The organism is Streptomyces sp. NPDC104313, assembly GCF_055583985.1.
Window position 1 is genome coordinate 629,101 of sequence record NZ_JBVJMW010000002.1, and the last position, 112,899, is coordinate 741,999.

Here is a 112,899-nt window from a genome sequence, read left to right on the forward strand (position 1 = left end):
GCCGCTTCCTTCTCCGCCGCCGGGCGGTCCTTCGCGCCGTGACCGTCCTGATGGGACGACTCCTTCGCCGCGACGGCGGGATCCAGCGCGCCGCCCATCGCGTACGCCGACCCGAAGGTCGCCGCGAGCCCTGCGGCGAAGGCCGTGATCTTGAGTCCGGTCTGCATGGCCCACTCCCTCGTCGAGGTCGCCGGGTCGCGACCACTCACCACCCAAGATACCCCCCAGGGGTATGATGTCAACCGGAGGGCGATCTTGTGGGGCGGGAGAGGGGCGGGAAGAATCGCGCTCAACGGCCTGACCGAAGGGGAGGGGAGCGGGATTCCATGGGGGCATTCGTCGCACTGATGGCGGGACCGGGCGGGGCAGCCGTGTGGTGCGCGGTGGTGCTGGTCCGGCGCGGGCGTCGCGGGTCCACCGAGAACGCGGACGGGTTACTCATCGAGCAGGCGGCCCGGCTACGGGCGCAGCAGTCGCGGAGTGACGGGCGGGCCTACCGGGACCACCCCCATGGGAGGCTGGACCCGGGTTCAGGACGGCCCCGTCACCGACCCTCGCCGCCCATCGCCGCCAGGGCACGCAGCAGGGTGTCCGTCCGCTCGTCCATCGGGAAGAACGACTCCACCGCGAGTTCCGAGAGCATCACGTCGGCTGGGGCCCCGAAGGTGGCGATCGTACTGAAGAACGCCAGGTCGCCAAGTGGTGTGCGGATGCGCAACGGGACGACGATGCCCGCCGGATCCACCGGGCCCGGATCGGCGTCGAGGCCTGGCGGGGCCGGGTAGGCGGACACCTCCTCGTACAGCTTCCGCAGGTCACGGTGGCCGGTGGCATCGACCTGGTGCCGCAGCCGGCCGAGGGCGTGGGCGCGGACCTGGGCGAAGTTCAGGCACGGGGAGGCGAGGCCCTCCGGGTGGAGGATCAGCCGCATCACATTGCCGCCCGACTCCGTCAGGTGCGAGGGCACCGCGCCGAGCAGGAGGGACATCGCGGCGTTGCGGTCGACAATGTTCCAGATCCGGTCGATCGCGGCGGCCGGGTACGGCTCGTGGCCGGCCGGCTGCGACGGATGACCGCGGCGTCGTCCTCGCCGCGGTAGGCCCGGCGTGGCATCACCGGGGCCTCCCCGGCCTTCCCCAGCCTGGCGCAGGGGTACCCGACGGCAGGACAGACGCACCTCATGGCACCACGCACCCACTGGCTCTTCGGGGACCAGCTCGGCCCCCACTTCCTGGACCCCCGCCACGGCGGACCGGACCCGCACGCCCCCGTCCTGATGATCGAGGCCCGGTCCGTGCTGCGCAGACGTCGCTTCCACCGGGCCAAGGCCCACCTCGTCCTCTCCGCGATGCGGCACCGGGCGGCCGAACTGGGCGACCGCGTGCGCTACGTACAGGCCGAGACCTACGCGGACGGGCTGAGGGAAGCGGGGTTCGGCGGACCGGGGAACCGGCTGACGGCCTGCCACCCGACCTCCCGCGCCGCGCTGGACTTCGTGACCGCCCGGGAGGAGGTCGACGTCCTCGCGGCCCGGGGCTTCCTGCTGCCGCAGGCGGAGTTCGGGGCCTGGGCGAAGGAGCACAGGGGCGACCGCCTGCGGATGGAGGGCTTCTACCGGTGGGTCCGCCGACGCCACGAGCTGCTCATGGACGGCGACGAGCCTGCCGGAGGAATGTGGAACCTCGACCACGACAACCGCGAGCCGCCGCCACGGGAGGGTTCGACCCTGGGCGTGCCCGCACCGTACAGCCCGGCCGAGGACGAGATCGACGACGAGGTGCGCCGCGACCTCGACCGCTGGGAGCGTGACGGGGAGGTCGCGTTCGTCGGCCGTGATGGCCCGCGCCGCTTTCCCGTCACCCGGCGGGAGGCGCTGGCCGCGCTCCGGCGCTTTGTCGCGTACCGCCTCGGCGACTTCGGCCGCTACGAGGACGCGATGCTCGCGGCCGACCCCGTCATGAGCCACAGCCTGTTGTCCGTCCCGCTCAACCTGGGGCTCCTGGATCCGGCCGAATGCGTCGAGCGGGCCGAGAAGGCCTGGCGAGCGGGTGAGGCTCCGCTCAACAGCGTCGAGGGCTTCGTGCGCCAGATCGCCGGCTGGCGGGAGTACGTGTGGCAGCTCTACTGGCACTTCGGCGAGGACTACCGGGCCCGCAACGCGCTGCGTCACACCGCCCCGCTGCCCGACTGGTTCCTCGAGCTGGACGCGGAGGCGGTCACCGCGAACTGCCTCTCCACCGCGCTGGCCCAGGTCCGGGACACCGGCTGGACCCATCACATCCCGCGGCTGATGGTGCTGGGCAGCCGCGCTCTGCAGGACGGCTGGGACCCGGCCGCCGTGACCGACTGGTTCCACCGCTGCTTCGTGGACGGCTACGACTGGGTGATGCTCCCCAACGTCGTCGGCATGTCGCAGTACGCGGACGGCGGCCGGATGACGACCAAGCCGTACACCTCGGGCGGCGCCTACATCAACAGGATGAGCGACCTGTGCGCCCCCTGCGCCTATCGCCCCACCGAACGGACCGGCGAACACGCCTGCCCGTACACGGCGGGCTACTGGGCCTTCCTGCACCGCCACCGGACCACCCTCAGCACCAACCACCGCATGGCGAGGGCGGTCAAGGGCCTCGACCGGCTGAAGGACCTCGACGGGCTGCTGGAGGAGACCGCGGCACGCGGGGACGGGGCGCCCTGAAAAGGCCGGCCATCACGGCGGTCGGCTTGCGTCGTGGCGGTGGCTACCGTCGCCGCCCGGCTCGCCGACTTCGACGGAGCCCGCGCGGCCCTTCGAGAGCCCGTTCGATTCCATTACGTCTTCACGAGCTGAGCTTCACCCAGCCGTTCGGTCTCCTGCCCGAGTCCCCCTGTAGAGAGAAGTCACACGCTCGTGGAGGAGTCACACCCTCACTCCCCCGCGAAGTCGTCCGGAGCGGACCGGGCGAGGTCGGCGAGGGTCGCGAGGGCCCGGGAGAGAGTCTCCTGGGTGGGTGACGCCAGGCCGAGGCGGATCGCCTGCGGGCCCCGGTGGCGGCCCGCGGAGAACGCCGCGGCCGGGGTCACCGCGATGCCGTGCCGCGCCGCGGCGGCGACGAAGGTGTCCGCCCGCCAGGGACTGGGCAGCTCCCACCAGCGGTAGTACGAGGAGGGGGCGCCGCGCGTGCGGAAGTCCCCGAGGTGACGCTGGGCGATCTCCTGCCGTACCCCGGCCTCGCGCCGTTTGGCCCGTACGAGGAGGCCGACGGCGCCGTCCGCCTGCCACTGCGCCATCGCTTCCAGGGGGAAGCGCATGGCCGTCCAGCCGCCGGAGCGCAGGGCCCCCGCGACCCGGCCCGCCGACCCTGCGGGGGCCACGGCGAAGCCGAGGGACAGGCCCGGGGACAGGCGCTTGGAGAGGCTGTCGACGAGGACGGTCCGTTCGGCGGCCCGCGAGGCGAGGGGCGCCATATCGTCCCGGAGGAAGGCCCAGACGGCGTCCTCGATCGCGTGGATCCCCGATGTCAGCAGCACGTCCGCCAGTTGGTCGAGCCGCCGCGCGGTCATGGTGAGGGACAGGGGGTTGTGGAGGACCGGCTGGACGTAGACGGCGTGCAGCGGATCCGCGCGGTGCGCCTCCTCCACCGCCTCCGGGATCAGCCCGTCCTCGTCCATGGCCAGGGGCACGAGAATGACGCCGAGCCGGGCGGCGATCGCCTTCAGCACCGGATACGTGAACTCCTCGACGCCCAGCCGGGCGCCCGGCCGGGTCAGCGCGGCGACGGCGGCGGAGATGGCCTGCCGGCCGTTGCCGGCGAACAGGATCCGTTCCGGGTCGGGCCGCCATCGCCCGCGCGCAAGAAGGTCGGCTGCCGCCTCCCGGACTGCGGGGGTACCGGCGGGCCCGACCGGGCGGAGAACCGACTCCAGCCGGTCGGAGCGCACCAGTCTCTCCAGGCCGGCGGCGAGCAGCCCGGCCTGTTCGGGGACGACGGGGTGGTTGAGCTCCAGGTCGATCCGGCTGTCGGCGGGCTCGGAGAGCGCTGGGGCGGGAGCGGGGGCGCCGGGCGCGTCCGTGACGAACGTGCCGCGTCCGACCTGGCCGACGGTGAGGCCCCGGCGGGCCAGCTCCTGGTAGACGCGGGCTGCGGTGGAGTCGGCGATGGCGTGCCGCCGGGCGAACTCCCGCTGCGGAGGCAGCCGTTCCCCACTCTTCAGCCGCCCCGCCGCGATCTCCTCCGCCACCGCGTCGGCGACGGACCGGAAGTCCTTCACGGGCTTCACCTCCCTGGTGAACGGCATCGAAATTCCTGGTGAGCCGCATCCAAGCACCAGATTGCACCGAGTGCAATGGCACCTATTGAACCGAGCGGAACGGCAACCCTAGACTCCGATTGCACCGAGCAGCGCGGTCGGCGCCCACAAGGGCTCCGGACCCGACCGGCGGCACATGAACAGAGCGGCGGAGCAGCATGGTTGAGCTGAGCGGGGTGTTGGGGGTCGCGATGGTCGCCCTGGGGATGGTGCTCACGCCGGGCCCCAACATGATCTATCTCGTCTCCCGGAGCATCACCCAGGGGCGACGCGCGGGAGTGGTGTCCCTGAGCGGTGTGGCCGTGGGCTTCCTGGTCTATCTGCTGGCCACGAATCTCGGCCTGTCGGTGGTCTTCCTCGCGGTGCCCGAGCTGTACGTGGCCGTGAAACTGGTCGGCGCCGCCTATCTGGCCTATCTGGCCTGGACCGCTCTGAGGCCCGGGGGCGTCTCCGCCTTCGCTCCCGAGGAGCTGCCGCACGACTCCCCACGCAGGCTGTTCGCCATGGGGCTGATGACGAATCTGCTCAACCCGAAGATCGCCATCATGTACCTCTCCCTCATCCCCCAGTTCATCAGCCTGGAGGCGGGAAGCGTCCTGCTCCAGGGCTTCCTGTTGGGCTCCGTGCAGATCGCGGTGGCCCTCAGCGTCAATCTGGGCATCGTCCTGGGGGCGGGGGCCATCGCCGTCTTCCTCGCCCGCCGCCCCTCCTGGCTCCGCGCCCAGCGCTACCTGATGGGCACGGCGTTGGGCCTGCTCGCCGTGTCGGTGGCGACGGACACCTCGGCACCGGCGCCCTCGGGCTGAACCACGGGCTCCACCACCGGCCGAGGTCAGGGGGGAGTTGGTACTGGATGATGCCGGCGACGCGGAGTCGCATCGGTATCTCTGTATTGGTCAGAAGTCTGCCCAGGGCATTGAGGCGTTCGTCTTCGCTCAGTGCGGGGCGACGGGAGATTTTCATTGCGGGATGGTCGGGGAACGTCGGGAGTGACGGCTCTGCATGGCCCAGTTGAGGAAGCCTCTCAGGCGGGTGCGGGCGTGCTCGGCGTTCTCGGCGAACCAGGCGTCGATGTCGACTTGGCCGCATGATGCGAGGGTGGTGTTCCGCTCGCCGAGCCATTGCAGGAAGGCGGTCGCGTACTTGATCTGTTGGCCGGCGAAGCGGCGAACGCTGGGTGTGATGTGGCTCCGCTCGGCGTGGGCCCGCAGCCCGCAGCCCGGGGAGGACGTGCCAGGTCGCGAAGAGCCTGATCGCCTTGGCGTGCTCGGGAACGGCGATGCCGGCCAGGTGACCAGGAATCCAGCGCTGGTTGAGCGGTCTCATCGAAGTTGAGCGCGGTAAGTTTCGGCCGCCGTCTGGATGCGGGCGTGGTATTGCTGCCATCTGGCATCGTCACCGAAGTCGTCGTGATCTGGTCCGGCTTTGCCGTCGATGAGTTCTCGCAGGACATCGGCGTGGCCAGCATGCTGTGCAGTCTCGGAGACCATGCGAACGAGCAGGACACCCAAGGTGGTTGCCCGGCGGTCTTCGGGCCAGTGCGGTACCTGGCCCGAAGTTTCGAGAGCGAGATCCGTGATGGTCCGGTCGGCATGCTCGCAGGCACGTTGATAGAGCTCGATGATGTACTTGCTGGACTCATCGGGCCTGGCCCACATATCTGCGCCATCCCAGATGGAGCCGTCCTCGACCCAGGCCAGCGGCTCTAGCGACGGCCGGTCGAACGATTCGCCGAGGTATCCGTACTCAAGGCCTGCCAGATGCTTGACCAGGCCCAGCAGGTTCGCGGCGGTGGGTGTCATAGGTCGACGCATGTCGTATTCGGTGAGCCCCTCCAGCTTGGAGAGCAGACCGGCCCGTCCTGCCCGCAGCTTGCGGTGCAACTCCGCTTTGAGATCGGTCACGTGGCCCTCCTGTAAGGATGCGGCCACCCAACCATGCGGCTCTGACAAGAAGCCGGCGAGGAGCACGAGGCTGACGACGGCCGAACGCACCGCGCTCAACTTCGATGAGACTGCTCAACCATCGACCAGACAGGACAGGACAACGGTGCGTCGGTGACCGGACCCGTCTGAAGTTGTCCCGCAGATAGCGCCTCATGATCTGTGGCACCACTGAGCTCGCGACCTGCGTCGACGTCCGCCCGGTCGTGTGTGCGTGAAGCGACTCTGTTGTCCGCGGCAAGGAAGAGCGTGGTGCCCACCGTCGTACGGCTGCCCGCCGGGAAGGCGCTGACCGTCCGTGCGGCGGCCGACGCTTTCCTTGACTCGCTCGGCAACTCGAACACCGTTCGCAGCTACTCGACCGGGGTCGGCAAGACCGCCGAACGGCTCGGTGAGTCCCGCCCTCTGGGGTCGGTCGCGGACGACGAGGTCGGCGAGGTCCTGGAACTGCTGTGGGGCACCGCGGTGGTCAGCACGTGGAACGCCCGCCGGGCGGCGACGCTCTCGTGGCTGGGCTGGGCTGGTGCGGTGAGCGCGGTACGACGGCCCGGCTGTCCCGGCCTGGACGAAGCGGCCGGCGGTACCGGACTCCGAGACCCCGGCCCGCTCGAAGATGGCTGTGGACCGGCTCATCGCCCGACGCGAGGTACACCTGCGGGAGAAGGCTCTGTGGCGGATGCTGTACGAAACCGCCGCCCACGCGGAGGTGGTCCTCGGCGTGAACATCGAGGGCCTGGACCTCGCCGGGCGCCGCTGCCCCGTGAAGGCCAAGGACGCCCGGAGCAAGACCCGCCGCCGGGGTCAGGCACGTGAGGACTTCGTACTGCAGACCGTCTACTGGGACGCCGGCACCGCCCGGCTCTCACCTCGCCTGCTGCGCGGCCGGACCCAGGGCCCGGTATTCACCACCCACCGCCGCCCCGGTCCGGGCAAGGGCGTCAGCCCGCGCGCCGTGTGCCCGGACACCGGCCTGGCCCGCCTCTCCTACGGCCAGGCCCGCGCACTGCCGGACGAATCACCGCCGTGCGCGGACCGGGAACCGGATGGGGCCTCCACGAGTACCGACATTCCGCCCTGACTCATCTCGGCGAGCAGGACGCCTCCTTGTTGCTGCTGATGGCCAAGTCCCGGCACAAGAAGCAGGAGAACGTGCGCCGCTACTTCAAGCCGTCCCCCGAGGCGATCTCGGAGCTGACCAGCCTGTTGGCCCCCGGCGACGCACGCCGCTGATCCCTTCCGGGCCGCTACGGGCAGCGTGACTCGGCCGGCGCGTGCTGTGCCTCAGGAGTCTGCGAGACCAGGGAGATGGCTGGCACTGCCCGGACCGGCCGAGGAGTCAGCCGGGCGGTGAGCACGGCCAGGACGAGGCCGAGCGTGGCGACGAGTGCGGCCCATTCCGGCAGCTCGCCGGCGCTGATGCCTGCGGCGAGCAGGACGCTTCCGGCCGCCGATCCTGCGGCGGAGCCGAGGTACATCGCGGCCATCTGGAGGGCGACGACGGTCATCGCCTGTTCGGTGCGGTCGCGGGTGAGTGCCTGTTGCAGGACGGACACGCTGGTCCAGCCGCTTGCGCCCCACATCGCCGTGGCGAACAGCCACGCCGCGGGATGGTCGACGAGCCAGACGACGAGGAAGGAAGCGAGGAGGAACGCGGGGACGATGGGCATCAGCCGGCGGGGCCCCTGCGCGTCGAGGGGGCTGCCGATCAGGCCGGAGCCGAGTACGCCGCCGATGCCCCAGGCCCAGACGAGCGCGAAGCCCCAGCCGCCCAGGCCGCGTTCGTCGGCCATCGGTAGCAGGTAGGTGTAGAGGCCGAGGCTGGCCATGCCCAGGACGAAGGACAGCGTGACGCCGAGTGCGATGCGCGGGCTGCGGAGCACGGAGCGGGTCCCGGTGCTGCGAGCGGCAGGCAGCTGCGGCAGCGTGCCGGAACGCAGGGCGAGGGTGATCATGCTCAGGACGCCGATGAGCACGACGAAGCCCATCGTCCCGCGCCATCCCACCTGCTCGCCGATCAGCATGCCCAGCGGCACCCCGGCCACGGTTCCGGCGGAGAGTCCGAAGGTCACCAGCGCCATCGCGCGCCCGCGTTCATGGTCAGCCACGAGCGCTCCGGCGGTCGCCGTGGCGACCGCGGTGAGCACGCCGGCCCCCGCGCCCGCCACGACACGGGAGGCGAGGAAGACGCCGAGTGTCGGGGCCAGTGCGGTGGCGAGGTTGCCGAGGTTGAAGGCGCCGAGCGCGACCAGAAGTGCCGTTCTGGTCGATCGGTCTGCCAGGACGCGGGAGAGGAAGGGGCCCGCGGCCGCGTAGGCGGCGGTGAATGCGGTGACGCCCAGGCCGATCGCCCCGGCCGTGGTGGCCAGGGAGTCGGCCATGTCCGGCAGGACGCCCGCCAGAACGTAGGCGTCGATGCCCAGGGAGACCGCGGCGACGACCAGCGGCCAGATCTTCCCGATCACGCGGCACCCCCCTCGGCTTCGGCCGTGCCCTCGTCCTCATAGCCGGCCAGAACGGTCTTCACCAGGCCGGGGAACCGCACCTCAAGGTCTTCGGTGCGCAGCCGGATCATGCACTTACGTCCTTCGGCGCGAACGAAGACCACGCCTGATTCACGCAGCAGGCTCGTGTGGTGGGTCAGCGTCGAGCGCGGCAGGTCCGGGCCGAGCTCCAGGCTGTCGACCTCTCCGCGCTCGGTGAGGATGCGCAGCATCGTCAGGCGCAGGGGCTCGCTGAGCGCGAACAGTACGCGCGGGAGCGCGATGTCATCCGCGTCGGGATGGTGGTACGTGCGGGCCGCGGCCATCACGTCACTCCAATCGTTCGAGAATTCCCGCACAATATAGTGCGGGAATTCTCGAACGATCAACCCCGGGGCCAGGCTGCCCCGTCCTGCCGGATCGAAGGTGGGCGGCGGGCCGCTCTCACTCCTCGTCGGTGGCGTCCTTGTCACGCACGGGCCGCAGTCCGCCGGGCAGCTCGGGGAGCTGGAAGGAGTAGCGGCCGTGCATGTTGAATTGGTGTCGCACGAACGGGGAGAGGCGGGCGACGTCCTCGTCGCGGACGTCGACGCCGCCCCTGCGCGGCTGGTTCACGGCGGCGTCCATGTACCGGGGGCTGAAGAGGACGACGGCGTTGAGGACCTGGCCGAGTGCGCCGATCTGGTCTTCCATGCCGTCCTGGTAGCGCTGGTAGCGTTGCCCCGAGCGGCCGTGGAAGATCTTCCGGGCGTGCGCGTGGCGGCCTTCCTGGAGGTTGGCCTGACTCTTGATCTGTCTGCGGTATCCGGGCTCGTCGGCCAGGCGCAGGACGTTCGGGGTCTTGGCGGTCCGCCCGTAGTGCGCGATCGCGTCGCCGAGCGGGGTCGGGCGTCCGTCCCGCGACAGCATCCGGATGACCTCGTACGCCCGCACGGCGCCGGTGCGGACGGAGCCGATGATCCGCAGGGATGTCCTCCCACTGCCGCTCGATCCGGTCCAGGTCGACCCGGCCGCGGGCAGCGTCGGTGAAGGCACCGTAGTCAGCGGTGCGGTCGATGCGCCACATCATCTGGTCCGGCAGGTCCGGCAGCTGCGGCGCGTACGCGAACCCGGCCAGGGTCAGAGTCCGAACACGATGTCGGAGTACGACGCGGTGCCGGTGACGATCATCTCCGGGCGCTTGCCGCCGTCGCGGTCGTAGAGGGCATCGATCGCGTACAGGGAGTCGCGCGGGGTGCCGGCCACCACCTTCCCTCCACGTCCCGCCGCCTGATCATTGATCATGTTCAGCCACATTGCGCCGCCCCGACGCCCAAAGTACTTGGGGTTGGGGCGCGCGTACACCGACGGGACGGGGACGAAGAACCGCATCCCGTCGACCGAGGCGACCAGCCCGCCGCCCCACGCCCGCTCGAGGCCGATGGCCGCCTGGTGCTCGATGAGCGTGGCGTTCGCGGACCGGTAGGTGGCCAGCCGCAGACACGTCTGGTCGACGCGGGACAACGTGCCGCACTTCAGCGCGTCGACCCCGCCGATGACCGGGGTGTAGCCGATGCAGCTGCCGTGCGCGACCAGTAGCCCGGCGATCGTCACGTGCAGGTCCCGCAGCCGCGCCTCGCCGCCGGTGATCGAGGTGAACGCCTGGTCGGTGCCGGTCCACGAGAACACCTCCAGCAGCACCTCCGGCAGGTCGACCCGGGGCAGCATCGCCTCCACCGCCTTCCGCAGGTCCTGGAGAGAGGCGGGTTCGGGCTCCGGTTCCAGGGCGGCGAAGTGCAGCCGTCCGTCGTCGTCGAACTCGATCTGGGAGTTCGCCGTACCCGCACGGCAACCTCCCGGTAGGTACCGTCCAGCAGCGCGACCCGCTCCGCCAGATGCTCACCCGCCTCGCCGGGCAGAATCAGGGAGGCCAGCACGGTCGGACGGGCCTGTTCCCAAGCCTCGCCGTCCAGCAGCTTCGCCCGCGGGGCGCCCTACCTGGAGGAGTTCCTCGCGAACGCCTCCCGCCGCCGCAGCATGCGGTGGAAGGAATACAGCACGCAGAACACATACGCCTTCCAACCCACCGTGCCCAGCTCCAGGTGCGGCGACGACAGCACGAGGCGCCGCCACGACCCGGCCAGCAGCGACGTGTCGATCTCGTCGGACCCTGCCTTCTTGCGCCCCATCAGGTCGGGCAGCGACTTCAGCACCGCCCGCTGACCGACATTCAGCAGCGCGTACAGGGTGTCCCACAAGCAGTTGCTCACCGTCTCCCGCACGGCGCCCACCAGCCGGGCCAACCTCGTCACCCCGGGCAGCAGCACCCGCCGCTCGTGCAGCCACCCCACCGCCGCGTCGAACAGCGACTTCGGCCCGCCACCAGTCGTCCAGGCCCGCGCGTCCAGCCACGCGCTCAGCTCGTCCCGCACCTCGGTGAAGTCCCGCCGGCCCCCAGACTCCTGGATCTCCCCGGCATACGTACGGGCCGTCCCGTCCCGCTCCCCGTACTCCTTCAGCACCGAAGCATCGGCAATGCCCAACTGCTCGGCCAGCTACTCGGCAACCTCCGCCGGCACTTGTCGCGGGTCCGGCATGAACCGGCCCAAGTAGCGCACGCTCGTCAGCTGGACCGCGAACCCGAGACTGTCGCGCGCACGCCGCTTGGCCTGCACCTTCTCCAAATCCGAGTCATCCAGGAAGGACTACCGCTCCAACTCCGTACGAGTCGGGGTTTCGATGAACGCCCCGTACTGGGCCGCCTGTTGATCCGACAGAAGCTCAACCGCCACCAGGACCTCCGGAGATCGACAACATCGCCCCGCGAAGGCTTGGCACACGATCTGACACGGGTCTTCCTCAACCCCCGGTCAGACCATGATGAGCAGGCGCGTATCGGCCTTGAGCTTCCTGTTCACCGAACGGCTCTGCACATAGACCTCCAGCTTCGGGTTGTTGCCGGCCTTCACGGAAACGGTCCCCCGGACTCCGGCGCCGAACAGGAGGTTGCGCGCCGCCTCGCCCGTGTAGGCGCGGTCGGTGTCCTTCTCGACCACGATGATCTCCTTGTCGGGCTGCACCTGCACCCGGGTGCCCAACTGGTAATAGCAGGAACCGCGTTCGTAGGTGACACCCGGATGCGAGTCGACGAAGGCGCGGATCTCCATCTCCTTGTCGACCTTCAGCAGCCGGTACTTGTCGGCCGCGACCGGTTCGAGGTTGGCCCGGACGTCGTCGACCGATATGTCCTGGCCGACGGCGAACAGGTTCTTCGTGCCGCGCACGCCCTGCTCGCGACCGCGCAGGAAGCTGGTGGCGGCGGCGCGCACGGTGCCGATCGCGTCCTCGACGCCCTTTTGGGAGTCCGCGTCCCAGATGGCGATGTTGCCGGCCGGGAAGCCGTAGTTCTGGGCGGTGCGCTTCGCCAGGGAGTTCGGAACGAGGATCGCGGAAGTCCAGTGCCCCGGGAGTCCGTTCATCTTCGCGGTGATCCGGTCGAGCCAGGGGCCGAGGATGGTCATGTCGCCGTCATGCCGACGGTCGCCGCCGGAGGCGTTCTCCTCACCGTCCGTCACCACGATCTGGAGGAAGCTGTGCTCGCCGTACTCCTCCCAGATGTGTCCCAGGTCGTCCAGGGACTTCAGCGAGGCCTCGATGAGGGCGGTGGCGCCGTTGTTGACCTTGTACAGCCCACGCATGGACGGCAGGTGCTTCACGTCCATGTCCCAGACCAGGTTCTCCACCCGGTGATCGAAGGAGTAGAGGCTGATCCGCGTCTCGTGGCCGAGGCTGTCCGACTCGGCCTTCAGCCCCGCCACGAACTCGTCCACGACCCGGATGAGCTGACTCTGGTGCTGGTACATGGAACCCGAGGCGTCCACGACCAGAGCGACGTGATTCACCTTGTGCTGGATCCTGTTGGCGGACATGGTTCTGCTCCTTCGTCCGGTGCTCCCCGGTGCTCCCCCGAGTGATGTTTCGACTGTATGGGGAGCCACTGACAGTGGAACCCGACCGACCTCCACCGCCCCGGCACACGGCCGAGCCGGGGCCCGCACCAGTGGCGCGGACCCCGGCCGGGGGAAAGCGTCCGGTCAGTACGCGGTGGTGACGGTGACACCGCTGAAGGCCGCCGCCGCGTGCAGGCTGATGTAGTTGGCGCCGGACGGCGGGTTGCTGATCGTCAGGGTGTGGGAGTTGCCGGCGCCGGTGGCCCGGTTGGTGTGCGAGCCGGTGGTGGCCCAGGTCGAGTTGCTGTAGTAGAGGTCGGCGTTGCCGGTGCCGCCACTGGTAGTGATCTTCAGCTGCTTGGTGCCGGCCGGGATGTACAGGTAGTGGTAGGCGTAGTCGCCGGTGGTGGCGGAGAGGTTGCTGCGGCGGCAGTTCTTGCCCAGCACGCGGGGGTCGGCGTCGGTGCACTCGCCGACGGTGGAGCCGCCGGTCACGGTGACCGTCCGGGTGGTGGTGGCCGTGGCGCCCTTGTCGTCGGTCACGGTCAGCCGGACCGGGTAGCTGCCCGCGGCGCTGTAGGTCTTTGCGGGGTTGGGCTGGGTGGAGGTGGTGCCGTCGCCGAAGTCCCAGGAGCGGGAGGCGATGGTGCCGTCGGCGTCGGTGGAGCGGTCGGTCAGGGTGACCGTCAGGCCCTTGACCGCGGCGGTGAACTCGGCGGCGGGCGCCTGGTTGCCCGGCTGGCCGCCGCCACCGCAGTCACCGGCGGCACAGGCCGCCAGCCAGGTCTTCCAGTCGCTGTCGTAGCGGGTGGAGACGGTGCTGGTGAGGTAGGTGCGGGCGGCGCTCCACTGACCGGCGCGGTAGTGGGCGAGCACCTTGTCCATGTCGGCGGGGTGCTTCTCCAGCATGTAGCGCACGGCGAGGTAGCCCCAGCGGTACACTCGTGTGGTGTCGTGGCTGTAGTCGGTGCTGAACAGGGTGCTCAGGGCATAGGTGCCCTTGCCCGCCTCGGTCATCGCCGCGGTGTAGGGCTCCTGGCGGTAGTGGTAGGAGATGTACTCCGCGAAGCCCTCGACCCACCAGATGGTGGGGGTGGTCATGTTGGCGGCGAAGTCGCCGTACATGGTGAAGCGGCCGTCGAGGTAGTGGGTGTACTCGTGGTTGAGGTTCCAGATGTGGAAGTCCGGTCGCAGCCACTCGGCCTCGTAGGCGATGAAGCGGGGCTGGTTGCCCACGACGGAGGGGTCACCCTCCAGGTACATGCCACCGTTGTTGGTGTCGATCCCGTACATCGCGCCGGCGTAGGTCTGGTAGTCGGCGCTGGAGTCGTAGGCGATCACCTCGATGGTGGTGTTGTTGTCGTCGGCGACCGGGCCGTTGTCCTTGGCGATCCGGTGGAAGTAGGCGTCCTGCTCGATGAGACTGGTACAGCTGGCGCTCAGGTCGGCGGACGTCATCTGCTGGGCCAGGATGCGGATGCTGGGGCTGCAGGTGTGGCGGACCGGGAGGACCTCGCGCTTGAGGCGCTCCGGGAGGTCGCAGACACCGTACGTGGCGCAGTTCGCCTTGTCGTAGTAGTCGGCCATCTCCGCTATGCCCACCCAGAGCGGGGCGGTGGGGCCGGTGATGGAGGTGTCCCGGAGCAGGGCGGTGGCCAGCGGGCGGACCTTGCTCCGCAGGCTCGCGTGCTGGAGGAAGCGGCCCAGCTCCCGTCCGGCGTTGGAGGTCAGATACGCCTGGCCGCCCTCCAGCAGGGAGAGGTGGTCGGCGGCGAAACGGTGCAGCGAGTCGATGAGGCTCGGGTCCGACTCGACGGCGCTGACGAACTCGGGCACCTGATGGCCCCGGAAGGTCACCGTGTACACGTTGTTGACCGCGGCGAGCATGCGTGAGGACGCGTTCCAGGAGGAGTCGTAGTCCGCCAGCATCCGCTTGACGACGGCGATGTACCGGGCGTTCTCCTGGGCGCTGTCGATCAGGATGACCGCTTCGGACAGCGTCTCGCCGTTGGCGTCGGTGACGTCGCGTGACCGGGGACTGGCGAAGAATCCGTCGAGGCCCGAGCGGATGGCGGTCCGCAGGGTGGGGCCGTACGGTCCGACGACGTCCGGGTTGTACCACTGCACGTAGTACCCGGCCCGGAGGTACAGCACGAGCTGCGGGGTGCCGGTGCTCGCGTCCCCGGGGTAGCCGGCGGAGTTGTCGCGCAGCGCGTACGCCACAGAGGCCATCTGCGACTCACGGAAGGCCAGTTGGGCGTTGCTTCCGGTGAGACCGAACAGGGTGTTGACGCAGTCCGTGGTGGACGCCTTGATGTGCCGTACCAGTTCGGCCCCGGTGCGTCCGGTGAAGTCGGCCGGGTCGCACGCGGCGGCCGCCCTCGCCGAGGACTTCTTGCCCGCGCTCCGCTCCGGCGGGGCGTCGTGCTCTCCGTAGGCCTCCCTGAGGGGGGACTTGTCGGCGCTCAGCGGGGGGAGCTGGGACGCCTTCAGCCGGCTGGTGACCTGGTGACCGGCGTCCCGGGCGGGGGACTGCTGCGCCTGCGGCGCGGGGTCGGCCGTCCCTGCGGGGCGGGACGGCTGGGACGCGTTCGATGCCGTGGCGGCCGAAGGGGAGTTCGGCCGCGCCTGGGCCGGCTGCGCGAGCAGCGCGACGCTCATCGCCCCCGCCAGAGCCAGGGGCAGAACAGCACCCACACCTCGGCGGACGAGTGTGGTTCTCACGTTTTTCCTCCCATGAGGGATCGGAGGCACGCGCGTGCGTGACCGATGGGATGTACAGGGCGCGGGTCAGGGGGTGTTGTCGTGCCGTGTGGTGCTGTCGGCCGGACGGAATGGGGTCGATGTCCAGAGTTGACATGCCCACGACCTGTGCCATGTACCATGGCACAGGTCACACATCACAGGGAAGGCGTGTCGCCGAATCCGCTACGACTTTCCGGTGAACGCCGCCCGGCGGGGAGGGGCGGCCCGGCAGACAGAGGCGGCCCGAGAGCGTTCCGGCGCCGCCGGGAATCTCTGAACCCGTCCCGCCGGAAGCCTCTGGGCCCGTTTCACCGGAAGCCTCTCAGCCCCTTCCGGGGAAGCGACAGGCCGCCGTGCGCGCGCCGGAGCCCACCACCAGAAGCGGCGGCCACTCGGTGCGGCACCCGGCCCGCACCTCGGGGCGGCACGGATGAAAGCCGCAGCCGCCGGGCGGCGAGGCCAGGCCCGACGGGTCGCCGAGCAGCATCGCGAGGCGGAGCGGGCCGGAAAACGCGTCCACATCCGCGCGATGTGACCCGTGGCATAGTAATGTGACATTGCACAGTCAGGGAGTGCGTCTCCCCGTTACCGAACGTGTCCCGGCGCGGACCGCCCGGCGGCCCTGGAGCGCTGCGGACACCGGGGCCGACGTAGGTTCACCCGCCCGCCGCTACCGCATCCTCCACTCACCCTCGAAGGAGTTCCATGACCGCGGAGTCCCCGGCCCAGGTACACACGGGCAGCCACGATCTCCCCGTCCCGGCGGCCCTGAACGCCTTCATGGCGGCCGACTGGGCGCCGTCCCCCCTGCCCGTCGGCGCACAGGTCCCCGGCCGCGCCCTGCTGCCGGACCGTCTGGAGCGGCTGTCGGCCCGCTTCCCGGGTGAGCGGCTGGTCATACCCGCCGGGACGCTCAAGGTCCGCTCGAACGACACCGACCACCGTTTCCGGCCGCACAGCGCCTACGCCTGGCTGACCGGACTGACCGGCGAGGAGCAGCCCGACCACGTCCTGGTCCTCGAACCCTCCGGCGCCGAGGGGCACGAGGCGGTGCTCCACGTGCGCCCCCGCTCCTCCCGGAACACCAGCGACTTCTACCGCGACCGGCGCTACGGCGAGTTCTGGGTCGGCCGCCGCCCCGACCTGGACGAGACGGCGGCGCTGACCGGGCTGCGCTGCGCACACCTCGACGACCTGGCGAAGCTCCTCACCGGCCCCCAGCCGCCGACCCGCCTGCTCGCCGGCGTCGACGCCCGGGTGGACGGCCTGCTGGCCACCCGGGCCCCTACCCCGTCAGGAGACGCCGAGTTGGACGCCGCGCTCGCCGAACTCCGGCTGCGGAAGGACGTCTGGGAGGTCGGCCAGCTCCAACTGGCCGTCGACCACACCACGGCGGGCTTCGAGGACGCCGCACGCGCACTGCCCGACGCCCTGCGCCACCCCCGGGGGGAGCGCTGGATCGAGGGCGTGTTCCAGTTGCGCGCCCGGAGCGAGGGCAACGGCACGGGTTACGAGACCATCGCGGCGGCGGGCGCGCACGCCTGCGTCCTGCACTGGATCCGCAATGACGGACCGCTCGACCCGTCCCAACTGCTGCTGCTCGACGCGGGGGTGGAGACCGACACCCTCTACACCGCGGACATCACCCGTACCCTGCCCCTGTCCGGCCGCTTCTCGCCGGCCCAACGCGACGTCTACGAACTGGTGCTGGCCGCGCAGGAGGCCGCCATCGGCGTCCTGCGCCCAGGGGCCCGGTTCCGGGACTTCCACCGCGAGGCCATGCGCGTCATCGCCGAGGGGCTGCACGCGTGGGGCATCCTGCCGGTCCCGCCCGAGGAGGCGCTCGCCGACGACAGCGGCCTGTACCGCCGCTACACCCTGTGCAGCAGCGGGCACATGCTCGGTATCGACGTGCACGACTGCGCGCGGGCCCGCGCGGAGACCTATCTCGACGGCGTACTGGAAGAAGGTCACGTTCTCACCGTAGAGCCCGGGCTCTACCTCCAGCCGGACGACGAGACTCTGCCGCCCGAGCTGCGCGGCATGGGCGTGCGCATCGAGGACGACCTGGTGATCACCGCGGACGGGGCGAAGCTGCTCTCCGGCGCACTGCCCCGTACGGCCGACGGCGTCGAGGAGTGGATGGCCCGCCTCATGGACAGCTGACAGCGCCGCCCCTGAAGGGATGAGGCACCGCGCAACGTGACATTGTATAGTGCGGTGCCACATCATTGAAGGGGAACGCATGAGTGAGCTGAAGTCCCGCAAACTCATCTCGGTGCAGGAGCATCTGCGCGACCAGGTGGCGGGCGCCCTGCGTGCCGCGCTGATAGCGGGGGAACTCCAGCCCGGCGTGATCTACTCGGCGCCCACCCTCGCCGCCGAGTACGGCGTCTCCGCCACGCCCGTGCGCGAGGCCATGCTGGATCTGACCCGCGAGGGCTTGGTCGAGGCGGTGCGTAACAAGGGGTTCCGCGTCACCGAACTCTCCGAGCGCGACCTGGACGAGTACACCGAGATCCGCGCGCTCATCGAGATCCCCACCATCGGCCGCGTGGCCCGCACCGCCTCCCGCGAGCAGTTGGAGGCCGTGCGCCCGGTGGCCGAGGAGATCGTGACCGCCGCGCAGGGCGGCGACCTGATCGCCTACCTGGAGTCGGACCGCCGCTTCCATCTCGACCTGCTGGCCCTCGCCGGGAACGCGCGCCTCGTGGAGACCGTGGCCGACCTGCGCAAGCGCTCCCGCCTCTACGGGCTCACCGATCTGTCCCAGGAGGGGGCACTGGTGGGTTCGGCGCGCGAGCACACCGCACTCCTGGACATCATGATCGCGGGGGACGCGGAGGGGGCCGAGGAGCACATGCGCCGCCATCTCGCGCATGTGCGGACCCTGTGGGCGGCCCGGAAGCGGGAAGCCGAACGCGCCGCGCCGCCCCGGAGGCTCGGCGCACGCTGACGCCGAAGACAGTTCGGGGCGGGGCGTGTTGGCGCCAAAGCCACGCTGGACCCGTGCTGGACCCGTGCCCCTCGTGCCGAAGTCCGCCAGGGCGGCGCGTGTTGGCGCGAGGCACCTTGGGGGGGCCGGCGCCCGTGGCGCACGCTCAGCTCCGCTCCCCCGGCGTCCCCTCCTTCCGCCGGTGGGCCGCCACGGCGACCACCAGGTCCTGCCAGCCCATCCCGCACGTCTTCACGACCAGCGGGCGGTCGGCCGGGACGTCACCCCGCGCACCGGTCGGCTCCGCCAGGGTGCGCAGGTCGTCCGGGGCGAGCGAGCCCTCGCGGATCGCCATGACGACATCGCCCGCCTCACGGAGGGCGGTCGCGCGGCTCTCCACCAGGACGGCGGCACGCCCCATCAGCACGCTGTCGAGCTCCCGCGCGTCCGGTTCGTGCGAGCCGACCGCCAGCACCACGGTGCCGTCGCGCACCAGCCGCCCGTCGACCACCGGTTCGCGCGCGGACGTCGCGGTGACGACGACGTCCGCGCGCCGGACCCGGGCCGCCACTCCCCCCGCGTCCGCGGCCAGATGACGGTCCGCCCAGCCGGGAGCGGGCCCTCCGCGCCGGGTGACGACCGTGACGTCGGACACCGGGACATGGGCCCGTACGGCGGCGGCATGCCCCTCCCCCTGGGGGCCCGCGCCGAAGACCACCAGGCGCAGTCCGCCGCCCCCGTCCGCGAGCGCGCGCAGCCGGTCCAGGCAGGCCGCGACCGAGACGGCCGGGGTGCGCAGGGCCGTCAGCGCCACCCCGTCCAGCAGGGCCACCGGCGTCAGGGTGGCGCTGTCGTGCAGCAGATACGTGGCGTTGATCCTCGGCAGCCCGCGCGCGGCGTTGCCGGGCGCGACGGTGGCGATCTTCACGCCGAACCAGCCGCCGGACTCCGAGGGCATCAGCAGCCCCTGACCGTGGGCCAGCGGCACGACCGCCCGGGTCACGTCGCCGTCCGGGTCGAGCCCCCCGGCCAGCGCCTCCCGGACCGCGGTGACGGCCCCGGCCGGGCCGAGCGCGAACACGTCCGCCGCGTCGAGCGTCACCGTCATCGCAGCACGAACCCGGGTACGAGGGTGTCATCGGGATCGACGGTGAAGCGGCTGGTCCCGGTGGCGTACGCGGTGCCCGTCACGGCCGGGACGACCGCGGGGCGGCCGTGGACCGTGGTGGCCCGCTCGATCCGGGCACGGAAGACGGAGCCCACCACCGACTCGTGACGCAGCTCGTCGCCGAGGCGCAGTTCCCCGGCGTCGGCGAGGAGCGCCACCCGGGCAGCCGTGCCCGAGCCGCACGGGGAGCGGTCGACCTGACCGTCCGCGAACACCGTGACGTTGCGGTGGTGCAGCAGCCAGGTACCGTCGGGCCGTTCGGCCGGGGCGCCCGCCTCCTCGGTGAACACCGTCCCGTAGACGCCGGACAGCCGGGCGTCCTCGGGGTGTTCGGCGGCGTGGGCGGCGTTCAGCGCGTCACGGATCTCGCGGCCGGCCGCGATGATCGCGGTGACGTCCCTCGGCAGGACCCGCAGGCCGAGCCGGCAGGCCGGAACCACCGCGTACATGGCGCCGCCGTAGGCGATGTCGACGGTGACGGTTCCCCACGAGGTCGCCACCTCGACGCCGCGCGCGTGGACATGGCCGGGGACGTTGAGGAACGTCACGTCCGCGACCCGGCCGCCGGCCGTGCGCACGCTCGCCGTGACCCGGCCGGAGGGGACGTCGATGACGACGTCCGCCGTGCCGTCGGCCGGCACCGGGACCAGGCCGGTGGCGACCGCCCAGGCGCCGAGGGCGATCGTGCCGTGGCCGCAGGCCGTGGAGAAGCCGTCCTTGTGCCAGAAGAGGGCGCCGAGGTGGGCCCCGGCGTCGTCCGGCGGCACCAGGAAGGCACCGTACATGTCGGCGTGGCCGCGCGGTTCGCCGCACAGCAGGGCCCGGGTCCACTGCACCCCGGCGTCGGCCATGGCGACCGTGCGGCGCTCGGCGACGGTGGGTCCGGGTGCGGTCACGGCCGGCGGGGACTCGGGCACGATCCGGAACGGTTCGCCCCCGGTGTGCCAGTCGACCGTGCCGATCGGTCCGGTGCGGGGATGTGCCGTACCGATCGGCACGGTGTACGGATCGGCCGTCATACGGTGAATCCCGTCGGATAGGGGTCCGTGGGGTCGAGCAGGTACTGCGCGGTCCCGGTGATCCAGGCGCGACCGGTGACGGAGGGCAGGACGGCGGGCCTGCCGCCGACCGTGGTCTCCGCCAGGATCCGGCCCGTGAACCGGGAGCCGATGAAGGACTCGTTGACGAAGTCCTGACCGGTCTTCAGCTGTCCCCGCGCGTGCAGTTGGGCCATCCGGGCGCTCGTTCCCGTCCCGCAGGGCGAGCGGTCGAACCAGCCGGGATGGATGGCCATGGCGTGCCGCGAGTGCTCGGCGGTCGAGCCGGGCGCCTCCAGATAGACGTGGTGGCAGAGGTCGATCGCGGGATCCTCCGGATGGACCACCGGGTTCTGCTCGTTGACCGCCCCCATGACGGCCAGGCCCGCGTCGAGCAGTCGCCCCTTCTCCGCCCGGTCGAAGGGGATCCCGAGGTCCTCGGTGCGCAGGATGGCGTAGAAGTTGCCGCCGTACGCCATGTCGTAGCGGACCGGGCCGAACCCCTCGACCTCGACGACCTGGTCCAGCGCGTGACTGTAGGAGGCGACGTTCTCCAGAGTGACGGACTCCGCGCGGCCGTCGCGCACGGCGACCCGTGCCGTGACGAGGCCGGCGGGGGTGTCGAGGCGGATGAGGGTCTCCGGTTCGACCGCTTCCACCATGCCCGTCTCCACGAGGACCGTGGCCACGCCGATGGTGCCGTGGCCGCACATGGGCAGACAGCCGGAGACCTCGATGAACAGCACGCCGAAGTCGGCGTCCGGCCGGGTCGGGGGCTGGAGGATCGCTCCGGACATCGCCCCGTGCCCGCGCGGCTCGCACATGAGCAGGGTGCGCAGCCCGTCGCGCTCCGCCATGAACCGCCGCCGTCGCTCGGCCATCGTCGCGCCCGGCAGAACACCCACCCCGCCGGTGATGACCCGGGTCGGCATTCCCTCGGTGTGCGAGTCGACCGCGTGGTAACACACCTGGGAGCGCACGTCAGTTCACCCCGGCGTCGATGAGGGCCTGGGTGGCGGAGCGGACGACGGCCGCGGTCTCCGGGTCCAGTGCCTGCCGGGGCGGACGGCAGGCACCGCCGGTCCGGCCGATCATGTCCTGGCCGAGCTTGATCGCCTGGACGAACTCGGTCCTGCTGTCCCAGCGCAGTACGGAGTGGAGCTGTCGGTAGAGCGGGAGCGCGGTGCCGAGATCGCCGGCCAGCGAGGCGTTGTAGAGGTCGAGGCAGGCACGCGGGAAGACCTGGGGATAGCCGGCGACCCAGCCCTTGGCGCCGGCGACACCGACTTCCAGGAGGGTGTCGTCGGTACCGACGATCAGGTCGAGCCCGGGGGCGAGCTCGTTGATGGCGTAGCACCTGCGGACGTCGCCGGAGAACTCCTTCACGCCCACGATGAACCCTTCGGCGTGCAGCTTGGCCAGCAGCTCCGGACGCAGGTCGACCTTGGTATCGATGGGGTTGTTGTAGGCGGTGACGGGGAGTCCGGCGGAGGCGACCATCGCGTAGTGCTCCAGGACGGCACGGTCGTCGGCCCGGTAGGCGTTGGGCGGCAGGCACATGACGGCCTGGCAGCCGGCGTCCTTGGCGAACCGCGCATGCCTCCTCGCCTCGATCGCTCCGTACGCTCCGACGCCCGGCATCACGGTGAAGCCCTCGGGTGCGTTCGCGACGGCGGTCTCCACGACGCGGTCGCGTTCCTCGTACGTCAGGGTCTGGTACTCCCCCAGCGAGCCGTTCGGGGCGACGCCGTGCAGGCCCTGTTCGGCGAGCCAGGCGACGTTGTCCCCGTAGGCGCCGTGGTCGACGGCGAGATCCGGGCCGAACGGGAGGCTCGTCGCGACGATGACGCCGTGCCAGGGCATGCGGGTGCGGATGGATGCGCGGTCCATGAGAACTCCTCGGACGGGGTCGGAAGTGGACTCGCCGGAGTCGGCGAGCGCACCGAGGGTGACGGGGGTCGCGATCAGCCGCTCGGCGGGGGCGTACGGCTCGCCCCGGGTGACGAGGCAGTGCACGGCGGGCCCGCACATCCGGCCCTGGCACCAGCCCATGCCGGCTCTGGTCAGCTGCTTGACCTGCCGGTGGTCGGCCGCCGAATCGTCGGCGCGGGCGGACCGGACCGCCCCCGCGGTGACCTCCTCGCACCGGCAGACCGGTGTGTCGTCGGTCAGCCACGCGGGCCAGGCCGTGGGCAGGGGGTGGGCCTGTGCCATTGCCCGGGCGAAGGCACGGTGCCGGGCCACCGCCCGACGCTCCGCGGCCGGGCGGCGGGTGCCGGCCCGGCCCGGGGCGCAGAGGTCGGTGAGCACCGAGGCGGCGGCGACGCGGCCCTCGCTCACCGCGAGCGCGGCCCCGCCCACGCCACAGGTCTCGCCCGCCGCGTACAGCCCGGGCACCGTGGTGCGCTGTCCGTCGTCGACGGCGGCGGCCATGGTGCCGTCGCCCGCGTCGACGAGGTCGCAGCCGAGCGGGAGCAGCAGGTCGAGCTGGGGGACGAAGCCCCAGCCGACGCCCACGGTGTCGGCCTCGATCCGGCGCTCCCTGCCCGGGAGCGGGCCCCCGTCGGCATCCAGGGCGGCGGTGCGCACGACGGCGACCCGCCCCTCCCCTTCGGCGCCGACGATCGCGGTGCGGGTGCGTACCGGGACCCGGTGCCGGGCGAGGGCGCCCGCGTACCGGGCTGCCTCGGCCCACTTGGCGGGGTTGCGCAGCAGGGGTACGGGGTGGCGCAGCCAGGCCGAGGGCGCCGCCGCCTCGCACACGGCGACGACCTTCGCCCCGTGTACGGCGAGGGCGGCGGCGACCGGCAGCAGGAAGGGGCCCGTGCCGCCGAGGACCACCCGGCGACCGGCGACGACTCCCCCGCCCTTCAGCAGCGACTGGAGCCCGCCGGCGGTGAGGACACCGGGCAGGTCCCAGCCGGGGAAGGGGAGTTGGCGGTCGTAGGCGCCCGTCGCCACCAGCAGGGCCGGGGCCCGCAGCGCAACGGCCCTCTCCTCGGGCGCCCGGCCGCGGTCCATGGCGTGGACGGCGAAGCCGTCCTCCTCGCGGGCCGTGGTCCATACATGGTGGTTCAGCAGCAGCCTGAGCCGTCCGGTGCGCTCGTGGGCGGAGAGGGTGGCGCGGAGTGTCCGGTAGGTGCTCGGCCCGTGGTGCGGATCGGCGGTCGGAACGGCCTCGCGCGCGGAGAGCGGGGGGTGGCGCCAGAACTGGCCGCCCGGGGCCGCGCCCGAGTCGAGGAGAACGACCCGCAGCCCGCCGTCCAGGGCGGTGGCGGTGGCGGCCATGCCGGCCGGGCCCGCGCCCACCACCACGAGGTCACAGGGCGCACTCGGCGCCACGAGGTCCCGGGGCTCACTCATCGTCGCCCTCCCCGGTCGTGACGGCCATGCCCGCGCGGGCCTGCACCAGACAGGCCCGCTGCCCGCCCGTTCCGTCGACGGTCACCAGGCAGTCGTAACAGACGCCGATCCCGCAGAAGATCCCCCGGGGCCGTTGCCCACCCCGAGTGGTCCGCCAGGCGACCCGGCCCGAGGCGACGAGCGCGGCGGCCAGGGTCTGTCCCGGTACGAACGGCAACGGTTCGCCGTCCACGGTGAACGCGGTCGCTGCGGTCACTTCGGCACACCTCCGGGGTTGAGGAATCGGTCGGGCAGAAGGCCGGTGTGGGCGGCCGGATCGGCGCCGCGCCACGGGCGGCCGAGGAGCTGGGCGGTGACCAGGGCACCGGTCCCGGGGGCGAGGCCGACGCCGGCGCCCTCGTGGCCGCACGCGTGGACGACGCCGGGGACACGGGGGTCGGGGCCGATCACCGGCAGGTGGTCCGGGCAGTACGGCCGGAAGCCCCGGTAGGCACGGATCAGGTGGACGCCGCGCAGGAACGGGAAGAGGCGGCACGCCTGGGCGGCGAGCGTGGCCACCACGGCCGGGTTCATCGCGGTGTCGAAGCCGACGCGTTCGCGGCTGGCTCCGATCAGGATCGTCCCCGCGCGGGTGCCCTCGACGACGCACGAGGTCTCCAGCCCCTCGTCGCTGGAGGCGACGTTGGCCACGTAGTCGGCGGAGTAGACCTTGTGCCGGATCATCGGCGGCAGCGGCTCGGTGACGAGGACGAAGCCCCGGCGGGGCAGGATCTCGACGGGGGCGCCGAGCCGGCGGCCGACCTCGCCGCCCCAGGTGCCGGCGGCGTTGACCACGGCGTCGGCGGGCAGCACCGTACCGTCGGCGGTGCGCACTCCGGTGATCCGGCCGTCGGCTCCGGTGACCGCGGCGGCGGCCTCGCCGGTATGTGTCCGGGCCCCGCGCCGGACCGCGGCCCGTAGCAGCCCGGCCGCCGCGAGAACGGGCTGCACCTGGGCGTCCTGCGGATAGTGGACGCCGCCGGGGAGGCCGGGCGCGATGTGGGGTTCGAGGTCGGCGGCACGCTCGACGGCTTCGGTACGGACCCCTGCGGCCGCCTGGCGCGCGGCGAACGCGTGCAGGGCCCCGAGTGCCGCGGGTGTGCTCGCGACGACCAGGCCGCCCTTGGCCTCCAGCTCGACGGTTTCCGGGCCGAGTTCCTCACCGGCCTCGTCCCAGAGGTCACGGCTGAGCCGGGCCAGTTCCAGTTCGGGGCCGGGTGCCTTGTCGGAGAGGAGGATGTTGCCCTCCCCCCGGCTGGTCGTGCCCGCGCCGACGGGGCCGCGGTCGAGGACCGTGACGTCGAGCCCCGCCGCGGCGGCGTGGAATGCGCACGCGGCGCCCACGATGCCCGCTCCGACGACGACGACTTTCATGACCGCTCCCTAGTGCAATGTCACATGCCATTGCCCAGGCTATACATCCGGACGACCCGAGGACAACGCCATCGCCCCGGTGACTTTTCACCCGGGCACCCGACGACGCGCCGCGTGCGGGACTGCAACCCCCTTCCAGGCCGATGGGGAACCGGGAGGGCCGAGCGGACACTCATGGGTGTGAAGTCTTCACTGAACGAGCGGATTCGATCCGGCGAGCGCGACGCGTTCGCCGAGATCTTCGATCAGCATGCGCGTGTGGTGTACGCGCATGCGATCCGAAGTACGGGTGACTGGGCCGCCGCTGAGGATGTGATGTCCTTGACCTTCCTCGAAGCCTGGCGGCTGCGTCACAAGCTCCGGGGCGAGGTGGGCAATGTCCGGGCCTGGCTATTGGGCATCGCTACCAACGTGCTCCGGAATTCGGCGAGGGCGGCCCGGCGGCACAGTCGGGCCATGGCCCGACTGCCGGCATCCAAGGAGGCACAGGATTTCGCCGACCAAGTCGTCGGTCAGCTCGCTGACGCGCAACGCCTGGCGGCGGCGGCGAAGGCCCTGAGCCGCCTCAAGCGCGGCGAGCGCGAGGTCTTCACCCTGGTCGTCTGGTCCGGGCTGAGCTATACGGCAGCCGCCGAAGCGCTCGGGTTGCCCACGGGAACGGTGCGATCCCGGCTCTCGCGCGCCCGGACGAAGTTACGCCGGTTGGTGGAGGCCGAGTTGCGGACGGACGTCACCGCCGGCTGGAGGGCTGAGCCGGACAGCCGGCGCAGGGTAAGAGGACCGGCGCCCAAGGTCGCGGATGCATACCGGAGGAAGGCATGACGGACCCTTGTGAAGGTGCGGAGCAGACGGAGGCCCGGACGGAGTTTCCGCCGCCGCCCTACCCGGACCCGCACACCGAGGTTGTTGAGCTGCACAAGCGGAATCTCCTTGCGGAGATCGACCACATGGGGCCGGCCGGGCAGCGGAGGGCCGGTGCGAAGCGACGGGCCACTGTTGCCCTCACTTCCGCGGCAGTCGTGTGTGCCGTGGTCATCGCGGTCATGCTTCCCCACTCCGGCACTCCCCCGGCCCCGGGTGCGCAGCCTGCTTCGCGAGCGTCGGTGCGGCTCCTGGAACAGGCGGCACGTCATGCCGCCACAGGTCCGGCCGACACCCCACGAGACGCCCAGTTCACGTACGTCAACGTGACCGGGCACACCACCTCGCTGTCGGAGACCGCCGACGGGGAAATGAAACTGTCGCGGGAGGACGGGAGTTACGAGCAGTGGACAGCCGTGGACGGCGGCAGCCGTACCGTCCAACGCAAGAGGGGTGCCACCGGGACTCTGCTGGAAGCCCCGGGACAGGGCAGCTTCGGCTCGCCGACCTACCGCTTCCTCGCCGGGCTTCCCACTGACCCCGAGGAAGTGCTCGCAGCCATCCACCGTGACGCGAGGCTGAACCACGGAGCAGGTTCCGGCTCCACCACCGGTCCGGACCAGGAAGCCTTCCTCATCATCGGCGAACTGCTGCGGACGTCCGTAGCACCGCCGGAGGTAAGTGCGGCCCTCTACCGCGCGGCAGCACGGATTCCCGGCGTTGTCGTGGTCCCGAGTTCGGTGGACGCCGTCGGCCGTCGGGGTGTCGCCGTCGCCCGCACACACGATGGAGAGCGAAGCGAGTGGATCTTCGACAAGGGGACCTCGCGGCTCCTCGGCGAACGAACCGTCCTGCTCAAGGACTCCGCCTGGGGCAAAGCTGGAACAGCGGTCGATTCGACGGCCGTCATCGACAGCGGCTTCACGGACAAGCCCGGCCAGAAGCCTGCTCCGACGGCGGATCAGGGCACCAGCACGAACGTCTGACCCAGAAGATCGCGAGCCGCGGCGCGTCGCCCGGCACTCTGCCGGGCAACACCCCCTGCCACCCCGCGCTGCGGCCCGACGGGTGCTCCCCGTCATGGTCTGCCGCGCCGCGCCGCACCTACGGCGCTCGGCGCCGCCCTGAGCACCACGTGGTGGTCACTGATCCGCGAGGAGGCCGGGCAGTCCACGCATGTCGTCGAAGACGACGGTGCGGGGGCCTTCGAGTCGGTCCGCGGGAGTCATTCCCCCGGCGTAGGCGAATGCTCGCATGCCTGCGGCTCGGGCTGCTTGAAGACCGTACTGGCTGTCCTCGACCACGGCGCATGCCTCAGGCGAGATCCCCATCTGTCGCGCGGCGTGGAGGAACAGATCCGGGGCCGGTTTGCCGTGCTTGACCTCGGTGGCGCTGAAGATGCGGCCTTCGAAGCGTGAGTAGAGACCGGTGATCCCCAAGGTGAAACGCATCTTGTCGTGGCTCCCGCTGGATGCCACGCAGGTGGGGAGAGGCGTGAGCGCATCGAGAGCGTCGACTATCCCCTGGACGGGGGTGAGTTCAGCGGCGAACGCATCGTGGTAGAGGGGCTTGAACTCTTCCTCCCAGTCGGCCGGCAGCCTGTACCCGAGGTGGTCCTCTATCTGCTGCGTCATCGACTGGCTCGAGCGGCCCATGAAGCGGTCGACGATCTCGGCCTCGGTGAGTTTCCACCCCAACGTGGCCAGGACGAGCGCATCCACGCGCACCGCGATGCGTTCGCTGTCGACCAGCACGCCGTCGCAGTCGAATATGACGAGTTCAATGGGATGGATCATCCCCGCAGGATAAGCGGGCTGTCACAGGCACGCGGCAGCGGTGATCCAGGGGCGTTCGACAAGGTGTCCGCGTTCGAAGCGGGCGCCGGCTCGGACCAACATCACCGTGTTCGCTCCGTCCGACGAAGCCTTCGCGAAGATCCCGAAGGCGGATCTCGACAAGCTCCTCGACGACGGCAACCGGCGAGCCCGGACCTGGTGGCCCGCGGTCGACAACGCCCACTCCTTCGACACCGACGGCGACCAGCAACTCGTCCCCCACCACCCACCCCACGCCATGCGACACACCGGCGCCTCCTGGCCCGTAACTCCCACAACGCCCACAACTCCATGACGCACATCGGTAAAACCTCAGGTCAGTCATCCTTCCTGATCGACTCAAGGATCGCCGCGCACTCCACGTGGTGCGTCATCGCGAGGAGGCCCGGTGTCCCGGCGAACCGCTGTCCGGAGGGTTTCGTCAACCTGTGTCACTCCTGGGAGGGATATCGCATCACCATGCCGCGGGTGGTAGAGGCGCGCATGGCCGTCATGATCCGATGGCTGACCCGGGTGGCTTGCGACCGGACGGGCCTCAGTACGCGAGACACCGGAACCTGTTGCCGGGGTGGGCCTCGCCGACCCGGACCGCCGGTGCAGAACGACCGTGAACGCGGTGGTGGCCGAAGTTGCCGGGGATGGGCGAGGCAGCGACCCAGCTCGCCCCGTGCGTGTTCGCCCGAACCGAGGACATCTCCGAGCACTGACCGAGGACGGTCGGCGAGCCGGGGAGATCGCACCCCAGCACGATCGCGGAGCGCTGGGGTGGGCTGCTGTTGAACGCCGTCGTGGGCATGCGGCTCATGGCGCGCCGATCACCGGAAGCCGGGGTGGACTTTTCGGGTGATCGGCGCGACGATCGACCTCCTTCGATGCGGACCGCGGCACCCACTGCTTCCGAAGTGCCGACCCGCAGAACGTACTTACGGTTCGAGAACTGGAGTGTCGTGGATCTCAACCTCACCTCGAAGACAGCGGTCGTTACCGGCGCCGGCCGGGGCATCGGTCTTGCCACCGTCCGTACCCTGGCCGCCGAGGGCGTCCGGGTCGTCGGTGCCGCCCGCACCATCACACCCGAGCTGGAGGAGACCGGCGCGCACCCGGTGTCGGCCGACCTGAGCACCGCCGAAGGCGTCGCCACCCTGATGAGCGGCGCCCTCGACCGACTGGGCGGCATCGACCTGCTGGTGAACAACGTCGGCGGTGGGGACGACCTGGCGCCCGTCGGCTTCCTCGAAACCGACGACACCCACTGGTCCGGCATCTTCGACCTGAATCTGCTGAGTGCCGTCCGAGCCACCCGCGCCGCTCTGCCCAGTCTGATCGAACGCCGCGGTTCGATCGTCAATGTCTCGTCCATCAGCGCCCGGGAACCCACCACCGGCCTGATCGCCTACAGCGCGGCCAAGGCCGCACTCACCTCGCTGGGGAAATCCCTGGCCCGGGAGTTCGGGCCCCGGGGCGTACGCGTGAACACCGTCTCCCCCGGAGCGGTCAACACCTTCGTCTGGGCGGACCCCGACGGCCTCGGCGGCAAAGTGGCCGCACAGGGCGGACTGGACCACGCCACCTTCTTCCAGCGGCTGCCGAAGGACTTCGGCATCGCCACCGGCCGCATCACCGAACCCGAAGAGGTCGCGGCCCTGATCGTCTTCCTCCTCTCCGACGCCGCCGCCAACCTCACCGGCGCCGACCACCTCATCGACGGCGGAGCGCTCACGGCACTCTGAACCGGGAGGCCCCGGACCGTGTCGCCAAAGTCCCGTCCGTCTGCCGCGCCCGGCACACCCGCTGGTGCTCCGCTCGCCGGGCCGACGGGCGGGACACGGAGTCCCGAGTATGGGCGTCGGAGCCGTTGCGGGGTGCGGCCGACGGCCCCGGACGACACCCTTCGCACCGGCGGCGCCGGCGGAGGGCCGAGGCGGCTCCCGGGGGGCGCCCGTCTCAGGGCGTGCCATCGGTCTGCTCGACCATCCGGACGCGGGTCATTCGACATGGCCCGCAGCGCCTCTTCGCCCTCGACGACGGTTCGGCCGCCGCCGTGGATCCCCTGGGGCCTCGCCCAGGGGATCCACGGCGTGCTCGGCTACTCTGTCGCCCTCATGAACGCTCGGCAGGCGGACGGCACGAACGACACGACCCCCTTGCTGCGTCTGCACCTTATGGGCGGGTTTCGGGTGACTCGTGAAACGGGTCCGGCGGCAGAGGAGCGTTGGCCCCGCCCCAGCGCCCGGACCCTGGTGAAGCTGCTCGCCGTCACACCCGGCCACCGGCTGCACCGCGAGCAGGCCATGGGGATCTGCTGGCCCGACTCCGGTTCGCAAGCCGCGCTGCGCAGTCTGCGCGTCGCCCTGCATGCCGCGCGCCACGCCCTCGAACCGGAGCTGGTCCCGCGAGCCACCTCCTCCTATCTGGTCTCCGACGGCTCACTGCTGCTGCTCGATCCGCGGACCGTGTGGATCGACACCGACCACGCCGAGGAGACGGCGCTGTCCGCGCTCGCCACCGGCGACATAGCCGCGCTCTCCGAAGCGGCACGGCGGTTCACCGGCGAGCTGCTGCCGGAGGACCGGTACGCGCGGTGGGCCCAGCCCCGCCGCGACCGGCTCGCGAGGCTCGGAGAGCAGGTGCTGCTCGCGCTCGCGACGGCACAGCTCACAGCCCAGGCGCACCCGGAGGCGGCCGCCACGGTCGAGCAGGTGCTCGCGGCCAACCCGGCCGAGGAGGCCGCGCACCGCATCCTGATGGAGTCGCATCTGCGCCAGGGGCTGCGGCGGCTGGCGGTGCGCCAGTACCACCTGTGCCGGAAGGCCCTCGATGCCGAGCTGGGGGTGCGGCCCGGGGCCGAGACGGAACGGCTGCACCGTATGGCACTCACCGACGCGCCCGCCCCGGCCCTCTCCGCGCCGTCGATCCCCGGGCCGCTGAGGGCAGCGGCCGGGACGCCGCTGAGGGGCCGCGACCAAGAACTCGCCCGGCTGCTCGTGGCCGACGGGCCACCGGTGACGCTGCTCACCGGCGAGGCGGGCGTCGGCAAGACCAGTCTGGCCCGCGAGGCGGCGCGGCGGGCCGCGCGGGGCGGGACCGCCGTGCTGTGGGGCGGTGGACACGACTCGGAGGGGCACACGCCGTACGGCGCGTTCGCCGAGGCCCTGGACGGCTGGCTGGCCGAGTGGGACGCCGGCGAGCGCGCCGGGATCGGCGCCGAGCATCCCGAGCTGGCCGCGTTCCTCCCGTCGCTGGGACGCGTACGGGCAGAGAACGAGCGCAGCCCGGAGGAGGAGCGGGACCGGCTGTTCCGGGCGAGTGCGGCGCTGCTCGGCGACCTGGCCGCAGCGCGCCCGGTGCTGGTGGTCCTCGACGATCTGCACGCCGCCGACACCGGCTCGTACCAGTTACTCGGTCATCTGGCCCGGCGAGTCGTCGAGCGGGGAACGACGCTGCGGTTCCTGGTCACCTACCGGGAGGAGGAACTTCCCGAAGGCGACCCGCGCCGTTCTGCCATGGCGTCACTGCTGCGCCAGCGTCTCATCGTGCGTGAGGAGGTGGGGCGGCTCGACAGGGAGGCGTGCCTGGCTGTGGTGCGTGACGCGGCCGGGGGCGTGACGGACGACGAGCACGCCCACCGGGTGTGGGAACTCTCCCTCGGTAACCCGCTGTTCGCCCTTGAGCTCGCCCGTGGCCTGATGGATCGCGACGCTGACAACGTTGCTCCCGAGGGTGTGCGGGAGCTGGTGGCCGACCGTCTCCTGCGACTCGACGCGGATGCCCGCCGCGTCGTCGAGGCGCTCTCCGCCGCCGGGGGCGAGGCCGCGCTGAGCGAGCTGCTCGACGTGGCCGAACACGGGTTGCACCCTCCCTTGTCCGGCGCCGCCGCGGCCGACGCCCTGGAGCGGGCCATCGCCGCCTCGCTCGTCGACGAACGGCAGGTGGTGGTGGCCGGCCGGCCCGAGGCCGGGGTGGCGTTCCGGCACCCGCTGGTCCGCCTCACCTGCTACGAGCAGCTGTCCGCGGTCCGCCGCCGCAGGCTGCACACCGCTTTCGCACAGGCGGTCCTTCGTCGCCGTCCGGACGCCGTCGACGCCCTCGCGTCGCACTTCGCGCGAGCGGACGACCCGCGCGCGGCCGGGTACCTGCGCCGCGCCGCCGAACGCGCCGCCGCCCTGTACGCCAACGACACCGCCGACCGCTACTACCGCGACCTCGTCGCCAGGCTCGACGTCGACGCCGCCCGCGCCCGTCTCGCGCACAGCCATATCCTGCGCAGAATGGGGCACTTCGAGGACGCCGCCGAGGCCCTTCGCATCGCCCTGGCCGAGTTCGAACGGCGCGGCGACCACGACGACACGGTCCTCGCGGCGGCCCTGCTCGCCGAGGCGCTGGCCAAGACCCGCGCCCCCGTGTCCGGCCTCCGTACCCTGTGCGCGCATCCGGTAACGCCGAGCACCGCGCCGGAGCCGACCGCCAGCCACTTCCTCGCCCTGGCCGTCGTCCGCTGTGTCCAGGGGCAGTACACGGCGGGAGCGGAGGCCGCCCGCCGTGCCTTGACGGCCGCCCGGGACGTGCCGGGAACACCGGGTCAGGGACTGACGGCCCGCGCCTTCGCCCTGCAAGCCGCCGGTCTCGGGCTCGCGGGCCGCCTCGACCAGGCACGCGCCGCGGGCGACCAGGCGTTGGCGCCGGCCGAGGCGTACGGGGATCCGGCCCTGCTCGGCTCGGTCCTCTCGACACTGCGGGAGAACGCGCGGAGGGCCGGCCGACTGCCCGAGGCCGTCCGGATCGGGAACAGGGCACTGGCCTTGGCCGAGCGGTCCGGAGCCCCGATCGCCGCCGCGTTCGAGCGGGCGAACCTCGCAGAACTGCGGCTCCTGCTCGAAGAGCCCGAGCCGGCCCGTGCTCTGGCCGAGCAGGCCGTGTCGGGCGCGGAGGCGTACGACGCCTGGTGCCTGCCGCACGCTCTCGCGACGATGGCGCGCGTGTGGACGTTCCTGGGCGAGACCGCGAGGGCAGGGGACGTCGTGGGCCGCGCCGAGGTGGCCGCCGCCGCGGTCGGCGACCGGCAGGCGGAGCACGAGGCGCGCACGGCACGCGCCGAACTGGCCCTGTACGTACGCCGTCCGGACGAGGCTCTGCGTGCACTGGAGGGCCATGCCGACGACGCACCTGTGCTGGTGGCCTGGGCGGAACTCCTGACGGGGCGGCCCGAGGCCTCGATGCGGCTCGCGCTGGCCGAGGTGGCACGGGCCGAGGGCACCGGGGAACGACTCGCCGAGGTGGAGGCGCGGATCGCCCTCGGAACGTCCCTGACCCTGCTGGCCCGGACATCGGAGGGCACGTGGGAGCTGACCCGCGCCGAGGCGCTGGCCCAGGCATTGCCGTATCCGGCCGGGACGCGCCGGACGGCCTGGGCACGAGGTCTGCTGCGGGAGGCCTGAGAGCGGTCACGGTGCTCTGCGCGGACGCGGGCGACACGAGCGACGGCCGGGCTACGCGGACGGCAGCGCGGACGCGGACGGCAGCGCGGACGCGGGCGGCGGCCGGCCTCCTCACGGAGCCGGCCGCCGGATTCGGCGGGTGGATCAGCACGCACCCGCGGGACGGTCCCGCTTCACGAGGTTCGTGGAGCCGGTCGTGCCGTCCAGCCACAGCACGCGCAGGCCCTCGGCCGCGGCGGCGTAGACCTGGTCACCACGGTTGCAGGAGACGCGCCGCGCACCGCCCTTGCCGTCGGGGGCTGCCTGATACAGCTTCGGCAGCGTGCCGTTGGCCCACGACGTGGCCGGCGGCATCGTCGTGACCGAGACGGCCTCGTCCGAGGCCGTCAGTGAGTACGCGTACAGGGAGCCGGCGCCGGACTCCGGGGTGACGGTGACCGGGTCCGAGCCGTCGAGCCCCGCGCGGCGCACCGAGGCCCGGCCCGTGTCGGTGAGATCGGCGTCCTCGATCCAGTAGACGCCGTCGTCGGTGAGGGCGGTCTGGCCGACCCCCATCGTGGTGTTCTTGTCGATGGGCATGAGCGTGGTCTTGCCGGTAGCGGCGTCGAGAACCTCGACACCCAGCTTGAAGCCGGTGCTCTCGGGCCACATCTTGGCGTAGGCGATCTTCCCGTCGCGCACCGACGGCAGGGCCGTGCTCCACGGAGTCCGGCCCCCGTCGACCAGGGCCCTCTTGCCCGTACTGATCTGCACGTAACCGACGTGCGCGAGACCGGTGGTGGGGTCGGTCACGGTGTAGACGACGTAGTCGCCGTCGACGGCGAGCGCGGAGACTTCGCCTCCGGCCCCGCCGAGGGTCTTGACGACGCCGCCCTTGACGGGCCGCGTCTTGAGGAGGATGCCCTTCGACGCGTAGTCGACCCAGGCCACGGTCTTGCCGTCGGTGTCCGCGTACACGTTGTAGTCGCCGTTGTTCTCGCTCACCAGCTGCGGCCGGCCCTGACCGGAGGTGTTGCCCAGCCAGACCGAGTACGGCTCGTTACCCCTCTCGTCGGAGTTCGAGACCACGTACTTGCCGCCGCCCGCCCCGACGCCGGTGCCCGCCACGTTGACCTTGCTCAGGATCGTGTCGGTGTCGACGCCGAGCGCCTTCTCCCAGCCGGGCACGATGCCGTGGGCGTCGAACGACCGCTTCACGATCGCCAGCTGGGCCTTGGTGGCACCCAGCTCCTGAGCGGCCGCGAGTACTGCCGCCCGGCCCTCGGTGAAGCCGTCCAGCGGGGTCATGTACGCGGAGAGGGCCCGGTAGACGATCCGGTCGGCGAGGTCGCCGCCCAGGTCCTGGCGCATGTCCCACAGGGCGCCGGAGAAGATGGTGGAGTTGAGGTGCACGCCGCCGTTGTCGCCGCGGAAGGTGACGCCGAGGAAGTCCTTCGACGTCGTGGCACCGTCGTCGAGGTCGCGCAGGGCGCACTCGCGCGGGCCGCGCGTGACGCACAGGTCCTCGCCGAGCAGGCCCGCGTCCGGGTCCTCCATCGAGACGTTGTCGGCCTCGACGTCGATGGCGTTGCCGAAGTAGTCGGCGATCGCCTCGTTCAGCGCACCGGACTGGCCCACGTAGACGAGGTCCGCGGTGTGCTCGATGACGCCGTGGGTCATCTCGTGGCCGACGACGTCCGTGTCCGCGGAGAACGTGCGGTATTCGCCGCCGCCCTGGCCGTAGACCATCTTCGTGCCGTCCCAGAAGGCGTTGTTGTACGGCTGCCCGCCGTTGACCACGCCGACCAGGGAGTAGATGTAGCCGTCCTTGCCGTCGAGGCCGGCCCGGCCGAAGTTGTCCTTGTAGTAGTCGTAGACCTTGCCCGCCGCCCAGTGGGCGTCGATCGCGCCGGCGTCGGTGAGGTCCTTGCCGAGTTCGGGCGTGGCCGACTGGAAGGTCTTGATGCCCGTGGGCCAGCCGCCGGCCGCACTGCCGGCCTCGCGGCCCCGGGCGTCATAGGTCGCCAGCATGGTGCCGATGTAAGAGGAGTCGGCTGCCCGCTTGCTGTAGTCGATCATCTGGTGGACGCCCTTGGTGTCCCTGTACAGGTTCACCTCGGTCTTCTGGCCGTTGTAGCGGATACCTGTGCCCTTGACGACGAGCTGGTCCGCGGCGGTGCCCGACGGTATCCCGGCGTCGGCCGTCCCGTCGGTCACGCCGGTGGCCGTGGCCGGCATCCCGAAGGTCTTGATCGCGCTGTACTGCAGGACCGGGTAACCGGACCGACCGTCGACGTAGACCTCCTGCCGCACCGGCGAACCGTCGGCCGGGTTCACGCCCGTGACCGTGATGTGCCGGGTCAGCACCCCGTCGCCCTGCGGCAGGATCACCAGCCCTCGCGCACTGCCATTGAGCTTGGCCTCGCGTGCTGTGCCGGCTTCGGCGGGAAGACGCAGCATGCCTCCGCCCGACTGCGAGGCCACCGCGCCGACCGCTCGCTCGATGGCGGTCTTCTCGGAGACCTCGGGGGTGACCGAGTCGAGCTTCAGCTCGGTGAAGTACCTGCCGGAGGTGCCGGTGACGGCGCGCTTGCCGTTCTTCTTTTCCATCCGGACGACGTACTCACCGCCCAGGACCGGGACACCCTCGTGCCGCTGCTCCAGGCGCACCGTCTCGCGCCGGTCATGGGTCTGTGTGTCGACGGCCTTCAGGTCCCCCGCCGGGTCGGCGATGTGGTAGCGGCCCTTCTTCGCCTTGAGGTGCCCGCGGGCGGCGTCGGCGGGGCTGCCGGCCGCCGGGACCTCCTCGTGCAGGCCGGAGACGAGCGAGGGCGTCTCGGTGTGGGTACCCGGGGCCACCTCCTGCGTGGGGGCCGTGGCGCCGGTGGACGCGAACGCGGCCGGGACGCCGGTCAACAGCAGCGCGGCGGCGGTGAGAAGCGCCGCCACGCCGTGGCCGACGACGGGGCCGCCGGATGGTCTCTTCGGGGTGCCTGCTGCTCTGCGGACTGAGTTCCGCACGGTGTTCCCTCCAGGGGTACGAACAGGTGACCGGGATTCGGTCCCCGACATGCAAGCCCTGACGGAGGGGCACGAACAATGCCCTGCGGATGCTCACTTGTGTACGTGTACACAAGTGTCAACAGACCCTCCGAGAGGCACGGTTGCGCGGCGTGCGAGGCGTCGGAGGAGGCGAGCGGCGCGTCTGCGCGACTTGTGCGGGGGGAACAGCCGGGGTGTGATGCCCCGCATGCAGCAGGAAATTGGGCAGTGGCGAAGTCTTGGTCTGGGCGACGGCGAACTCGCGGTCTACGAAGCACTACTGGGTCCCGCCCAGTTCGGAACCCGGGCGGCACTGGCCCGGAGCGTGGGCATGAAGGCCCCTCGGGTGAAGGCCGCGTTGAACCGGCTGCTGGAGCACGGCTTCGTCCACCCGGCGCCCGTCGGCGACCGGCTGCCCACGGCCGTGAGCCCCGCCACCGCCATCCGCAACCAGATCCACCTTCGCCGCGCACGGCTCCTCGCCGCCTCGGCGGACCTGGAGTCGCTCACCGCTTCGACGGACCGACTGGCCTCTCAGGTACTGGGCCGGTCGGCGGCTCCCCAGAGAACGGGCATCGAGACAGTGCGGGGCGACCGCGCCATAGCGGAACGGGTGACGGCCCTTCTCGCGTCCGCGAACGCCGAGGTCAATCTGCTCGACCGGCCGCCCTACGCCGCGAGTGCGCCGGACGGCATGCCGGCGCCCCTGCGTGTCACCGACCTCGTCCGCCGGGGGGTGCGGGTGCGTGTGGTGGTCGACCGCGCCGGCCTGGAATTCCCCAGCCGGGCCCGCGGACTGGCCGTGCTGGTGGACGAAGGAGTGGAGATCCGGGTGGCACCGAACCTGCCGACGAAGCTCATCACCGTGGACCGCCAGGTCACTCTGCTCCCTCCCACCGACGCGGCCGACCCCACCCAGGCGGCCCTGGTGGTCAGTGACTCCTTGTTGGGCAACGCCCTGGTGCCCCTGTTCGAGGAGATCTGGCAGCGTGCCCTGCCGGTCGGCCTCGGCGGCACCGAGGCGGTCACGGACGGCGATGGCGAGCTGCTGACGATGCTCGCCTCGGGGTTGAAGGACGAGGCCATCGCCAGACGGCTCGACCTGCACGTGCACACCGTCCGCCGAAGGATCAGCCGGCTGATGACGTACCTGAGTGCCGAAACCCGCTTCCAGGCGGGAATTCAGGCCGTACGCAAGGGATGGCTGACCTCCTGACCCGCGCCGGCCCACCGCCTCCCTCCGCAACGCTCCCGGTGGAGGCGGGCGCACACAGGAGCCGGGCGCTGTAATGCCCGAGTAACGGCGTCTCTCTAGCGTCATGGCTCCCCGTAAATGTCCCGGAGGAGCACCCCCGATGCACCTGTCCCACCCACGGCGCGGATCCGCCGCGTGGACGGCGGTCGCGGTCACCGCGGCCGCTCTGCTCACCGCGCCGCTCTCCGCGTCCGCGTCCCCCCTCCCGCCCGGCTCGTCCGCCAAGGTCGACTCCGGGCTCTCCGCCGCCGTGGCCGATGGCGGCGAGGCGACGTTCTTCGTCGTCCTGAAGGACCAGGCCGACCTTTCGGCGGCCAAGGGCGAGCGTGGGCACGCCGCCAAGGCGAAAGCCGCGTTCAAGGAGCTGCGCGCGCACGCCGCCGACAGCCAGCGGTCGCTGACCTCCTTCCTCGACAAGGAGAAGGTGGGGCACCAGGACTTCTGGATCGCCAACGCCGTCGAGGTCAAGGGTGACGCGGACCTCGTCGCGAAGATCGCGAAGCGCTCCGACGTCGCGAGGGTCGTCAAGGAGCGGCACTACGAGCTGGACGACGTCGAAGCCTCCGGTAGCAAGGCCGAGACGGCGGCAGGCGACGCCGCAGCCCCCGAGTGGGGCGTCAGCGACATCCAGGCGGACAAGGTCTGGTCGCAGTACGAGGACCGCGGCGAGGGCATCGTCATCGCCAACGTCGACTCCGGCGTGCAGTACGACCACCCGGACCTGGTCGCGAACTACCGCGGCAACAACGGCGACGGCACCTTCCACCACGACTACAACTGGTACGACCCGACCGGCCAGTGCGGCACCGAAGGCGTCCCCTGCGACAACAACGGTCACGGCACCCACACGATGGGCACCATGGCCGCCGCGAACGGCATCGGCGTCGCCCCGGGCGCCACGTGGATAGCGGCCAAGGGCTGCGAGACGAAGTCCTGCTCGGACGGCGCCCTGCTCGCCTCCGGCCAGTGGATCCTCGCGCCGACCGACCGCACCGGGCAGAACCCGCGTCCGGAACTCGCCCCGAACATCGTCAACAACTCCTGGGGCGGCGGAAGAACGACGTTCTACCAGGACATCATCGAGTCATGGAACTCGGCCGGCATCTTCGAGGCGTTCGCCGCGGGCAACGCCGGTGACGGCACGACCTGCTCCACCACCGAGGCGCCCGGCGCGCAGGCGCCCGCCTACGGCGTCGGCGCCTACGACTCCACCGGCAAGATCGCCAGGTTCTCCGGCTTCGGTCCGTCGCCCGTCGACGGCTCCCCGAAGCCGAACATCTCGGCCCCGGGCGTCGACATCCGTTCCACCTGGCCTGGATCCTCGTACAACACCATCAACGGTACGTCGATGGCGACGCCCCACGTCGCGGGAGCCGTGGCGCTGTTGTGGGCGGCCTCCCCCTCGCTCATCGGTGACATCGAGAAGACCCGCGCGCTGCTCGACCAGGGTGCCCACGACATCGAGGACACCCACTGCGGCGGCACCGCCGAAGCCAACAACGTCTGGGGCGAGGGCAAGCTCGACATTCTCGCCTCCGTCAAGAAGGCTCCGCGGGAGGCCGCCTCCGTGACCGGCCGGGTCACCGACAGGTCGACCGGCGAGGGGCTCGCCGACATCACCGTCAAGGTCACCGACGGCACCGACACCCGCACCGTGACCACGGGCTCGGACGGCGGCTACCGGCTGGCACTGCTCCCGGGCGCCTACACCTTCACGTTCACCGGCTACGGCTACCGCTTCTCCGAGCTGACAGGCGTCGACCTGGCCGACGACCAGAAGCTGACGCAGGACGTCGCGCTGACCGCCGTCCCGCGGCACGCTGTCACCGGCACCGTCCTGGATGTCACCGGCAAGCCACTGGCCAAGGCCACCGTCGCGGTCCTCGACACCCCGGTCGCCGCGGTCACCTCCCGCGCCGACGGCACGTTCACCCTGCCGAAGGTCGCCGAGGGCAGCTACACCCTGGACGTGAAGCCCAGCGCCCCGGTGCTGTGCAACGGCACCGCCGCCGCGCCGCTGACGGTCGACGACAACGAGAAGACCACGGTCCGGCTCCCGGAACGCGCCGACGCGTTCGGCAACAGCTGCGCCCCGGCCACGTACTCCTGGATCAAGGGCACGGACAAGGTCGCCCTGAGCGGCGACGAGGACGCCAGGACGATCTCGTTGCCCTTCTGGGTCAGCCTGTACGGCGTCGACTACAACAGCGCCTCCGTCACCACCAACGGCCTGGTCAACTTCATGGCCCCGCGCCTGGGCGACTACGAGAACACCGCGCTGCCCGCCGCCGACAAGCCCGACGGCATCGCGGCCCCGTTCTGGGACGACCTGATTCTCGACAACAGGTCGAACGTACAGACGGCCACCACCGGCAAGGCCGGCAAGCGGAAGTTCGCGATCGTGTGGAACAACGCCGCGACGGTCTCCGGCAGCGGCCGTGTCACCTTCGAGGCGGTCTTCGACGAGGCCACCGGTGATGTGACCTTCCAGTACAAGACCGTGCCGGGGAAGGGCTCGGGCGCCACGGTCGGCATCGAGAACCAGACCGGCACCGACGCACTCCAGTACTCGCTCGACCAGGCCGTCCTGACCGACGGTTCGGCGATCCGCATCGCGCAGGGAGCCAAGTGATGAGAACCACCCACACCTCCGGGCGGGCCCTGCGCCTCGCCTCCGCCCTGGTCGCGGCGGGACTCACGCTGACCGCCGCGCCGCACGCGCTGGCCGCTGAGGACGGATCGGCCATGAGGCTGACGAGCACCGAGGCGAAGCAGCTCGGCGAGCAGATCGGTGTCGACGTGTACGGCGACCGGTCGGCCGACGACTCCACCGACCAGCCCACGTCCACCGACGGCGCCTCCCGGGGCGCGTCCGGCGACGGCGCGGCAGCCGCCGACTCCACGGCTCCCGTGACCTTCACCGCCAAGTCCACGCTCGAAGGCGTGCGCGGAGTCGGCGCCACCGTGCCGGCCGCGGGCGGCGGGTACTTCACCGTGCACAGCCTCGGCAACGTCCAGCTGCACAAGGCCGACGGCTCCACCACGTGGGAGCGCACCAACACCTCCCTGTACGCGGACTGGAAGGCCAAGAACGTCCGTCCGTGGCAGACCGAGCCGTACCCGGCGCGCATCCTCATGGGCTACAACGCGGTGAGTCCGTTCGCCCCCACCTCGGACCAGGGCTACGACACCGGTGACCTGACCGGTGACGGCACGCCGGACATCGTCTTCTCGGCGTCCGTCGGCTCCTCGCCCTTCCGGGCCTTCACCTCGCCGGGCTCCTCGCTGTACACCGGCACGTTCGTGACGGTTCTCGACGGCAGGACCGGCAACACCCTGTGGTCGAAGCTGTACGCGTACGCCTCGATGGTCAAGATCGTCGACGGCACACTGCTCGTCGCCGACTCACCGCGCCTCAACGACGGTGGCGCCCCGGCGACCGGGACGGCCACCCTCAGCGGCCTGCGCTTCAGCTACGCCGACGGCGCGCTGACACCGTCGTCGACGTGGACGTACGACACCGAGGAGGCGCGCATCGCCACCTGGGGCGGCATCGAGGCCGTCGGCGACGGCAAGGTCGCCGTCTCCTGGAACCTCCGCAAGACCTCCACCGTCGCCGCGCACGGCACGACCCTGGTCCTCGACACCACCGACGGCGCGGTGAAGTGGACATCCGGCAGCGACCTCTACGGCCGCCAGCTCCACCTGGACGCGAGGCGTCAGCGGGTGGTCGCGCTGGAGCAGACGGACGTCAACGACGCGGTGACATACGAGATCGTCTCCTACGACCTGGCGAGCGGCGAGCGCACCACGCTCGACACCCGGGTCAACGCACTGGCGACCGCCATGACCGTCGGCGACGTCACCGGCGCGACCGGCGCCGAGTACGCGGTCAGCGAGTCGACCCTCACGTCCTCCCACTCCGTCAACGCCAGCACGATCCGTGTCCTCAAGGGCACGGACGGGGCGTCCGTCGAGTGGTCGTACACGACCAAGCGTGGCGCCGGCAACCGCTCGGACGGCGCCAGCACCTGGGACCTGGACGTCGCCGACGGCAGGCTCATCGCCTCGGCGCAGAACGACCGGGACATGGAGAACGCCAGGAACACGGCCGGCCTGGCCTACGGCTCGCTGACGGCGTTCAACTCCAAGGGCAAGGCCGTCTGGCGGCACGAGGGCCTGAACGCCTCGCCGTTGGTCCACCAGGTCTACCGCTCGGGCGGCGACGACTTCGTGCGCGTCATCGACCAGTCCCAGAACGTCCACTCCTACAGGCTCGGCAACGGCAAGGAGAAGGTCCTCACCCCGCTCCGGGGCGATCTGAACCACGGGCGGACCGTCGACCTGAACGGCGACAGGAGGCCGGACGTCGTCGCGGGCGGCTCCTCGCGTGGTGTGTGGGCCTGGTCCGGCCCGTCGCTGGTCAAGGGGACCGAGCCGAAGCAGCTGTGGCGGGCCGACGTGCCCGGCACCGTGCGCGGCATCGCGACCGGTGACGTCAACGGCGACGGAAAGCCCGAGGTCGTCGTCGCCGCGGACTCCGCCACGGTGGTCCTCGACGGCACCACCGGCAGGGTATTGACCACCATCGACGGCGCCGGGGAGTTCGTCCGCTCGGTGACCGTCGCCGACGTGAACGGCGACGGCAGGGCCGAGATCCTCGTCCCGACCGACGCGCTGCGCGCCTACAACGCCCGCGGCTCGCTGCTGTGGACGTACAAGGCGCCCACCGACCGGACCGACGTGGTCTTCTCCGACACCTCGGTCGGCGGCAACCAGGTGTACACGCAGTACACCACCGAGAACGCCTTCTGGGACGGCGACGCCGTCGTCGGCGGCGTGGCCCTCGACGGCGCCACCGGCAAGGTGAAGTGGAACGCCGACCCCAAGGCCCCGGCCAGGGCCGCGGACGGCAAGCTGCACGGCGCCGTCCTCGACCACGGCACCTTCGCCTCGCCGAAGATCCCGTACGCGGACGGGCACGCGGTCGTCAACACCTGGATCGTGCTGGCCGATCCGACGGTCGCCGGTGATCTGAGCACCGCGACCCCGAGGGTCATCGTCGAGATCCGCGACGGCCGCACCGGGAAGCTGCTGCACCAGAGGGCGACCGGAAGCCCCTGGTCGCACGGCAACTTCTTCATCGACGGGAAGAACGACCCGCTGTACTCGGTCAGTTTCGGCTCGGTCCACGGCTACCCGGCCGACGGTGACGACACCCGCGCCTCGGTGATCGCCAGCCTGCGCACCGCCGGCTTCGCCACCGGCCCCGGCGGCCGCAAGCTGGTGATCGGCGGCACCGAGGCCGGCGTGGTCGCGTACGACCCGTCGCAGCTGACCTACGACGGGGCCTTCCAGTCCAGCCGCGGCGGAGTCACCCTGATGGGCGCGCGCGGCTACCTCACCGCCGACCTCGACGGCGACAGAGTGGATGACGTCGTCTCCCTCAACTACGACGACTTCGGAGTCAACCGCGCGGCCGAGCTGCTGGGCGGCGGCGTCCTGTCCCTGGACAACGCCATCCACCAGATGACGGCCTACACCCTGTCCTGATCCACCTCTCCGCTACGCCTCGGACCCCCTGGGCCTCGCCCAGGGGGTCCGAGGCGTGCTCGCCACAGCCGCCCTCACGAAGGCGAGACGGCCCGAGGCGCCGAAGGCAAGCATTCCGGTACCGCTGCCGCACGTCGCTCCAGCACAGAAGCACAGGCGGTGGCAGTGAGCAGGAGGCGCAGGCTCAGCGTGCGCCGGGCCGGGCCGCCGGAGGCCGCAGCGGCGGCCACGTCGCGCGGGGCGCGCTGTGGCCGGTGTCCGTTGACGACGCTCGCGTCGCTCGCCAGTTCCTCCTCGCGGAAGGTCCCGACGATCGCCGCGCCGTGGGTCAGGGGCGGGGGGCCGGAGCATCCCGGAAACGGTTGATCACTTCGTCCTTGAGGGCGATGATCTCGGCCTCCCAGTCCAGCACCGGGCGGGCGGGCACGAGGATGACATGTTCGACGCCCATCTCCACGAACTCGGCCACCCTGGCCCGCACCGCTCGGTATCCGCCGATGGCGTACACATCCCGGCTGGTGGCTCCAGGTCTGTGGGCGGCGACCTCGGCGTCCAGTTCGGCGCGGACCCCGGGGCTGTCGATGGACGGCGGCAGATAGACCACCTGGACGGCCAGGGTGACGGACGTCGGTCGCCCCAGCCGGTCCAGTTCCCCGCGCAGGACGCCGGCGCGGCGGCGGTACTCGGCGGGGGTGATGAACGCCGGCACCCAGCCGTCGGCCAGAGCGGCGACCCGCTTCACCGTCCGGTCCCGGTTTCCGCCCAGCCAGACCGGGAACGGCCGGGGCGCTCCGGTGGGGTCGGTGGCGATCTCACGCAGGATGTCCTCCAGTTCGGCCGCGGCCTCGCGCTGATCCTTCATCAGCAGTTCCCGGGATCCGCCGATGCCCAGCTGGGCGATGAACCTCCCCCCGGATATCCGGTGCAGCCTGGACAGCTCACGGGCGAGTGCGGTCTTCTCCAGCAGCCCCGGGGCCACCAGCGCGTGCGGGCCGAACCGCAGGGACGACGTCCTGTGGGCCACTTCCTTCGCCAGTTCGAGCGCCGGAGGCATGGCGTCCCCGTTGTCGTTGTAGAACCAGAACGAGTCGTACCGGCACCGCTCCACCGTCTCGAGGAGCGGCCACAGCTCGTCCTGGGTGACATGGCTGCGCAGCGCGGTGCCGAAGCAGAACCCGAAGTGAAGCGACATGATCTCTCCCAGTGCGTTGGGGGCCCTTCGCCGGCCGGCCCGGCCAGGGTGTGCCCTGTCGGTTGCGGCATTCGCCCTTATGCGGAGGAACCTCCGGTGCGGATTCACCGGCACAGCTGAAGAAGCTTCCTCGGGAGAGAGGAGTCCAGCGAATCGGTGATCCGCGATCCCCTAGTTGTTCGGCTATTGATCACCGCACGATTCCCACAGGGTCGCTGCGCGGCTGCCGCAGGACGCACGGAAAATATCACAGGGACGGTTGCGCTGAGAAGCGTCACCCGTGTCCGCCGGATGCGGATCGGACTCCGACGTTCTGGGAGCCGCCTTACACCAAGAAGTCGCTTCGTCCTGCGTAATCTCCCCACCGCACCACCCGCCCATTCCGGAAACCTGTCCGGAAGCAGTCACCGGAAATGGCGGAAAGTGGATCACCTCGTCCGACAGCCGTGACATCCGGGGGAAAAACAGGTTCTCCCAGAACCCATCAGCCCCATGCGAATGCGTTGGCCGGAAAGCGAACACGGTGGCGGGGATGCGACCCGCCGCTCCCCGGCAGGCCCGGGGAGAGTTCGGCACGCACGCCGGGGACCCGGTCCCGATCGGCAGTGCATGCCTTGCTCCCGCCCCTGGTGAGCGGCGCTTCCTCGGACTATCAGGCATGCCCTCGACCCACTCGCCCGCAAGGCGCCGGCCCGTGCCCCGCACGGCGGGCCGGTCGGGTACTCCCCGCCCGGCCCATGGGCGGCCTGGCTATATATTCAGTCATTCTCGAAAGAGACACTGCCGGGATGCCAGGAGCACATGCACACTTGTGACCGGCGACCGCCCTTGGGACGCCGAGACCCCTACGCCGGATTTCAAAAATCCAGCGAAACAGTGCTGCCCGGTATCGACGAATGTTGCGACCAACGGGGAGGGTGAGTGCGGACTTACACCGCTAGCGGCCACATGCACCTTTTCTGTTTCAGGCATCACTGTAAAGTCTCCTCCTGACCCGTCGGTCATTTTTGCCTCCCTGCGCCGATCCTTTCGGTGTCACATTCCCCTGCGGCGCGGCCTACACGTCCACGGCTGACCGTCGTGAAGAACGAACGACGTACGGTAATCTCCGCCGGTCTTTCTCCATCCTCGCCGTCCGGAGTCATCGATCACGCGGTATCAGGAAGTCGAGAAAGGGCGACCGAAGTGAAGAGAACCGAGCCGGTTGCGGCAGCGGAGTCAACTTTCCGTACCGGGCTCCGGCGAACCCTGACGGCCCCCGAGTTCGGTATCTGGCTCACCAGTCGTGCCCAACCGGAGGCCTTCAATGTCCACCGGGTCTGGGAACTCCGCGGCCCGCTCGACGAGCGGGCCCTCAGGGAAGCGGTACGCGAAGCCGCAGCCCGCCATCCCGTCTTCGCCCGGCGCCTCGACAGCGGCGGCGAGGTGCCGTCCTGGACTCCGGGTCCCGCCGAGCCGCACTGGACCGTGGACGACCCGAGCACCGCCGACGTCGACCAGTGGCAGGCGGTGGGCGGGCACGCATTCGACCTCGCCCACGACTGCCCCCTGCGTGTGAGCCTGTTCCGACAGGCCCCGGAACGTCGTCTCCTCTCGCTGCTGGTGCACCACATCGCCTGCGACGGCGCTTCCCTGGACGTCCTGCTCGCGGACATCGCCACCGCCTACCGCGCCCGCACCGTCACTGGTGCGCCCCGTCTGCCCCCGCCGGCGCTCCCCGCCCCGCCGTCCGAGCCCGTGGCACCGACCGGCTACTGGCCCCGCGTGCTCGCGGACGCCTCCTGGCCGGACACGCTGCCGCGCGACCCGCGGCCGCGCACACCCTACGGGGAGACCCTCCGCCTCCCGCTCTCCGAAGCCGAGGTGCGGCTCATCCGCACCGGGGCCCGCGCGCTGCGCAGCACTCCTTTCCTGCTCGGTCTCAGCGCCCTCTACGCGTCGTTCGCCGCCTACGGCAACGCGACCGATCTGATGATCGCCACCCCCTTCGCCGCACGGACGCCGGCGAACCTGTCCACGGTCGGTTCCCTGGCGCGTATGGTCCCGCTGCGCCAGTTCTGGCGGGCGGGTGCCTCGGGCACCGAACTCGCCGACGCCGTCCGGGGAACCGTCGCCGAGGCGCTGACCCACCTGGCCGAGCCCCTCCGGGAGGGCTCCGACCTCTTCGACACGGCCGCCTCCGGACTCACGACCTGCTTTCAGGTCCACGGCTCGCCTCCCGCCCCCGTGTTCGACGGCGTCGAGGCGATCCCGGTGGAGACGGGCAACGGTCTCACCCGCTTCGACCTCGAATTCGATCTCCATCTGGACCGGGGCGGCGGTCTGCTGTCGGTGATCCGCCGTACCCGGGGAGGCACCACCCAGGAGGCCGCGACCGAACTGCTCGACCTCGTCCGCCGCACCCTGCTCGCTCTGGCCCAGGAGCCGGGCATCCTGTTGGCCCGATCGCCGAGCGCGTCCACCACGTCCCTGATCCCCCCGCCACCGCGACCTCGCCCGCCGATCCCCCTTATGGAGCGGTTCACCGCACAGGTCGCGGCGACGCCGGACCGGCCCGCGGTGGTCCGCGGCACGGACGTCACGACCTTCGCCGCCCTCGACCGCGAAGTCCGGGCGCTCGCCACCACGCTGCGGGCGGCCGGTTCCGGCCCGGGCTCCCCGGTCGGCGTCCTCTGCGAGCGCGACGCCTCCCTGGTGGTATCGGTGCTCGCGATCTGGCGGACGGGGGGCCACGTCGTCGCGCTCGACCCCACGCAGCCCGCCACCCGCCTGACGTACGTCCTGGCCGATACCCGAGTCCGCACCGTGATCTGCGCCCCCGGGCTGCGCGAGCGGCTCGGCGGAACGTTCACCCTGGTGGCTCCGGGCGGCGGCTCCGGCCCCGCCGGGCCGGAGCCGGACGCTCACCCCGGCCATCCGGCGGACCCCCACGACCTGGCGTACATCCTGCACACCTCGGGAACCACCGGCCGCCCCAAGGGGGTGATGGTCGAGCACCGGGGCCTGGAGATCCTCGTGGACGTGCAGCCCGCGGGCACCGAGGCGGCCAGGGTGGGCGTGACCGCCGCCGTCTCCTTCGACGTCTTCTTCCAGCAGCTCCTCTACCTGTTCCGGGGCAGTTGCCTGGTGATCGCCGAGGAGGAGGTCTACCGCAACCCCCAGGCCGCCGTCGCCTGGCTGGAACGGCACGACGTGCGGCTGCTGAGCACCTCGCCGTCGATGTTCGCCGCGATGCGCCGGTTCGGCCTGGACGACGTGCTGCGGCGCACCGGTCTGGAGCTGGACCTCGGCGGCGAGGCCGTCGACCCGACGACCTGGCGCGACCTGCGTGCGCTCGGCGTCCGCGGCTCCAACGGTTACGGACCCACCGAGGCCACGATCCAGACCACCTGGTGCGGGTTCGACGAGCACGAGACCCCGAGCATCGGCCGGCCCGTCGGTGGGACCGCTGCCCATGTCCTCGGTCCCGATCTGCGGCCCGTACCCGTCGGCGCGGCGGGCGAGCTGTACCTCTCCGGTCCGCAGGTCGCGCGCGGCTACGCCTCCGCCTCCGCCCTGACGGCTGAACGCTTCCTCCCCGACCCCTTCGCGACCGCCCCCGGAGCCCGGATGTACGCCACCGGAGACCGGGTGCGGCTCACCGCCGCCGGACACCTGCTCTACCTCGGCCGCACCGACCACCAGATGAAGGTGCGCGGCCAGCGGGTCGACCCGTACGAGGTCGAAGAGGTCCTGCGGCGCGCCCCGGGCGTCCGGGACGCCTATGTGGCGCGGAGCGGCCGGGGCGGGGCCGAGGGACTGCGCGCCTACGTCGTCCCCGAGCCGTCCGGCCCCCGCCCCGAACCCCGGCGGGTGCGGGCCGCCGCCGCAGGCGAGCTCGCCTCCGCCGCCGTGCCCGCGCACGTCCTGCTGGTGGACGCCTTCCCCCTCACCCCCAGCGGCAAGGTCGACGAGCAGGCCCTGCCGCTTCCCGTGCGGACGAGCGGCCCCGCCGACCCCGCCGACCCGGTCAGCGCCCTGTGGGCGCGAACTCTCGGCGGCCCGCCCGTCGCCGGGGACGACAACTTCTTCGCCAGCGGCGGCAGTTCCCTGGACGCGGCCCGGTTCATCGCCGAGCTGAACCAGCTCCACGGCGCCGCCGTCGACCTCGCCGCCTTCTTCGGGGACCCCACGCCGGACGGCGCACGCGCGCGGTTCGAGGCCGCGCGGCCAAAGACCCCGCCGGAGGCGCTCACGCCACCGGACGTCGGGAAAGCGGAGTTGTCGGCCGCCCAGCGCCGGTTGTGGCTGCTGCACCGCGCGGAACCGGGCAGCCATGAGTTCACCGTCCACTGGGCGCTGCGCCACTACGGTCCGCTCGATCGGGCGCGGCTCGACACCGCCTGGCGCGAGGTGCTCGCCGCCCATCCCGAACTGCGGCTCCGCGTCGTCGACGGCGACCGCGACCCGGCTCGCGCCGAGTGGCCGCTCGACGCGTTCACCGTGTCGGTGGACACGGCAGCCGGGGAGGGGCTCATCGCCCGGCTCCAGCGGGCGGCCCGCCGGGCGTTCGACCTCTTCGGCGAGCCCCTCGCCGCCCTGGCGGTGTTCCGGATCGCCGAGGACGAACGCGTTCTGCTGTTCACCGCGCACCACATCGTCCTCGACAGGCACTCCACCGAGCTGATCACCCGGCAACTGCTGGACCGGCTGGCAGGGGGACCGGCGCCGTCCGCTCCACCCCACCGCGCCTGCGACGCGCCCGCGCCGACATCCGAGGAGACCGAACGGCTACAGAGGTTCTGGGCCGAGGAACTGCGCCACGTCTCCACACAACCACCGATCGCCCTCGGCGACGAGCCCGTCCACCGCCACTGGGCCGGTGACACCGTCTTTGAGCCGATCGACGCCGCCGACTGGGCCCGACTGACCGAGGCCGCCCGCACCCATCGCACCACCCCGCTGGTCCTCGCCCTGGCCGCCTTCGCACTCACCGCCGACCGGTACGGGGCCGGAGGCGATGTCCTGGCCGGCACCACCATGGACGTCCGGCCGCCGGGCTTCGGCGAGGTCATCGGCCTCTTCGTCAATCCGGTGCCGGTCCGGCTGCGCCCCCGCCCTGACTTCACCGGCCGCGAGCTGATCGCCCACACGCACCGGGCGTTGCTGCGCTCCCACGCCCACCGGGCCCATCCCTTCGACGCCCTCGTCCAACAGCTCGGCGTCCGCTCCGAACCCGGCCGTGCCCCCCTCTTCCACGTCCTGGTCGACCACGAACCGTTGCCCCGGGCCGCACCCGAGCACCTGGGGAAAGCCGCGAGCCTCCCGGTCGAGATTCCCGCCGACGTGGCCAAGTACGACCTGGAGGTCATCCTGAGGGAAACCCCCGACGGCGGCCGGCTGGACGTCGTTCACCGTACCGACCGATGGCCGACGGCACAGGCCGGGCAGCTCGCCGAACACCTCCTCGGCGCTCTGCTGGCACTCGTGTCCCGCCCCGCCGCCCGCGCCGCCCTGCCCGAGGACCAGGACCCCGCCCGGCTCACCCTGGACTGGACGCACCGCCCCTCCCCCGGCGGCCCTCCGGACCCGGTGAGCCGGCGGATCGACCGCATCGCCCGACGCGTCCCCGACCGGGTGGCCGTAGCGGCCGTCGACGGCGAACTGACCTACGGGCTGCTGCGGGAACGGGCGCTCGCCGTCGCCGCGCGGCTCACCGCCCTGGGCGCGGGACCCGGCACCCGGGTAGCGGTCCTGGTGGAACGCTCCACGGCGCTGCCCGCCGCGCTGCTCGGTGTCCACTTCGCCGGAGCGGCCCAGGTCCCCCTCGATCCCGGACACCCCGACACCCGCATCCACGCCGCACTCGCCGACTGCACACCCGCCGCGGTCCTCACCAGCGGCCGAACCACCGGCCGGATCAGTGCGTCGGGCCCGCCGATCCTCGACATCGACCGGATCGACCCGCCCGCCGCGCCGTTCGTCCCGGTCGTGCCGAGCCTTGGCGACCCCGCCTACGTGATCTACACCTCCGGGACGACCGGGCGCCCCAAAGGAGTGGTGATCGAGCACGGCGCGCTCGCCGCCTCGACCGCCGCCCGCCGCGCGGTCTACTCGCGGGAGCCGGTGTTCCTGCTGCTCTCGCCACCCGCCTTCGACTCCTCGGCGGCCGGGATCTGGGGCACGCTCTCGGCGGGCGGACGGCTCGTCGTCGCGGACGCCGACGAGGTCCGCGACCCCGAGCGGCTCATCGCGCTGATCACCCGGCACCGGGTGACCCACCTGCTCTGTGTGCCCTCGCTCTACCGGGTGCTGTTGGCCGCCGCCGAACGGGCGGGCGGCCCGGCGACGGCGAGCCTGACCGAAGTGATCACCGCCGGCGAGCCGCTGCCGCGGGATCTGCTCCGGGACCACTTCGCCCTGTTGCCCGAAGTGGCGCTGGTCAACGAGTACGGTCCCACCGAGACGGCCGTCTGGGCGAGCTACCGCCGCTACCGCGCCGCCGGGCCCGTCGACATCGGCGGCCCCGTGCCCGGCTACCGTCTCCATGTCCTCGACCACGCGCTGCGCCCCGTTCCGCCGGGCGTCGAGGGCGAACTCTATGTGGGCGGCCCCGGCGTCGCGCGCGGCTATCTGGACCGCCGCGCCGAGACGGCCGCCGCCTTCCTGCCCGATCCCTTCTCCGGCGCACCGGGGGCGAGGATGTACCGCACCGGCGACCGGGTGCGCTGGCGGGGCGAGGGCGCACTCGTCTTCGCCGGCCGGACGGACGACCAGGTGAAGATCCGCGGCCACCGGGTCCAGCCCGCCGAGATCGAGGCGGTGCTGCGGAACGCGGACGGGGTCCGCAACAGCGCGGTCGTGGTCGACGACGCCGGCCTGGTGGCCTTCGTCACCGGAACCGCCGCAACCGACCGCCTCCGGGGGGAGCTCGCCGATCGGCTGCCGGGCTACCTGGTCCCGCGCGAGATCCACCGCCTACCACGGCTGCCGCTCACCCCCAACGGCAAGGTCGACCGGCGCGCTCTGGAGCGCGAGGCCGCCGAACGCCGGACCGCGTCCGCCGCGCGGCCCGCCGGGCCCGTGCCGCCCCGGTACGCCGACGTCGTCGCCGCCTGGCGCGAGGTGCTCGGCCTCGCCGACGTCCCCACCGGGGTCAACTTCTTCGACGCCGGCGGCCACTCCCTGCTCGTCCCGGCGCTCCAGGAGGCGCTGCACCGGCACACCGGGGTGCGGCTGCCGATCCTCGACCTGTTCCGGCACAGCACGGTCGCCGACATCTCGGCCCGGCTGGAAGGGCGGGGCCGCGGCACGGTCGCCGGCCCCGAAGCCGACGAGACCCGCGGCCGCCGCGACCAGGCGGCCCGACGGCTCCGCGACCGCCGCGCCCAGGAGGCCGAGTGATGACCCGTGACCGATCCCTCGACATCGCCGTCACCGGGGTGTCGGGCCGCTTCGCCGCAGCCCGCGATGTGGGCGAACTGTGGGCCGCCGTCCGTGCGGGCCGGCTCCTCACCCGCCGCCTCGACCGGGCGGAAGTCCTCGCGGCCGGGGTCCCGGCCGAGCTCGCCGACGATCCGTCCTACGTGCCCGTGCACGGCCTGCTGCCGGACCAGGACCGGTTCGACCACGCCTTCTTCGGAGTCAGCCCCCGTGAGGCCCGGCTGCTCGACCCCCAGCACCGCCTGCTCCTCGAATGTTCCTGGTCCGCGCTGGAGGACGCCGGACATCCGCTCGGCGCCGACCGCTCCCCGCGCACCGGGGTGTACGCCGCGGCCAGCGGCAGCGGCCATCTGCGGACGCTGCTGGCGGCGGGAGCGCTGGAGCCACCGGAGTTCGAGGAGGCGATCCTTGCCAACGAGCGCGACTTCCTCGCCACCCGGATCGCCTACAAACTGGGACTGACAGGCCCCGCGCTCACCGTGCTGACCGCGTGTTCGTCCTCACTGGCCGCCGTCCACACGGCGATCCAGGCGCTGAACAACGGCGAGTGCGACCAGGCCCTCGTCGTCGCGGCCTCCGCCAACGCCCCCCAGGCCGGCCATCTGCACCTGGCGGGCGGGGTGATGTCGCGCAGCGGACGCTGCCGCCCCTTCGACGCGGCGGCCGACGGCACTCTGGCGGGCTCCGGTGCGATCGGCATGGTCCTGCGCCGTTACGAGGACGTGGAGGACGCGTCGCCGCCGCTGTACGGGGTACTGCTGGGCTCCGCGCTCACCAACGACGGCTCCGCCAAAGCGGGCTTTCTCGCCCCCTCCGCCGAGGGCCAGGAGCAGGCGATCCGCGCGGCCCTGGCCACCGCCGGGGTCGACGCCTCGACCGTCGGCTACCTGGAGAGCCACGGCACGGGCACGTCCCTGGGCGATCCCATCGAATGGTCGGCCGCCACCGCGGCGTACGGCTCCCTCGGCGCGGGGCCCGGCACGATCCACGTCGGGGCGCTCAAGGGCACCATCGGCCACCTCGACGCCGCCGCCGGTCTCGCCGGACTGGTCAAGGCGTTGCTGGTGGTCGAACACGGCCTGATCCCGCCCCTACCGGGCCTGAGCGACCCCAACCCCCTGCTGGAACAGGACGATACCCCCCTGCTCCTGCCCCGCCGGGCCGAGCGTTGGACGCGCCCGGGCCCCCGCCGGGCCGCGGTCAGCTCCTTCGGCGTCGGCGGAACCAATGTCCACCTGTTGGTCGAACAGGCCCCCCGGACGACGGCCCCGGCATCGCCCGGCCGCGGCCCGCACCTCATGGTGTTCTCCGCCAAGGACCATGCGGCCGCCGACCGCATGCGGACCCGGCTCGCCGACCACCTGGATCACACCGCCCCCGCCCTGGCGGACGTCGGCCACACCCTGTCGGGCCGGGCGGAACTCCCGTACCGCTCCGTCGCGGTGGCCGGCACCGCCGAGGAGCTGATCCGTGAACTGCGCACGCCCGCTCCGAAGGCCGGTCACGTCGGGGCCCACCCCGTGCCGCTGGTGCTCCTCTTCCCCGGGCAGGGGACCCAGGTCCCCGGTATGGCCCGGCCCTTCGGTGCCGTCCTGCCCGGATTCGCCGACGCGCTCGACCGCTGTCTGCGCTCCTTCACCCCCGCCCTCGCCGCGGAAGTCGAACGTGCCCTGCACGACGGGGACTTTCCCGCCGCCCGGCTGGCCGAGACCCGGCTCGCGCAACCCGCGCTCTTCGCCGTCGAGTACGCGGCCGGGACCGCGCTGCGCGCCCTCGGCCCGGAGCCGAGCGTCCTGGTCGGCCACAGTCTCGGCGAGATCAGCGCCGCGGCCGTGGCCGGTGCGCTGCGGCTCTCCGCCGCCGCCCGTCTCGTCGAACACCGCGGCCTGCTGATGCAGCGGTGCGCCGCCGGCGCGATGCTCTCGCTGAGCTGCGGCGAGAGCCAGGCGCGGGCCCTGATCGAGGAGCACGGTGCGGAACTGGCCGTCGCCGCGGTCAACACCGCCGCCGACACCGTGGTCGCGGGAACGCCCGAGGCTGTGGCCGCCTTCCGGGCGAAGACCGCCGGACTGCTCAGGACCCGCGCGCTGCGCGCCGACCGTGCCTTCCATACCTCGCTGATCGAGCCGGCGGCCGCCGCGCTGCGCGAGGCGCTGACCGTGGACGATGTCCAGCGCGCGGAACTCGCCTGGGTGGAGAGCGGGAACGGTCGACTGCTTGCCGGGGGCTCCCTGGTCGACGCCGGACACTTCGCCCGAACCGCACGGGTGGCCGTGCGGTTCGCTGCCGCGCTGGAGACGGTGAAGACGACATTCCCCGGAGCGCACGCCGTGGAGGCGGGGCCGGGCCGGGTGCTCAGCGCGCTCGCCGAGTCGGCCGGGCTGTCCGCCACGCCGCTGCTCGCCTCACCCGCCGGCCCCTCCGGCGACCGAGCGGTGCTCGCCGCAGTCGGTGGTCTGTGGGCCGCCGGTCTCCCGGTGGACCTCGGTCGCCTGCAGCCGTCCGGCCGTCCCGTACGGCTGCCGACCTATCCGTTCTCCGGGCCACGCTGGAGCGTCCCCACCGCCCCGCCGCCACCCGTCCCGGACCCGCGAGAGACCCCCGTCCCTCCGGCGGAGCCCGCCGGAACGGCCCCCGAGGCCACCCCCGACGGAATCATCGAGCGGTTCTGGCACGAGCAGCTCGGCGTCACAGATGTTCCCGCGGGCGCGGACTTCTTCCGGCTCGGCGGGGACTCCCTGACCGTGGCACGGCTCGCCCGCGGTATGAGCCGGGTCTTCGGGGTCGACATCCCCGTCCGCGATCTCCTGGCAGTCCGGACCGTATCCGGACAGACCGCTCTCGTGGAGCGCTTGCTCATCCAACAGCTCCTCGACGAGACGGAGGAGAGGCGATGACCGGCTCCCCGCTCGACCGGCTCACCCCGCAGCAGCGCGCCGAGCTGGCCGTACGGCTCGCTGGCCGCGGCCGCGTCACCTCCCTGCCCGCCCCGTCGGCCGAACCCGCCCCGCCGTCCGCCCCGTCCGGCAGCCACCCCCTGTCCGTCACCCAGTACCGCATGTGGCTCGCCGAACAGGTCGCCCCCGCCGCCTCTCCCGCGTACACCGTGCCGCTCGCCCTCCGGCTCACCGGCCCGCTGGACCGTCCGCGGCTCCGGACCTGCCTGAACCTCCTCGCCGAGCGCCACCCCGCACTGCGCACCCGGTTCGTGCGGGAATCCGGTGTGCCCCGGCAACACGTCGAAGCCCTGGCGAGCGTTGCGTGGGAGACGCGGACCGTGTCCGGCGGCGAAGCCGCCCTCGCGTCCGCGCTGGCGGACGAGACGACCCACGTCTTCGACCTCACCGGACCACCCCCCGTCCGGGCCGTGCTCCTCGTTTCGGGTCCGCACCACCACGTCCTGGTGCTGACCCTGCATCACATGCTCTGTGACGGCTGGTCCCTGGGCGTCCTTGTCGAAGAGCTCCTCCATGCTTACACCGCACCCGGCGCGCCCGTCCTTCCCGGGCCGGCGCCCACCGCATCGCACCTCGACTACGCCCGCTGGGAGCACTCCCCCGAGGGGCGAGCCCAACTCACCGCCCATGCCCGGTACTGGGCCGGGCAGCAGGCCGGCCTCCACGACGGAGCCGCCGAGCCGCCGTTCGCCCGGCAAGCGGCTCCCGGCGACGGGGAGCGCATCGCCCCGGAGACCGGAACGGTCCTCCCACCACGCCTGATCCAGCGGGCCGGCGCACTGGCGGGCCGCCACCGGGCCACCGTCCACGCGGTCTGGCTCGCCGGCTTCGCGGCCACCTGGCATCTGGTCACCGGCGCCCGCCGCGTCCCGGTGGACGTCCCGGCGGCCAACCGGACGTCGGAGCGGTACGACCGCACGGTCGGGGCCTTCGTCGCCGCCATGCCGCTCGACGTCCCCGTCCACCCCGCGACGACCTTCGCGGCCCTGGTGGAGCAGACCACCGAGCAACTGCTCGCGGGAGACCGGCACGCCGTCGTCCCGACGGACTCCACCGCCCTCCCCGACGCGCCGCGGCCCGCCGCGTTCGTCCTGACCAGCGAGGACAACCGGCCACGGCCCTGCGGACAGCTCACCGTCACACCGCTCCCCGTCCGCGTCCGGGGCAGCCAGGGCGACCTCACCGTCCAACTGGCGGCGGACGGCGAACGGACCGTCCTGAGGCTCACCGGCTCCCCGCAGCGGTACACCGAGGCGGGCCTGCGCCGACTCGCCCAGGCTTTTCTGCGCTGCCTGGAGGCTGTGCTCAGCGATCCCGGCGCGGCCCTCGCCACGGTGGACGTACGCGATCCGGGCGACCGGACCCGGATCGGGACCGTCGCCGCCGGCCCCGTCGCGCCCGCGCCCCCGCTGCCGTACGACGCCTTCGCGCATTGGGCGGAACGGACCCCCGACGCCTTCGCGGTCCGCGACGCGACCGGCGACCTCGACTACCGGGCTCTGCGCGCCAGAGTCCGCGACTTCGCCGCTTCGCTGCACAGGGCCGGAGTGCGTTACGGATCGGCCGTCGCCCTGGTGCTTCCCGCGAGCGCCGACTACCTCGCCCTGACCCTCGCGATCTGGCGCCTCGGTGGCTGGACCGTGCCGCTGCGCCCCGACGACCCCTGGCAGCGCAGACGGGAACTGCTGCGCGGGGCTCGTGTCCGCTTCCTGGTGCACGAGCCCGGCGAAGCTCCGCCCGAGACCCTCGCCGGGCTCATCCCGCTCTGCGCCGCGAGTCTCCGCGCCGCGCCCGGCGCGCCCGGCGCGCCCGTGCCGCCCGTCGTCCGCACCCGTCCGGTGGACCTCGCCTACGCCGTGTTCACCTCCGGGACCACCGGCGCCCCCAAGTGCGTGGCCGTGCCACAGGGCGCGCTCGCCAACGAACTCGCCTGGCGACGGCGGGAGATCGGCCTCGCCGCCCCCGACCGGGTGCTCCAGACGATTCCCCTCTCCTTCGACCCGTCCTTCTGGCAGTGCTTCGGCCCGCTCGTCGCCGGGGCGGGCGTTGTCTTCCCCGGCCTCGACCTGGGCGCCCGTCCGGCCGCCCTGGTGGATGCCGCCCGGGAGCACGCGGCCACGGTCGTCGACGTCGTCCCCTCCCTGCTGGCCTCGCTCACCGACGACGACCTGCGCCGCCTTCCCGCACGGATCCTCTTCTGTGGCGGCGAGGCGCTGCCCGCGACCCAGGCCGAGCGCTATGCGCGCTCGGGAATCGGAACGCTCTACAACCAGTACGGCCCCTCCGAGATCTGCATCGACGCCACCTCCCACCCGTACACGCCCGGCCTGGCCGAGGGGGTCGTCCCCGTGGGACGCCCCCTGCCCGGCGTCCGACTCCATGTCCTCGGCCCGTCACTGCGGCCCGTCCCGTACGGCACGGCGGGAGAGCTGTACGTGGGCGGGGCCGGGGTGGCCCGGGGCTACGTGGGACGCCCCGCCGCGACGGCGGACCGCTTCCTGCCCGAACCGGGCGGCCCGGTGGGCGCCCGGATGTACCGCACAGGGGACCGGGTGCGGTGGAACCCGGACGGCAACCTGGCCTTCCTGGGCCGCGGCGACCACCAGGTCAAGATCCGCGGCCACCGGGTGGAACTGGAGGAGGTCGACCGGCACCTGGCGAACGTCCCCGGGGTGCGCGAGGCGGCGACGGTCGTGGTCGGCGAGCGGCTCGCCCGGCTCGCCGCCTTCGTCACCGGCGACCCGGGACCCGACCCGGCGGCCGTACGCTCCGCGCTCGCTCTGACGCTGCCTTCCCACATGATCCCCGCCGAGATCCGGGTCCTGCCCGCACTGCCCGTAACCGCCAACGGCAAGGTGGACCGTCGCGCGCTCACCGGACTCGTCCACCACCTCCGTACCGCGTCCGCCCCGCCCCAGGACCGGGTGACGGCAGCCGTGCTGGACGCCTTCGCCGCCGAACTCGATCTGCCGTCGGCCGGGCCGGACGACCACCTCTACGACCTGGGCGGCGCGTCCCTGGGCGCGGCCCGGATCGCCGCCGCGCTGAGCACCGCCCTGGAAGTCGACATCCCCGTCCGTACCGTCCTCACCCGGCCACGCGCCGCCGACCTGGCCCGCACGGTCGCCGAACTGCTCGACACCGCACCGGCGGCGGACACCGCACCGGCCCACGACGACGACGGCTCCGCCCTCACCGCCGAACAGCGTCAGGTGCTGACGCTGGAGCGGCTCATCGGACACCCCGCGCCACCGATCCCGTTGCTGCTCCGGCTCGACGCCCCTGCCCGTCAGGCCGACATCGAGGACGCGGTCCGCACTCTGGTGGCACGGCACGGCGCCCTCGGCCCCCTGCCAGGGGCCTCGCCCGAGGCCGCCCCGTGGCAGCCGTGCGTCCTTGCCCCCCTGCCCTCCGACCCCGCCGCGGTCCACTGGCGGAACGACCTGGTGGAGCGGCCCCTGCCCGACGGATCACCGGGCCTGGCAGCGACGCTCCTGGCACCCGCCGGGGCGCGGGTCGGCAGCCATGTGCTGCTGAGACTGGCCCGCAACCGGGGCGACGGCCCGTCCGCGGGCATCCTCGCGGACGAACTTCTCACCCTGCTCGCGGGCGGCCGGCCGACAAGCCCCGCCGCCGACTACGGCGTGTACGCCCGCGTCCGCCACGGGCGCGCGGACGCCCGACGCGACACGCTGGAACGGTGGTGGCAGGAGACCCTCCGCGCGATCCCCAAGGACCCCTTCGCCGCCCGCCGCAGCGCTCCGCGCGGCTTCCGCGCCCATGGGGCACTGACCGTGCTCCCGGCCGCCGCCCACGCCCGGCTGAGGGCCCGCGGCCGGGCGTCGGGAACGACGACGACCGCTCTCCTGCTCAGCGCGTTCGCGAACGCCATCGACCCCGACGGGCACGGCGTCATCATCGGCCTGCCCGTCTCGCACCGCTCGGCCGCCGAAGGCTCCTCACTGGTCGGCCGCGCCGTCGATCTGCTCCCGGTAGCCGTGACGACGGCCGACCCCGAAGAGAGCCGACGGGCGCTGACGGCCGCGCTGGACCACGCGGATCTGCCGCTCTCGCGGATCGCCGAACTGGTCGATCCGGTGGACCCCGCCGTCCGGCCGCCGGTCTGCGCCGCCGGGCTGATCGTCCATGAGGGCCGTGGCCACCGCGCCGCGGTGCCGGACACGCCCCCCGGGGACACCCTGCCCGAACACTGGTCCGATCTCGACCTGGTGCTCCACACGGCAACGGCCGGACACGGCGGACTCCGGCTGACTCTCACCGGCGCCACCCGTCTCTTCGCCCTGCCCGAGCTGCGCGCCCGCCTGGAGGCGATCCGCGTCGCCCTCGGCACCGAGCCAAGCCCCTTCGCCCCACAACCGGACACGATGGGAAGGTCATGAACGAAGAGGAAAAGTATCTGTTCGACCTGCGCGGATATCTTGTCGTCGAGGACGTCCTCAGTCCCCGGCAACTCGACGACGCCAACGCCGCCCTCGACCACCACGGCCTCTGGGAGGGCGAGAACAAGCTCGACTACCGACTCCTGAAGCAGTACAACCCCTACATCGCCAACGCGGGCCCCCTCCACACCACAGCGCGCCCGGTCCGGAGCCTGATCGGCCATGACCGGGTGCTGCCCTACCTGGAGGAGGTCCTCGGCCCGGATCTCCGCTACGACGAGGGCCAGGTGCTCTACGCGCGCAAAGGAGCGGGCGCGTTGATCCTCCACAACGGAAACACGCCCTGGGAGTACCCTCCGCTCTCCTACCAGGTACGAGACGGCCGCATCTACGGTGGCCACCTGATCGCCGCCTTCTGCCTCACCGACGCCATGGCGGAGCACGGCGGGTTCGCCGTGGTCCCCGGCAGCCACAAGTCGGCCTTCGACCTTCCGGACGCCTTCCAGAGCTGGGAGAGGACCGGGGACTGGGTCACCCGGGTCCCCGTCCGGGCGGGTTCGGTCGTCCTCTTCTCGGACACCACCACCCACGGGAGTTGGCCCTGGGCCGCCGACTTCGAACGCCGGGTCGTCTTCTGCCGGTACACCGCGGGAATGGTGCAGCACACCTCACCCGCCCCGGTCCCCGAAGACCTCCCGGACGGCGACTGGACCCCGGTCGAACGCCGCCTGCTGCGCCCGCCGTTCGCCTGGCACTTCCAGCAGGACGCCGACGGATACGCGGAACGGCAGCGGACCTCGGTGCGCTCGGCCGAGGGATGGGTCATGACCGACCACTCGGGCCAGATCGTCCCGCTCGCCGACGACGGTACGGAGTGATATCGATGGCGACCGTCACGCCCAGTTCCCTCGACTACGCGACCTTCGACAAGGAGATCGGCGACGACCCCCTCGGGCTGATGATCCGGATGCGCGAGGAAGGCACCGTCTGCGCCGTCCCTCTCGACGACGGACAGCGCCTTCTGGTCGTCGCCGAACCCGCCGTGGCCGCCGCCGCCCTCGCCCACGGCACCCGTAACCACCGCGGCCTGCTGCGCGAACTGGTCGGCAGCGGACTCTTCGTGGTGGCCTCCGGAGAGCGGTGGCGGCAGCGGCGCGGCCTGCTCCGCCCCCTGTTCGCACCGCGCGCCGTCGCTGAACTGCACACCCTGGTCCTGGACACCGCCGAGAACTTCGTCCAGCGCGAACTGCTTCCCCGAGCCGGTGCGGAGTTCGACCTCGCCGACACCCTCCAGCGCCTGAGCATCGAGATCATCCTCCGCTTGGTGGACCCGGCCATGAGCGGCGCCGAACTGCACCGCCTCACCGGGACGGTGCACCTGGCCGTGGCCCATCTGGACCGCCGGCTCTTCGCCCCCGACCGGGTCCAGGAAGGAGACGACCTCGCGTTCGCCGACAGCAAGCGGACGCTGGAGGAGTTCATCGCCCGCCGGGCCGGCGAACAGCGCTGCCCCGGCGCCGAGCCGGGGCTGCTCCCCGCCCTGGTCTCCGCTCTGCGGGAGCAGAACAAGGCCGAGGACACCGAACTGGTCCTGCGCGAGGAGTTGCTCTCCATATTCGTCGCCGGTGTCGAGACCATGGGCACCCTGCTGACCTGGATCTTCTTCAACCTGACCGGGGATCGGGAAGCCTACGACCGCACCTGCCGGGAGGTGCGGGAGACCGATCTCCCAGCCTTGGGCACGGCCGGGCCGATGCCGCCCGGTCTCCTGCCGTACACCCTGGCCGTTGTTGAGGAGTCGCTCCGGTTCCACCCGCCCGCCTGGGCGCTGTTCCGCCGGATCGAAGCACCGCTGGAGGTGGCGGGCGTCCGGCTCGACACGGGCGACCTCGTCCTGGCCAGCACCTACGCCATTCACCGGTCGCCCGCCCTGTGGGAGGAGCCCGAGGCGTTCCGGCCCGAACGGTTCCTCTCCGGCCGTCCGCCCGTGGCGCAGTACTTCCCCTTCGGGGCAGGCCCCCATCAGTGCTTGGGGCGGCAGTTCTCCCTTCTGGAAGCCCAACTGGTCACCGCCGTGATCTCCGGCCACGGACGGCTGGAGCTGACCGGAGAGCGCGCGCTCACCCGGCTGCGGCCCGCCATCGCGCTCGCGCCCGACCCCGCCCCCCTGGCGGTGTTCGTCCCCCACGGCCGGCCTGCGGCGTACCCGCTGGACGCCGTGCACCGTGGCGGCGCGTCATGAACGACGCACCGCACAGACCGAAGACGCCGGCCACCCGGATCGAGGCCCGTTTCACCGTCATCGCCGAGGCGTTCCCTCGGCGCGTCGCCCTCACCGATCCGGAGGGGGATGTGCTTTACGGAGAGCTGCTGGCCAGGGCCCGCGCTGTGGCGCACTCCCTTCGGGGACTGGGCGTCACACCCGGCGACGCCGTGCTCGTCGTGGGCCACGGCGGCCGGGACACCGTCCTGGGTATGCTCGGCGTGCTGCTGGCGGGCGGCGCTTACGTACCGGTGGACCCCGCCTATCCGGCGGAGCGGGTACGTACGATGGCGGACCGCGCCCGCGCCGTGCTCACCCTCCACACCGGCGTGACGTCTCCGAGCGGCCTCGGCGTTCCCCGTTTCGAGCCCCGCGCTCTCGCGGACGCCGCACCCGCCCCCGGGACCGTCGATATGCCGCCCGCGCCCTGCGGACCGGATGACCTCGCCTACATCATGTTCACCTCCGGCACCACGGGAGAGCCGAAGCCGGTCGGGGTCACCCACCGCGGAGTGGTCTCCCTGGCCCTCGACCAGGAACTCCTGAGGCTCTCCCCGGAGGACGGGGTCCTGCTGCACTCCACCTTGGCGTTCGACGCGTCGACCTATGAGATCTGGGCCCCGCTGTTGGCCGGAGCGAGGATCACGGCGGCCGGCCGCCACCCCCTCGCCCTGCACGAACTCGCCGCACTGCTCTCAGCGCCCGAGGTGACCACGGCATGGCTCACCGCCCCGCTCTTCCCTCTCATGGCCCACCACCACGGAGCGGCTCTGGGCACCCTGCGCACCCTGATCACCGGAGGGGACACCGTCCCCGCGGTCGCGGCGGCCGACTTCCACACCGCGTACCCCGGCACCCGGCTGATCAACGGATACGGACCCACCGAGAACACCACCTTCAGCACACTCGGCCCGGCCTCCGCCTGGCAGGACTCCCGCAGAACCGCGTTCCCCATCGGCACTCCGCTGCGGGGTACGTCGTGCCACATCCTCGACGAACGGCTGGCCCCCGTCCCTCCGGGGACTGTCGGAGAACTCTTCCTGGGCGGCGACCGGTTGGCCCGTGGCTACCTCGGTCTGCCCGCCGCGACCGCCGAACGCTTCCTCCCCGACCCCTTCGCCTCCGGCCCGGGTGTACGCATGTACCGAACCGGCGATCGGGTACGGCAACTCCCGGACGGCGCACTGGACTTCCGCGGTCGCACGGACGACGAGGCGAAGGTCCGGGGCCACCGCGTCCATCTGGCCGAGGCGTCGGCGATCCTCGCGGCCGACCCCGCCGTCCACAACGCCACCGTACTGGCGCATCCCGGCCCCGACGGCACCGTCCTCGCGGGCTTCGTGACCCCGGCGGCCCTGGACACCGCGGCCCTGCGCGCCCGCGCCCGGCAACGGGCCCCCGGCCATCTCGTCGCCGACCGGATCACCGCCCTGGACGCCCTCCCGCTCGCCGCCAACGGCAAAGTGGACCGCGAAGCCCTGCGCGCCCTCCTCGCCGCAGCCCCGGCCCCGGACGCATCCGGCGCCGATGGTGCGACGAACGCCCCCTGCGGGGACGAGGCCGGCCTCGCCAAAGCGTGGGAGGCGCAGACCGGACTTCCCGCCGGCCCCGACGCCGACTTCTTCGCGTGCGGAGGCACATCGATCGGGTTGATGCGCCTGGTCGAGGAGGTGCGGACGCGCCTGGGCGTCACCCTCGACTTCGCATCCGTCTACGCCGATCCCACGTTCGCGGGCCTGACCGGACAGCTCCGCGCGCTGCGCGCCGCCGGGGACCCGGACAAGGCCTCATCCCAGGAGACCGTCCGGACACGCGCCGGCCGGCCGACGGGCAGCGGCCTCGAACGGATCGACGGCCTGTGGATGCGCATAGTGGCCCCGCCCTCACAGGACCGCGTGGACCGGGACTTCACCGAGGTCGACACCTGGCTGCGGGAGTACGTGGGCCGTGCCCACCCCGAGCTGGGCCGCACCGGGCCGGTCTGCCCGTTCGTACCGCCCGCTCTGAACGGCAAGACCGCCCAGTTCAGCCTCCGGTACGACACCGACGGCCGCTCTCCGAACGAACTGCGCACCCTGCTGAAGGCCGAGATGGCCGACTTCGCCATCGTCACCGACGCCCGCCCCACCACAGGCGCGCCTCTGGAGTGCCGTGTCGTGGTGCTGCCACGCACCGGGTCCGAGGGCTGGCGCAACCTGGACAAGATGTACCCGGGACTGAAGAGCGCCGCGGTGACCGACGGACTGATGATCAGCCAGTTCCACCCGCACTGCGACGAGCGAGCCGTGCGCAATTCCGCCTTCCCCGTCTCCGTCGCCCCCCTCGGGATGTTCGCGATACGTCGCATGGCCCCGCACGACGTGCTGTTCCTGCACACCGACCACGTCTGGATGGAAACCTACGACCGGCTCTTCCGGGCGCACTACGAACGGGGCAGGATCCGCGACCCTCTGCTGCGCAGGCTCTATCTGGCGGCCCTCGACCGCCATGGACTGGACCCCCTCACCCTCACGACGAAGGAGAACGCCACCCCATGAACGAGGATCTCTATCACGTGGTCGTCAACCACGAGGAGCAGTATTCGATCTGGCCCACCTACCATGATGTTCCCGCCGGTTGGCGCATCACGGGCGAGGCATCGGCACGCGAGGAGTGCCTGCGCCGCATCGAGGAGGAGTGGACCGACATGACCCCCAAGTCCGCTCGGACCGCCCCGGCGGACGGCGCGCGGGTCCCCACCGACGCGGCCGGCTGAGGGGCTGCCATGAACGCCAACCAGCGACCCGCCCGTCCGTCAGCGCCGGTCGGCTCCACCAGGGCCGGGCGCCCTGTTCCTCCGAACGTTCCGGACGCGGCGGAGGAACGCGGATGAACGCGCCTCCCGCACCGGGTCTTCCGACGGTCGCCGTCGTCTACGGGATGGGTTCCGCCGGCCCCGCCGCTGTCCTGCGCGCGGCGCGCGCCCTGTGCGAGATCGTGTTCGTCTGCGACACCGCTGTCCCCGGGGTCGCGCCGCTGCTCCCCGGAATCCGGCGGCAGGCACGTGTCTGCGACATCAGCGGGCTGGACGCCCGAGCGGCGGCGGAGGTCCTGCGGGCGGAGCGGCCCGCCGCCGTCGTCACCTTCAGCGAGTTCTGCCTCGGGGTCACCGCCCAGCTCGCCGACATCCTCGGACTGCCGGGCCATCGCCCCGAGACGGTGCGGCTGCTCACCGACAAGACGGCTCAGCGCGCGGCGCTTGCCGCCGCAGGGGTCGACGACACCCCGACGCTGGAGGCGTCCACCGCCGCCGGGGTGCTGGCCGCCGTGGAGCTCCTGGGCCATCCGGTGGTGGTCAAGCCCAGGGTGGGGGCGGGCAGTCAGGACACCCTGCGCCTGGACCGCACGGAGCAGCACGGCCGACTCGCGGAGATCATGCCCGACGGCGACGAGCGGGTCTTCGTGGTGGAGAGGTATCTGCCGGGAGACCCCTCGGCGGCGGGTGAACGCTGGGGCGACTACGTCTCCGTCGAAGCCGTGGTCGTCCGTGGCGAGGTGCGGACGATCTGTGTGACGGGCAAGTTCGCCCTGGCCGACCCGCTGCGGGAGACGGGGCTGTTCCTGCCCTCGACCCTGTCGTCCGGGGCCGAGCGCGAAGTCGTCGCCCTCGCGGCGGCCGCCGTACGGGCTCTGGGCGTGCACACCGGGGTCACGCACACCGAGGTGAAACTGACACCGGACGGGCCGCGCGTCATCGAGGTCAACGGCCGGGTCGGCGGCCGGGCCGCCGATCTGCTCCGGCGGGCCCACGGGGTGGACCTGCTTGCGACCGCCTGCGAACTGGCCCTGGGAAGAGACGTCGAACCGGCTCCCGCCCCGAGCGGGGCGGTCGCCTTCGAGTACTTCATCGTGCCGCCGCGCCTCGTCGGAGAACTCCGGTCGATCGACGGTGCCGACGCGGTGCGGGCGATGCCCGGAGTGAGCGAAGTCGATGTGGTCGCCGCACCCGGGCAGCCGGTCGACTGGAGGTTTCCCGCACAGCGCCTCGGCTTCGTGCGTGGAGAAGTGAAGAACCATGACAGCCTGCACGGGCTCATCATGGAATTGGACAAGAAATTCCATCTGGAGTATGCGGTTCAGTGAATAGTGCGACTGACAGCGAAGACATCCCCCTCGCCCGGTTACACCAACGACGGCGAGCAAGCACCCTCAACCACCCAACCTCCGACCGGGCAGGGGCAGACCATGCTGGATAAAGTGCGCCAGCCGCTTCTTCACCGCCCTTTCCGCCGGGTCTGGCTGGGTGAGACCCTGTCCCAGGTCGGGGACTACAGTTTCGAAGTCGCGTTCATCTGGCTGATCCTTCAGGAGACCGGATCCGTCGGCACCCTCGCGGCGGTGTTGCTGGTGCAGGCGGTGCCGCGTGGGGTGCTGCTCCTGGTCGGCGGTGCGGTGACCGACCGCATGTCACCCCGTACCGTCATGTTCCTCTCGCACCTGACCAGGGGCTCCGCAGTCACTCTGCTCGGCCTCATCGCCTTCGCGGACGGCGTCCAGATCTGGCATCTCTACGCACTCGGCGCGCTGACCGGAGCCGCCGAGGCGTTCTTCTGGCCGGCCACCGCGAGCATCATGCCCTCGCTCCTCCCGGCCGAGCACCTGGCCCGCGGAAACGCGCTGGTGGGATTCGGCGAGCAGGGGTCCCGGCTCCTCGGCCCCATCCTCGGCGGCACCATGGTCACCCTCTTCGGTTCGCCGACGGCCATTCTGCTGAACGCCGGCACCTTCTTCCTCGCCGCACTGACCGTACTCGCCGCGCCGCGGAAACAGCCGTCCGGAAGCGCGGGGGAAACCGCCAAATCGATCGCCACGATCCGTACCGAAATCGTCGACGGGCTCCGCTACGCCGCCCGGAGCCGGGAGATCCGTATCGTTCTCATGTTGATCGGGGCCGCCGCGCTCAGCTACAGCGGGCTCTTCAGCGTAGGGCTTCCCGCACTCGCCAACAGCTTCCCGGAAGACTCGCTCGCCCTCGGGGCCCTGCTGTCCGCCTGGGGACTGGGCCAGTTGCTCGGCACCATCGGCGCGGTCTTCACCGGCCTACCACGACGCTGGGGCATGTTGATCATCGGAATGACGCTCTGCGAGGGTATCGCCTTCATGCTCCTGGGCTTCCTGCCCAGCCTCTGGCTGGCGGTGACGGTGCTGGTGCTGCTCGGCATCGGCGTGGCGTATTCCAGCGACGTTGCCCTGCCCACCTTCATCCAGACCAGGGCCCCCGCCGAGGCACTCGGCCGGATCAGCAGCGTGATGGACCTGCCCCGGGTCACGCTGGAGCCGCTCTCGATCGCGGCCATGGGCCTGCTGGTCGGGTGGGACATGCGCTGGGGGTTCGCCCTGGCGGCGGTCCCGATGCTCCTGGTCGGCATCACCCTGGTCCTCGACCGCGAGGCCCGCTCCCTGAGCACGGTGCCCCCCCAGCCTCAGTTCCAGCCGGAACCGGAGCCCGACCCGGCGACCAGGAGCACCTCCACCTGACCATCGTGCCGGCGCCTGGACTCGGACGCCTTGCGCACCTTCTGCCGACCGGGCCCCACCGGACGGCAGCGGCCCATCGTCTCCGAGCGCGCCCGGCGGCGGTGGCGCTCCCCCGCCCCGGTCGCCCGGTGCAGTCATAAGGCGTCGTCGCCCACCAGCAGGCGGCGACGCCCGGACGGAGACGGAGCCCAGGGACGGTGTGTGCGGGCGAAGTCCCGTCGACCACCTTCCGGCAGCGAGAGTCCCGCCCCCGGGCTCCCACCGAGCCCCTTGATCGCCTGTACGGGCCGCTGAGCTCGTCGGCAGGTGGCTTACCGCAGTGACAGCCAAAGCTCGGAGACCAGTGCGAAGGCCACGACGACGGCCTCTGGTTGGTGACCATGGTGGCGAGATCGCCGGTGGTCTGCACAGGAATCTGCCGCCCTGGTGAAGCTGGCCGGTCGGCACGCCCTCGAAACGGACTTGGCGGCGGCCAACCAGCACAGGGCGGACCGGCCTGCACGTTGGCGGTCACGTACTGGTCGGTGAGCTTGACGGAGCGGTCGAACGCCGCCTCCCGCTACGCCCGTGTGCTCACCGGATGGGTACCGCGACCTGCCGGAATGACGGCCAGTGAGCTGTGAGGACAGCACGGAGTGTGACAGGCGGGCGAAGGTTCCTGGCGACCTGTCGGGGCGGAGAGCTGTCCCCCAGCTGCGCAGTGCGGCCACATTTTGGAGGAAAGAGCACCAAGTAGGGAGCGGATGTCCGAGTGGTGCGCTAAAAAGCAGTACGGGACAGAAAGTGTCGGGGGGTACGTGATGTTGCCAGTCACCTGTGGTGGGGTCCGCGGTCGCCATGGGGCCACGACCGAGGGTCCGCTACGGAATCGCCGGTGATGGGGTCGCCAGCGACGAGTGCGCCGTTCTTCCTCCCTGAGCTGACTCTGGGCCTCGATGCTCTGCCGACCGGGGCGAAGCGGGAGTTGATCTCCTTCCTCGAAGAGGTGGCGCAGGTACGGCGTGGGCCTTTGCATGTGTGCACCGCGTTCAACGCCGTGTACTTCGGATATGACCTTGATGCCGGCGCATACAGCACAGACATCCTTGACCCGGAGGCGTTTACTCTCCTGGGACCCGATGCCAGGAATCCGCTGCCGCCTGTGGGTTCCTTTGTACGAATAGAGCGTGGGGCACACTCCCTATGGGGGGAAGTCTGTGCGTCGTTCGGTGCCTCGCCCGACATCGAGGAAGACGGATGGACTCCGAGAGGACTGTCGGGAGCGCCGTTTTCGGATGGGTCGGAGGTCGCGCTCGCGCGTGCGGTGATCGACTGGGAGGCTCTGGGACCGCTGACGTCCGTTGAGCACAAGGAGCTTGCCCGCATTCGCAGGTCGCCTGCTGGGGCAGTGGACCGGTGGGGCCACTTGGTGGGAACAGGCGACACGAGCGCTCTACTGTCGGGGCGTGACCACAGTGGGCTGTACCAGCAGTTCCTCATGGGCCCGGGACAGCGGTTGCTGGCGGAAGGAGACCTGGGCCCGCTGCTCCAGGACTCAGCGGACACCGTGGCGGCGGAGCGTGCTCTGCAAAGGTGCTTCAGAACCCTGGAGGAGTTGTTGCGCCAGGCTCCAGGCCTGGCTGTATGGGGCCTGTATGCGCAGCCGGTTGAGCGGCATCTGCAGTTCGCCTCCGGCCCGGTGGCGGCGGAGATGGTGGATCGGTTCACACGACCGGCCCCGGGAGGTACACCACGCTACACCGCGGTATGGCCGGTGCTGGTTGGTTGGGAACACGAGGTGGGTGATGAGCATGCATTGGAGCTGACCGCGGCAGCCTCCGCGATGATTGATGCAAACCTTGCTTTGGCCTCCCAGGTCACTGCAGGCAGTCTGCGCCGCAACGTGGACTTGCGGATCGATGACAGCTGGCAGCAGGGCGGCGTCTGGCGGGCTCAAGCGCTGCCGGTCGACGCGGTGTTGGTGGACTGCGATCCATTGACGCCTGCCGGCTTGGGGCATTTGGAGCATCTCCTACCCGACGTCGGCAAATCCACGGACGACTCCAAGCCGAGGCAGACCGACTCTGTGGTGAACGTGGAGCATCTGGACGAAGCACTGCTGGTGGTTTCAGTGGCTCTCTCGGAAGCAGACCTGTCGGCCGGGCGACTGCCATTGCCAGATGCGGTGCCGTCGCTGTTGGGCCAGGGGCCTTTGATACTGGAGGTACATCACAGTGGCCAGCTGCTGGACCGTGATCTAGCCCGGCAGCATACGCAACACGAGCCGGGCGGACTGTCATCGGTACAGTGGCCGGCGTCCTTCTATCCCGGCATCAAGCTCACTGTGGCTGCTGCGCGTTCCGGTCGGCAGTTGATAGTCACCACAGTGCTCCTACCGGCTCCCATGCAAGTGAGGGGCGCCGTCCTGCACTGGTACTTCGACCCGGTGCTGCTGGCCGAGGCGTGGGGCCCGCTGGATATCCCATCCCTGATAGGACTCGAGCTGCCGACGCAGCGGCCGATCAGCGGAGGGCATCGGCCGCCGGTGTCGGCGCTGGAAGCACTGATCACGGCGGCATTGTTGCGTGATGGCAGGATCGGGACGGCCCGGTCCCGGTCGTTGGACGGTCAGCAGTTGAGTGCGGCGATGTTCGGTCCGGATGTGGTCACGCCGCCCTTGTTGTGGACGGTAATCCACACCTGTGAGGACATGGCGGCGGCTGGTCTCCTCACCCGGACGACGGTCGCTCACCGCGGCGTGCTGCCGGATGTGTTCACTTGGTGGCCCGACACCGATGAGGCCCGAGAAGAACAGCAGGCCATCGCCAGAAGCGTCGATCGGGCTACGCGGCAACTACGGCACTGGCGGCGTCCCTGGGAACGCAGGCTGCCCAACGGACACAACGCCACCCCCGCTGCACGCGCGCGATATGCCGAGTGGCGTATCGAGGTTGACGGCCCTGAGGCTGACACCGAACTACCCGTGGGACACACATTTGTACGCGGCCATCGCAGGGGAGAGGGACAGGCCCCTGCCTGGCACCAACATCTGCGCCGCTGAACTGCTGAACGTTTGAACTACTGAAAGGAATCCTGTGGCACGCCGTACGCCGCGTACCCCGCATCACACGCTTGTCGAGCCGCAACGCACCCCATACCTGGTTCTGGAACAGGCCGTCGCGGAACTGTCTGATCCCGTCGGGGATGTATTGGCATTACTCACCGAGAAGCAGCTCTCCTCAATGCTGGAGCGGCTGAGCCGTAAGAGCCGCACGGCGGTTCTGCAGGAGCTGCGCACTCCGTCGGTCGGACAACCGAGCACCCACGCGGTGCGTCAAGCGCTGGGAGCCTTGCGGCGATGCGAAGGGGCTCAGCGGACATACCTCATCAGCACGCTCACCCAGCCCACGCTCGACGGTATGTGGGACGGCCTGTTCACCTGGCTGGAACAAGGTTCTGACCAAGACCTCTCCGCATTGGAAGAGCTGGCTCCGGACCGGACCGTATTGCTGCTGACCGGTCTGGTGCAGTGGAGGGTCACACATCATGCGGTCCCGTTGCTGCACTTGGTGTTGCGCGACCATCCCTTGTCATCGTGGCCTGCCGAAGGTGCCGACGCCGTTGTGGGAGCCTGCCAGGCATTCGAGAAAGCCTATCGAAACCGTCCAGCGGACAGCACGCCGTCGGGGCCGACGCCTCGGCCGGTGGGCGTGCCCGCCGATAGCGAGGAATCCGCAGTTTCGGGTGAGCCGGCCAGCACCATCGATCTGGGTACCACAGCAGCCTCTGCGACCCAGGCAGACCGGTTGCGTGGTGCCTTCGCCTCGGCCATTGAGGTCGTGTCCGAAGCTGCGATGTTGTTGACGGCAGGCAGAGTGGTGCCCGCTGGGCTGCTCCAACCGGTCAGGAAGGTAGCGCAGGTTGTCGATGAGGTGCACACGGCAGTAGTGCGGGCTCTACACGAGCCCGGAGCCTATCCGGAGCAGGATCTTCCGAGCTTGTTGGAGGCGCTGGAGGCGTTGGCAGCTGCGGCTGACCAGGATCACGCCATACGGGAGATCCTGCAGCGCGTCGCAGTGGCGAGCGGCCCGGTGGGACACCCTGCTATCGCACAGCTTCGCGCAGCTGCGGATTCATTGTTGGCCGTCGACAAGTGGACTGCGCAGCAGGCTCAGGAGGCTGAATGGCTGGCAATGGTCGCGGGTCTGGCGGACGCGGTGGAATCGGACGATGACGATGGTGTCGATGCTCTGACCGAACAACTGCATCAGGCGCTGCCCCCGGCCATCGCGCCCGTGTTGACCTTGATCCTGCGCGGCAAGGCTGTCGTTCCATCTGTTCCCAACAGCTCCGACCCTGCAAACGGGAATGATCCTGAAGGCCTCCACGAAACAGCACCACAAGAATCGGCCCCCTTCGAGGGCTCACCCCTCCAGGAACTAGGCGGTATCCCGAACAGCGACGGTGAAATGTCTCCAGACGCTGATGAAGCATTGATCCCAGCTCCCCGTCGCGGGATCGACACCGAGCCAGGAGCTCTGGCGGCTGGTCCTTCCAAGCCGACACCGTCCTCAGCGTCACCGGCGGTGGACCGCGCGATGACTGTCGACAGGCGATTCGCACCATTACAACCGGCTGTTGCCCACACCACGGCACAACTGTCAGCTAAGAAGAGGCCAGATACGCCTACTGCTCCGGCTGTCTCTCCTGTCCTTGCTGATCTGACAGGACGGGGGCAGCTGGCCCTGGCTCACCACGCCGCCCATGCCCTCGGCCACCTCCCCACCGCCTCGGCGCTGCGCGCCCTGGCTCTGGCAGAGGCCATGCGCTCGGACACAGGCGCCTGCGCCCATGAACTTCGCGCGGCGGTGACCGATCAGCTGCAGCGCGGCGTGCCCGACTCCCTGGCCGACCAGCTGATCGTGTTGGCCGCGGCCGTCCGGTCCGGTCTGCTCGCCGGTGATCCCGACAGTGGCGAGCTCGCCTTGAAGATCGCTGCACAGTGGCACGACCTACCGGGAACAAGTGCGGTTGCCACAGCGATCGGTCATGCCTCCGCCCGGGGACAACTGTCTGGACGAACCACTCTCAACGTCCTGGCCGCCCGGCCCGACACTGGTGATGACCTCGCCGTCATCTGCGACACCGCCCGCGCCGAGCTGCGCACGGGCCCCAACCTCAGTAACCTGCGAGCCAAGCAGTTCGCCGAACAGTGGTGGGCGCCTGACGGCCGGATCGGCGCCCTGCTGCATCCAGTCGCCGACGACCGGCGGGACTTGGCAGCCGTCACTCGACAGCAACTGCGCAACCTGGGCGCGCCCGGGGCGCTCTCCGCCTTCTTGGATGCTGACGACAAAGCAGCCCGAGGCACATCCCGCAAACTCAAGAACGCTGCCCGCTCACGGATCCTGCAGCACGCCGCCAACTCTCTGGACGTCGTCCAGCAGTGGCTGGTCGTGATCGCTCAAACCCAGCCCCGTGCAACCGATCCTCTCTCGTTCCTCCACAAGGCGGTCCAACCGCACCGCCAGCACATGATCGATGAGCTGACCGCTCTGGCCGAGACCAACAGGAAGTCTCTGACTGCGGCAGCGGCACGGAGCTGCTTGGCGAGCCTTGAGACAACAACTCGACTGTTGGCCGGCGGAACCCTCACCGGTACCGAGCCTGAACCGTCCACCGTACTGAACAGCGACCTGCTGCGGGCTCCCGAGCTGGACTTCAGCACCCACTTGGTCCCGTCCCGTACTCCGACGCTGGACGATGTGTCAGCTGCCGACCGCGCTGACTGGGCTCAGGGTGTCCGCACGAGTATCGACCGCGAGAACTACGCCATCGCCCGGATCGCTCTGGACGCGTTGGAACAAGCGGATACCACTTCCTCAACCCTGACAGACGAACTGCGTGCCACGTTGCACACCCGGCGTGCCCATAGTGGCAGCGCGATCAGGGCCCTGCATGGCGAGCTGGCCCGCGATATCGATACCGCTACCCGGCTGGGCCGGGTACCCGAGCCCGGGCGCGCCCGGATCACTGCCCGGATGGAAGCCACGTACAGCGCTCTGGCCGGCGATGCTCTCGGTGCTGTCCGCCGCGAGTGCGAGGCCATTCAGATGGAACTCGCCGCATTGGGTGCCGAGGCCGCCCGGTCCCTGCAGGAACGGGCAACCGTCGAGCTCAACGAAGCCGACGCGCCCACACAACTGACAGACGCTGTACGACAGCTGATCGTCGAAGGTGACCTCGCGACGGCCGAAGAATACTTGCTGGCGGCCCGAGAGGGGAACACACCGCCCCATGCGCAGCACACCGCGCTGGCTGACTTCGCTGCCTTCTTCCCCGCGGTCTCACAAGCCTTGTCCGACGGCATCACCCCCGCGGTGATCACCGCGGCCGAGAACGGCACGAGCCTGGGCCCTCTGAATTTCGGCCCTCTGTCCCCTGGCGACCGTAAGATCGCCGTGGCCGCACTGACCGCCTGGCACCATGTCGCCACCCGGTGGGCCCAGGTCCGTACCAACACCTACGTACTGCGCCCGGCCCTGCGTCTGGCCGGCATCGAATACGAGCGCGAGGCCGATCCCGGCCTGCCTGTTGCCTCGAACCTGCGCCGGTGGGTTGATCTGCGCGATGTGACACTGATCGGCAAGGTCCGCCTACCGGCTTTCGGTACGCAAGCAGACGGCCGGCTGCGGCTACTGATGACGTCCGAGGTCACCGACGCCGCCAAACTCATCGCCTGGGTTCAGCAAGACCCCAGCTCCATCCCTGTCATGATCGCCTTCATCGGCACCCTGTCTCCCACTCAGCGCAGAGCCCTGGCCGCCGCGTGCGCCGACCATTCCGCTAAACCCGTCCTGGTACTGGATGCTGCCGCCCTGGCCTACCTGGCCTCGCGCGGCAGCGGCCAGTTCACCCTGACCGAACGCATCCTGGCTCCGTTCAGCGCCATCAATCCGTACACCCCCGACGCCAACGAAGCCGTGCCAGAGGAGATGTTCTACGGTCGTGCCGAAGAACTGTCCGCCGTCACAGACCAGCACGGTGTCAGTCTCTTGTACGGTGGGCGCAGACTGGGTAAGTCGGCCCTTCTACGGGCTGCAGGACGCCGCCACGCCCTTACCGAAGGGCATGTCGCGCTCTACCTACCGCTGCCCAGCAACCTGGCCTCGGGCACAGAGGAAATCTGGGACATGATCTCCACCGAGCTGGGTCGGGCGGAGATCGGCCTGGCCCCCGGCCGACGCGCCTCCACCGCGTTTCGGCGTGTTCGGGATGCCATCACGGCCTGGCTCGATCAAGACCGGACCCGACGTTTGCTGCTCTTGCTCGACGAGTGTGACTCCTTCTTCGACGCCGAAGCCGACGCCGGCTTCCCTCAGACCACCCGGCTGAGGGACCTGATGAGCGCGACCGAACGCCGCTTCAAGCCCGTCTTCGCCGGCCTGCACCAGGTCCAGCGCTTCGCCGGCCTCCCCAACCAACCGCTCGCCGAAGCTCACTTCGGCAGAGCCCTCGGCATCGGGCCACTCTCCCCCGGCCCTGCCTACCGCCTATTGCAGGAGCCTGCTGAGGTTTTGGGGATCAGCTTTGCGCACGACAGCCTCATCCACCGACTACTGGCCTACTGCAACTACCACCCGAAACTCCTGCAGGTCGCCGGCGAGGCCCTCGTCAGTGAGGCGCTGGCCAGCCGCACGCCCGACGGGCCACCCTGGACCATCGACAACGACATCCTCGAGCGTGTTATCGGCTCCCCGGACCTGCGACGTCGTATCCGCGATACGGTGCGCCTCAACCTCAACCTCGACCCCCGCTACAAGGTCATCGCGCTACTCATCGCGCACAACGCCCACACACACGGCATCGAACACAGCATGAGCACGCGCGCTCTGCGCTACCAGTGCGCGGAATGGTGGCCTGAGAGTTTCACCCACCACACAGCCGACGAGTTCCGTGTCCTGCTGGAAGAGATGGTGGGCCTGGGTATCCTGGCCACCGAACGTGACGGCTGGCGCCTGCGCTCCTCCAACGTCCTACGCCTCTTGGGCACTCCGGACGCCATTGAGGAAGAACTACACGCTCACGACCCCAACGACACTTCCACCCGCCTATCCATCAGCCAGGCTCGGCGACCGCTTCCCGGCGCCCGTATCAGCCCCCTGACGGAACAGCAGATCGCAGGTCTGGTACGCCGCGATAACGCGCTACGCATCGTGCTCGGCACCGACGCCACCTGCCTCGATGACGTCACCACCGCCCTGGCCGACCAGCAACAACGCACCCCCGGCGAACTGGCACCCCTGATCAAACCGGCCACACCCCACGCTTACCGCCAGGCGCTGAGTGCAGGCAAAGCCCGCAGCCCTCACAGGCTGATCGTCAGTGACATGCGAGGTTTCAAGCCGGACCGCGTCGAAACCGCTCTGCGCGACGCCATTACCCGCCAACCCGCCTCGGGCGTAACTCGCTGCGTCATCGGCCTCATTGACGCCGGGAATCGCGAACACCTTGAGGTCCTGTCCCACTATGCGGAAGAGGACATTCTTGTTCCCCTTCAACGCGCCACCATCGATGGCATTCGCAGTTGGGTCACCCCCACCGACGTCCTGACCGCCTTCAACGCCCCGGAAGACCGTCGCCGCCTCTTCTCCACGACCGGAGGTTGGCCAATTCTGCTCAACCAAGCCGCCGAGTTGGCCGCCACCAGGCACAGCGCACCAGACATCTGCCGCACCCTGCACGATGCCCTCGCCACACCCGCTGGCGCCAGCCAGTTTCTGGAAGCAGCCGCCCTTACCGGTCCGGCGCTGCAGGACATCTTGCACGACCTGACCGAACTCGACGAGCCCCTGGCCGTAGACGATCTCGTGGACCTCCTCGCTTCAGACCACCCAACCGCCGCCGACGCTCTCGCTACCCTGCGCCACCTGTCAGCCCTGACCGAGACACCCGGCACCGACGACTCCGCATTGGAAGCAATTGTTGCCACGGCCTGGCGCGCACACGGACCACGCTGACCATCACAGCGACACGCGAAAGAGTCGTTCCCTGCACCTCGCCGTTGAGCGGGCCGTCCGCGAGCCACAAAGTCAACCTGGTGGCAAGCCACATAACCGTGGAGGTCGTCCTGTCCAACGGGCAAAACCTGCGGAAGGCCCTCCGGCTCGTGGTGATGGCGGTCGTCCCACTCACGGCCAGTCAGCCGACTGGTTCGTCGACCCCCGCCGCCACGATGTCTGATCCGGCTGAGCGGTCGCGGGACGGGCTCTCCACAGCCGCAGGATGACACGAACGTGCACAGCATCTCAGGACCGAGCCCTCGCGAGACCCCACCTGAAGGTCCGACCGGCCGGTGACCGGAGTCCTTTGAGAACATCGCCAGCACCTCAACAGCGCAACCCGGAGGAGACGCAGGCGATCCGCAGTCCGAAGGCGGATGTACCTCAGCGCCCTGCCCGCACCGACCGGGGCCAGGACGGCTACACCGACCTGGCCACCCGGGCGGCCAGATGGCTCGCGGCGGCCAAGAAACCTCCCCTCCATGATGACGCGACGACCCGCACTGCGCCATGGGTTCGACGCTCATCTGACGCACCATAAGAACGAGCGTCAGATGAGCGTCGAGCCCGTCGTGCACCATTCCCAACGAAGACCGCCGCGGACTGCCTGCCCCTGCACTCTTGGGTGAAACCGCAGGTCGGAGCAGTGTGCCTGGACGGCCGCGCGCTCCACGTCGTGTCCGTTGGGAAACACGCCGAGCGCATCCCGCCGTGCCTGAGAACCCCAGGACTGCAGGTCAGAGCCCCTTTGCAGCAGGCTCCAAAATCGCCACGCACTCCACATGGTGCGTCATCGGAAAGATGTCGGCCTGGGAGAGGCTCGGAAAAGCCCAGTTCAGAGCCCTTTTTATGACTCACGGTACCGCGTGCTGGCGCCCAGAGCGTCAAACGAGCGTCATGACCGGCAGTCCATTCCTCCTCCTCGGGACGGAACAGGTTGCCACGATTAGCGCCCCCTGCACGAGCCCTCGGATCATCGATCGCCAGGGCACTGGTGGACTACCACCTCGCGAGGGCTAGGACACCGGCATCGTCACCCCTACGGGATCCAGGCGGAGGCGACGTTGGAAGCCCTGCGGGACGCGGAGAACGACGGCCACCCGCTCGCGAAGATGGACACGGCACACCGCATCCGGGGGCCCCGCAAAACCGGCGCGGCCGGGGACCGGTAGGTCTTGCCCTGGCGACAGCGGGCACCGCCTGCCGCCGGGACAACCAGTACCGGGGACGCTAGGGAGTCCCCGAGTTCGCAGTGCACGCCCGCCAACCAACTGCTGCGTGAGGGGCGACACGCAGCTGCGATCCGCAAGGGTTCGCGTATGCGTAGTGGTCGAGCGTCAAGCAGGCGGGTTGGATCAGGGCCGATGAAGCGCGGCGCAGCCTAATGGCGGTACAGATTGGCTACTCCGCTGCGCAGCCATACATCGTATTCCTGAGTCCGGTGGACCCCGACGATCCGATCCAGATGCTCCTCGAACGCCAGCTCGAGCGGGCCCACCCCCGTACAGGAGCGCATCAGGGCTCCGTCTGCGCGCGGAGCAAGGTGCACGCACCCGATCCCGGGATTCCGCGCATTGCTTGCCCGGGACAGAGCAGCTTCGGAGAAACCACCCGCGGCGTAGAGCACTCCACGGTCACAGCCGACATCGAGCAGTTTGCCAACGAACTCGTCAATGGTCCCGATGCTTACCGGCCGCTTGTATCGCTTGGCTTCAATGGCAATCGTGATGTCCTGGCCGACAACCTGCCCGCGTACCAAGGCGTCGAGTTGTCGCGTGGCTCCGCTGACCAAGCCGGTCACGTGGGCGTCCGGTTCAACAGTGGCGCCTGAATCGAGGCTCTCGACGAGTTCGGCGACTTCTTGCTCGAAGTGCTGCCACGGCTCCTGCTTCTTCCCTCGAACCTGACCGCTCGGGCTCCCCGCTACCTGTCGAATCACCGCCGTATGCTAGCTCGATCTTCGCCATCTTCTGAGGAGTTGCCCTACTCAGGCCATTTTCAGGCGGCTCTTGCACCCTCGCAACGGACCGCGCGGCGCTCGACGCCGCGACCAAGGTGTTCAGTCCGAGCAGGGCCTCGGAGTATCGACCCGCGGCTCTGCGGCTGCTCGGCGATTCGAGCAGGGGCGGCAACTACTGAACTGCAACGGGCAGCCCGCCCACGCCGACGGGCGACCCACGGCACCGGGACCGGCTTGGCCATCACCCGGTCGCCACTGGCCTGCCACGACAAGGCGTTCGACGACCTCACAGACTTGCTCGGCTGCGACCGCCGCAAGGTTTGCGCCGGGGGCGAGCCGCATCTCGTCCAGCAGCGCCGTCCACGACGTGCGGCGGTGATCGAGTAGGGCCTACCGGGCCCCATCTGGTGTTAGCCCAGGCCCGGCCGAAGGGGTGTCGAAACGACCAGTCCGAGCACGTGTCGGCGTCGGGCCGGAACCACGGTGATACATCCACTGCGAGCACGAGGCGGCCGTCAGGCTGCCCAGCGCAGCCGAGCGATGTCGATCCGGCCCTAATTCAGCCCGGAGTAGCGGGCTCGGCGTCCGAGCCCGTGCGCGGGACCAAGGGCCAGGTCCACGAGCGTGCGGACCGGACCGCCCCTGCACAACAACGCGAAGCACAGCTCGAACAGGGCGTCGCCGCGTGAAAGTAGACAGGCGTCCAACTCGGTCCAGAACGCTATCACCGCCGCGAACGCGTCCCGTTGCCCCCGCGCTCGACCCGTTCCACGATCCGGCCTCCACACGCCGCGCCGACCTCTCTTCGCGAGAGCATGCCCCGGCCCCAAACACGTCGTGAACAGGGGAAATCCTGAATAAGATCGAGCCCCATTCGACGGCGGACCAAAATCGTCGAGCTCACCTCCGAGCCGCTCTGCACACTGTGGTCCCTTGCCCCTCCCGATGTCAGTGCGGCGGGATACCGTCCTCATCACGCTGAGGTAAGGGGAGAACCGTGACGAGGAACACCCGGGCCGAGCAGCTGCGGGAGTATGGCCGGTCCGTGCTGGAGGGGGCCCGGTCGGAGCAAGTCCTGCGCCTGGCACGGCAGGTGAATGCCGTGTCGTACACGAGCGCGCGGGAGTACGCCGGCCGCTCGCTCTTCGAGCTGCTCCAGAACGGCTACGACGCGCATCCGAGGGACCGCCGCGACGGAAGGGTCCACGTCCTGCTGGACGAAGCGGAGGGCGAGTGGGGGACGTTGTACGTCGCCAACGGCGGCAACCCCTTCACCTGGCAGAACGTCAAGCAGATCTGCGAACTAGCGCAGAGCTCGAAGGAGGTCGGCGAGGGTATCGGGAACAAGGGCGTCGGGTTCCGCAGCATCCTGCTGATCAGCGACGCGCCCGAGATTTACAGCGCAGACCCCGACAGCCCGTTCGGTCCGGAAATGGACGGGTATTGCTTCCGCTTTGCAGAGAAGGCCGACGTGGAGGAGTTCCTCGCCGGTGAGGACAACGCCCACGAGGTGGCCACCAAGTATCCGCCGCTCCAGGCACCCCTGCCGCTGGACGACGTGCCCGCGACCTGTCGGCAGCTCGCCGCCCAGGGGTACGTAACCATCGTCCGGCTTCCCCTGCTGAACAAGGCCGCCCGGGCAGAGGTCCAGCTGCGGATGGACGAACTCGGGGAGGCAAAGGTTCCCGTGATGCTGTTCCTCGACCGGCTCGCCGGCCTGACGCTGGAACGGCGGGCCTACGGTAGCGAGACAGGCGAGCTGGACGGCCGCCACGAGGCATACGAGCGGCACGAGCTGACCCGCTCCGAGGAGCGCCTCGCGGTGCCGCAGGACGGCGCCGGGCACGGATCCGCCGTTTCCTTCGCGACCGTGGACCTGGGACCGTCCGGCACTTTTCTCGTGGCCCGGGGCACCGTGGAGAAGGAACGGCTGAACAGCACGCTCGCAAAGGCCGTGAGTTCCGGGCTCCTCGACGACACGTGGCAGGAGTGGAAGCGGTCCGCCGTCGTCGAGGTCGCACTCCCGCTGCCCGCCCTGCGTCGACCGCGGCGCGGGCAGACCTACACCTTCCTGCCGATGGGCGAGAACCTGGCCGCGCCGTTCCCGGGGCACATGAACGCCCCGTTCTTCACCAAGTTCGACCGCACCGGGCTTCCCCCCGACCACCCCCTCAACGTGCTGTTACTCGACGCGGTCGCCGAGACCTGTCTGGCCGCCGCCGCGGTCCTGCGTACCTTGCCCGAGCCCACCATGCGGCAGCTGGCCGTGGACCTGGTGAGCTGGGAGAGCGAGAAGGGCTCGACGGCGCGGCTTCGCGCGGCGGCCCGGCGCGTGCACGGAAGCGAACTCGCCGACGTACCGTTCGTGCCCGTCCTCACCACGGATAACGCCCCACCGGAGGTGGGCTGGGCCCCGCCCCAGGGCGCGGCGCTGTGGCCGGACCTCGACCTGACCGTCCTCACGGCACGCCGTGCGCACGAGGCCGGCGTCGTGGTGGCGGACCCCGAGATCGGCGGCGACCGGCTGAAACGGCTGGCCACTCTTTGCAAGGCCCTCGCGTGCCCGTGGGAGCCGGGCCCGGAGATTCTCGCCGAGTACGTGGAACGGATCGTCGGGGGCCTTCCCCTCCCCCGGCCCGGTGAGTCCCCCGGCGAGCAGTGGAGCGCGCTGTACGAAGACCTGGCCCACCTCTTCGAGGACGACGGGCACGTCTTGCACGGCAGGCAGTTGTTGCTCGCCGAGGACAGCACACTGAGGCATACCAACCGTCCCCACGACAGGGCGGGTACGGGCACAAGTACACGTACACAGGGCAAGCCGAGCGGTCAGGGTGCCCGCCGCGAGGCGTTCTTCCAGCCGGTGCGTACGGAGGCGAACCAGACCGAGGCCCCGTCCGTCCCCGCCCTACTCGGCAAGCGATTGTTCTCCCTGCACCCGGGGCTGGTCTGGAAGGACCGCGGCGAAAGTACCCGCGGGCTGACCGCCCGCGCCTTCCTCGAGCAGGAGGCACTCGTCCGGCCGTACGACACGAGGGGGCTGCTGGACCACGTACGACAGGCGCTCAGCGCGAGCACCGATCTCCGGCTGCGGCTCCAAACCCTGCGGTTCGTCTTCCGGCTGTGGCAGCCGCGGCGTTCGCTGGGCGGGACGGAGATCTCCTCGCTCGGACTGTACGTACCGTCGGCGGACGGCCGTCTGATCACGGCAAGCGACGCCGTCTTCGGCCGGGGATGGGGCCCCGCGTCCGTCGGTGAGGACCTGGCGGCGGTGGTTGCCGCCGGACAGGACGTGTCGAAGAGCCTCAAGGCGATCGCCGGCCGCCTCCTCACCGCGCCCGAGGAGTTCGCCAAACGAGGCGAGACCTCTGAGGAGTGGCGGGCATTCTTGCTGGAGGCCGGGGCGACTAACGGGCTGGTCCCGGTCAGGTCCCCCGACTCCTTGAACCGAGTGAGCCAGGGCCAAGACCTCACCGATCGGCAGCTGGTCCGCATGGCGAAGGTATCTGCCGAGGTGCAGGCACAGTGGGAGCCGTATGTCCGCAGCTGGTCCGGCGCCTGCTATCCCCGGACGCCGTACCGGGGAACCCCCGCCTGGCAGCTCCCCGGCCAGGATGTCGTCGGACGCCTCGGGCAGGAGGCCCGGCTCGCGTACGCACGGCTCGTCCTGCACGGCCTGTCCAACTGGGAGGATGCGATGTTTACCAGCGTCTGGACCAGTGTCGGCAGCCAGAGTTCCCCGGACACGGAAAGGGTTCCGACCCCTCTCGGCGCCTTCGTCCGGCAGCAGCCGTGGCTTCCGGTGAGGAGTCGCGACCGGGCCGTCCGGTTCGTCCGGCCGGCCGACGCCTGGCACTGCCCGCCCGGTCTGGAGGAGGAGCCCTCGTACGCGCAGACCGTCGACCATCGGCTGCGCCACCTTCTGGAACGAGGGAAGGCGGGCGTCCGTCTGCGGGAGATGCGGCTGCCGACCTGGGACGACGCCCGCGACAGCGCCCGCCTCATCGCCGCGCTGGGACGGCTCGCGGCGGAGGGCGCGCTGGGGGCCGAGGACCGGCCCGCAGCGCAGCGCGCCAACGAACGCGCTTGGAGGCACCTCGTACGGCGGCCCAGTCCCGCACTGCCCGCGGGCACCAGTCTGCTCGCCGAGTCCGGGAACCGGCTGATCGGCGTACCGCTGTCCGCACTGGTCGGTGGGGAGAAGACTGGCAATGGTGATGCCGAGACCGTGCTCTACGTCAGCGGTGAACGCGACAGTCTGACGGCTCTGCTGATACGGGAGATGGAACGCCCCCTGCTCACCCTTCCCGGCGTCTCGGCGGAGGCCGCCGAGCTGCTGGCGGCCGAACACCCCGCCAGCGTCCGGCACACTGACGACCTGATGTTCACGGTGACCGTGGACGGCACACGGCTCGACCCCGCGGCCGTGGGAGAGCCACTGGTCCAGCATCTGCCCTGGCTCACGCTGGCCGTGGGCGTCCTCTGTGACCACCTGGCGCGGGCCCCCCGGGCGAGCGAGGCCGAGCTGAGCGAGCTGACGACCCTGGTCCGGAGCATACGTCTGCACCGCTACCGCTCCTGGGATATCGAACTCGACGGCCAGCCGGTGACGTTGCCGGGCCGCCTCGGCGGAGTGCTGCCGCTGCCCGATCCGAAGCATCCGCTCGTCCTCGCCCCGGCAGGCGAGCCGGGCTGGCCCGAGACCACTCGCATCGTGGTGGCAGTCGCGGAGCTGCTGGGACGGCGGGAGTTCGGCGATCGGCTGCGCCTCGCCGCCCACCAGCTCGCCTCCCGCCACGCCGACCTGCGCGACCCGGGCCAGGAGGGGCTCGCCGACGCCCTAGAAGTGACGGAGCATCAGGTTGAGGAGACGAGCCGCCGGATCGACGGGGCCATCAGCGTGGTCCTGGAGCGCTGCCGGCCTTTCCTTGTGCACCTGCTCGGCACAGAGACGGCGAACTCGCTGTTCCTGCCGCCGCCGGACGACACCCGAGAGTTCCAGACTCACCTTGATGAGCACGCCGCCGAGCTCCCGGTCCTCGTATCCGAGTTCATCGCCATGGCCCGAGCGACCCGTAGTACGGACGAACTGCGGCGCGACCTGGGCATCGGATTCGCCGACCTGAACGACACCCTGCGCGCGATGAGCCCGCCCGTGGAACCGGTCAGCCACGCCGACGAGCACGAGGAGGCGCTCCGCACCTACCTGGATCTGCGCAAGAAGGACCTCGTCAACCGGCTGCGCTGGGCGGTACTGGAGGACTTCGACGCGGGCAGCCCGATGCCCGACTGGCCCTCGGTCCGGACCCTGGACTGGATCACGGCGCCGGAGGCATGGGAGTACACCCTGGACACGGCCGACACGGGGATTTTGGAGGCCCTCGTGGAGGAGCAGCTGGCGCTGCGCCTCGGGCGCCCGCTGCCACGGTCGGGTGAACGCCTGTCCGCCCTCGACCAGGTACGCGGCGCGAACCACCGTACGATCACCGGACTGGCCACCGACCTCGCGATCCTGGTCAGGGCGGCCGAACACCCGTTGCCCGCGGCCCTGACCGGAGCCGAGCCCGCCGAGGAGGTCACCGCGCGGCTGGACGCCGCTGGCGCACTGGACTTCCGACCTCTGTCCCCCACCGAAGTCGTCGCCTGGCTGGCGGCCCTGGGCCAGTGGCCCCACGGAATGGCGGTGGCGGCGGATCCCGACCAGCACGGGCTGTCCGAGGCCGACCTGGACCGGGTGCGCAACGCGGCGGAAGACGAGCGTCGCGAACGGGAACGCAAACTTCGGTCAATCTCCTTCGGAGGCCGCGCCTTCGACGTGTACTCCGGCGACTTCACCGCCCTCACCCGCGAACTCGACCGGGTCCTGCAGAGCGGCTCGGCACCAGGCATCGCCGCCGCCGGGCCGCTCCGCTTCACGGACCCCCGTCGCCAGACCGGGCGCACCCAGGCCACCGGTCGCACGCGCGGATGGCGGTACGGGGGCGGCACGGACAGCGGGCTGACCACGGCCCAGCGGGAGGCAATCGGGTACGTGGGCGAGTGGTACGCCTACCAGTGGCTGTGCGCGCGCTACCCGGACCACATGGACGCGACCGGCTGGGTGTCGGGCAACCGCCGCAAAGCCTTCCCCGGCCCGTCCGGCGACGATGGCCTCGGCTTCGACTTCCGGGTCGGCTCCGGCAGGCTGCCCTATCTTTACGAGGTGAAGGCGACCGGGGGCGAAGGCGGCCGCTTCGAGCTGGGAGAAAGCGAGGTCCGCGCGGCCCGCCAGCACGCGGGCAACGACCGCTGGCGCCTCCTCGTGGTCACGCACGCCCTCACCCCTCACAAGATGGCCATCCAGATGCTCCCCAACCCCTACGGAAAGCGCGGCCAGGACCGCTACCGCGAGGAGGGCGGAGCACTGCGCTTCTCGTACCTGCTGTGACCTTGACGTTTAACCCGGCGCGAGACGAGCCGGGTTAAACGTCAAGCCAAGGGGCCCAGGAGAAGGGCAGTGAAGCGATCTTGGAGACGTGAGAGTGGAGGTCCCCGGACGCCGCTACAGCCGTGGACACTGAGAACGAGCCCGCTCCAGAGGGGTACTTACGGTTCGTGGGGTGAGGAAGTCGGCAAGCTGCCAGAGGTACTCGCCACCGCTGTGACCAGCGCTCCGCCCCTGGCCCTGGCGGCGGTATGCGTTCAGCGGCTTGATCAGCCCGTGGCAGCCAGCAGCCTTGCCGACGTTCACCACTGCGGCGCCAGGCACCCAGGCGCTGTTCAGGGTGGCGGTGGCCGTGGAGGGGTCGCGGCCCTTGCGGTGGCCGGGAGGGCTGCCTGCGAGAAAGACCGAGGGTGAGGCCGCAGGGCGCAGCCCGACATAGATGCCTTGCTTGACAGGGGGACGGCGCTGCGCGGGAGGTCGACAAACGGCACGAGGCCGACGAAGGCGGACTCGGCCCGTCTCGTGAGGGTTTGCCTAGGAGGGCCCGGACTTCCCCTGGCAGCTAGCCAACCTTGGTGCCTCCTCGCACGGACTGGTGCCGTCGCACGTTGTCCGTGCCAGGCAGCGGTAGTCACTGACAATCGGCATCCGCCGAGCTCGCGCTGATCACTCAGCGCGAGCCCCATCGTGGCTCGGGCGCGGACAGGCGACGCCTGAACATGCGAGCTCACCAGCCTCGATTCCGACGTAAGGAACTCATCCCTCGGTTTCCATCACCCGCAGTCGGGCCTCGGCGTCGGAGGCGACCCGCCCCCACTCCTCGGTCATCCGTCCCTCCATGTCAATGATCGAACATTCCATGACCATGACGGCGAGGCCGTCGAGTTCCACCATCGCCGCAACCTCTGCGCGCTGACGGGAGTCGTAGCGGGCAAGGTCGTCGCACGTTTCGACCAGCGCGGTGAGTGACGGGAGCCGTCTCACCAGTTCGGACCTGAGGCATTGCAGGATGCGTTGCATGTCCTTGCTGCGCTCGTACAGCGCGGGCGCCGCGTCCTGCTTCTCGCTCATCTTCCTCTCGCGTAGCTCCAGGTCCCGCGCCTTCTCCTGCCGGCCGTCGCTGAGCATTTGGATTTGGCACTTCAAAAAGGCTTTGTGCGTGAGCTCGGCCGAAGTCTTGCCGAGCTCGGAAAGCCTCTTCTCTCCGGCCGCCACCCCGCCACCGCCCGTGACGATGGAGCCGCCGCCAAACCGTGCGAACGTGGCGCTGCGGGCCGCTGCCCCGTGAAGCGTCTTTATCGCCTTGCCGGTGGAGTCGGAGCCGAAGTTTCGCACCGCCCGATAGGCGACTGCCGGGGTCACGTGACCAACGGCGAGCGGGACGGCTACTACGAGCACGACGCCTGCAAGCGCTTTGACAGGGGTGGGCACGGTAATCTTGCGCGGCTGCCGAGGGTCGATGATTGCCTCGGCGCCGACGTTTGGCCTCTCGATCGCGGCCAGCTCGATCAGATCGACGTGCTTGAGACGCTGAAGAACGGCGCGGGAGGGGACGAGCGCCTCGTCATAGAGCCGCTGCTGTGCCTTCTGCAAGGCGTTGTTCTCCTTGGCGGCCCTCTGATCGAGCTCCTCCTGGAACTCAATCAGACGCTTGTCCCTCTGTCGGTTCGTCCTCGCGAGCCTGAGCCTGACAGTGTCGGCTAAGTCAATGGCCACGTTGCCCCCTAGTACTCGGTTCGGAGATCCTAGTGGCGCATAGGACCGTTTCGCTGCGTTATGACGTGGCCGGAGCAGCCTGGGCACCTTCTGCCTGGCGGCCCGCGCCCGAACCGACGATGCTCCGTTTACCGAATGGCTGAAGTGGGGCGAGGCGTGTATGCCGCACAACTCAACTCGCTGCACTACCCACTGAACCTCTCCCAACCTCACGGGCAGTTGAGCTGGCAGCCCCGGCGGCGGGCATGAAGGAAGCTCCTGGTAGACGGGCTCACGACCAAGATCACCAATCCGCCAGGAGCTTTCGCGTGCTTGTCTACCCGTCCGGCAACTATCTGTCCAGCCGCACTCTGGGGCATCTCTCCGGTCTTCTTGCAGGTCACCGTCGTCGGATCGGTTCACGCTGACGTCGCCTGACCTGCGGCCGGCAGGCCCTGCTCGTCCTGGCCCACCTGCGCTGCGGCTCGCCTTGCCGCAGGCTTCCGCATCGGGATCGCCACGGCCTACCACTACATACGCGAGGCCGTCGACCTACTGGCCGCCCTCGCGCCCACGCTGGAACAGGCCATGACGACCGTCCGGAAGAAGGCGTACGTGATCCTCGACAGCACCGTGCTACCCATCCACCGCATCGCCGCCGACCAGCCGTGCTACTCCGGGAAGAAGTAGCACCACGGGATGAACGTGCAAGTCCTCGCCGATCCCGTCGGACGCCTGATCTGGGCCTCGGACGCACTGCCGGGAGCGACAGACGATCTGACCGCCCGGACCCACGGCATACCCGCCGCCCTCGCCGCAGACGACATCAAGTGCTGGGCCGACAAGACGTACCAGGGCGCCGGCCCTGCGATCCGTGTCCCGGTCCGTGGCAAGGACCTGCGCGGCTGGTGCCGACGTCACAATCGCGAGCCTCGGCGAACGCGCCATGCCCATCTTCAAGTCTTGGCGGCTCCTGTGGAAGCTTCGCTGCATCCCCACCCGGATCACAGCTGCTGTCCGTGCCGTCGTTGCCCTCGGACTCGCCACCTGGTCAGGATGGGAAGGGCTCCTTGCGCCGATGGCTGGTCGGCACGGTGACGGTCCGCTCGCAGGATGCTCGTAGGCTTGTATGCCATGACGACGCGGATAGCGGGGGGTCAGGTGCTCAATCCGTGGACCCGCACGACCAGGAACGCACCGTATGCGGTCCCCGAAGACCTGCCGCACTTGCAAGCCTTCGCCGACACCCAAGTCCACCCCTCGCACACGCCGTACCAGCTCAACCTGACACTGCCACCGGAACCGTTCATCGGCCTCCACGACGCGCCCTTCGTCATGCTGCTGGCCAACCCAGGCGTGAGCGACGCAGACCCGGCCGCCTACGCCCGGCTCGGCGTGACCGAGCGCACTTTGCAACACATCGCGAACGCCGGCGGGACCCCCAACCACTTCCTGACGCACCCCGACAAGGACCATCCAGGACTCCGGTGGTGGTCCCGGACCCTGAACGGCGTGACGAAGCAGGGGCACAGTCACGACGAACTCGCCCGGCAGATCCTTGCCGTGCAGTTCCACGGCTACCATTCGCAATCGTGGCGGCCGATCCCGTACACACTGCCCTCCCAGTCCTTCGCCTTCTACCTGGTGCGCCGCGCCATGTCCCGTGACGCGGTGATCGTCCTCGGGCGCATCGCGGCCACCTGGAAGATCGCCGTGCCGGAGCTGGCGTCGTATCCGAATGTGGTGACGCCGAAACAAAACCGGAGCGTGCAGATCAGCCGGGGCAACTTCAGCCCTGAGAACTTCGAGCGGATCGAGCGAGCCCTCAAGAGGTGAGCACGCACGGCGATGCGGTGCGCGCCCAGCGGGAAGTACGGTCAGAGGTTGGCACGCGCTTCGGCCAGCTTCACATCAGCCGCTCGCATCTCCCCGCATGCCTGCGGGTGCTTCTGATCCATCTCCTCAAGCCGTACCGGCGACTTGGACAGAGCCGTGGTCGCCTTCAGGTCCAGTTCGGCGTCGAACTCGTACGGCTTTTGCGAACCGATCGGCGCCGGTCGCGGCGACGACTTCACATGCGCCATCGCCGCGATCTTTCCTTCGACTCCGCCGAAGTAGATCCACAGCCGGTCGCCGTCCCTCATTCGCTTCAGCGGCTTCCCGAGCCACCACTCGGTCGGACCGGAGTCTTCGCGCGCCAGCCTCGCGACCCGCGCTGGAGTGGAAGGGCCGTTCTCGATCGTGTCCCGCTCCGGGTCCAGGCAGTACAGCCAGTCCCGAGGGCCAACGACCTGGTAGACGGCGCGTCCGCCTCGGTTCGGAATCTTTTCCAGCACGTCCTGCTCGGTCAGCGCCCGCAGCAGTGCGCGGGCCCGCTTGTCGTCGGTCTCCCAACCGTAGCTGTTCATGGTGGCAACGACGCGGGCCGGGTCCCACTCTCCGTCCTCGCTGGTCACCCGGCTCTCCAGCACATCCACCTGGGTCAGCCGTGTCTGATTGCGTGGCCGGCCGTGCCGTTCCAGCAGGTCGTACAGCTTTGCCGCGCCCATGCTCGCGGCGATGCCGAGGGCGTTCCGGTCCACGGTGCCGCTTTCGTCGACCGCCACGATGGCCCTCTCCCGCCAATCCTCCAGGCCCTCCAGCAGTCTGGTCACGGCTGCGACGTCCCGCCACAGGTCATGAGGCGCGGCCTGCTCCGACAGCAGCACCTTGTCTTGCAGTGCGGCGCGCACCACTCGGGCGAGCTGGTCGGAGGAGATCACGACGCTCTCCTGGCTTCCGTCGTCACCGAAATTAAAGTCAACCCGCGCCACCATAGCGACTCCTCTTCTCTGGATTGGAGAGGAGGTTACATTCTGCTTCTGGTGGTGCGCCACCGCTTTCACACAGCTAGGCAGTTGGGCATCCCGAAGCGACCGGTCAGGTCGCGGGCGCGGCCCGGCGTGAGGCCATCGAGGTCCTGGCCGCCCGCGCCCCGACCTTGGCCGAGGCCATGAAGACCGCCACAGCCAAGGCATGCGTCCTTACACCGACGTCGAGCCCCGAAGCACGGCCCACGGATTCCGCTGCTGACATTGGCCCCGACCCAGGCCATGGCCGGGACGGGCGTCCAGTCCACTCGACTGAACGCCCGTCCACAGGGCCCGGCTCGACCGCTCCGGGGGCCCTTGCCCGCCGGGAATGGGCGGATCGTTCGCAACTTCAGCCGCATAACGAACCGAACAGGTGACCCAACGCACGGATCACGGTAGCTCCCCGGCCACAGAAGAGTTCCTGTGGCTGAGCGCGATAGTTGGCCCTTGAGCACGCTGCTTGGCCCCTGTGCGCGATAGATGGCCCACGCGAGAGCGGTAGGGGCATGCTGAACTGGTGGTTCATGGGTCATAAGACGCAGTGGCGTGCAGCGCTCTGACTGCCGAGGTGGCTTCGCGACGTACGGATCGCTCATGATCGAACCTCAAAGAATTCGACGGTGTGGGTGGTGTGGGGGACTGGCGGACCGATCCGACATTCGCGATGTGCCGGGCTCTGGTGGACGGGGCGGATCTGGCCTCGTTCGTAGGAGGTCCGTTCGACATACGGGCTGTGGTGGCGGCCATTCGGCCCGAGAAGATAGAAGGAGCCGTTCTCGACGACGTTCCCTGGGAAAACTTTCCTCACGGGGAGAAGGTCCGCGATGCGGTTCGCCTGCTGTGCGCCGGCCACGGATCCGCACGTCTCGCAATGGGAGTGCTGATCGGCATGTGTGCCAACGACAGCCGGGCCTCCGCCGCTCTCGCCGTTCCATTTCTGATCCGGATCGCCACCGACCCCCACCACCCGCACTACACCGACGCCCTCGGAGGTCTCGCCGCCCCGGCCCGCGCCCGTCATGTCGGTGTCGCCTCCCGCGACGAACTCCTCCTTCACCGATCGAGCCCCCAGCACCGCGTCCTTGACGGCTATGACGGCTACGGAGCGGAGGTGACCGGGTACCCGGCGGGCTGGTCCGTGGCTGCCGCCCGAACCGCGATCACCGCCGCGACCCCCATGCTCTTGCCTCTCCTCAACGACTCCGACGTCACCACGCGCATCAACGCCTCCTACGCTCTCGCCACCGCGGCCGACCCCGACCGCAGGGTCCGAAGCGCCTTCGCCACCCGGTTCGACAACGAGCAGGACCCCGTGGCCCTGGCCGGCTTGGTGCTTGCCACGGCAGAGAGCACCCGTGCCCACTCGCACCGACCGGACACAGTGTGGATCCGCGGGCTGTGGCAGGACCGTGCACAGGCTCCAGAAGTCCGCCTTGCCGCTGCGATCGGCTGGCTCTGTCTCACCAATGAACCCGTCCCCCGCGCCCTGCACACCACCGTCGACGCCCTGGCGACCGAAGAGCGCGCTCGCGCCATGGACGCGCTGCCATGGATGACCGCCGTCGGCTGCAGCGAATCGGGACTCCTGCGCTGCGTCCGCCGAATGCTCCACCCGGAAAAGCCCGAACCGTGCGACGACCCCTGGGCCCCGCTGCCCTGAACGACGACCGGCCGGCCCTCGACCACGTCGCCCGCGTTTGGTGCGCCCCAGTTGGCCTCTTAACACCGTGGTTGGCCGGTCGGAGTGTTCTGGTTGCCCTGCGCAGTCTTCGTCCGGCACATCGTGCCCCCGTTGCGGGACGCCACAGCACCGCTTTCGAGCCGGGTCACCGCAAGGTGCAGCGTGACGGGACGGAGCTGTGGTTGGCGGCGTTCAGCAGCGAGGTGAAGCCGGTCGGTGGGTCCGGCGGCTCGGCGCGTTGTCGTAGGCATGCGCGATCATGCCGTCATCGGGCCGAAGGTCATTGGGAGGGGTTTCGATGAATGGCTTGGTGAGGGACTTGGGCTGTCCGGACCGGTGCGTCGCGGCGGCGGAGGTACTGGTCGGCGGCGGGGTGGTGGCGGCAGAGGCCATCGTGCGTGAGCTGGGGGATGAGCTGTCGCCGGTGCAGTGGCTGGATGCCGTGCCCGTGCTCCAGCGGATCGGGGACGCGGCGTTCGACTGCCTGGTCCAGGGGCTCCTCGACGCGTCCACGGCGGAGGCCAGGGACAGGGTCGGCCTCGCGTTCACATGGCTGGGCGCGGGTTTTCTGGACCAGTACGTCACGGCGATGTCGCATACTGCGGCGTTCGTCCGCTGTCAGGCGGTGGTCGGGGTACGGCTCTGTGATGGGGTCGGTGTGTCGACGGTCACTGCTTTGTTGCCGTTGCTCGGCGACCCCGACCCTGAGGTCGCCCGACAGGCGCAGGACACCTTGGTGATCCGTGGCAAGGAGATCGAAGCCAGCCTTGTTCCTCTGCTCCAGCAGATCCGGCGGGCGGGCCCCGGCCGACAGCGTGCTCGGGCGCTGGCTGTCCTCGCGGCGCTCGGCGGTGAGACTGTGCTGCCCGCGCAAGACGTGGCAGCAGTCGAGCGCCTCATCTGTGTGAAGCTCCCGGATGACCGGCCGACGGCGTCGGGGGCATGCTGGAATCACTGGATCGCGGTGCCGAGCGGGGATCAGGCCGGGATCATCAGCATCCTGGGCCTCACCGACCCGAGACCGGTGACCTTCGCGCTCGGCAACGATATCGTGGACTCCGACGGACATGACGCCGAGCCGGGGAGTCACGGGCGCTTCACCAGGGTCTTCGTCACACCGGAACTCGACGGCTGGACCTTCGTGCTCGGCGCATGGTGCGACCCTTGCAACGGGGAACGGAGCGAGGACGTCCTGAGGCTCTGCACGCGCCTCAGCTCACGCTACGGACGCGCCGAGGCGTACTACTACGGCGCTCAAGGCGATGGCTCCGCGTGGCTCGTCACTGAGCACGGCAAGGTGCTCCGACGCTACAGCGAGACCGGCGAAGGCGAGGACCATCTGCTCACCCTGGGCGATCCCCTGACGTTCGAACAGAAACGCAGAGAGGAGCTCGGCCTCCAGCCCGTATGGGACTCCGCGCTGGAATCCGAGGACGACGCCGACGCATGGCAATGGGCAGCATTCGAACTCGCACCCCAGATCGCCCAGCATCTCGGGACCAGCCCTCTCCGCATCAACTCGGAGATCACCTCACGCGGGGTCGGCGTCATCGCCCTGACCCCGTACGGAGTTGCCCACGGCGTGCCAACAGGAACGTACTTCATCTAGAGACTCTGCAGGCCGTGGACGACGTCGACCCTCTCGCGCCCGGCGTCCCCGTGGCGCAAGACTGAGCCCGCAGTTGGCCAGGCGGGCCATCTAAAGCACTCAGCCCCAGTTCCGCCTGGCCTCGATGGTGCCACCGCAGAATCTTCGCTGACTGGTGGAAGGGGAAAAACCGGAGACACGGTCCACGAACTCGGCGAGCAGATCGGCCTGCTGCAACCGCACCTACAACGGCCAGGCCCGCTGGCTTGTTGGCTACGTGGCCTTCGACTTATGCCGCCAAACGGCATGCTCCAGCCCACCTTTGTCGTGCCCGAGAAGCGCGGCGGCTTCCTCATACACGGCGCGCAACTGGGCGTATGGGAGGTCCGGAACACCAGCATCCACGGCGAAGGCACGCAGGTGTACGTCAACGGCGACGTGCGAACGGCCGACGAGATTGCCTATGTAGTCGATGCTCTTCGGCCCCACTCCCTTCACCGCGCGCAGAGCGGCGCGATTGGCCCGATGATCGAGCCAGGCGTAGAGATCCTCGCGGGTATCGACCCCGTCGGCAGCGAGGAGGTCGGTGATGGCGTGAGCCGTCGCGACCTTCTGTGCGTGGTTGAACTTCATGGCCACGGCGAGGTCTTCCGTGACGAGCCGGCGCTGGAATCCGCGGACTGTTCTTGCATCAGCCCAGCTCAGTTGCAAATGGAGGAGCCGCGGTCGGAGAGTCCTCTCGTAGTTGCACCGTGGCTGGAAGCTGACGTCGCAGATGACAGCACCCATGTGGGTCCATCCGCCGGGTTGGAGAAACGGTCCGCTGCCAAGGAAGTGTCGAATGTGGTCGGCGAGCCGTTGGGCAGGGCTGGATGCGAGCATGGGTCAAGGATGGCGCTACCGTCTGGCAAGCTGGTGGGAAAGTTCAAAACTCTCGAATGGATGGAGCAGGGGGCCGTTCCCTTGGGCAGCTCCCTCCATGATGGGAAGGCTGGCCATCTCGGCTACCGGGTCTCCGTCGAGACCGGGGCGAGGCGGAATAGGCACTGGGCCGTGTTGAACTCGATCACCTCGGCGATGAAGCGGAACTTGTCGCCAACTGCAATGGTGTCAGGAACATCCTTGCCGGTCAGGTGGAGGTTGCCGGTGTTGACGTCCTCGTACTTGAAGTTCGGGCCGTCCGTCGTCTGCGGCCCCTTGTCGCCCGGGCCGAGAAGGAAGTCGTAGCGGGTCTGGTCATCCGCGTGGGCCGCCATGTGCCTGATAGACCCGTCGAAGGCGACCGTCTGCCCCTCGTGCTTGGTGGCGAAGTTCACGTTCGCTTCACCACACGGATCCGCCTTCAACAACGTGGCGAACTCGGGACTGTTCTGCGCCGTGATCACCTCAGCGGTGGTCGGCTCGTTTGCGGGCGGCGTAGCGGAAGGCTTCTCACTAGCGGCCGGCGAACTGGCTGACGCGCCCTTCTCCTCGTCGCCGTCGCCGAGCGCAACGCCCGTGCCGATGATGGCGGCCAAGACCACGAGGGCGGCAGCCCCTGCCCCGATCAGACGCCAAGGCAGTGGCCTCTTCGACCGACGGAAGTTGAGGGTGGTGCGAAGTCTGCCTGGGAGCTGCTCCACAAGTTCCCATCCATCCTTCTGCATCTTCGAGATCACCAAACCGTCGGTGCCCCGAACCGTCTGCACGACCTTGTACTCGTACTTGATCTCATCGGCCATACGGCTCTCCGCCCCCTGAAAACGAACCGGTCATACCAACTGGGCGCGAGCATAGATGACTCCGCGAGAGACGAACGTCGCGTTCAGCCCCTGCTCCTCTGCTTGATCGGGTCGTTCGCGGCCACGCCTGAGCAGCGCGTCCCGATGGCGGATGCAGGGCACCAAGACGATGTCGAACAGCGAACTCCGGGCAGATCTGTCCTGTGGAGGATCAGCAGGGCTTTACACCAGATGCCGCCGGCCGTGGTCGAGTTCAGCCTTGGCACCACCCGTATGAGGGGCCAAGGCACCTCGGTCGCCTCTCTTCCCCCTTACCTTGGCAATCCCATCTGCACCCTCGAGTGGAGCCGGAGTGGTGAAGTACGCGGTGTCTGCACCGCAGGCCGACTTGCTGCGCGAGCTCGCGGCGGTCTCCGATGCCGTGCGTATCGCACCCGGCCGTACACAGGTCGCCTGGGCGCTGGAGCAACGGGGGCTGATCAAGAGGACCTGGCGCGGCAGTGGTCACGTCGCCGTGGTAACTGCGGACGGCCGCTACTACCTCAAGCACGGCAAGCATCCCCGGCAGGTCCAGACGGAGAAGGAGCGGCTGGCGGGTGACAGCGCTCAAGCCGCGCTCGCTCCGGCCGGCGGGGCTGAACTGGTTGCCCGACTGCATTCGGCATCAGGGACGATCACGGTTGCTGATCCTGCGCCTCGGACCCGGGGGCGGTGGCGGGCCGCCTATTACGACGCGCTCCACCACGGGCACGTTCCGGAAGGTCACAAGGTGCGGTGGAGCGGTCGTCAACGTGGCGACTGTGTCTTCACGCTGGTCAACGAAGAGGCCGAGAAGGCTGCACAGCCTGCTCCGGTGCCGCGCATCGATGTGCCGGAAGTTCTGGATCGGCCGCACCCTCTCGTCCGTGCGACGCGTAGAGCCATGGGCCGCTCTCAGGGCACGGTCGACACTCGCGGCAGAGCGGGGGCTATCCCGTTGCATGTGTCGCGTCCGCTTGCCGACCGCGCCCTACGGATCATGCATGCGCTACTGGCCGAAGCTGAGAGCCGCGGCTATACGGCTGAGCCTCAGACCGACCTCCACCGCGGGGAGGCCGTGCACACACTGGCGATCGTGATCCGGGGTCGAGCCTTTCCCCTCGTCCTCACGGAACGGACGACCAAAGTCCCGCACGAGCCGACTCCGAAGGAGGTACGCCAAAGGGAGCGCTATCCCTGGATCCGGTTCCCCAAGTACGACGAGGAGTTCAACGGACGCCTCGCCCTCGGTGCACCCGCCAAGGGCCAGTACCAGCACTCGTACGCGCACAGCGACGGGGCCCGCTGGACGCTGGAGTCGCGCCTGGGACACCTCCTACAGGACCTCGAACGTCTCGCTGCTGAAGGCGAACGCCGGGACCGGGAGCAGGAACTCCTCGAAGCCGAGCGGCGGCGCCGATGGTACGCGGCTATCGCACAGGCTCGTGAGCAGCAGATCGACCAGCAGCGCGCGAAGGTACTCGCCGAACAGATGAGTGCCTGGAATCAGGCTGCCGAGATCCGCGCCTTCTGCCAGGCAGCCCACGCTCGAACCGACAGCGCTCCGCTTCCGGCTGGCGAGGCGGAATGGCTGCAGTGGGCGGAGGCGTATGCCGCACGGCTCGACCCGCTGCACCACGCACTGGTCACTCCGCCCCCCCCGGCCAGACGGGAGGTTCTTCGCGAGCTTGCAAAGGTCGACGTCTACGCCTATCCGTGGCCGTTCGATGCTGACGGCCGCTGGCTGCTCCCCCAGGAACAGCCGCCCGACTCGAACTCGTGATCGTGACCTCGTTCCACTCGCAACCGGCTTCGCCCCTGTCCAAGCAGGACAGGGGCGAAGGAACGCTTATGCGGCGATCGTAAGCGGGGTTTCCATCCGCTCCCAGGCCCCGAGGACGGCCTTGTGCGCATCCGGCTGCAGGTGGGCGTAGCGCTGGGTGGTCTGGAAGCTTTCGTGGCCGAGGAGGTGCTGGACCTCGTAGAGGGAGACTCCTTTCTGGACCAGCCATGAGGCGCAGGTGTGGCGCATGGAGTGGGGCGGGTAGTGCGGGACGAGCTGCTGCTCGCCGTCGTCATCGAAGTAGCGCGCTCCTTCGACGGCTGGCCACCATGTCTGTCGACGCCAGTTGCCGTCATCGAGCAGTCGTCCAGCCCGGCCCCTGGTGACGGTGGTGAACACCACGGCGTCCCGGTCGAGCCGGTAGATGTGACGTTCAAGTGCTTCCAGGACATGGGCCGGGAGCGGGACCTCCCGGCGGCTCCTGGAGCTCTTGGGATACTCCTTGATGCCCCTCTTGGTGTTGACCTCGACCACGAAGAGGCGCGAGCGGCGCTGGTCGATGCGGTGACGGTGAAGGCCGGAGAGTTCGCCCCAGCGCAGTCCGGTGTAGACGCCCAGCAGGCACATCGTCTTCCAGGGGGCGGGAAGCTCGTCGAGGATGCTCTGTGCCTGGTCGGTCGTGAACCACTGCGGCGGCTTGATGGCGATCTGGGGCAGGTCGATGCGGCGGCACGGGCTCAATGCGATCACATCGTCGTCCACGGCCGCGCGCATGATGGACGAGGTCAGGTTGTACGCCCGCTTGATCGCGGCAGCGCCCACGCCCTTCTCCACCAGGGAGCGGACCCAGCTCTGGACGTCCATGCGAGTAACCACCCGCATCTCCCAGTCCGCCCAGTGGGACATGACGTGGTTTTTGATGGTGGAGGCGTCGCCGCGCAGGGTGCGGGGCTCAACGATGCGGGCGTCCCACCAGCGGTCGTGCCACTCACGGAACGTGATCTCGCCGACCCGCGGGTCGCGCATGCTTCCGCGGGTGGACAGTGTCTCCATCTCGATGCCCCAGGCGCGGGCCTGCGCCTTGAGGGGGAACGACTCGCTGTACCGATCTCCTGCCCGGTTGCGCACGGTCGCTTGCCAGTTGCCGGACTTCAACTTGCGTAGGTACAGGTTCTACTCCTTGTTCGACGACGAGGGGGCCGCCAGGCGCGGGGTCAACGGCGGGCTGTCGGCATGGCAACGGCGCGGCGGCTGAGGAACTCATCAAGGCTGGCCGCCGGGACCCGCACACGGGAGCGGCCTGGCCCGGTACGGAGGTCGACGACAGGCAGGTCGCCGGCTGCGATCAAGCGGTAGACGGTCCGGCGGTCGACGTCCAGGGCGGCGGCGACGGTCGGTATGGACAACAGGCGTACGGACATAGCGGGGCCTCGAAGTACTGGGGAAGGGATAGTCGTCCGGCGAGCCAGCCATCAGAGCGTCGGCCGGTGCAAGGGGCTGGTCAAACAGCCCTGCGGGGAACCGCGTAGGGAGAGCCTCGGCCGAACGGAGTTTGGTCACACGGCGGCTGGCGTCGCGCTCAGGAGTTCATACCAAGAGGGCGGTTGCGCCCCGTGCGCCCCGCGCTCTGGACCTGAGCCAGAGCGCGGGGCGAAATTCACGACTTCAGTGACTCTGGAAGGCCCATGACGTCCTCCAGACGGTCCCAGTCGATCCCGGCGTTTTCCACACGGAAGCAGTGCGGGTAGCGCAGGGCCAGCCAACTCGAAGTCACACCGGCCAACTCAGCCACCGCGAAGGGTGAGATGCCCATCAAGAGCCACTTCACCAGGCAGGACTCCCGGAGAATGGAGATGGGCTCCCCCAGCCGCCACGAGTACCGCTCGTCCCGTGGCAGAACGGCCTCCTGGGCCTGCTCCCACACCTGCTGGTATACCGGAGTCGAGGCTGAACGTCCGCGCAGGTCGGGAAAGAGGAGATCATCCTCCCGCAGCCCGGCCTCGCTTATCCATGCCCGCAGAAACTCGACGGACTGCGAGCGGAGGGGAATTTCCCTTGCCTTCCCGCTGTAGCGGACGGTCAGCTTGCCCAGGCCACGCTCCGGGAGAACCAGGTCGCTCATTCGCAGCCCACGGGCTTCGCCCGGGCGCAGAGCCTGCTCGGCCACAACCCGCATGAAGGGGTACACCGAATGTTCAACACCCTCCCGTCCACGCACCCACTCGAGCAGCCCTCGAACCTGCTCCTCGGAATACAGCCACTCTTCTTCCATGACTTCGACTTCGACCGACATAGTTTTGAACTCCTCACGGGAACGACGGAACACACCCCGCGGATCGGCGGGTAGTTCAATGGTCTGGAGAAACGCCGGTTTGGCTAACCGGCGATCGTCGGTTAGCTTGCGCCCGACACGGCACGTACAACGCTCTGGCCCATAGACGCGTAAGCAGCGCGTAGTCGCGTCGCTGCGGCCTGTTCTAGGTTTGCTTGCTTCGGCGCGTCATTCCAGTCCATTGCGCGCTCAATGTGTCTGCCGTCGGCGAATCAGCACAATCAAGCACCGCGTCGGGGTACTGCCAGCTGCACCAGCGCCGGGCAGTGAGGAGCCAGGGACAGAGCAGGCGCCTTCTAAGCGCTTGGCCGCAGGTTCGAGTCCTGCCGGGGCACCACCGAAAGCCATCCCCGCCGGGAGGGCTTTTCGCTGGTCAGGGCAGGTTTCGGCGGGGACGGCGAAGCCCCGGGCCGTCCCCCGATGATCAAGGAAAAGTCCGGGGCCGTACGGCTGTCACCGAGGTTTTGCGGGTGGCTGTGTATACGTGCCGAAGTTTTCCGCCGTCCCGTCAGCCTGCGGACAGCGGTTCCGGGAGGTCTCCCGCAGCTACGAGCCGCCTCGGTCGCGCTCTTCGTGAATCATCCCGGTGTCGGCCCACTGCTTGCCCACCTCCGCGCAGTGCAACTTGGGTTGTTGAGGGTTGCAGGCGGGCTGCGGAGAGTCGGCCGTCGAAGGCGTTCAAGGCTGTCTTCCAGCGCATGGTCCAGCGAGCCTGGCTCTTGCCGGTCGAGTCCAGCGACATGACCGATGTAAACGCACTTCAAGGCGGCCTGGCCATTCGGGAAGTGGCCGCAGTCTGACTGCATCCGCGTTCATCGCATCGCCTTGTCCCTCAGTCGTTGTCAGAGGTATGCGACAAGATCGTCCTTGTAGACAACGCCAGACAACAACGAGGTAGCACCTTGGACGACGATGTCATCCTGCGAGGACCGCTCGGGGAAATGGCCACGGCCGAAGCCGCCCTGGCAGGGTTGAACCCGACGGACCTCTATGCGGGAGCGATCAGCTGGTGGTCCGCAGCTATCTCCCCCGCCGTCTCGATCGTCTCCTGGCCCAGCGCCCCCCTGACGGTCTGGATGTCACACATACATGACGGCGCGCCCGACGGGTCCAGACTCGCGGGTACCCTTCGCCGTCTCCTCGGAGGCGTTGCTCCGCTAGCGACCCACCACGATGTGACGAACGAACGGATGTATAGCTCAGCGGTGCATTCCACCCGCCGGGCGGAGAGCGCCGGTATGGGCACCTCCGCGCTTCTGCTGACCGGTTCTCCGTTCGCAGCTGGTCTCGGCGGTTCCTGGAGAAGTCCTCTCCTGGAGAGTCATACGCGCATGGCGTGGGACGGTCGACATTTCATTCCCACGCGGGGCTTCAGACTCCCCCGAGCCACAGGGAGATCCGCTCCACCGCACGTCGGCGCCCTGTGGACTCCGTCCCGCCGGGCGTGGCGCGGCTTTCTGTCCATGGATGCCGCCACCTGGTCTCGAGTCCTGCACTTTGCTCAGCGTGGCGCCCCTGCCGCGCGGGGGGCAGTGTCAGCGGACAGTTGGAAGTACGACCTGGCAAAGGCATACCGGTGGGCTTTCCACACTCGACCGTGCTTGACCTACACCCCTCCTGCAGGGGGGATGCTGAACGTGATCCGTACGGCGGAGAACAAGTGGGACAGGGCTCTGCCCGAGGATCACGGCGGCTTCTTCCTCCGAGTCGGCGACCACGTATCGCGCATGGCCGGCGCACTCGCTGCGGCCGAACGCGCGGCCATCAACTACACCCACGTCGAGGCAGCATGGTCACTCGCCCGCCGTGCCGTCCACGACACCTGCTGTCTTGTCACGATGGACTGCGACACGGTAAATCAGATCCTCGAGGACGTGGACTACACCTTGCGCGCTATGCCGAGGTCGGAGAGCCAAGTCTCTCCTCCCCTCTCAAACAGCCCCGAAGGAAACGTTTTTAGCGGAGACACCGATGAGAGTCGTTCGCAGAACAGCGAGAATACCGTCCGCAAGCTCAAGCAGTGGTACCAGGACTCCTGCCAAATATGTTCCACCACGCTATTCCTGCCCGCCCCCCGCCACCGCTACAGCGAAGCGGCTCATATCCGGGCAAGAGAGCACGGCGGACCCGACCTCACGGAAAACCTGCTATGCCTCTGCCCCAACTGCCATGTTCTCTTCGACACCGGTGCGTTCGTCCTGACCGACGACTTCGGAGTCGTGGACACCGTGACGGGCCGCCTGCAAGGCGCACTCAAACGCCACCGATGGCACTACATCAACCCCGATGACGTTCGCCACCACCGCCACCACTGGACCAGCCGCAATCCCGGGGCACGTTCCACTGGCGGCAGTACGGGCCAAGGAAGGCAGTAGCGTCCTGACCCAGCCCATTCCAAAATAGGTGCCCCCGGCAGAGTCTTGCCATCTCCGGAGCCCCCTTCGCCCCAAGCGGCCCGACCCATGAACGCATGCAGGTGCTCCCACGGAATGCTGGTGCGGTTCACATAGAGGAATGCGTTGACGATCTCCCGCAGGCCATGGACTCGAGCTGCCGTTCCCGGTCCAGTTCGCCTGGCTCGCCAAGCGGTGAAAACGCGTCCGGTCAGAGCCCGACGGGCGTCGGAGACATCACCGCGGTACGTGCCGCGAGCGTTCACGCCTCGTCCAACGACCACCAACCCCAGCAGTCACATAATCATCCCGCCTTACCACCTGCATAGTTCAGATGCCCTCTTAGCGGACGAAGTGGGCGACAGGGGTTCTCATTACGCGTGTCCGCTCCTGTCAGTGTCGGCACCTACCATCCGACAATGGCCTCCCTTTCTGCACAATCCGTTTCATGCCCCCGTCCGAACGATGAGCGGATGCGAAATCTGCTCGACCAAGCCCTGGCGTCGGCCGGACCAGACGACCTGCTCGCGGCCTTCACGCAGGCCGCCGAAGCCGAGCTCACGACGCGGATCGGGCGGCAGTTGCACGCACACCGTGAGGTGACCGAACGCGAGCTGAGGGAGGCACGCCGACGAGCAGACCATCGAGCCTCGGCCTATGACGCCTCGCACGTCCACGCCCTCTGCGCCGAAGCGGCCGAATCGCTGGTCACCGCTTTGACGTTGGAAGAGGAAGAGGCCCGGCAGGCGGCGGAGGAGTGCGACGTTGTACTGGCCGAGATGCACAGAGATCTCGACGCAACACGGTCGTGTTCGCTCTTGGAATCGGTCTTGCCCTTGTCTCGGCATCTCGGCGCCGCCAGGGAGCGACTCGACGATCTCCTGGCCCTCGACCGCGAGGTGCTTCACGAGCTCGCACTTCAAGAAGCCAGTAGGCGACAGGCGAAGACGGCGGACGGCATCACCTTGTCGCGGCTGGACCGTCTCCTGCACGACGACTTGGGCGAATGGATCGAAGAGCTTACCGACGGGTCCATGGAGCCGATGGTGCAAGGGGGCATCAGGAGCACGCCCGTCCTGACGAGCCTGCCGGACGGCAAAAGCCTGGTCATCCAGCCCGAACAGGTATCCGTCCCTCACTCCTTCTTCAACCTCTTCCCGGTGCCCACCGTCGGGCTGCCTCGCGTCCAGCAGCTCAGCCGCACGGCGGGCGACCGTTTCCCTGATGCGCTCATCGCCGTCGCCTCGAACGGACGGTTCTCACGCCCCGCACGCCGCCATGCCCGGGAACACCGGATCCTCCTCATCGACAGGGACGATCTACGGCGCTGGATGGAGTGGGGTACCCCCCTGTCCGAGATCCTCGGCTCCGGCAAGCCTCCCCAGGCGTCTTCCGGCAGGGCCCTCCGGCAGGGACCGCCCACCGCGCTGCACATCCTGGAGCCCGATAGGGACGGCCTTCTCGCCGCGTTCACCTGGACCACCGAAATGGGGCTGATCCAAGACGCAGCGGAGCAACTCCAACTTCACCACGACATGATCGATCGGGAGCTCGCCCACGCAGGACGGCGGGAACTGTACCGACCTGACTTCCATGAACCGTGGTGGACGCCACTGGACGCCCCCTGCCGACTTGCCGCCGGTCACTTGCGGAAGATCCTCGCGGACGAACTGGAGAACGCGCGAACGGCGTGCGCGGCGGTTAAGGAAATCTCGGACGCGCTGCGCCGCTGGTACGGACGCGACCTACGGGAACGCTACCGCCGCGGCGCCTTGAACAGTCCGTCCGAACTCGACGAGGCGGCACGCCACCTCGACGGGATACAGGGCCGTGCACCGCACATCTTCGAAGCACTGGCCCGGGACCGCGAATCTCTGCACGACCTGGCCATGCGAGAAGCACAGGGCCTGAGATTCACCACCTCGCCGGGCAGCGTCTCGCTGGCAGCCATCCTTTCCATGTCATCGCGCGGGTTCGAGGAGATGGTCGCCGCTCTGCTCCAACGCGACGGATTCAACGTCCTGCAAAGACACGGCGGAGCAGGCGACCGCGGCGCCGATGTCATCGCGGTCGCGCCCACCGGCGAGAAGCTCGTCGCGCAGTGCAAGCTCATCACGACCGCTCGACGCGTCGAAGTGGGCGTCCTGTACGCGTTGAACGGCACTGCACGTCCGGTACACGGCGCGGATCTCGTCGTGGCCGTCACCAGCAGCGAGTTCACCAAACCCGCATTGAAGTTCGCTCGGCAACACGCCATAGTCCCGTTCGGCAACCAGGAGCTGGCGCACTGGGCCACATGGGGTGAATCTCTGCAGGAGATCCTCGGCCTGGGCAAGGCGAACGGCACGGACACCGCTCCACATTCACCGTGAAGCTCCCCTGTCCAGGAACCGCGTCGAGTGAGCGACCTCCACGGGCGCTCCACCTTTTGTGATGCCCGGCTGCTTCTCTGAGGGACACCCGGCTTGGCTTCCCAGCCGGGCAGAACGGACCGGACTTGGCGGAGAAGACGGAACCAATCGCCTCGGCGGGGCCGGGGGCTAAGTGGCCGAGGGGGGCATAGAGAGGTGCTCGGGGCTCGGCCACCATGAGGGTGCACGAACGAAGGCGCGTAGCCAGTACCGGCTGGTTGCTGCCTTGAACGCGCAGCTGAAGGCCAGGCCGTGTGGCTGGGTCTTCGCCATGCGCTCCCACGACCAAATAGGCTTCGGCCCGCCCGACTTGGCAGAGTGCGTCGACCAGAACGCAGCCCACGCGCCTTGCTGGACTACAGAGCTAGAACCGGAGGCATATGAGAACGCAACCAGCACCGGGCAGGATGGGGCGTCGATGCCTCCAAGCCCGACCAGAGGACCGACCTGTCCAAGCGGCGAACTCAGGGCCTAGCGAACGCGCGTGCGGGATTCGACGGCGGACGAGCGGCTACGGAAGGAGGAGAGCTGACTGCGGCCAGGTGTCGCGTGGGAGTGGGTGCGGTTTGCTGTCCACCGCCGGCGACGGTTGTGAGCGTGAGGCCGAACAGAAGCCTGTTCATCTCCTCGCTCGTCAGCCCCAATTCCGCGGCTACGGCGGATGTCCTCACACCCTTTGTGCGCAGCGCCGCGAATACCTTGGTCAGCACCTGCGAAGTTTCCCGCTCCCCCATGCCCTCGGGTTCGGCGGAACGGTATCCCAACCGGCTCAGTTCCGCGCAAGTCGACCTGTACTGCCATTCCGTGAGCAGGCCCAAATCGTGCAGGCGGTACGTCAGGGCCATGGCGGAGACCTTCCAGATCCGCTTGCCGCGGATGATCTGGTCGACGTGGGCACCCGACGGCATGTGGCCCAGGACGCTTGCCCTGGGCATGAGGAACGCGGATGCGAAGGTGTTCGCCTGGCGTTCGGCTTCGGGACCCGAGCAGGCGTGCTCGCTCCCATGCATCACGAGGTGCCCGAGTTCGTGAGCGGCATCGAAGCGGCCTCGTTCGGCCGATTTCAGGGTGTTGAGGAATACGAAGGGCACGCCTTCACGCCAGACGGCGAACGCGTCGACCTCGGCGTGATCGGGGTCCAGGGAGAACACGCGCACTCCATGGGCTTCCAGGAGGTGCACCATATTGGGTGCCGGCGCTTCCCCAAGTTCCCAGCGTGTGCGGACCATCGCGGCGGCCGTTTCCGGATCCGGCCTGCCCAGAGATGGCACGTCCACGGTTGGAAGGCGGAAGCTCTCGGCGATCCAGGCGTAAAGCGTCGCACCGAGCGTTCCTGCGGCGCGGGCGGCATCCAGCACCCGTGGTGAGGTCTTGCTGCGTGCCCGCCATGAGATTCCATCGGCGGGGAGTTCCTCCAGTGGCGGCCCTTGGAAGAAGGCTGCGGGGAAGTCCAGGGCGGATGCCAGCTTGTTCAGGGTGGTGGAGCGCGGAGCGGTTCGCCCGGTTTCGTAGTTCGACAGGCTTTGCAGCGAGATTCCAGACCGGTCCGACAACTGGGCGAGGGTCATCCCTCTGCGCTTGCGTGCCAGTGCGATGCGGGACGGGGTCACCATGTGGGGGCTGCCTCAGCTATCGGTGGTGCCTGGTGGGGGCGGCGGACTCCGACGCCCCCACCATCGGACTCAGCGGAAATCGACAGGGATGTCGATCTCCCCAGGTCCATCATCGTTCAAAGGTTCGATTCCGTCCATCGTCAGCGCGGGAAGCGGAATCCGTCTTCCCCATTCGACCACGAATCCGTCCACGAACCTCTTAGGCCGCGACAGCTCGCAGTCGACGCGCACCGCGTCCCCGACCTTCGTGCGGTACGACAGAAGAAACCATGTCTTCAGCGCGGCGGCTTCCTCCTCGCTGAGCGACACACCCCTGGGCCCTGCGCCCGCCACGAACAGAGCGGTCTGGACGTGTGCCGCCCCCTCGCCCTCGTTGGCTTGAGTGACCTGTCCGGTGGCGGTGCCCCGGCGGCGCCCGTTCTTCGGGAACAGGCTCGCCTGGCCGGTGGCGGCGTCACCGACCATGACGCCCATCGCCATCGACCGATCGGCGCTGCAGACCAGTTCCAAGCGGCCGTGCACGAGCCGCGCCCACCCCTCGCGCTCGATATGCAGCTCTCGAATGGTGCGCACGTGGGCCTCATAGGCCCTCCGCCCCCCAGTCCCCATCGGGTCGTTGGGGACTGCTGTTCGCCGCGCCGCCTCGCCCGCGCGCAGAACGTCGTGCAGGTACTCCAACCTTGTCCCCATTCCGCCAAGTTGTGCCCGAACATCGTCGGGATCCAAGGGGGACATCGATAGGGAGAACGGCAAGAGGACCTCCGATACACGGCAGTTGACTGATGGGAACCCTACCTCAGATAAGGGCCCATCTTTATAAGATTTTGCGGCTTCGTCGTTGCGGACTGCGTCACTGGTTGCGAGCGAAGTGACCAGCCGCGACCTGCCTTCCGCGAACCTGCGCCCTCCCCGCCACGGCGGAGGGCAGCGGTGCCCATGCGCCCGAGATAGAGGTGCCGTCGCCCGACTAGGAAGATCCGATCACGCCTCCGGCGACTACCTGACGTCGGACACCCGATGAGTTCTGAACCGCTCCTTCTGCCGTTCAGCTGACTCCCGCACGCCTTCCTCGGAGATCGCGTGCCGGGTCCCTCCGCCCCATTGGACGAGGCTATTTCCCTTCCCACCTGGAACGTTATTGATGTGAGAGATGAACAGGCAGCCACCCGCGAACTCTCCGAACTCGGGCCCCAGCTCTTCACCTTCTGGGCCTCGTCCGGCAGCGAGCCGTTTGCCGTCCTCGTCGTAGATGACGCGCTCCTCCTCGGAGGCAGCCGTCCGTACGCAGGTCCCCCGCGATCAGTCGCGGGCCGCCGCTCGTCCAACCCTCAACCCGGCTGCCGCCCGACGGACGTTCGCAGCCGTTCACGAAGCACTCCCTCACGCCCCGAACTGGGCGTGGAACGGCAAAGACGATCTCCGCCCGCCGGGAGGGACGGCGGGCAGATGCGGTCAGTGCTCGGTGAGGTCCCGGATGTCCCAGCCAGCGCCGGTCATCGCGTCCGCGTACTTTTTGCTGCGGTCGCGATGGGCGGCGAGCACCAGCAAGTGAGTGGGGCGTGTCGCGCCGACGAAGACGAGCTGCACGGCGGCCTGGACGCTCTTCAGTTCCCGCAGCGGGTCGCTACTTTCGGCGATCACGCGCAGCGCCTCGGTCACGTCGAACTTCCTGCCTGTCTTCTCCAGGCACTCCAGGATCAGTGTTGCCGCGTGGGTCTCGCCCTTCGCGCTCTGGATGGTCCCGGGTACCGCCCGCGCCGCCGGTACTGCGGCGACGGCCGCGGGAGCGAGCCCGGGAGCCGCGCCTACAGTAGCAGCGGGGGTGAATTCCATTACAGCCTGGCGTAGTTGGCAGCCGTCGAGGAGCTTCAGCTGGATGGTCAGCTGCTCGGTGGCCTCTCCCCCAGCTCGCTGCGTCGAATTTGTCCGCGTTGAGGAGGAGTTCACGCAGCAGGATCCGCACCCTGCCTCCGGTCGTCGCTATTGACCTCTCCAGGCGGCTGAGGGCCGGGAGCCCGTCGCCGGTCGGTGCCGAGACGGACGCGCGCACGGCGTTCCACAACTCGGTGGCCGCTTCGTGGCTGTCCGGGCCCGTTTTCCACCGGGCGCTTGCCGCGCGGGCCGCGCCGATCAGGGTGCGGTGAGCCGTCGGGGTGCTGGTCGGTGTGTATCCGGGCAGGTAGCAGGAGATCGACTGCGGGTAGACGGGTGAAGTTTTCGGGTTCTGTCGCGCACCCAGTACACGCGGTGGACGCCGCACCAGGACGTCCTCGGGGACGCTCACAGCGGCCATGCGCTCGAAGGTCGGTACGACGTCGGACACCGTGGTCTCGTCGAACAGCAGAACCGCCACCTGGCCGTCGGGGCCGACTCCGCGGACCTGCTGGGGCCGCCGGACGGCCAGGCGGCTGGCCACGGCCGCGATCTGCGGCCCGAAGCGCCGGCTGACCGGCAGCTCCGGGGCCCCCGGCAGCGGGAACAGGGAGGCGGGCCCTCCTGCGGAGGCCGCGTTGCTGTAGATGCCCTGGTTGGTGTCACCCACCCGCTGCACGACGGTGGATGAGGAAGCGAACACGAGGTCCAGCAGTTCGTGCTGGGTGGCGCTGGTGTCCTGCGTTTCGTCGAGGAGAATGAACGGGAAGCGCGTGGTGACCGCGGCAGCGATACCCGGATGCCGGGCGAGATACTCCTGGGCGATGGCGTACATGTCCTGGAAGCGGAAGACGCCCCGGCGTGCAAGAGTCCGTTTGAGGTGGTCCAGTTGCTTTCCGCTGGGAGACTGGGCACTGAAGCGCGGATCCCTGGCCGCTCCGGTGACCGCGAGTTCGCCGTCCCGGTAGGTGAACGTCGCCCCGGTGACGATGCCGGTGCCCTGGTGCTGGTGCTCCACATAGCTGCGCAGGGTGGAGTATTCGGGGCGCTGCAGGAGCCGGAGGGCTGCGGTCTCGAAGGCCGCGTCGTCTATGGACCGGACCTCCACTTTTCTGTCCCGCACGGCCGGCAGCGCGAGGAAGGTGTGCACGAAGGACTGGATGGTGCCGATGAAGTGTGGATAGCGCAGCAGGTTGCGTCCTGCGGCGAGAAGGCCCACTCGGTCGGCGATCTCGTTCTTGGCCGTGTTGGTGTGCGACAGCACGCACACCCCGCGGGTCGGGGAGGTCCACGCGTCGGCCATCAGCGCGAGCTTGAGCCCGATCAAGGTCGTCTTGCCCGACCCCGGGGCGGCCTGGAGATCCTGCGTGCTCTCGCTCTGCAGGAAGTCCCACTGCTCGGCATCGAGCGGGTCCAGCCCCAGGACCTTCACCATGGCCTCCACCTTGTCGGTGGCGAAGGCATCGGACAGGTAGGTGCGGGTCACGGGGCCACCTCGCCGCACAGGTACGTGAAAGCATCGAGCAGGTAGGGCGGGACGTCGCTGCGAACCAGCGGCGTCGAGGCGAGCAGCTGGGCGGCGAACTGTGCGGTGATCGGCTTGCTGACGTTGTCCAGCTTGAGCGGCCGGTAGATCTTCAGGGCGGCCTCTTCTAGGGAAAGGCCCTGCCCTATCCACGTGTCGACCACCCGGTCGGCCCGTGCGATGGCCTTCTCGGTCTTGTCGGCGTCCGGCCAGGACCGTGCTGCGGCGGATGCCAACTTGACCGCGCGGTACATCAGCCTGGCCATGGTCCAGGACGTGACCGCGAGGTCGTACTCCAGCGTCCACCAGTCGGACACGAACGTCTTCACGGGCCCGTCGTCGCCGGTGGTGAGGTTCGTGACGTACGCGGAGATCTCCTCCTCCGTCATATCCGTCCAGCGCACGAGCTTGCCCCTCATGACCTCGGGAGTGTCGGCGGGAACGAGATCACGGTCGCGGATACAGGCCACGCGGACCGGAATCTGCTCACCGTCGCGCTGGAAGACCCGGCTGTAGCGGAACAGGCCGACGTGGCCGACGTTGACCACGCTGATCCCGTGTTCGTTGAAGGGCATGCCCAGGGCGTCGGCGAGCGCGGGCAGGAAGATCGCCTCGGCGTCTCCCTCAACCATCGCGAGCCCCGGGCGAAGAACATGTTCGCCTTGGTGACGTCCAGGAACCGGGTCAGGAACGCGTAGTCCCCCTCGGTCAGGCGCGTCATACCGCGCCGCAGCGGAAACGTACGCCCCCTCGCGACGAGGGTCAGGCACTCGACCGGCGTCGAGGAGGCGAGGTTGGGGCTGTGGGTGGTGAGGATGACCTGCACAGGTGACCTGTCACCATCCTGCGACCCCTGCGCCTTGTCCCGCAGCAGGTCCATGATCCGAGTCTGCAGCTGGGGATGGAGATGCGCCTCGGGCTCCTCGATCAGCAGCAGAGGAGCCAGTTCGTTCTTGCCCAGCAGGAGCAGCTCCGCAGCCATGAACAGGGCGTTGTTGTAACCGAGTCCGCGGCGCGTCCACTCGTCGGATGCGGTGAAGAGGTTCAGTTCCAGCCGCTCCAATGCGCGGACCAGCGTCGCGTCCGTGGCAACGCTGATCTTGGCGCGCAGGACGTCGTCACCGATCGCGAACCGCTGCAAGTAAGCCGAGTTGATGTCCTCACTCACCTCCGCGACAGCCTTGTTGTCGCGGATATCGCACTCAGCTCGCCGCAGGATTCCCCGCAAAGTCGACGGAGGTTCATCACCGGTCGGGTCGAAGTCGTCGACATCCTGGTCCTTCATCGACGGGTAACCTGCGAGTATCTGGGACAGCCGCGACCCGCGGCCCGAGCGCAGTTCCGCCTCTGCATCGCGAAGGGGGCGCAGGTAGGTTGCGCGCAGGAGTTCGCGAGCAGCGCCGTCCAGGGCGGGGCCGTTGCCGTCCGGTCCGGTCCGGGTGGTGACCGAGACCCGGTTGCGCAGAGGATCCATCCGCTGGGCCTTGAACGTGACACACAACCAGGCGGTGCCGTCGCGGTCGTGGGTGAGCAGTTCCAGGAAGACCGCCTGCTCCTCGGTCGACAGGTCGGTGAAGGCGCACCCGATAGTGAAGGTTTCCGCCCTCCCGTCCTTCCCGAGGTGGAAGTCGTCCTGGGAGACCCGGTAGTAATCCGATGCTGCGGACTGCAGGCACAGCCGGATCGCGTCGACGATGGCCGTCTTCCCGCTGTCGTTCTCCCCCACGAGCACATTCGTCCCGGCCGTGAACGACACACTCAGCGCATCATCCCGCTCGCCCTCACCCTGCGCTGCGGGTCCAAAGACCCGAAAATTCTCGACCCGCAGATGCGCCAAGTACACACAATCCCCCGCCGGCAGAGGCCGCGACACCCTCTTTCTCCGGGAAGGAGCCCCCGGGCAGCACGGCCCTTGATCGATATTTTCGGAATCCTACGCTCTTCGTGGCCCCCGCCCGGGGAGAATCCGGCAGGCCGGTGGGCGCCACGCCGCGAGGGCAACTCCCCCGGCGACGGCAACGGAGAGCCAGGCGCTGGTTGCAGACCGCGCGGCGCGGAGGGGTGCGTCACAAGCCGACGGGGTCTCTAAGCAGGGGGTTTGCTCTCCGTGAGCGAGTAGTCGTACGGTGTGCTCACCGCCAGGGCCGCCAAGGGCCGCCAAGGCTGGCGGCGAAGGTAAGGGGCACAGGAGTGTGCCCAGCGAATCCTTTGTTTTCTTCGCCACCGGTTGTTCGACAACCGGGGCGATGCCCCGGGGAGTTGCTCCCCGGTACCCGCGCACTGCTGGAGTTACTGCTACAAGGTCTTCCGACCTCAACGAATGCCGCGTGTGATTCCTGCACACGGCGCACAGCCCGCGGGTGCTGTGTTTCATGTCAGGCATCCGCCTGTCTTCGTTGAGGTCTTCGCCTCGGCGAAGCCCCCGAAGTCAGCGGCCAACCGCCTCGGGAGGCGCCCAGTGTGGGCAGTACTAGAACAGGCAGCGGTCGCGGCACCGGACACATTCATGAAGGTGTTCGTCGTGTGCTTCGTGACCGTGGTCCTGGCTTTTTTGGTGGCGTTGGCTATCGCTCTTCGCAACACTCCGGCGGGGCAGCGCCCGGAGATCATCAGAGCCCTGGCCGAATACATGCCCTTCTGGAGGAAGAAGCGGTGACTGCACGGCTTCCCAGGGGCCGAGGGCTACCGCGTCCGAACTTGCGCTGGAACCGAGAGGCCGCCGAGCCTCTCAGTTCCAGCGCGGCGGTTCACTGATCCCCAACCGACTAAGGGTTGTCCCTTAAATGATCTTCTGGTTGCCCCGGGCACGGTTGGTGGGTGATCCCCCATCGTCTTCGTAGGATCACTCGGCTATGGCCCTGTGTCGTACTCCTCCAAACGGTTCCGGGGAGGACTGATGAGGGGTGGGGGGCAAGTCGTGGCTGCTCGGCTTGGACGTGCTGCGTGGGTGGTTGGGATGGCGGTGACCTTGCCACTGTCCGGTTGCGTCGCGACCGATAACAGCGCGGGCGGTGGTGAAGGTAAGGAGCGTGCGACAGCTGCGATCGAGGCCGCTCGGGCCTATCAGCAGGCCCAGTTGGACCACGATTGGGAGCCCACCTGCGAGGCCATGACGGAACGCGTGCGGCGGAGTCAGGGGATGGACACCATAGCCGAGTGCGTCGAAGTTATTACGGCGCCCAAACCTCGCGACAACAGCGACACGCGCGTGAGGACCAGTGAGGCGATCGAGGTCCCGGCCTTGGGTCCACACCCGGCCGGAATCGGAGTGGGGCTGGGGTGATTGTGGACTCCAGGCGGCCTCCCCTGGTCGTGCAAACCGCGCTGCGACTTGTCCCGAACGAACACGGGACCTGGCTCGTCGACCAGACGGTCAACATCTTCGAGAGCGAGAGCGCAGACTCCCAGGCTGTGCGTGCAGCGCTGGCAGAGAGGGAGCGGCTTCGCGATGTCTTGGCCGCGCCGTCGAATATCCGTGCTCTGCCAAACAGTTCAGGAGCGAGCGCGCCGTACGGATCGTGTAGCTGACTGCCTATGTACTCGCCGAGAGATCACACAGTTACGCGGACAGATCGTAGTCCACTGAGCCGCCGTGACGACTGGGTCGACTGCGCCCGGGGCGGAGCGCCGCAGGGGCAGCCAGCCGGCCAAGCGGCGGCTGCCGCGGCGCGGTGCGCGCGACGGGCGGCCAGGGCCGGCGTTGGCCACGAGGTCCAGGTCGCTGAGGTTGTCGATCACGCCGTGCTGGCACTGCTGCTGGGCGCAGGTGGGCGGCTGGTAGTTCTACCACTGGATGCTGGTTCCGGCCGCGTCGAACAGGACAGTGTCGAGGTATTGGGCGCGGGAGCCGTCGCTGGCGAGGTAGGTGGTGGCCCTCTCGACCGGACACGGCGTACGCCCCGCTTCGGGCCGTACGAACCCTCCAATCCCATCGGTTTGATGGGCTGACCCCCACGGCTTTCCGGGGCGTCATCAGCCGATAGTCAGGCACCGGTGGCCGAGATCGGCTGTCGCCGTCTTGCCGATCGCGGCGAGGGGCCTGGTGCTCTGGTTCCGCCCTCCCTGATCGAGCCGATCAAGCCCAGTACTTGGCTGCCGGCCAGGAGAACGCGGTCTACCTGGCGACGCTCTTGCTCCTACTGCGCCCGTGTCGCGAGACCCCTGCCCCGACCGGGCTTCTCAGGCGTCCACTAGGTTGCGGCGCCTACATTATTGGCGCTGCATTCGCAAGAGGATAGGCCCCCCTCTTGAGCTATGGCATGCCCTACGTATAGGCCGGGGGCATGCGTCAGCGCCAGGCCCGACCTTCCTTCATACGCTCAGGGGCGGTACCGATGGCAATGTGCACGCCTCGGGAATGGACCCCGAGCACTGACGTCCGGAAGCGCATTGACCCCGGGCGAGTGGCAGGTAATGCCAATTTGCCTTGTATACGCACATAACCCCATTCCCCCCCAAGTAGGATCACGAAGTGATAACGCCACGCGTGGAACTGTTCATTCCAGCGTGCATGCACGGGTAGCTTCGTGAACAATTAGTTGGGCCACCCAACTTCTTCGCCTCGATGTTCATTCGACGTCGCTTGATTTGGGTCACCGCAATGCTGCACGGGGGGGGTACAGCATGGGCATGATCCTGTTGCGTCCGGCTTGAGTTTTCCTCGCCGCTGATGCCGCTTGGGTGTAACGTATTCGACTTCCGCCTTCATAGGGCTTGGGTCAACTTCCGGTTGGGTCATTCGGCAGCTGATTACTTTTGCGTCAGGCTATCCTGGTTAGCCCAGAATACTCTTTTGAGTGTGCCATTTTTTGTCTCATGGGGGGGGCAATGGACGAGGTAATGGTGAACGGTGCGATGCTGCCGAGCGTTCTTTCGGTACAGGAGCGGCGGCGGGTGTTGGTGGAGTTCAACGACACCGACCGGAAGGTTCCGGCGGAGACGTTGCCGGAGTTGTTCGAGGCGCAGGTTGGGTTGGTGCC

60 protein-coding genes and 8 pseudogenes (1 of these 68 only partly in view) are annotated in these 112,899 nt (G+C 69.7%); 34 read left to right on the plus strand and 34 right to left on the minus strand.

Annotated elements, in window-relative coordinates:
• A protein-coding gene (locus ACZ60Q_RS06700; RefSeq protein ID WP_469629352.1) for a hypothetical protein crosses the window boundary here: on the minus strand, positions 1-167 show its 5' portion. It extends 805 nt beyond the left edge of the window; 167 of the gene's 972 nt are visible here — the first part of the coding sequence; it begins with the start codon at positions 165-167; the stop codon falls past the left edge of the window.
• Between the two features lie 377 nt (positions 168-544).
• A complete protein-coding gene (locus ACZ60Q_RS06705; RefSeq protein ID WP_469629355.1) occupies positions 545-1,264 on the minus strand; it encodes an MmyB family transcriptional regulator in 720 nt (239 codons plus the stop codon).
• Here ACZ60Q_RS06705 and ACZ60Q_RS06710 point away from each other — a divergent pair.
• Complete coding sequence (locus ACZ60Q_RS06710; protein ID WP_469629358.1) at positions 1,181-2,698, plus strand: cryptochrome/photolyase family protein; 1,518 nt, start codon at positions 1,181-1,183, stop codon at positions 2,696-2,698. The genes ACZ60Q_RS06705 and ACZ60Q_RS06710 overlap by 84 nt on opposite strands.
• Positions 2,699-2,907: 209 nt before the next feature.
• Here ACZ60Q_RS06710 and ACZ60Q_RS06715 read toward each other — a convergent pair whose 3' ends face one another.
• Positions 2,908-4,251: an aminotransferase-like domain-containing protein gene (locus ACZ60Q_RS06715; protein ID WP_469629564.1), complete on the minus strand. Its 1,344-nt coding sequence runs from the start codon at positions 4,249-4,251 to the stop codon at positions 2,908-2,910.
• A 197-nt stretch (positions 4,252-4,448) separates the two neighbouring features.
• Here ACZ60Q_RS06715 and ACZ60Q_RS06720 point away from each other — a divergent pair, with 197 nt between their 5' ends.
• A complete protein-coding gene (locus ACZ60Q_RS06720) occupies positions 4,449-5,096 on the plus strand; it encodes a LysE family translocator (protein WP_469629361.1) in 648 nt (215 codons plus the stop codon).
• 516 nt (positions 5,097-5,612) lie between these two features.
• Here the strand turns inward: ACZ60Q_RS06720 and ACZ60Q_RS06725 are convergent.
• The gene (locus ACZ60Q_RS06725; protein WP_469629364.1) at positions 5,613-6,194 is read right to left on the minus strand and encodes a DinB family protein; all 582 of its coding nucleotides are present in this window, start codon (positions 6,192-6,194) and stop codon (positions 5,613-5,615) included.
• Between the two features lie 291 nt (positions 6,195-6,485).
• Between ACZ60Q_RS06725 and ACZ60Q_RS06730 the strand changes: the two are divergent.
• Positions 6,486-7,463 (plus strand): annotated as a pseudogene (locus ACZ60Q_RS06730) (site-specific integrase).
• A gap of 14 nt (positions 7,464-7,477) precedes the next feature.
• Here ACZ60Q_RS06730 and ACZ60Q_RS06735 read toward each other — a convergent pair.
• From ACZ60Q_RS06735 to ACZ60Q_RS06755, 5 genes and pseudogenes are all read right to left on the minus strand, one after another.
• Positions 7,478-8,695: an MFS transporter gene (locus ACZ60Q_RS06735; RefSeq protein ID WP_469629366.1), complete on the minus strand. Its 1,218-nt coding sequence runs from the start codon at positions 8,693-8,695 to the stop codon at positions 7,478-7,480.
• Positions 8,692-9,039: an ArsR/SmtB family transcription factor gene (locus tag ACZ60Q_RS06740; protein WP_469629369.1), complete on the minus strand. Its 348-nt coding sequence runs from the start codon at positions 9,037-9,039 to the stop codon at positions 8,692-8,694. Before ACZ60Q_RS06740 ends, ACZ60Q_RS06735 begins: the two co-directional genes overlap by 4 nt.
• Before the next feature lie 118 nt (positions 9,040-9,157).
• A pseudogene (locus ACZ60Q_RS06745) lies at positions 9,158-11,382 on the minus strand (Tn3 family transposase); the annotation flags it as partial.
• A gap of 180 nt (positions 11,383-11,562) precedes the next feature.
• Positions 11,563-12,621 (minus strand): vWA domain-containing protein, encoded by a 1,059-nt coding sequence (locus tag ACZ60Q_RS06750; RefSeq protein ID WP_469629372.1) that lies wholly within the window; start codon positions 12,619-12,621, stop codon positions 11,563-11,565.
• 165 nt (positions 12,622-12,786) lie between these two features.
• Positions 12,787-15,339, minus strand: coding sequence for a collagenase (locus ACZ60Q_RS06755; protein ID WP_469629567.1), 2,553 nt, complete (start codon positions 15,337-15,339; stop codon positions 12,787-12,789).
• Positions 15,340-16,092: 753 nt separating this feature from the next.
• Here ACZ60Q_RS06755 and ACZ60Q_RS06760 point away from each other — a divergent pair.
• The gene (locus ACZ60Q_RS06760) at positions 16,093-17,553 is read left to right on the plus strand and encodes an aminopeptidase P family protein (RefSeq protein ID WP_469629375.1); all 1,461 of its coding nucleotides are present in this window, start codon (positions 16,093-16,095) and stop codon (positions 17,551-17,553) included.
• A gap of 79 nt (positions 17,554-17,632) precedes the next feature.
• Positions 17,633-18,343: a GntR family transcriptional regulator gene (locus tag ACZ60Q_RS06765; RefSeq protein WP_469629378.1), complete on the plus strand. Its 711-nt coding sequence runs from the start codon at positions 17,633-17,635 to the stop codon at positions 18,341-18,343.
• A 145-nt stretch (positions 18,344-18,488) separates the two neighbouring features.
• Here ACZ60Q_RS06765 and ACZ60Q_RS06770 read toward each other — a convergent pair whose 3' ends face one another.
• The 7 genes and pseudogenes from ACZ60Q_RS06770 to ACZ60Q_RS06800 form a co-directional block, all read right to left on the minus strand.
• Positions 18,489-19,430, minus strand: coding sequence for an ornithine cyclodeaminase family protein (locus ACZ60Q_RS06770; RefSeq protein WP_469629381.1), 942 nt, complete (start codon positions 19,428-19,430; stop codon positions 18,489-18,491).
• Positions 19,427-20,509, minus strand: coding sequence for a proline racemase family protein (locus ACZ60Q_RS06775; RefSeq protein ID WP_469629384.1), 1,083 nt, complete (start codon positions 20,507-20,509; stop codon positions 19,427-19,429). The genes ACZ60Q_RS06770 and ACZ60Q_RS06775 overlap by 4 nt, the downstream gene beginning before the upstream one ends.
• On the minus strand, positions 20,506-21,507 hold the full coding sequence (locus ACZ60Q_RS06780) for a proline racemase family protein (protein WP_469629387.1): 1,002 nt from the start codon (positions 21,505-21,507) through the stop codon (positions 20,506-20,508). Before ACZ60Q_RS06780 ends, ACZ60Q_RS06775 begins: the two co-directional genes overlap by 4 nt.
• Before the next feature lies 1 nt (position 21,508).
• Positions 21,509-22,417 carry a dihydrodipicolinate synthase family protein gene (locus ACZ60Q_RS06785; RefSeq protein WP_469629570.1) on the minus strand — a complete coding sequence of 303 codons (909 nt, stop codon included), beginning with the start codon at positions 22,415-22,417 and terminating at the stop codon, positions 21,509-21,511.
• A gap of 15 nt (positions 22,418-22,432) precedes the next feature.
• Positions 22,433-23,890, minus strand: a pseudogene (locus ACZ60Q_RS06790) (FAD-dependent oxidoreductase); the annotation flags it as partial.
• The gene (locus ACZ60Q_RS06795) at positions 23,883-24,146 is read right to left on the minus strand and encodes a (2Fe-2S)-binding protein (protein ID WP_469629389.1); all 264 of its coding nucleotides are present in this window, start codon (positions 24,144-24,146) and stop codon (positions 23,883-23,885) included. The pseudogene ACZ60Q_RS06790 and the gene ACZ60Q_RS06795, both read right to left, overlap by 8 nt.
• Positions 24,143-25,303 carry an NAD(P)/FAD-dependent oxidoreductase gene (locus ACZ60Q_RS06800; RefSeq protein ID WP_469629391.1) on the minus strand — a complete coding sequence of 387 codons (1,161 nt, stop codon included), beginning with the start codon at positions 25,301-25,303 and terminating at the stop codon, positions 24,143-24,145. The genes ACZ60Q_RS06795 and ACZ60Q_RS06800 overlap by 4 nt, the downstream gene beginning before the upstream one ends.
• 174 nt (positions 25,304-25,477) lie before the next feature.
• Between ACZ60Q_RS06800 and ACZ60Q_RS06805 the strand changes: the two genes are divergently transcribed.
• Both ACZ60Q_RS06805 and ACZ60Q_RS06810 read left to right on the plus strand, forming a co-directional pair.
• On the plus strand, positions 25,478-26,125 hold the full coding sequence (locus ACZ60Q_RS06805; protein ID WP_469629394.1) for an RNA polymerase sigma factor: 648 nt from the start codon (positions 25,478-25,480) through the stop codon (positions 26,123-26,125).
• Positions 26,122-27,150, plus strand: coding sequence for a CU044_5270 family protein (locus tag ACZ60Q_RS06810; RefSeq protein WP_469629397.1), 1,029 nt, complete (start codon positions 26,122-26,124; stop codon positions 27,148-27,150). The genes ACZ60Q_RS06805 and ACZ60Q_RS06810 overlap by 4 nt, the downstream gene beginning before the upstream one ends.
• A 156-nt stretch (positions 27,151-27,306) precedes the next feature.
• On the opposite strand, the gene ACZ60Q_RS06815 is transcribed toward ACZ60Q_RS06810, so the two are convergent.
• A complete protein-coding gene (locus ACZ60Q_RS06815; protein WP_469629400.1) occupies positions 27,307-27,960 on the minus strand; it encodes an HAD family hydrolase in 654 nt (217 codons plus the stop codon).
• 97 nt (positions 27,961-28,057) lie between these two features.
• Here ACZ60Q_RS06815 and ACZ60Q_RS06820 point away from each other — a divergent pair.
• The 3 genes and pseudogenes from ACZ60Q_RS06820 to ACZ60Q_RS06830 form a co-directional block, all read left to right on the plus strand.
• Positions 28,058-28,135: pseudogene (locus ACZ60Q_RS06820) on the plus strand (fasciclin domain-containing protein); the annotation flags it as partial.
• Between the two features lie 811 nt (positions 28,136-28,946).
• Positions 28,947-29,729, plus strand: a complete 783-nt coding sequence (locus ACZ60Q_RS06825) for an oxidoreductase (RefSeq protein WP_469629402.1) — start codon at positions 28,947-28,949, stop codon at positions 29,727-29,729.
• A 372-nt stretch (positions 29,730-30,101) separates the two neighbouring features.
• Entirely contained in the window at positions 30,102-33,434 is a 3,333-nt protein-coding gene (locus tag ACZ60Q_RS06830; RefSeq protein WP_469629405.1) for an ATP-binding protein, read from the plus strand.
• Between the two features lie 144 nt (positions 33,435-33,578).
• Here ACZ60Q_RS06830 and ACZ60Q_RS06835 read toward each other — a convergent pair whose 3' ends face one another.
• A complete protein-coding gene (locus ACZ60Q_RS06835; protein WP_469629408.1) occupies positions 33,579-36,434 on the minus strand; it encodes a M4 family metallopeptidase in 2,856 nt (951 codons plus the stop codon).
• A gap of 229 nt (positions 36,435-36,663) precedes the next feature.
• Between ACZ60Q_RS06835 and ACZ60Q_RS06840 the strand changes: the two genes are divergently transcribed.
• The 3 genes from ACZ60Q_RS06840 to ACZ60Q_RS06850 all read left to right on the plus strand — a co-directional run bounded on the left by ACZ60Q_RS06840 (position 36,664) and on the right by ACZ60Q_RS06850 (position 43,263).
• Positions 36,664-37,671, plus strand: coding sequence for a LuxR family transcriptional regulator (locus tag ACZ60Q_RS06840; protein WP_469629410.1), 1,008 nt, complete (start codon positions 36,664-36,666; stop codon positions 37,669-37,671).
• 139 nt (positions 37,672-37,810) lie between these two features.
• On the plus strand, positions 37,811-40,342 hold the full coding sequence (locus ACZ60Q_RS06845; protein ID WP_469629413.1) for a S8 family serine peptidase: 2,532 nt from the start codon (positions 37,811-37,813) through the stop codon (positions 40,340-40,342).
• The gene (locus ACZ60Q_RS06850; protein WP_469629416.1) at positions 40,342-43,263 is read left to right on the plus strand and encodes an FG-GAP repeat domain-containing protein; all 2,922 of its coding nucleotides are present in this window, start codon (positions 40,342-40,344) and stop codon (positions 43,261-43,263) included. Before ACZ60Q_RS06845 ends, ACZ60Q_RS06850 begins: the two co-directional genes overlap by 1 nt.
• A 328-nt stretch (positions 43,264-43,591) precedes the next feature.
• On the opposite strand, the gene ACZ60Q_RS06855 is transcribed toward ACZ60Q_RS06850, so the two are convergent.
• On the minus strand, positions 43,592-44,455 hold the full coding sequence (locus tag ACZ60Q_RS06855) for an LLM class flavin-dependent oxidoreductase (protein WP_469629419.1): 864 nt from the start codon (positions 44,453-44,455) through the stop codon (positions 43,592-43,594).
• Between the two features lie 1,185 nt (positions 44,456-45,640).
• Here ACZ60Q_RS06855 and ACZ60Q_RS06860 point away from each other — a divergent pair.
• The 11 genes from ACZ60Q_RS06860 (at position 45,641) to ACZ60Q_RS06910 (ending at position 76,013) form a co-directional block, all read left to right on the plus strand.
• Positions 45,641-51,838: an amino acid adenylation domain-containing protein gene (locus ACZ60Q_RS06860; protein ID WP_469629422.1), complete on the plus strand. Its 6,198-nt coding sequence runs from the start codon at positions 45,641-45,643 to the stop codon at positions 51,836-51,838.
• Complete coding sequence (locus ACZ60Q_RS06865) at positions 51,838-54,774, plus strand: type I polyketide synthase (RefSeq protein ID WP_469629425.1); 2,937 nt, start codon at positions 51,838-51,840, stop codon at positions 54,772-54,774. Before ACZ60Q_RS06860 ends, ACZ60Q_RS06865 begins: the two co-directional genes overlap by 1 nt.
• A complete protein-coding gene (locus tag ACZ60Q_RS06870) occupies positions 54,771-59,234 on the plus strand; it encodes a non-ribosomal peptide synthetase (protein ID WP_469629427.1) in 4,464 nt (1,487 codons plus the stop codon). Before ACZ60Q_RS06865 ends, ACZ60Q_RS06870 begins: the two co-directional genes overlap by 4 nt.
• Complete coding sequence (locus tag ACZ60Q_RS06875; RefSeq protein ID WP_469629429.1) at positions 59,231-60,112, plus strand: phytanoyl-CoA dioxygenase family protein; 882 nt, start codon at positions 59,231-59,233, stop codon at positions 60,110-60,112. The genes ACZ60Q_RS06870 and ACZ60Q_RS06875 overlap by 4 nt, the downstream gene beginning before the upstream one ends.
• Before the next feature lie 5 nt (positions 60,113-60,117).
• On the plus strand, positions 60,118-61,476 hold the full coding sequence (locus ACZ60Q_RS06880) for a cytochrome P450 (RefSeq protein ID WP_469629432.1): 1,359 nt from the start codon (positions 60,118-60,120) through the stop codon (positions 61,474-61,476).
• Positions 61,473-64,034 (plus strand): non-ribosomal peptide synthetase, encoded by a 2,562-nt coding sequence (locus ACZ60Q_RS06885; RefSeq protein WP_469629435.1) that lies wholly within the window; start codon positions 61,473-61,475, stop codon positions 64,032-64,034. Before ACZ60Q_RS06880 ends, ACZ60Q_RS06885 begins: the two co-directional genes overlap by 4 nt.
• On the plus strand, positions 64,031-64,252 hold the full coding sequence (locus ACZ60Q_RS06890) for an MbtH family protein (protein ID WP_469629438.1): 222 nt from the start codon (positions 64,031-64,033) through the stop codon (positions 64,250-64,252). Before ACZ60Q_RS06885 ends, ACZ60Q_RS06890 begins: the two co-directional genes overlap by 4 nt.
• A gap of 113 nt (positions 64,253-64,365) precedes the next feature.
• A complete protein-coding gene (locus tag ACZ60Q_RS06895) occupies positions 64,366-65,619 on the plus strand; it encodes an ATP-grasp domain-containing protein (RefSeq protein ID WP_469629440.1) in 1,254 nt (417 codons plus the stop codon).
• Positions 65,620-65,733: 114 nt separating this feature from the next.
• Positions 65,734-67,014 carry an MFS transporter gene (locus ACZ60Q_RS06900; RefSeq protein WP_469629443.1) on the plus strand — a complete coding sequence of 427 codons (1,281 nt, stop codon included), beginning with the start codon at positions 65,734-65,736 and terminating at the stop codon, positions 67,012-67,014.
• A gap of 877 nt (positions 67,015-67,891) precedes the next feature.
• Positions 67,892-70,054 (plus strand): hypothetical protein, encoded by a 2,163-nt coding sequence (locus ACZ60Q_RS06905; protein WP_469629446.1) that lies wholly within the window; start codon positions 67,892-67,894, stop codon positions 70,052-70,054.
• 34 nt (positions 70,055-70,088) lie between these two features.
• A complete protein-coding gene (locus tag ACZ60Q_RS06910) occupies positions 70,089-76,013 on the plus strand; it encodes an ATP-binding protein (RefSeq protein ID WP_469629449.1) in 5,925 nt (1,974 codons plus the stop codon).
• Positions 76,014-77,436: 1,423 nt separating this feature from the next.
• Here ACZ60Q_RS06910 and ACZ60Q_RS06915 read toward each other — a convergent pair.
• Positions 77,437-77,994, minus strand: coding sequence for a restriction endonuclease (locus tag ACZ60Q_RS06915; RefSeq protein WP_469629451.1), 558 nt, complete (start codon positions 77,992-77,994; stop codon positions 77,437-77,439).
• Positions 77,995-79,012: 1,018 nt separating this feature from the next.
• Between ACZ60Q_RS06915 and ACZ60Q_RS06920 the strand changes: the two genes are divergently transcribed.
• Positions 79,013-84,439 carry a sacsin N-terminal ATP-binding-like domain-containing protein gene (locus tag ACZ60Q_RS06920; protein ID WP_469629454.1) on the plus strand — a complete coding sequence of 1,809 codons (5,427 nt, stop codon included), beginning with the start codon at positions 79,013-79,015 and terminating at the stop codon, positions 84,437-84,439.
• Positions 84,440-85,192: 753 nt separating this feature from the next.
• Here ACZ60Q_RS06920 and ACZ60Q_RS06925 read toward each other — a convergent pair.
• On the minus strand, positions 85,193-86,152 hold the full coding sequence (locus tag ACZ60Q_RS06925) for a hypothetical protein (protein WP_239119971.1): 960 nt from the start codon (positions 86,150-86,152) through the stop codon (positions 85,193-85,195).
• A 308-nt stretch (positions 86,153-86,460) separates the two neighbouring features.
• Between ACZ60Q_RS06925 and ACZ60Q_RS06930 the strand changes: the two are divergent.
• A pseudogene (locus ACZ60Q_RS06930) lies at positions 86,461-87,254 on the plus strand (transposase family protein).
• Between the two features lie 11 nt (positions 87,255-87,265).
• Positions 87,266-87,967 (plus strand): hypothetical protein, encoded by a 702-nt coding sequence (locus tag ACZ60Q_RS06935; protein ID WP_469629573.1) that lies wholly within the window; start codon positions 87,266-87,268, stop codon positions 87,965-87,967.
• A gap of 41 nt (positions 87,968-88,008) precedes the next feature.
• Here ACZ60Q_RS06935 and ACZ60Q_RS06940 read toward each other — a convergent pair whose 3' ends face one another.
• Positions 88,009-88,947 (minus strand): hypothetical protein, encoded by a 939-nt coding sequence (locus tag ACZ60Q_RS06940; protein WP_469629458.1) that lies wholly within the window; start codon positions 88,945-88,947, stop codon positions 88,009-88,011.
• 128 nt (positions 88,948-89,075) lie between these two features.
• On the opposite strand from ACZ60Q_RS06940, the pseudogene ACZ60Q_RS06945 reads away from it, so the two are divergent.
• The 3 genes and pseudogenes from ACZ60Q_RS06945 to ACZ60Q_RS06955 form a co-directional block, all read left to right on the plus strand.
• Positions 89,076-89,156: pseudogene (locus ACZ60Q_RS06945) on the plus strand (IS5/IS1182 family transposase); the annotation flags it as partial.
• Between the two features lie 716 nt (positions 89,157-89,872).
• Positions 89,873-90,643, plus strand: coding sequence for a hypothetical protein (locus ACZ60Q_RS06950; protein ID WP_469629461.1), 771 nt, complete (start codon positions 89,873-89,875; stop codon positions 90,641-90,643).
• Between the two features lie 319 nt (positions 90,644-90,962).
• Positions 90,963-92,273, plus strand: coding sequence for a HEAT repeat domain-containing protein (locus ACZ60Q_RS06955; RefSeq protein WP_469629576.1), 1,311 nt, complete (start codon positions 90,963-90,965; stop codon positions 92,271-92,273).
• A 252-nt stretch (positions 92,274-92,525) separates the two neighbouring features.
• Here ACZ60Q_RS06955 and ACZ60Q_RS06960 read toward each other — a convergent pair whose 3' ends face one another.
• Positions 92,526-93,134: an HhH-GDP family DNA glycosylase gene (locus ACZ60Q_RS06960; protein WP_469629464.1), complete on the minus strand. Its 609-nt coding sequence runs from the start codon at positions 93,132-93,134 to the stop codon at positions 92,526-92,528.
• A gap of 122 nt (positions 93,135-93,256) precedes the next feature.
• Positions 93,257-93,973 (minus strand): DUF4839 domain-containing protein, encoded by a 717-nt coding sequence (locus ACZ60Q_RS06965; RefSeq protein ID WP_469629467.1) that lies wholly within the window; start codon positions 93,971-93,973, stop codon positions 93,257-93,259.
• A gap of 352 nt (positions 93,974-94,325) precedes the next feature.
• Between ACZ60Q_RS06965 and ACZ60Q_RS06970 the strand changes: the two genes are divergently transcribed.
• Positions 94,326-95,774, plus strand: coding sequence for a hypothetical protein (locus ACZ60Q_RS06970; protein WP_469629469.1), 1,449 nt, complete (start codon positions 94,326-94,328; stop codon positions 95,772-95,774).
• Positions 95,775-95,840: 66 nt separating this feature from the next.
• Here the strand turns inward: ACZ60Q_RS06970 and ACZ60Q_RS06975 are convergent, their stop codons facing one another.
• The 3 genes from ACZ60Q_RS06975 to ACZ60Q_RS06985 form a co-directional block, all read right to left on the minus strand.
• A complete protein-coding gene (locus ACZ60Q_RS06975) occupies positions 95,841-96,929 on the minus strand; it encodes a tyrosine-type recombinase/integrase (RefSeq protein WP_469629472.1) in 1,089 nt (362 codons plus the stop codon).
• Between the two features lie 59 nt (positions 96,930-96,988).
• The gene (locus ACZ60Q_RS06980) at positions 96,989-97,195 is read right to left on the minus strand and encodes a helix-turn-helix domain-containing protein (RefSeq protein WP_469629475.1); all 207 of its coding nucleotides are present in this window, start codon (positions 97,193-97,195) and stop codon (positions 96,989-96,991) included.
• A gap of 236 nt (positions 97,196-97,431) precedes the next feature.
• The gene (locus ACZ60Q_RS06985; protein WP_469629478.1) at positions 97,432-98,067 is read right to left on the minus strand and encodes a tyrosine-type recombinase/integrase; all 636 of its coding nucleotides are present in this window, start codon (positions 98,065-98,067) and stop codon (positions 97,432-97,434) included.
• A gap of 1,667 nt (positions 98,068-99,734) precedes the next feature.
• Here ACZ60Q_RS06985 and ACZ60Q_RS06990 point away from each other — a divergent pair.
• Positions 99,735-100,481 carry an HNH endonuclease gene (locus ACZ60Q_RS06990; protein WP_469629481.1) on the plus strand — a complete coding sequence of 249 codons (747 nt, stop codon included), beginning with the start codon at positions 99,735-99,737 and terminating at the stop codon, positions 100,479-100,481.
• Positions 100,482-100,972: 491 nt separating this feature from the next.
• Entirely contained in the window at positions 100,973-102,871 is a 1,899-nt protein-coding gene (locus tag ACZ60Q_RS06995; protein WP_469629484.1) for a restriction endonuclease, read from the plus strand.
• Between the two features lie 503 nt (positions 102,872-103,374).
• On the opposite strand, the gene ACZ60Q_RS07000 is transcribed toward ACZ60Q_RS06995, so the two are convergent.
• From ACZ60Q_RS07000 to ACZ60Q_RS07030, 7 genes and pseudogenes are all read right to left on the minus strand, one after another.
• Positions 103,375-104,523, minus strand: coding sequence for a helix-turn-helix domain-containing protein (locus ACZ60Q_RS07000; protein WP_469629486.1), 1,149 nt, complete (start codon positions 104,521-104,523; stop codon positions 103,375-103,377).
• Positions 104,524-104,592: 69 nt separating this feature from the next.
• Positions 104,593-105,096, minus strand: a complete 504-nt coding sequence (locus ACZ60Q_RS07005; RefSeq protein WP_469629489.1) for a hypothetical protein — start codon at positions 105,094-105,096, stop codon at positions 104,593-104,595.
• Positions 105,097-105,975: 879 nt separating this feature from the next.
• A complete protein-coding gene (locus tag ACZ60Q_RS07010) occupies positions 105,976-106,182 on the minus strand; it encodes a hypothetical protein (protein WP_469629491.1) in 207 nt (68 codons plus the stop codon).
• Positions 106,148-107,881 carry a UvrD-helicase domain-containing protein gene (locus ACZ60Q_RS07015; RefSeq protein ID WP_469629493.1) on the minus strand — a complete coding sequence of 578 codons (1,734 nt, stop codon included), beginning with the start codon at positions 107,879-107,881 and terminating at the stop codon, positions 106,148-106,150. Before ACZ60Q_RS07015 ends, ACZ60Q_RS07010 begins: the two co-directional genes overlap by 35 nt.
• Positions 107,878-108,339, minus strand: coding sequence for a hypothetical protein (locus tag ACZ60Q_RS07020; RefSeq protein WP_469629578.1), 462 nt, complete (start codon positions 108,337-108,339; stop codon positions 107,878-107,880). The genes ACZ60Q_RS07015 and ACZ60Q_RS07020 overlap by 4 nt, the downstream gene beginning before the upstream one ends.
• Positions 108,340-108,426: 87 nt before the next feature.
• Positions 108,427-108,552, minus strand: a pseudogene (locus ACZ60Q_RS07025) (TOPRIM nucleotidyl transferase/hydrolase domain-containing protein); the annotation flags it as partial.
• A gap of 137 nt (positions 108,553-108,689) precedes the next feature.
• Positions 108,690-109,793 (minus strand): annotated as a pseudogene (locus tag ACZ60Q_RS07030) (ATP-dependent nuclease); the annotation flags it as partial.
• Positions 109,794-110,426: 633 nt separating this feature from the next.
• Between ACZ60Q_RS07030 and ACZ60Q_RS07035 the strand changes: the two are divergent.
• Positions 110,427-110,576 carry a hypothetical protein gene (locus ACZ60Q_RS07035; protein ID WP_356727840.1) on the plus strand — a complete coding sequence of 50 codons (150 nt, stop codon included), beginning with the start codon at positions 110,427-110,429 and terminating at the stop codon, positions 110,574-110,576.
• The last annotated feature ends 2,323 nt before the right edge of the window (positions 110,577-112,899 follow it).

Excerpts from the sequence above, each read along its gene's own strand:
- ACZ60Q_RS06950 (WP_469629461.1), top strand. The coding sequence starts at position 89,873 with ATGTGTGCCAACGACAGCCGGGCCTCCGCCGCTCTCGCCGTTCCATTT.
- ACZ60Q_RS06995 (WP_469629484.1), top strand. The coding sequence starts at position 100,973 with ATGCGAAATCTGCTCGACCAAGCCCTGGCGTCGGCCGGACCAGACGAC.
- ACZ60Q_RS06845 (WP_469629413.1), top strand. The coding sequence starts at position 37,811 with ATGCACCTGTCCCACCCACGGCGCGGATCCGCCGCGTGGACGGCGGTC.
- ACZ60Q_RS06990 (WP_469629481.1), top strand. The coding sequence starts at position 99,735 with ATGCTGAACGTGATCCGTACGGCGGAGAACAAGTGGGACAGGGCTCTG.
- ACZ60Q_RS06870 (WP_469629427.1), top strand. The coding sequence starts at position 54,771 with ATGACCGGCTCCCCGCTCGACCGGCTCACCCCGCAGCAGCGCGCCGAG.
- ACZ60Q_RS06810 (WP_469629397.1), top strand. The coding sequence starts at position 26,122 with ATGACGGACCCTTGTGAAGGTGCGGAGCAGACGGAGGCCCGGACGGAG.
- ACZ60Q_RS06740 (WP_469629369.1), bottom strand. The coding sequence starts at position 9,039 with ATGGCCGCGGCCCGCACGTACCACCATCCCGACGCGGATGACATCGCG.
- ACZ60Q_RS06865 (WP_469629425.1), top strand. The coding sequence starts at position 51,838 with ATGACCCGTGACCGATCCCTCGACATCGCCGTCACCGGGGTGTCGGGC.
- ACZ60Q_RS06815 (WP_469629400.1), bottom strand. The coding sequence starts at position 27,960 with ATGATCCATCCCATTGAACTCGTCATATTCGACTGCGACGGCGTGCTG.
- ACZ60Q_RS06760 (WP_469629375.1), top strand. The coding sequence starts at position 16,093 with ATGACCGCGGAGTCCCCGGCCCAGGTACACACGGGCAGCCACGATCTC.
- ACZ60Q_RS06985 (WP_469629478.1), bottom strand. The coding sequence starts at position 98,067 with ATGTCGGTCGAAGTCGAAGTCATGGAAGAAGAGTGGCTGTATTCCGAG.
- ACZ60Q_RS06720 (WP_469629361.1), top strand. The coding sequence starts at position 4,449 with ATGGTTGAGCTGAGCGGGGTGTTGGGGGTCGCGATGGTCGCCCTGGGG.
- ACZ60Q_RS06785 (WP_469629570.1), bottom strand. The coding sequence starts at position 22,417 with ATGGACCGCGCATCCATCCGCACCCGCATGCCCTGGCACGGCGTCATC.
- ACZ60Q_RS06885 (WP_469629435.1), top strand. The coding sequence starts at position 61,473 with ATGAACGACGCACCGCACAGACCGAAGACGCCGGCCACCCGGATCGAG.
- ACZ60Q_RS06960 (WP_469629464.1), bottom strand. The coding sequence starts at position 93,134 with ATGCTCGCATCCAGCCCTGCCCAACGGCTCGCCGACCACATTCGACAC.
- ACZ60Q_RS07035 (WP_356727840.1), top strand. The coding sequence starts at position 110,427 with ATGAAGGTGTTCGTCGTGTGCTTCGTGACCGTGGTCCTGGCTTTTTTG.
- ACZ60Q_RS06800 (WP_469629391.1), bottom strand. The coding sequence starts at position 25,303 with ATGAAAGTCGTCGTCGTCGGAGCGGGCATCGTGGGCGCCGCGTGCGCA.
- ACZ60Q_RS06965 (WP_469629467.1), bottom strand. The coding sequence starts at position 93,973 with ATGGCCGATGAGATCAAGTACGAGTACAAGGTCGTGCAGACGGTTCGG.
- ACZ60Q_RS07000 (WP_469629486.1), bottom strand. The coding sequence starts at position 104,523 with ATGGTGACCCCGTCCCGCATCGCACTGGCACGCAAGCGCAGAGGGATG.
- ACZ60Q_RS06770 (WP_469629381.1), bottom strand. The coding sequence starts at position 19,430 with ATGACGGTGACGCTCGACGCGGCGGACGTGTTCGCGCTCGGCCCGGCC.
- ACZ60Q_RS06980 (WP_469629475.1), bottom strand. The coding sequence starts at position 97,195 with ATGTCCGTACGCCTGTTGTCCATACCGACCGTCGCCGCCGCCCTGGAC.
- ACZ60Q_RS06880 (WP_469629432.1), top strand. The coding sequence starts at position 60,118 with ATGGCGACCGTCACGCCCAGTTCCCTCGACTACGCGACCTTCGACAAG.
- ACZ60Q_RS07020 (WP_469629578.1), bottom strand. The coding sequence starts at position 108,339 with ATGAGGGGCAAGCTCGTGCGCTGGACGGATATGACGGAGGAGGAGATC.
- ACZ60Q_RS06850 (WP_469629416.1), top strand. The coding sequence starts at position 40,342 with ATGAGAACCACCCACACCTCCGGGCGGGCCCTGCGCCTCGCCTCCGCC.
- ACZ60Q_RS06855 (WP_469629419.1), bottom strand. The coding sequence starts at position 44,455 with ATGTCGCTTCACTTCGGGTTCTGCTTCGGCACCGCGCTGCGCAGCCAT.
- ACZ60Q_RS06935 (WP_469629573.1), top strand. The coding sequence starts at position 87,266 with ATGACGACGCGGATAGCGGGGGGTCAGGTGCTCAATCCGTGGACCCGC.
- ACZ60Q_RS06940 (WP_469629458.1), bottom strand. The coding sequence starts at position 88,947 with ATGGTGGCGCGGGTTGACTTTAATTTCGGTGACGACGGAAGCCAGGAG.
- ACZ60Q_RS06830 (WP_469629405.1), top strand. The coding sequence starts at position 30,102 with ATGAACGCTCGGCAGGCGGACGGCACGAACGACACGACCCCCTTGCTG.
- ACZ60Q_RS06750 (WP_469629372.1), bottom strand. The coding sequence starts at position 12,621 with ATGTCCGCCAACAGGATCCAGCACAAGGTGAATCACGTCGCTCTGGTC.
- ACZ60Q_RS06765 (WP_469629378.1), top strand. The coding sequence starts at position 17,633 with ATGAGTGAGCTGAAGTCCCGCAAACTCATCTCGGTGCAGGAGCATCTG.
- ACZ60Q_RS06905 (WP_469629446.1), top strand. The coding sequence starts at position 67,892 with ATGGGGTCGCCAGCGACGAGTGCGCCGTTCTTCCTCCCTGAGCTGACT.
- ACZ60Q_RS06840 (WP_469629410.1), top strand. The coding sequence starts at position 36,664 with ATGCAGCAGGAAATTGGGCAGTGGCGAAGTCTTGGTCTGGGCGACGGC.
- ACZ60Q_RS06775 (WP_469629384.1), bottom strand. The coding sequence starts at position 20,509 with ATGACGGCCGATCCGTACACCGTGCCGATCGGTACGGCACATCCCCGC.
- ACZ60Q_RS06955 (WP_469629576.1), top strand. The coding sequence starts at position 90,963 with ATGAATGGCTTGGTGAGGGACTTGGGCTGTCCGGACCGGTGCGTCGCG.
- ACZ60Q_RS06890 (WP_469629438.1), top strand. The coding sequence starts at position 64,031 with ATGAACGAGGATCTCTATCACGTGGTCGTCAACCACGAGGAGCAGTAT.
- ACZ60Q_RS06805 (WP_469629394.1), top strand. The coding sequence starts at position 25,478 with ATGGGTGTGAAGTCTTCACTGAACGAGCGGATTCGATCCGGCGAGCGC.
- ACZ60Q_RS06895 (WP_469629440.1), top strand. The coding sequence starts at position 64,366 with ATGAACGCGCCTCCCGCACCGGGTCTTCCGACGGTCGCCGTCGTCTAC.
- ACZ60Q_RS06875 (WP_469629429.1), top strand. The coding sequence starts at position 59,231 with ATGAACGAAGAGGAAAAGTATCTGTTCGACCTGCGCGGATATCTTGTC.
- ACZ60Q_RS06710 (WP_469629358.1), top strand. The coding sequence starts at position 1,181 with ATGGCACCACGCACCCACTGGCTCTTCGGGGACCAGCTCGGCCCCCAC.